Below are 115,343 nucleotides of genomic sequence, written 5' to 3' on the forward strand. Positions count from 1 at the left end.
GGATTTGTCGAAGTTGAGTTTTCAGGAGCTCGCTTTTGAGCTGGCATCGCTCTACATCGACCGAGCTATCATACCGGCAGAGGATTTGAGACGCCTGATTAATAACAGCTACCGGGACTTTCAAGATTCAGACATTGTGAAGCTTGTACCAATCAGCGATAAGCCCGGTGTCAGCGTTCTCGAACTTTTTCATGGTCCCACGCAGTCGTTCAAAGACATGGCGATGGGCTTTTTGATGGTGACGGTTGATTATCTGCTGGAGCGGCGCCAGAAAAGATTGAACATTGTGCTCGCAACGACCGGTGATACTGGACCCGCGGCCGCTTGGGCTGCAGCCGGAAAACTCAATATTGACTGTTGGCCACTTTATCCACGCGGGATGATTTCGCGCGAGCAGGAACGACAAATGACAACATTGCGCGCCGATAACGTGCATCCGGTTGCCGTGGAAAACTGTCCTGATGGTGGCGATGATCTGGATCTTGTCGTGGCTGCACTATTTGGCGATGAAGAGTTGAAACGCAGTCTCCATCTGTCGAGCGTCAATTCCATCAACTGGTGCCGCGTCATGTTCCAAACAGTGCACTATTTCTATGCCTATTTCAGAACCGTAGAGCATGTTGGTGATCCCATCATATTCGCAGTTCCATCGGGAGCATTTGGTAATCTTTTCGCCGGATTTCTTGCCAGCCGCATGGGTTTGCCGGTTGCAAAATTCATATGCGCTAATAATGCGAACGGTGCACTTCATGCAGCGATTTCGACCGGCATTTTTCCACGTCACGATCTCGTGCAGACACCATCGTCCGCCATCGATATCGTAGCACCGTATAATTTTTGGCGTTTTCTTTATTTCCAGACCAATCGCGATACAAAACGCATCAAGCAGTGGATGAACGATTTCTCCAAAAATCGTAAAGTCGTATTTGATGCGGAAACAGCAATTCGTATTCAGGAAAAATTCCTGTCTGCATCCGTTGGCGATGAAGAAACGCTAAGTACGATCCGGGATATCTATAATGCTGATCAGCACTATCTTGTCGACCCGCATACGGCGGTTGCCATCGCTGCTGTAGAATCGGTAAGAGACAAACTACCACCTGACGTCAAGGTTGTATGTCTATCGACCGCACATCCAGCAAAATTCTCCGATGTCATGCAGCGAGCACTCGAGTTAGATGAATTGCCTGAAGCTGCGCACCATGCGACCATCGACGCAGCAAGAAACTCCTGCGAGCAACTTCGAATTTGTCAGCTCGAAAATCTCAAATCAAATCTGATTGAAGAAATGGCGCGGCAAACGGCAATGCGCATGTCGTGATCCTGGTAACGATATAAGCCTGCCGGATTTTTCGGTTGTCAAAATCTAAATTGGCAACCGATATTTTCGCCTTTTGCTTGCCGGCAAAAATCTTAATAGATCCATCCTAGCTGAAAGAACCGCGCCGTGCCTCAACACTTTTTAAGTGAATATACGAGCTTTGCCCTGAGCTTGGCTGATATAGCGCGTAATACGATCCAGAACGCAGATCCGATTGATCGGCGACCGATCGTCAAATTGGACGATAGCCCGGTAACCGCCACAGACCGGGCTGTCGAACTAAGATTACGCGAACATATTTGCGACCGCTATCCAGAACATGGCATACTCGGCGAGGAATTCGGCTCCGAAGGGCTGGACCGGGAGTTTGTCTGGGTTTTGGACCCAATCGATGGAACGAAGGCCTTTGTCGCAGGCCTGCCAGTTTTTGGAACCTTGATATCACTCGCGCATCGCGGCGAGCCAGTTATTGGGGTAATCGACAATCCAACCACTGGGGATCGCTGGTGCGGAGCGTCGGGCGAATTAACAACATTGAACAACAAACCGATTATGTGTGCTCAAACCAGGGATTTGTCTGGAGCATTCATGTCTACGGGCAATCCCGATGCCTTCGACGCTGAAAGTAAGCGACGGCTTGATGCGTTACAGGGACAAACACGCTGGTGTGTCTTCGGAGGGAGTTGCATAGCTTATGGGCGTGTCGCTGACGGGAGCCTTGATATATGCATTGACGTAGGACTGTCACCGTTCGATTACTGTGCGCTTGTTCCCATTATCACTGGCGCCGGCGGTAGGATTACGGACTGGCATGGTGCGCCGCTCACAATCAAATCAGGCAATCAGTGCGTTGCATCTGCAAACGAGACGCTGCACCAGCAGGTGCTTGTGAATTTTGCATAAACAACAAGGCCAACCAGTTGATTTGAACAAATTCTACTCTCTGAATGTATATTGGCGGCGGGCAAGCTATTACGGTAGTGGTAGAAGGAGACCGATATCGAGTCCGAGCCGGGTCGGACATGAGAAAAATCCAGGATTAATCTGAAAGCCATTTATGGAAGCGAAGTACACTAAGCGTGGTTTTGTTGTTGCCGCGATCATGGCAAGCATGGCCATGATCGCTGTGGAGGCAACTATCGTGTCCACCGTAATGCCGCAGATTGCAGCTGAGTTGGGACAAATCCACCTTTATTCCTGGGTTTTCTCGTCGTTTCTCTTGACTCAGACGGCGACAACAGTCGTGTTCGGAAAGCTTGCCGATATCTACGGCCGCAAGCCGATCATTATATATGGAATTGCGCTGTTCCTTGTCGCTTCTATATTAGCAGGTTTTGCCTGGTCGATGACGTCAATGATCATTTTTCGATTATTGCAAGGCATCGGGGCAGGAGCGATCCAGCCTGCTGCCATGACGGTGGTGGCAGATCTTTTCCCTGGAGCACAGCGCAGTAAGGTTCAGGGATACCTTGCAAGTGTCTGGGCTCTGTCTGCCGTGGTTGGTCCATTGCTTGGCAGTCTGATCATCCATAATTTCAGCTGGGCATGGGTATTCTGGATAAATGTTCCGGTCGGCATTCTCGCAGCAACGGGATTTCTGTTATTCTTGCACGAGGAGAAGATCACCAAGCCTGTCTCTGTGGATCTCGCAGGGGCGGCACTTTTTGCGATCTCCATTTCCTCCTTAATGATTGCACTCACTTTGAGCGAAACCGCTGTCTCGTCCAACGGAGTTATAGCGTTCATTTTATTTGGCGTTTTCCTGATGGCATTTATCTGGCAGGAGCGCCGCGCGCCAGAACCTATGGTCACACCATCTCTGTGGCTAAAACGTCCGATCGTCTTTTCCAACTTGTCGGTCTTTTTGGCCAGTATGTCTATTATGGGCTTAACGACATTTTTGCCGATGTATGTGCAGACGGTTCTCAATCGAACGCCTATAGTCGCGGGTTTTGCCCTGACTATGCTGTTGTTGGGCTGGCCCTGTGGTGCGACGATTGCGTCACGGCAGTTTGTGCGGTTCGGTTTGCGCCCCATTATGATCGCCGGAAGCATTTGTATTCCAGTCGGTACGTTTCTTCTTGTCATGCTGACGCCGTCGAGTTCCCCGGCGCTGGCCGGTGCAGGTTCCCTTATTATGGGTTTTGGGATGGGACTACTCAATATTGGAGCGCTGATACTGACACAGGACAGCGTTAATTGGTCGGAACGCGGCAGCGCAACGGCGTCTAACGTGTTCTCACGTAATCTGGGCAGTACACTGGGTGCAGCGATCCTTGGTGCAGTGCTTGCCTATGGACTTGCACACGCCAATTCTGGCGACGTGATTACCTCGGAACAGATGAGGGAGCTGATTAATGATAGTGGAACCCTGCTCGATCAAGAGGCTCTTCGGCAGGCGCTTCATCATGCCTTGCACGCAATTTTCGTGGCAATGATGCTTATCGCGGTGCTTATCATACCAGCCTGCCTTTGTGTCCCGGCTGAAAAAAGCCAACACAAAAGCGACTTGAAAGAGGCCTGAAGGACGCTTGAACAGCCCCTTTGAAATCCAGCAGCTTGCTCGGGTTAAAGTTGATTTCTGCTTAAACACTGCATGCCGGGAAAGGGTGCCATGCCATGCTAAAGAAAGATCATGTTGAGGGTTAAACCTTGGCGATCAGAGCCGCAGATATTAGCTATGTCGAGCCGATAAAATCGGCAAGAGATCGCCAGATCTAAATTATAAGCCAGATTGTTCGCTTATCTCTCTGGTTCCTATCTAATGCAGAATTTGGCTTAAAAAGAGCTTGGTCCGCGGGTTTTGAGGATTGTCAAAAAACGCATGAGGTGAATTTTCCTCAATTATCTCACCTTGGTCCATGAAAATTACCCGGTTTGCAACTTGACGTGCAAAGCCCATTTCGTGGGTTACACAAAGCATTGTCATTCCGTCTTCAGCAAGCGAGACCATCGTGTCCAGAACTTCCTTCACCATCTCGGGATCCAGCGCGGAAGTCGGCTCGTCAAACAACATGACCTTGGGTTTCATGCAGAGCGAGCGGGCTATAGCAACGCGTTGCTGCTGCCCACCCGAGAGTTGCCCAGGGTATTTATTTGCCTGTTCGGGAATTTTCACACGCTCAAGATAATGCATGGCGAGGGCTTCTGCTTGTTTTTTCGGGGTTTTGCGGACCCAGATCGGAGCAAGCGTACAGTTTTCAAGGATTGTGAGGTGTGGGAAAAGATTAAAGTGCTGAAATACCATACCGACTTCACGGCGAACTTCGTCAACATTCTTGAGCTGATCGTTCAACTGGATACCGTCTACGACGATTGTACCCTTTTGATGCGCCTCCAATCGATTTATGCACCGGATCATGGTGGATTTCCCTGAGCCGGATGGCCCGCAGATAACAATTCGCTCGCCGCGCATCACCGTGAGGTCGATATCTTTAAGGACATGAAACTCGCCATACCACTTGTGCATATTCGTAATCTTGATCGCCACGTCGGTCGGGGAGACGTGCATTGCCGAGAAGCCAGAGTAAGGCTTTTCTGGACGTACTGATTTTTCAATGTTCATAAAAGAGCCATTCCTTGAAAGACTGTTCTTCGCCGCCAGTGCTACATTTTCCGGGGTTGTTAGCGAGAAATTGCGTTTGAATTTCAACTATGTGGATTTGTTAGTCTCTAGAATTTCCTGGAAGATTCCGAGTAATTCATCGGCATCAGATAGTGAGAACGGAAGAGGCGGCCGGATTTTTAAGACGTTGCCCAGTGGGCCTGACGCACTGATAAGCACTCGGCGCCTGCGTAGTGCATTGACGATATCGGTTGCGGCGCTGGCAGAGGGACGCCCAAGAGCGTCGACAATGTCGACGCCGAGGAACAGACCTTGACCCCGCACATTGCCGACAGGACTGTGATCCTTTGATAATGCCTGGAACCCTGTCTTAAGGTGGGCCCCGACCTTTGAGGCGTTTGCCATCAAATCTTCGTCTTTAATGATATCGAGGACGGTCTTCGCAGCAGCGCAGGCGACTGGATTCCCACCGAATGTATTGAAATATCGTGCCTCACGGGCAAAGCGCTCGAGAAGTGGCTCTCGCGCAACTACTCCAGCAATTGGGTAGCCGTTGCCCATTGGCTTGCCCATTGTAATGAGGTCCGGCACGATCTCGTGACGCGCAAACCCCCACATATGCGAGCCCATGCGGCCGAAACCGGCTTGAACTTCATCGGCGATGAATAGACCACCTGCCTCGCGAATTGCTTCGACCGCACCTGCAATGAAGCCTGTTGGCTCTGCAAAAACGCCGTCACTGGAGAAGATTGTGTCGACGAGCAAAGCTGCGGGACGGATCCCGTGGCGTTTCATATCGGCGATGGCTGTGCGAACTTCTTGTTCAAAGAATATTGCCACCGCGTCCAATGAGCCTGCGCGATACGGATCGGGAGCGGCAATGACGCGGGTGTCAACTGCGAGCGGTACGTTGAGACCTAAGGAGGGTGAAAGCCCCGCAATCGCGTGGCTGATGCCATGATAAGCGTTAGCAGTGACGATAAAGCCGGTGCCACCGGTATAGTTTCGCGCAATACGCAGGGCGAGGTCGTTTGCTTCGCTGCCAGTGCAGGTTAGGATCAGACGATTGGTTTCGTCGGGGAAATGGCTGAGCAATTGCTCGGCATAGTCCACGATGACGCCTTCAACGTAACGGGTGTGAACATTAAGCCGCGCTGCTTGCTCAGCAATTGCTTGAACGACACGGGGGTGACAATGGCCGACGGAAGGAACGTTGTTGTAAGCGTCGAGATAGGCATTGCCTTGCTTGTCGAAAAGACGAACACCACTGGCGCGATCAAAATGCACGGGTTCCTCATAAAACATCCGGTAATTTTGGCCAAGGTACCGTTGACGGCGCTCTACGAGTATACGCGTATCTTCCTCAAGGTTTCCTGCATTCTCGGGGTCAAATGCGTTGATCATTACCGGTACACTCATGGCATGACTTTCATTTCTAGAGGATATTCAAAAGTGGATGTTGTTTCAGGAAGGCAAGCTGCGTTAACCGCTTCCACGATGCATCATTGTTTTTCATAATGTACTGACGGTTGCCGGGGTCGAGTTCTGCAAGAAATTCAGTCACGCAGAGATTGATTAGGCACCGGGCGATCATGACGTCGGGCAGGATTTTTATCTCAATCTCATCTAATTGTGAAACCTGATCATAAGCGCGCACGACTTCGGAAGCCTTCTCCCAATCAGAACTGTTGCCGCAAACTTGAAGTAAAGTAGCACCGGCGAGATCAACCAGACGTGGCCCGTAGACAAGGTCTCCAAAATCAATAAAGCCAGCCAGATTCTCACCATCAATCAGGATGTTTTGGCCGTTCATGTCACTATGAACGGACTGCGAGGAAAGATGGGCCCAATGCTGCTCGACATTTTCCTCAAAACGCTGGAACATTTCCTCCACTAAAGATCGGCGATCTCGGTTGACTAGCGGAATGAACGACTTCGTCCGCTCAATTTTCTTAATGTCCCACAACAGGTCGCGATTAATAGAAAACGGATGATGGAAGCTTAGGAGTGCGGCGTCAAGCTGAGCTAAGCCTTTGCCGATTGCTTGTGCGAGCACTTTTGGTGGATCTTTGCTGAGAGAGAAGGGGGTGCCTTCAATATAGGTCAGGAGCCGGAGATAGCGGTTGTCATCTCTCTCAAGCAAGACGGTGTCTTCGCCATTTAACGTAGGAACAACACGCGGCGCGCATACTTGTGGCGCCACTGCCTCGATGTGTTTAAGTGCTGCATTTTCAAGTTCCACGCACTCGACGGCCTCGTCAGGGTCTGAAACTTTGAGGGTGAAGCTCTTTCCCTCATCGGTCCAAATGCGAATATTTTGTGTCCTCTCGCCACCAAGGTTGGAAACGGTGCCACGAATGCCAAAGTGGCGGAGTGAAAGTGCTTGAGCTTCATCAGTACTAAGACGGGTTGACACATTTTCCCCCATGAACCCTGTGGAGTTCCAACGCCGTTTTATCGATGCTGGCTGTGGACTTCTTTAAGGCTATCCTTTTGAGCGGCGCGGGTGAGTTCTTGTGAACGCACAGACCGAAACACCGAATTGGCGTGAAATTGGAACTAGCGTTCGCTCCTTTAACGCGTCTCGAGGGCAAATTCGCGTTCAAGACGCCGGGAGTGGATAGATAGTATGAAGCAAAAAACAAAGAATGCCCCACCCACTACGAGATAGGCTTCCCGATAAAATCCCAACCAGGCGCCATCAGCGATTGCGCCGCGCGCGCCGCCAAGAACGTCAATCAGACCAATAATGCTGATAAGAGTTGTATCCTTGATTGATTCAATGAACGTATTGATGATGGCCGGCAGAGCTATACGAAAGGCTTGGGGGAGAACGATCAGTCTAGAGATCAACCCTCCCGATAGCCCCAAGCTAAGGCCAGCTTCTGATTGTCCGCGTGGAACTGCTTCGAGGCCGCCGCGTATGGCTTCCGCAAGATAGGCAGCCTGGAACAGAATAAGGGCTACCTGGGCACGAAGAATATTATCGATAAGGTTCCCGCCGGGTAAAAGGAATGGGAGCATCGTCGAGGCTATGAAAAGCACTGCGATAAGGGGCAGGCCACGAACAATTTCAACGTAAAGACCGCAGAAACGCCGGATAATTGCGGCTTTCGAGCGGCGCCCCAAAACAATCAGAACAGACAATGGCAAAGCGAGAACGATACCGAATGCTGATAGGCCGACTGTGAGGGGGAGCCCACCCCAACGGCTGGTTGACACTGAAGGTAAACCGAAAATTCCGCCCCCCATCAGGATCAGGCTGATCACCATAACCGCTATCCACGCCAACGCCAATGCAGGTCTCCAGAAGCGGCGAAAACCACTCACGATGAGAATTCCAACAACCAGAACGACGGCGAGGGTTGGTCTCCAATATTGATCAACAGGATAGCTCCCGAACAATATTATGTGGTAACGTTCGCGCAGAAAAGCCCAACACGCGCCGGCCGCTGCTCTACATTCATCGGCCGTTGCTCTTTCAAAGACCGCATCAGTCACAGCCCAACGAAAAAAGCTAGCGAAAAGATAGATCAGGGTTCCAGTGATGATGATTGTGAGTATCGCATGTGGCCAGGGATGGATGTAAGGTCGTAACCAGCGTGTGACGCTTGCATCTGAAGGACGAGGAAGCGTTTTTACGAGTTCACTCATGATTTCACCAATTGCGCGCGTTTCTCCAGCCATCGGATGACCGCTGAGGTCAGAAGGCTAAGCGACAGATAGATCAACAAATAGATCGAGACAGTTTCGATCGCGCGTCCTGTTTGGTTTAGCGCTGTATTGCCCACCGAAACTAAGTCCGGATATCCAATGAGAACAGCCAACGTCGTATTTTTGATCGCGTTGAGATACTGATTGGCGAGAGGCGGCAACATAAGTCGCAATGCTTGAGGAGCCAGAACCAGATAGAGAGTGAGTAGCGGTGTGAGGCCAAGCGAATTGGAAGCTTCGGCTTGTCCTTTCGGCAAAGCCGCAAGACTTCCTCGAACAATCTCAGCGATAAAGCCTGAAGTGTAGAATGATAGCCCAGCGAGCATCGCCAAATACTCTGGCGTGACCCCCATTCCTCCGCGAAAATTAAAACCCATCAGTTTAGGCGTCTCTATATCACCCCATCCGATCGCATACACAATTGCACCAACGAACAGAGCAAAGGAAACAAAGAGGCCACTTGTTGCGGTTCGTGGAAAACGCCCGGACAGGTTACGTCTGCGTACCATATGCCGCCAAAAGAGGGTGCCACTGACAATGCTGAGCAGTATACAGGCGATAAGGATCTGGCCCGTATCTGCGAGTACGATCGTTGGAATATAAAGACCTCGGCTCGACAAATAGACCATTTCCCCGAAGGCCCATGCCTGGCGCGGTGGTGGCAGTATGCGCACAGCGGTGGCACAGACAACGAGGATGAGAAGCAGCGGCGTGTTACGGGTTACCTCGATATAGGTCTTTGCGAGGGCTTTGAGTTGCGGATGGCTTGAGCGGCCAGCAAGACCAATAATGACGCCAAGCACCGTAGAAAGGATGATTGCAGCAACGGCGAGTTTGATTGTATTGAGCAGACCTACAAGCAGGGCCCGGAAGTAGCTGTCCCCTGAACTAAATGAGATGAGCGATTCACCAATAGGGAAGGATGTAGCACTCCAGAGAAAGGCATAGTCGATGTTAACGCCTCGGGCGGCGAGGTTTGAGGCTAGATTGTGCGACAGCCAAGCGAAAACTGCTATGGCTGCCGCAACAAACAGCGCGTTTTGAAGGCGCTCATTCCGCATTAGCGCAACGGTGCGGCGTACATCAGGCCGCCTTTGGTCCAAAGATCGTTCAAGCCTCGTTCGAGTTTCAGCGGTGATGCCTTTCCGAGGTTTCTTTCAAAGCTCTCACCGTAGTTGCCGACGGCTGATACGATTTTCACAACCCAACCCTCATCAACGCCGAGATCCTTCCCGTTTCCAGGTGTCACACCAAGGAGCTGCTTTACTTCTGGATCGGTCGAACTCTTGACGAGGTCGGCAACATTTTCCTGAGTAATGCCGAGACGTTCAGCCTCTATCAGCGCAAACATGACCCAGCGCGCTAGCAGAAAAAGTTCCTCGTCGCCTTTCTTGACGGCCGGTGCATAGGGTTCTAGCGTGATGAAATTGGGAAAAATGATATAGTCGTCGACATTACCATTGCCTGCACGTGAGCCTGCCAGATTGCCATAGTTTCCGCCGAAAGCATCACAACGGCCTCCGAAGAAGGCGGCATCGAGCTGTTCCCAGGCGCTCAGGACGAGTGGTGTATAATTCAGCCCGCGAGATTTGAAGAAGTTCTCAGTGTTAACTTCGAACGTAGAGCCTTGCAGAATGCAAACAGTAGCATCGGCGAGTTTATCCGGGCTATCGATTCCGAGAGACTTCGGTACCATGAAGGTGTAGCCGTCAAAATAGTTGGGCGAAGCAAAACGTGCGCTCTGGGCCCCTTCGCGATTGAGTGTGGTTGTCGTATCATGAGCGAGCACATCAATCTCACCGGATGACAAAAGCACGAAACGCTCTGAGTAGGAGGTTTGTCGATAGGTAACCTTTGATGGGTCACCAAGGATTGCAGCAGCCATCGATTTGCAAAAATCGATATCTATGCCCGCGAGTTCACCGTTCGCACCAGGTGCAGAGAAACCTGGAACAGCTTGACCTACGCCACAGACAAGATTTCCTCGGGCTTTGATCGCGTCAAGAGATGCGCCAGCTTCCGCCGACCCCATGCCGATGAGAGCGGTGGCGCACAACAGTAATCCCATTTTCAACGAGTTGATAAGCTTCATAATTTTCCCCTATTTATATTTAGTTTATTCACGCCCGTAGTCATTGTTGACCACGGTCCGTTTCTTTGGATATTTCGTCAACTGCCAGACTGGGTGATGCAAATGTATTTGAGCTCCAGGAATTCTTCGATTCCATACTTGGAGCCTTCACGACCAATCCCGGATTCTTTCACGCCCCCAAACGGCGCGACCTCGTTGGAAACAAGACCTTCATTAACCCCGACGATACCGGATTCAATCTTTTCAGCAACCCGCCACATGCGATCGAGATCATGAGTGAAGATATAGGCAGCAAGGCCGGATGAAGTGGAGTTAGCGGCTTTAATGACGCCTTCCTCGTCAAAAAAACGCTGCACGGGCGCAACTGGTCCGAATGTCTCCTCGCTTTCGAAAAGCATGGTGGAGTCGACATTTGTGAGGACGGTTGGTTCGAAGAAAGTCTGTCCGAGCTTGTGGCGCTTGCCGCCAACGACGATCCGTGCCCCTTTGTCGAGTGCGTCCGCAACGTGCCGTTCGACTTTTGCCAAGGCTGCCTCATTTATGAGCGGGCCTTGCTGGACACTCTCGGCAAATCCATCCCCAACCTTGAGTGCACCTACGGCTACGGAGAGACGTTCAACGAAGGCGTCATGCACATGGTCGTGCACGTATATGCGGTTAGGACAGATGCATGTTTGCCCCGTGTTACGAAACTTTGCATTGATGACACCTTGTACTGCGATATCGAGATCAGCGTCTTGAAAGACAATCAAAGGCGCGTTGCCACCAAGTTCCATGGCAACTTTCTTTACGGTCTGGGCTGATTGTTCGATAAGGAGTTTACCCACCCTTGTGGATCCGGTGAAGCTGATTTTCCTCACGATCGGGCTCGACGTCATTTCTGCGCCGATTGCTGTCGCATCGCCGGTGACGATATTAAGGATTCCCTTTGGAACGCCGGCACGCTCAGCAAGTTCAGTGAGTGCGAGAGCCGAATAGGGCGTGAACTCAGAAGGTTTCACCACGACGGAACAGCCGGCTGCTAAAGCAGGTGCACATTTACGGGTAATCATAGCTGCAGGGAAGTTCCAAGGTGTGATGGCCGCGACCACTCCTATCGGTTGCTTAAGAACCATAATTCGAGACTGGGCCCTAGGGGACGGAATGACGTCGCCATATGTTCTTTTTGCTTCTTCTGAAAACCATTCGACGAAAGACGCGGCATAGCGGATTTCGGCCTGACTTTCCGAGAGAGGCTTGCCCTGCTCAGTGGTCATGATCATTGCGAGATCTGAGAGATTTTCGATTATCAGCTCGAACCAACGGCGCAATACACTGGCACGATCTTTCGCGGCAAGCGCCGCCCAGCCAACCTGAGCCCGTTCGGCCGCTTCGATGGCGCGCTGTGTTTCAACACTTCCCATATTTGGTACTGTGCCAATTTGCAGGTTTGTAGCGGGGTCATTGACGGCGACAACATCGCCGCTGACAGCGTCCACCCAATCGCCGTCGATATAGGCCTTGGTACGCAACAAGGATCCGTCGCTGAGGCGCTTGGATAGGGGATTAATCGAGATCGTATGCACCGTCATAGTCAAGAATTCCCAATTTATCTTATTCTTTGTTTAGTGTTATAACAGATTCTAAATCGAAAATAGTCAAGCCCTGAATTGGCGGTAAGTGATGTTAAATGTCTGGCGTCGATCGAAGGCTAGTTTGCTGGATAAAGCTCAGGCGCGGCACATTGTAGTTTCCGGCATGCGACTATTCCGCTTGCGAGCGATATGTTGGAAAGGCAGCCAATATGGCTGCCTTGATTTACCTAATTAATCCGCTCGGCGGTGCACCACGTTGCAGTATCATCGAGAGCTTTGTGTAAGCGTTTTACGGTCTCGATTATTTGCACTTCGTTGATGATGAGAGGCGGACAAAGTGCAACGACATCGCCGATGGCACGAACAATAAGCCCATGCTCGTGGCCCACGGAGAAAGTCCGCGCGCCCGCTTTGCCGAATTGCGAAAACGGACGGCGTGTCTCTTTGTCCGCAACAAGTTCGAGCCCAGCGATGAGGCCTGTACCACGAACTTCCCCAACAAGGGGGTGTTCAGCGAGTTCTGCGAGACGAGCTTGGAAGAGTTCTCCCATTCGTTCGGCGTTTCCAACTAAATCGCGCTCCTCAATAATCTTGAGGTTTTCCAACCCCACTGCCGTTGCGACCGGGTGTCCAGATGCCGTGAAGCCGTGTCCGAAGGTACCGATTTTCTTCGTATTGTCTGCGATCGCATTATAAACGGTTTCTGTGAATACCACCGCTGCGAGTGGCATATAGGAAGAGGTTAGCTGTTTTGAGACGATCATTATATCGGGCGTAAAACCGTATTTCTGGCAACCAAATGTCGTACCTAGCCGCCCAAATCCACATATCACTTCATCTGATACAAGGAGGATATCATACTTACGACAAAGCGCCTCAATCCCTTTCCAATAACCATCAGGCGGTGCCATGACGCCTCCGGCGGCCATAAGAGGTTCGCCGATGAATGCAGCAATTGTATCTGGACCCTCCTCCAAAATAACTTCTTCAGCCTCTGCAATAAGACGAGCGGTGAATTCCGCTTCCGTCTCATCCGGAAGCCCATAGCGGTAAAAATGAGGGCAGGTAAGGTGTCGAACGGGGATTGCAGGCAGATCAAAATCCCGATGATTGTTCGGTAAACCCGTCAAACTTCCAGAAGCAATTGTGATGCCATGATAAGCGCGATTTCGAGCGAGAAACTTCTTCTTTTGTGGGCGGCCAAGCGCATTGTTCATGTACCAGACCATCTTGATCATGGTATCATTTGCTTCAGAGCCTGAACTTGTAAAGAAAACCCGGCTAAGAGGCGGAGGCGCCATCTCGACAATCTTCTCCGCCAAGCGAATCGAAGGCTCATGCGATTTGTGGCTGAATGTATGATAATAAGGAAGCTTAGCCATTTGGTCAGCAGCTGTTTTGACCAGACGCGGCTCATCAAAGCCCACTGCGACTGACCAGAGGCCGGCAAGTCCTTCAATATACTCTTTTCCATTGCTGTCGTAGACGTAGATGCCCTTTCCGCGATCTATAATCACAGGACCATCGCGTTCGTGAGCGCGGGCATCGGTGTAAGGATGCAGTATCGTCGAAATGTCTGTATGGGCTAGAGAATTGGAGAGCTTGCCGCTCATAGTTTGTGTCCTCCATTTGATTTTAATGATTTACAGCTGAGACCTAAAGAAACCGCCGTAATTGCCGCTGGAGCAGTTGTGTCTCCAATACAACAATTGACTGTTAGATAGGCGGAGATAAGCGTCTTGTGGCCCGCCGCAGTCGATAGTGGCTCGCGATCACGCGACGTGTTGATCTTCTGCTTAAGCCGCTTGAGGTTGAAGGTGAAAAAGAGTCACTCGTGCTGACGTAGACGATTGCATATGAGGCCTGGGTTTGAGTTCTGAGCACCTTGCTGGAGGCCGGAAACGAGTGATTACTCTGCGGTTGGACATGACTCCCTCTGCGACATTTGAAAGAAATTCCAAAGACTGTCTAGTGTTATAACAATTAGAGCATGCATCGTCATGTTTTTGGTGTCAAGACAATCCGTTCAGTGTTATTACTAATGACAAAAAGGAGCACGGCGTTGAAAAGTGAAGAACAGTCATTCGTGGGGTCAGATGAGCCAGAGCTTTCACAAGTGACACGAGATATGCTCCACGAGCAAATCTATGAAATGCTAAAGCGCAATCTGATGATGGGACGTTTCACGCCAGGGCAGAAACTTCCCTTGCGGGGATTGGCGAAGAGCCTCGGCACCAGTCTGATGCCTGTTCGCGACGCGTTACAGCGGCTGGAAAGTATTGGTAGCGTGGTGTCCACGCCAACTCGAACGATGATGGTGCCATTGTTCACGAGTAAAGAATTAGCAGATATTCGTACACTGCGTCTTGTCCTCGAAAGTACGGCACTTGAGAGTGCAATAAGAAATGGTACAGATGAGGAAATTGAAACCTTGAAAGGATATGTCGACGACATCTTCCGGTCAGCCGAAGCAAATAATCTCGATCTATTCCTGGTGGCCAACCATCATTTCCACATGCATATTGCCGAGATGAGCCGCATCTCTTTCATTTGTCAATTTCTTGAGACTCTTTGGATGCATCTTGGTCCCTCGGTCCGTCGTTCCGTGCCGAATGAGGATCTCTTCCACAGTTCAGCGTTGAACCACAAGCAAGTTTATGACGCAATTCTCGCGCGTGATATTCTGGCTGCAAACGAGGCGCTGCAGAAAGACATTTCCGAAGGCTATAACTTCTAATAGTTTGGCCGTAGCTTAAAATCGACTTTACAGGAGCGGGCTGCCCGTTGCGCCAGTCTCCCCGCTGAGTTGCCCTCTAAGTCTCCGAACAAAAAGTGCCTGTTTTTCCGGTAGGGCGGGGACGTATCAAGTTCTCACATTGTGATTTCTAGAAACTACCTCGCTCTCGCGAGCACGTGCTCCCTAGCAATCAGGGGCAATAAACGGGAGTTTTTAAGAATGCGTATAGATGCTAAATATTGTCGGGAGTGGAAGAAAGGCACACACCTATCTTTCGCTTCCTTAGCAAGGAAATACCCGGAGTGTCACCGTCCAGCTGGTCCGGCTTTTCTACGCGGGATGATACTTAGTGAAGACCGCACCGTATCTCCGAATGGCGGGTGAAGCCGTTACCAATATGGTAACGGCTTACCTACCGCCTGACCCAAGTCCCGCGAGGACTGTATCAGGCACCATATCCCCTCAACTTCTATGGCGGTCCGCAGTAACTTTTCGCCTGTCAAATTTGAGATTTACGTACTGATCGGGATGGGGATTAACTCCACTTCCAAACTCAGACGCCACAATTTTCCCGGCAGTTTCTGCTCGCGTGTCCATCCCTTCGGTAAACATCCCTGGTCAGCAGTGCGACATGTCTGAAGATCGTTGGACATAACCCTATGATCAGTTCTCTGCTTGAGCCATTATGCCGACTGTCCGGACGAAATGGAGTACGGTTCAGCGCGATGAGCGCGTATTTGTCGCTCCAACTCGAAAGAAACGTCAGGATACTGATCGCCCGCTGCGCGTAAGGCTCAGGTCCCTGTCTCTGGGCAGCTCCGTAAAGGGAACCCATTCTCGATATCAACTAGTCGCGGGGCCACATTATCGACGAGCTATGCCGGTCGATTTCGAGAAACCTCACTCCGAGTATCGCTATGCTCAGCACGTGCTTTCGATACTACGAAGGCCCATTCATCCAGGGCCTAAGCCCGCCTTTCGGCGGGCTTAAGTGTTTAGCGTATGGTTCCTGGACGGTTCCAGATGATGGTGAAGGTATTGGGATCATCCTGGCCTGACGTCGGTCCAAGATTGGCGTGGATGCGGCGGGCGAGCTCAGGTGTATCGATCATCAGCGCGATATAGGTGTTACCTGTTGATTTGACTGTTCGGATCCAGGCAGCACCTACTTCGGCACGGTTTGACAGGATACGATAGTCCGGCGATTTCTCGCTGGTCTTTGTGATGGGCACCAGCTTGATGGGAGCGTCGATGGTTAGAGTGCGCAAGAAACCTTCGTAGGTGCCGTTTTCTTTGTAGGTGACGTAACCGATTGCAGACATTGTCTTACTCCTTAACCGAAGGGACTATTCCCTTCGTAAGAGATCGGTCGAACAGCTGATAAAGCGGATGCGCCAAGGTTTGGTTGAGCGTGTTTTGCAGCGTAGCGGCCGCGAGGAGACGAGACGTCGGGGAAAACACGCGTTGCGTCAGCACAAGCATGGCCTTGCGCATCCGCTGAAGCGGTTCAGATTTCAGACGAAGGAAATTAAGCCCAGCTTTAAGAAGCAGCATGAACTGTAGCCGGTTCAAGCAAAAAGGGAACTAAGCCATAGACTTCACAGCAGGTCAAAAAGTCATCGACAAGAGACACATACAGTCCAGTTCGCAATGCGGATCGTCCAAAAACGCAGTAATAGGTCTGATTATGCGGGGAGATGCCAAATACAGTCTGCGAAACGAGCTTGACTGATCTGTGCCAATAGAAGGCAGTTTGCAGTTTGCAGTTCGAAGTCATTTCATGTCGCCTCGCTGATCAGGTTCGCGATGAAACTGCCTGCTACACGAAATCAAGATCGACAAAACAAGAGCTCGCCAACAACTGTGCGTTTTCTTGATCGTTAAACTGGCCGCGCATGCAGGACATAGCTTTATCATCGATGCATTACGAGGATCTGCCTTAGTGCGTTTTAGATCCTTCCATTATTATCCGATGGCCGATGGGGGCGTTTGACACTCGACCGACACCGGGGGTGTGTTGTTTTCATCCATGAGAACGCGGCTTGAGCGCATCTATCAGTAAAATTTGACGGTCACTCATCCCCCGGTTGCCAATGTGAAGCTTATGATCAGCGTTATATGGATACTCGGGCCTTTTCAACCTTGGCGAGCCTTGTTGAGCCGCCCTGCCTCAACCCCTTAAACTCACCTATGTTCCGTCAGGTTGGGTGTTGATGATAGCCCTTGAAAACTCGCGGCTTTCGTCGTTGAGGCGATCCTCGGCGGCCCGGAAGACAAGAGAATATTTCGATCTAAACATGCTTCGGCCTGTTCGATGCATCATCGTAAGCGCAATTAATTTGCGCGAGATGCCAATGCTGGCATCGCCTTCTGAGCGAACTTAAGTCGAACTGAAAAATTGAGGTAATTCCTGAACCGTGGTTGTAATGGTCAAAACCAGGTCTTGTTCTAGTTATACAGCTAAAAATAGCATACTATAAAAACAGAAACCAATCGTTGACTTCCGACCAGGAGTCGTTTAAATAAAATATATCGATCTTTTGCTTGCCGAGCTTTGTCTATCGCGCGATTGGCACCGCGCTCTAAGCGAACTTCTCTTTCAAAATTATTCGGTTTTCACCTGCATTGCGTGTGCTATGCAGTCCCTCACTCTATGCTTTGAAAGGGTTCATTATGACCACTGGCACAGTAAAATGGTTCAATTCTACTAAGGGCTTCGGCTTTATTCAGCCTGACAATGGCGGTGCGGATGCGTTTGTTCACATCTCTGCCGTCGAACGCGCCGGGATGCGCGAGCTCGTGGAAGGCCAGAAGATCGCTTTTGACCTTGAGCGTGACAACAAGTCGGGCAAGATGTCGGCCGGTAATCTCCAGGCCGCATAAATCAAACGACTATCCGCACTTTGGTGTTCAGAAATGCTCTGGCGCTATTTTCGGCACAAAACCAAGAAGGTCAGGCATGTTGCCTGACCTTTTTTAATGCTTCGAGAGTCTGCGGTTCTGCTACGAGATGAGACGTTGTCAAGAAATGCAAACAATCTGGCGCGAAGCCGAGGCATGCCTTTGGAAGCACCAAATTACTATTCATATTTGGCAGGTGCGCTGCCGAAGTATTCGATTTCCCATCAAGAATGGACCAGAGCTGTCCCGGCGGCTTTGTGTCCGTCACATCTGCTAAGCCCTGAAAGATCGAGTGATATGCCGATCGCAGAACGCTAAGTTGGCTCGACGGCCAGTGTTACTGAGGTACAGCTACGCTCCTTGATGCGGAACTCTCGATCTGGTAATCCACGCGGCAGCGGTCGTCTTTAACGTTACGAGCGCAATTCAGTAAAAACAGCAGCTCGACTTGCGCTCTATGCTTGTAATCTTCCTTTATTGTTCGGGAATTTCGCCGGGTTTGTAATTGGGTAGTCTTCCAGCCGGCAGGATGGATACAAGTGCAAGCCCTGCCATTATCAGGAAGCCGATTTTTAGCGCTAATAGTCTCGACTCGGTGTTGATACGTAATGCTTCCTGCTTTTGCTCGGGGGTTGCGGTGGTCGTCGCAATGACGCTTGCTAGCTGCTCATTGCTCACGAATGTAATGCTGTCCAAGTTGACTTCAGACTGAATTTCAATTGGCAATGTTGGGTTTTGAGCAAGTTGTCGCATAACTGCGCTACTGAGCAAACCGACCAGCAAGGCACCGGCGACGGCAGTTCCGACGGCTGCGGCAAGATTGTTGGTCGTTCCACGCAATGAGCCAACATCCCCGGCGAGTTCTTTTGGAGACGCGGTTACCAACACGTTGAAAAGAAGTGTAACCAACGAACCCTGTCCGATGCCAAAAAGTATCAGGCCCGCCAGAACCGGGATCGAGCTCCAGTCATTCCGGACCACAAAAGCCAGCCAAATGAGTGCTACCGCACACAGACCAAAACCACAGCGGCCAATTTGTCTGGGCGATAGCTTGTCGTAAAACCGAACAATGAGCATTGCGGCGAAAAAGACTGTTAGATTGAATGGTAGCATTGCAACCGCGGTTGCAAGAGGCGAGCGCCCTTGGACGATTTGGATATAGAGCGGTACGGAGAAATTGAGCGCTGCCTCCAGTGCCACGACCGCGAACATTGCAAAGACTGCAGCACGTTCTTGTGGGGAATCAAGAACCTGAAGTGGCAGAAGTGGGGTCTTATTGCTAGCCTCGCGCCTACGCGTCCAAAGAAAGAATGCTTGCCCTAAAACGATTCCAAGTAAAATGAGAACCGGTGCTGGCGATAGGCCGAGAATGTTGAATGGGGCAGAAGGTCTCGCAAGCATTAGTCCCCAGCCGTTGAGATTATTAAACCCGAAACTGATAGAGATTATAGCAGCAGCGGCCAGGATGACGCCGATGGCATCAATTTTTACCTCTGGACGCCCATGATCGGGTCGCAAACGAAAACTCAAAACAAAAACGAGCGCGGATACCGCAATCAGAATGCCGAAAACGGGCCGCCACCCAATATAAGTCCCGAGCACGCCGCCTATAAGAAACGCGAGAACTCCGGCACCTGCGCGGGCAGACCCCAATGCCCCGAGGGCGGTCGCTTGCTGACTTCCCTGGTAATTTTGTGCTATCAATGCGACCAGTGCAGGTACGATTACTGCGCCAGCCGCGCCGCAAAGGGCCTGGGCCGTTATCATCGCACTCGCGTTGGGGCTCAGAGTCATAAGAATTTGTGCACCACCAAAAACAATGACCGCCAACCGAAAGACCCGCAATGCTCCAAATCGTTGGACGAGCTTGGCGCCGAGCATAACGAAACCGGCGACAATCATTGAATATGCTACGATACCTGTAGCTACGACAGTCGGCGCAACACCGAAACTCTCGACCATGCCCCCGAGTGCGACAGGCAATGAGGCGACGTTAAAGGACATGATCGCCTGACCAAATGCGATAGCGACCATAGGAAGCCACGAGTTGCGGTCCTCAGAGTGTAGTCCATCTGTTGAAGCTGCCATCGCCGATAATTCCCTCTCGCAATGTGATAGATCGATCGAAGTTCTCGACATTTTGGGAAGTGTTAAACCCCGCTAGGGGAAGACATAAGCAGATCGAGCCCGAGACGCTGCGAAAGGAATTGCGCGGCCAATTGTCCCCGAACACTATTTCCTGCGTCGTCAAGGGGTGGAGCGAAGGTCCCGAGACCACCCTTGCCGGGTGAAACTGTCGCTATCCCGCCGCCGATACCGCTTTTGCCAGGCAGGCCGATCTCATAAAGCCAATCTCCGGAGGTTTCATAAAGGCCCGCAGTTAGCATGACTGCAAGTGCGTAATGACAGACATCTGGCTTGACGACCTGCTCGCGTGTCAATGGGTTAACACCACCATGTGCCAACGTTGCTCCCATGACCGCAAGGTCCCTTGCACTGACATTCAATGAACATTGCCGTGTGTAGAGTTCGACCGCCTCAGTTGGGTCGCTGAAGATGCGCCCGGTGCTTTCAAGCATCCAAGCGATACTGCGATTGCGAAAATTTGTTTGCTTGGCTGAGGCATATACTTCCTCACTAATGGAAAGATCACGCCCGGCGAAACGGGACAAGCCCTCGTGAATAAAGCGCCATTTTTCTTCTCCATTTTTGCCTGGAACAAGACTGGTCGTTGCGATAGCCCCTGCATTGACCATCGGATTTGTACGGCCGTCGGGGTTACGCTCGATACCAGCCAGAGAATTGAAGGCATAGCCGGTCGCATTTACGCCCAGACGTTCACGAGCGCCCGTCGCACCAATGAGATCGCAGATAAGGGCAAAGATAAATGGCTTGGAAACGCTCATAATAGTGAATTCATGATCAGCATCACCTACAGAAAATGTATCTCCGCTGACGCTAACAACACAAATCCCATACAGATCTTCCGAAACACTCGCCAAAGCCGGATAAACTTGAGAGTTTTGTCCCAACTTCACGGTTCGGAAACGCTCATGTGCTTCGATAATAAGTTTTTCAACCCTGTCAGAGGGGGGGCAAACTTCCCGTAGAAATGAATGTTTTATCCGGATCAACAAGGGGATTAAGCAAATCCATGCATTACCCTTTCTGGCGGTTTCAAAGCTTATTTTATAAAACTTTAAAGATCATATGCTAATCAGACCACAACTTCGCACGCAGCACAACATGAATCTAATTGTTTGCCAATCGAATATTAGATTTCTCTCTATACATTATAAAATATTTGAAGAGCGGAAGATCAGTGGTTCAGGTTTGATATTCTTAGAATGAACTAGCGATTTTAATCCAAAGAGGATGATTATTCGCTCTACAACGAATTGAGGTATAATTGGAAACTAGGTTCACCTTTATTGAAGCCACGGACGACCTGCGGCTATCTGGTACTGTCAATGTGCATCAAGCAGTCAGACGCATGAGGACTCCGCAGACATTGACGACACGCTGCACTTGATTTTCTTTTAAAGTCGTTCGCATGGTCCGATGGGGGAATGGGTTCGAATGGGTTTTCTTTAATGGAGTTTTCGAACCATTTCGAAAACGCGTTGTGCCGCGAGTTCTGGATCTTGCAGGGAATCTTCAAATGCCCGCAACACAAATTGGGCCAGCAGTGTCTCTTGTTCGTATGAATCTGGTTGGGTTTCGAGTAGCTCGCAGCATCGGTAATAGGCACGTTGCACGTTCTCGCGCTCATTTGAGGTAAGGATGGCTTTATAGAGCTCGCTCGTAAAGGGCATTTGTCTCTCCTGCCTACAGATTTAACGGCGTAAGGCCGCTAAACCGCAAGCAATCTTTCGTTTACCCGCGTCACAAGACCGTGCTCAGGTTAAATGTGAGTGCAGGCGCTTTGGATCCGTCATCGTCGTCTTCATCAGCATGAGGCCGATACGATGAGAAAAATAACCAGGAGGAGTGTCGCTCGCGTTCAACCTTGTCTGATCGCTATCGATCGGCATAACAATAAAGCTGATCATAAATAAGAAAGCCAGACCTGTTCATTCTGAGATGTCTCTCGAGGGGTCTAGAGGTCAAACTGAGCGTTTTTTTCTTGTCACCCAATCGATAGCGATCAGTCGCTCTAGACTATAGCAGCGCACGAACGTCTGAATGCAGCGCTGTCACGCCGGGTATTCATTACGTTGAGTCCAGGCAAATTAAAGCGTTGAAAGCGGACGGAACCGAGCTTTAGAAGGTATTATGGTCGCTCACCGTGTTGCCAGTTAGCCCGGAGTAGCTTGGTGGGGCATCGGATTTTAAGGAATTCGTCCAGGAGGAGTAATTTAAGACTGCTTCAATCGGATGAAATTGAGTGGCGCGGCTATCACGAAAGGTCCTGTATGCCTGCGGTTTTGCTATCTCTAAGGCCCTAACTGCACTCATGAACTTATAAAGTGCTATTCTTGATTGAATCCTGGTCAATCGGGTGCCTGAACAGTTCAGTCCATTTTACTTAGTGTCTTCCAAGTCAACTCTTGGAGGCGGGATGTGATCCATACGCGCCCTCCTGCTATTGCGCGGATATTTATTACGCCTAAGCCGAAACTCAAATATCCTTGCAACCCAAATCTTCGGCCCTCATTTTCTCGTCAAGAAAATAGACAGCAATGGGAAATTTTTTTAATATACAAAGAAGAATTTTTAAAAAAAATAAAAGATAGTTTGACGCAGGAAAAGGGTATATTGTAACATTCAGCCAGATTACTGCGCAAATACATCGAGAACGTAGTAAGATGGTAGGGGGAGCAAAATGTTTAAACTTCTAACGATCGCCGCCGCAGTTTGTGCCTGTGTCAACCACGTGCCGTGGCTCGTGACAAGGGCTGAAGCTCAGAACACTGTCGAATGTCGGTCAAGAGACTATAAATACGACGAGTGCTATGCCGGTCCTCTATCAAGGCCTCAACTCGTCCATCAGAGCTCGAGTGCCCCGTGCATCGTTAACAATACATGGGGATATAATCCGAGAAGTCGGTATATATGGGTTGCTCAAGGATGCTCCGGCGTTTTCGCCGACGTTACTGGTTACCATCATGGGCGAGGTGATACATTCGACCCCAATGCGCGCCGATACGATCATCGTGGTCATGATGTAGGTGGCGTCGTTGCAGGCGCTGTGCTGGGCGCAATCATTGAAGGGATGGTAACCGATAATAAGCATGCGCACCGCCACACGACGAGCAACTACAGGCATTCTGATGAGTATAATGGCTGCCATGGAGTTGGCTGCAGCGTCGACAGACCAGATAAATCTGAGTCAATCGACACCAGGCCACAATTTGACAGGAATGGAGAGCCGAACTTTGACACGGAAGGTAACTACATTGGTTGCCACGGTGTCGGCTGTTTGGTTGATAATCCAGATTAGTTCTCAGGCGTTTCCAAAGGCAGTGACAGCGAGAATGTCGAACCGTTAGTGTTACTGGTCGCCAATACCAAATCCCCGCCATTCTGACGAGCGATCTCACGGGCAATGTAAAGCCCGAGTCCTGAACCGCTCGCAGTTTGGCCTTTTGAACGATAGTATTTCATGAATATGAGGTCACGATCTTTGTCTGGCACGCCGTTACCGGAGTCGGAAACGTTGACCAATGCCATCCCTTGTAGCTTCGATAAATGCACATGCACGGGGTCTGGAGCGGAGGAATATTTCAGGGCATTTTGAAGTAGGTTGTGGACTGCGATCTCAAGCAGAATACGATCGCCCTTAACAACCAACTCGTCAGATCGTTGCACTTTGATACGATTTGCAGCGTCGTCGTCGAACCCGGCCATGGCCGTCTGCAGTACTTCGTTGAGGTCGAGTAGTTCCAAATTCGATGCAGGCGACGGTCCGGCATCCAGTCGATCACCTGCCAGAACATTTTCAATCAGCGTTGCCATTCGTTTAACGGTTCGACTGATCTTCGCGATCCGCATTTTGACGTGGTCAGATCCATCTGCTAACGCAACTAGTAGATTGTCAGCAGCAACACCAATAACAGCGAGTGGGCCCCGGAACTCGTGCGACACTACGGCAACAAAATTGCGTTGCAGCGCTAACGCAGAATTTACAGAATCCAACGACTGTTTAAGCTTATCTTCAAGAAGGCGACGGCGTTCCACCTCTGCCTCAAGGGCACGATTGCTTTCCGCAAGCTCAGCGGTCCTCTCGTGCACCTTAACTGTCAGGTCGCGTTCGGCCGCCTGAGAAATGGCAAGAACCCGTTCTTGCTCGGCTCGCAAACGCCTATCCACCCGCTGTCCCACCACATGCCCAGTAAGCAAGATTATGAGTAAGCCGAGCCCTGCCACGAGGCTCGCCACCATTAAATGCTGTTGACGCAGTGGGCCCAAATGATCCAAAGACGCGAGTGTTACAAGCTGATACTCCGCGTCGTTAAGTGGTTTGCTACGCATTAAATATTGGTGACCGTCGATAATCCAGCGATCGCCTTGCATCGCTCCATCTACGGGTCGAATATCCATCGGCTCTCCCGGCCCTTCATCGCTGTCGGACGGCAAAGAAACTTCTTGAGGCATCAATGCCGCAACATTGCGAAGCGAGAATGGTTGGGAAGACGCGGTGGTTACGCGACCCTGACGATTGACGATCAGTGCAATGTGTCGACCGGTAAGATACTGCGCCATAATGGGGGCGTCAAATCTCACTGTAACAGAACCCAAAGCTTGCCCGTTCGCGTCATCTATGCGGCGTGTCATAAAGTAGGAGGGCATTTGATTAAGGCGGGCGATACCAAATAGCTGGCCTTTTCCTGTCCGCAATGCATCCAGCAGATATCGTCTCCCGGTGTAAATCTGGCCGAGGATATTAAATGATTCACTCCACTGACTGGTTGCAATCGTATCATGCGAGAGATTGTTCATGTAGATACGAGCATAAAGGAGATCGTCGGACAGCTCTGTCATGAAGTCGCCCACTCCGCGAACCAGCGGATCTTTCATGAGTATTTTTGCTCGTTCCTCGCGCGTTAATTCTGCGAAACCCGGGGGATCGATCCGGTAACGCGATGCTAGCTCTACGACACGGTTCTGCCCGGTCACCATATTTGCAACACTGTTCATTTCCAGGAACAAGCGATCGACGACAAGTGCAGTTGTTTGGGCTTCATAATCAGCGCTCGCGCCAAACCTGCCGAGTTCTTGAGCCATGATGCGCTGCCACGCCCAGTACCCTACACAAGCGATTAGTAAAAGCCATGCAAGGCCGATAGCAATAGTGATCTTACGAACATTCGAGCGGTGATTTTTTTGTTCTTGTTGACTGTCAGCGGGGGAATTTTTGTCCAACATGAACCTAATTTGCTCCCAAGGCCGAATAGAGATTGCACGTTGGGAGTTGATTTTTTTGATTAATTTTTTCCCTCAACACGATACCTCCTTGCCTATTTCACCCGAGTCGATCGCAATCATAAGCCACATCGACCAAAATTTCTGCCTAAATCCCCTCGCGCGAGCAAACTTCAGCGACAATGTGGCAGACTGACCGAGTCTCAGCCGGGAAAATTCAGTCGACGGCCCCGTCCGGCTTCACCTGGAGGAGAGGCGCCAGACGACAGAGCAGCGCAGTGCTGGCCATGTTTGTTTGGCTTGGATGTCGCATGCGAATTCGGCGATTTGCCTAGCTGCAAGCGCTCCAGGATAGACTAAGTCATTGCCATTAGTGTTCGTGACACGCCCCAGCCATGGCGTGCAACTATCATATGGAGAGATAGAGAGTGACAGTCGGTGTCATTTCCCGAAATTGTGAAAACTGGTTTCAATAGCTAGCCTCGTATGAACTTGAAGTTGCACCGACAGCAGTCAAGCTCCTGAATTTTCTGGAATGTCACCGTTTCCGTGGCTTCTTTAACGCTTGATTATTGAAATGTTAAAAAGATGAATACAACGAGATATTTGAACGGCCCAACTGAGACAGAGATTGAAAGCGCTGCATATCAAGACGAGTGTGTCTTTGCCCTTGAGCCATCCATCCACAAGCTCCTTGAAATTGCAGTTGAAGTGGGTTGGGATAAAGATCAGGTACTGTTCGCTATTATGCTGATTATTGCCCGTCAGGTGACCGATAATCCGATTGTTTCAGAACATCTGACACGCCGCAATAATCTGCAGTAGCATGGCGGTGTCTACAAACGTGCAAGGGAATGGAAGCGACTGTCATGAAACGATTTGGTGTTTCACGCAAATTGTGTGTCTCATCAATCGAAAACCCGCGCACCAGGATAATGCGCAAGAACTTTGGCTTACGCAGCAGGTTGATTATTTGCGCCGACCCCTACTGCCCCGCAATCGTTAATGAACACGATGATGCGAAGCGGAAAATCGGTGCGAATTCAATCGATATTGCCGCTAAATTCTCTTCAGCATTACTGCTTGCGGTCTCGCACAGGTTGCCGCTTGTCCAATGTCGAGAAATTCGATAACCGATTTGCTGGGTATTGAGAAAGTTAGCAATGGCTGTCTAGCCATTCTGGGAGAGCCTCGAAAAGCACTGCTGAACGGGAGACTCGGTGCGAAAATGAAACAGCTAGATTTAAGGGTGCGATCGTTGTTTGTTTAATACCTCGCTCGATCTGAAGCAGCTTCCACATTTTTTACGCGTTGATATTGCTGATGATATAGACATTATAATGAGAAAATGAGATCGATAGAAGGCGTTATTCTGGGGGCGGGCCAATGAACGGTGAAATTTCTTCCACACGCAGCAAATTTGTGAAATCACCGCTCATTTACCTTGTCGAAGATGATGATGACCTTCGTGAGGAACTTTTAGTCGGTTTAACCGAGCAAGGCTTCGTAGTTCATGGATTTGATGGCGCGGGGCCGTTTTACAAAGCTTATGCCGCCAAGCCCGCCGACATAGTCATTCTGGATGTGGGTCTAGAGGGTGAGGATGGACTTTCTATTGCAACTCATTTGCGGACATCTCAATCCGTTGGGATCATAATGGCAACAGGCCGTGGCTCCGTCGATGATCGGATCGATGGATTATCCACGGGGGCAGACGCGTATCTGGTCAAGCCGGTCGATATCCGGGAACTGGCTGCTACCATTCAAGCGCTGAGCTCCCGCCTTAACGCACGAGGCGTTGTTGCATCAACTGCTGTGCCAGCTTGGTCGCTGCTGGAAGGAGGCTGGATCTTATCTGATGGTCTGGGCAATCGGTTACGCCTCACAACGGCCGAACAGCGACTGCTGAATGGCTTGTTCCGCGAGCGTGGGCAAATTGTTGCGCGGCGCGCTTTAGTGGAGGCGTTGGAGGAAGATGTCTTTGAATATGATTATGCGCATCTTGATACAATAATCAGCCGCCTGCGCCGAAGGGCAAGAAAGGCGAAAATGGAACTTCCTTTACATGCCATACGTGGAATGGGCTTTTCATTTTCCGATTAGGCTTCAAACGAAACATCGACCTTGCGCCCAAGGGATGGCTTTGACGATAAACGCATTATCTCTCTAAGGTCGTGCGAAGTCATGAAGTTTTAGTGACACTCAATTCGCTCCGTAGTCACCAAACTTCCATGTGTGTTTTACAGCTCGCCGAATCTGGCTCCGTCGAAGTCAAGGCGCTGATGGTTTCTTTCCAGCACGTGTCATCGAGCTTTCGAACCAAGCTATAGTCCGCGACGCTTTACCCAAAACTATCAGGCGCCATTCATCCGTGTTAGGGCAGGCGGCGCTCGAAAATTTCCCTGTTGTGGCCATTTTCCACGCAATTATCACTCAGGCGGCTGTCATGAAGTGAGAGGATGTGATGGTCCCAGCAATTGTGGGGCTTTCACGTGGCTAGTAAAATATCCCCGAGAGCACTTCATCTTTGGGCCTAATCGCTACACCGGTCTGATGGGCTCAGATGGAGCGAATATTGAAGCAGTGCGGGAGATTAGCTTTATATGTTCATTGTGCCCGATCCGCAGGCAAAAGCCATCTACCAAAAGCGCGTGTTCCAGCTCCTGGGTTCGGCCTGCCTTTTATCATTGTTTACAGGATTGATGCTTTCGCCGGCTCGGGTCGCGTGTATGTTGACCACAGGTCAGTATACCGTTAACGTCGGTTCGACTTGCGTTGATAATACTGCGAGCTTTAGCTTAGTTTCTCGTAGCTCGCAAATTGCAACTCTCATTGTCCATGACGGTGGAGCTCTCACTTTCACGGGTGCAGACGTTGAAATCGGTGTCATTAGTGGTGCCAGACATTCCGTTCCCATTGGTTATCCTACGGGTGCTGGCAGTTTGATTGTCGACAGCAACCTTAAGAACAAAGCCGTGAATGGCACGAACCAATGTGCTTTATATGTCACCGGCTCGGGTTCCTCTGCAACTATCCCTGGTAATTTCATTGCTATACGTAATGGTGGATCAGGCGGGGCCGCTCTTCAGATAACGGCGGGCACCTCGCTCTATGTGGGCGGAAATACGCATCTCAATTCCAATGTGACCAACCCGTTGCGTTCTGGCGGCGTCAACAATTTTCAAGGGAAAGTTGTTGCGACAGCGACTGCAGCAACAGCGGTTGTGACCACCATGATCGATTCAGAGACTGAAATTATTGGCGAACTACGGGTGAATGCGCCTCATTCTACCGGTATTGGACACCAAATGAACGGCGGGTACCTGACCGCCAAACAGATCAGCACTGTGAGTGCCGGCGGTAACGCAATTGATTCAACTAGGGGAACAATATCCCTGGGGGGGCTCAGCCAGGGCGTGGTCGCCGGAAAAACAGTCGTTTCGATCGGACCGCAAGCGTCCTTTTCGTTAGCAAATGCTAAGGGCGTGATGGTAGGCGGAACTCAAGATCAAACCATCAGCCTTTCCGGAAACATCAGACGTGCATCATCGGCACTGCTTGGCAATACTGTTACCGGGCAGAAATCAGATGTTTAGTTCCAAAACGGCGCTGTTGTATCTGCGGCCTCTGGTGTCGGATATAAGGACAATGCTGGTGACGGGCCTTAGCCTTAACCACACATCTCCTGGCAGGATGCAAATGGCATGATGAGCCGTAGCCATTTGTATGGAATAGCAAATCTCTATTCCGAATTTCTCGATGGCACCAAGGTCGATGTTTCAGGCGTTGGTTTCACCTCAGAGCAGGAACGTGTTTGGGCCGGGCTAGGAGCGGGTGGGACTTCTAACTGGAGTGGAGACAAGTATTCGCTTTACGGCGAGGGCCTTATGACGACGAGCCTGAAGAATTTCGGAGAAAGTTATTTCTTTAAAGGAAATATGGGGTTCCGTTTGAAATGGTTACTGCTCGCCCTCGATTTCATTTGCAGCATTGGTCGGAACTCTCCGAGTTCGGGCGAACTACGTCTGAGCTGAATCGGACCCGCCTCCGATCGACACTTTGTTCGCCCGATGATCCATGCGCCAGCCTTGAATTTTGGAAAAGTGGAATGACCGAGTTTCAAATCAATAAAGTTCGAGAAACCATTATTGTTGTGAATGAGACGAACAAAGATACTATTCGCGAATGCCTGGATAGTATTCTGAAATCGAATATCTTCGGAAGATCATACCGCATTAAGATGTTTCTCCTCTATGTTGTGGATGAATCTCTCGAAGGGCGGGCTGCATTGCTAAAAGAATATAGCATTGCGGTCGATGTGTTTGGGAAAGGCGAGTTTACAAATTATACCGATGATTCAGTTGTACGGACGAGCGCAAATCGTCTCCGGCTCATGTTGGGCCAGTATTATGCAACAATTGGATCTGACGACGTCATTCGCATTGAAATCCCTAGAGGAAGTTACATCCCGCAATTTTACGCGATAGAACGCGTAAATGAAGACCACCCGACCTCTCAACCAACATCTTTGCAGCGTGATGAGCCTTTATTCCTGCCTGACCCGCACTGGGTGCTCAGAAAACAACCGCAGAGTAATTTGGCCAGCCGGCTCAACCAAAAATGGATAGTTACCCTCTCATTTTGTTTAGTTTTATCTGCCCTGTTCTTCTCCAGTCTATGGGCTTCGCAAGAAGAGAACTTACGCATATTGGTACGCAATACAGCTCCGCGTGGCGTGGTCACTCAGGAAGAGTTTGAATTCAAAAATTATCTGATCTCACATCTTTTGGAACAACAGCAGGCCCAGATACTGGATCCGAACATAAACTTGCAAAAGGCGACGCGCAAATCGGACTATTTTCTGGATGTTGAGCTATTTAAAAGTGGCAACAATACCAGCATTGTTTCCATGCTTGTTGAAGCTCGCTCGAACAGAATTGTCTGGATGGACACAGTTGCTCTGAATGACTCCCCTAAAACTCTTGAAACAGCGTCCACCAATCTGGCGCAGAAGGTTACCATAGAAGCGCTCAAGTTGCGTGCGAACGACTAGCGCGCAATTCCTTTCTACCAATGTTGGGTTCTTCCCTTCCATCGCAGACTAAGGCGCAGGAGAGGAACTGTTTTTATGTCTGCGACATTTTTGCAACGTATGAGGGAAATGTGTTTTTCAACACGTGCAATTCTACACTTTGATCTCGCTATAATCGGTGCATTAAGCTTAGCACCGCGCTGTTTCGGATCGGTCAAGAATGAGATCGAAGTCTCGGGATATGATCTTTTCGGTACAGAGCTCGACAAAATGACGTCTTCTTTGAAACTTGCATGAGCGATATTCATTTCAGCATTTTATGGAGATTTACGCCACAATACGGTCGACTGCGCCGCCCAAGCATGCATGTTCACTGCAAAAAGTGGCGGTGTATTACTGCTGGCTATCCAAAGTTCAGGGATAGAGCCGCACAATTGTTTCACCGCTATATGTCCGTCCTTGAGATTATCAGTCGACATCGGTTGTGCTTACTCGCGTTCAGGTTCGACATGAAGTGTCAGGAAGAGATATGATGTGATGTTGTTCGAGCTAATAAAGCAAGTTACGCATTAACTGTGTTTCATTGTGACTGACCTTCAGCGAGTCTGCACTCTACTTCGGTACAGAGTGTTGATGAGATTCCGTGCGGTCAATTCGAGGGGGAAAATGCGAAAACATACAGCTTTACTTTTCGGCAGTTGTTCCGTGCTCACATTCGTGGCGGTTTCTGCTTTTCCTGCATTGGCTCAGCAGGCTCCAAGCAATGCTGAACTTTATCAGATGGTTCTCACTTTGCAGCGAAACCAGGAGCGGATGGCCAATCGGCTTGAGCAGGCCTTGGCGGAAACTGCACGTCTTCGTCAAGAGTTGGCCACAGTCAATCAGGCGGTCGCTCAGAACCAGGTAGCTCTCCAGAACCAATCCGTTCAAGCGCGAATGTATGGCACGGGCCAGCAGCTCGCCGATAATCGCGCGGTTGCTGCACCTAATTTCTCTGTAGGATTTGGTGGTGGTGGCAATGGCGACGAGCAATTCGGCTACACCGAAGGTTCGGTTGCCGTGCCGCTCGGAGACAAATACGGCTTTCAGGTGGATGGTATCGGCGGTGTGACGAGCGAAAGCGGGTTCGCCGGAGCTGCAGCACATCTGTTTAGACGCGATCCGAAGAAAGGTGCACTTGGCCTTTACGGTAGCTATCTTTACAGCACCGGTACCTATGACAATGACGGTTTCCTTGAAAACGGTTATGTCAACAGCAAGTTAGGCGTCGAAGGGCAAGCCTATCTGGGCCGTTTCACGCTTGACGGGCTTGCTGGCATCGAGTGGAATTCGCTTGAAGAATCCTTTGATCCGTTCGCTCAAGGTCGCGTGAATTATTATGTGACTGATAATTTCAAGGTTGGTACCGGCTTAAATTATAGCGGTGCATTTGGCGGTTCCACGCAATTGGTTGGTGGTGCTGAGTATCTCACTGATTTCGGCGATGTTGCGACGACCCTTTACGGCGATTTGTCGTATGATCTCGATAAGAATAATCGAAGCGACAGTAATCGATTCTCAGCTATGGCTGGATTGCGTTTCCACTTTGGTACGCAAGGGAAAGCGACTACTCCTAAGACAGTATTCTGTAAAGATCCTTCGCAGAATTACTCATGTGACGTAACACCGGATCAGAGCGATTATTACGCCGATAAACCAGGGCGGACTCTCATCGAGCGTGATCGCAGCGACTTTATGCCTAATCGTCTTGGAACAGATGTTCGTAATCTGCCACGTCAGACGAGCGATGCGTGGGGACTGCCTGGTGTTCCAGGTGCACCTGGCGCTCCAGGTGCTCCAGGCGTAGGTACCCCTGGCGCCCCAGGTGTCCCAGGAATAGGCACTCCGGGCACTCCAGGCACTCCAGGCACTCCAGGCACTCCGGGTGCACCCGGGGTAGACGGAACGCCGGGCGCTCCTGGTTCAGACGGAGCACCAGGCGCACCAGGAGCAGAAGGACCAACAGGCCCAGCAGGTCCCGAAGGACCAACAGGCCCAGCAGGACCCGAAGGACCAACAGGCCCAGCAGGTCCCGAAGGACCAACAGGCCCAGCAGGACCCGAAGGACCAACAGGCCCAGCAGGACCCGAAGGACCAACAGGCCCAGCAGGACCCGAAGGACCAACAGGCCCAGCAGGTCCCGAAGGACCAACTGGCCCAGCAGGTCCCCAAGGACCAACAGGAACTCCAGGAGAGAGCGGCGCGCCGGGCGAACCTGGGCCTAACGGACCTCCCGGACCTTCAGGACCTCCCGGACCTCCCGGACCATAGGGATTTTAAGGTCCACCGAGGCGAGTTGGACTAGAGGGTTCACAGGGCTCCTCGAGAGTGGGCTTCTAAAAATTATGCTGACAAAGGGTGCTGCAGATATTACTCTGCAGCACCTTGAATGAGAGCGGGAACCATTTGAATGAGCGGTACAAGACTTGATTGCATGATCCAGGCGCCGAATCCTCCGCAGCTTATTGCAGCGGAAGGAACACGCGAATGGATGGATGATACCAATCATCATTTTGCTTATCGCTGTACTCCACTGTCAATTGCAAATGCGAGTGGCTGGGAATTATTAAACCCGGTGAGCATCACCGTGACTTGGAACGGACATAGCACAACAAATGACATAACATTTCGTGTGCATGAGCCAAATGTAACCCACAGGTTCATTAGTTCCACATTTGGCCACGGAATTGTGACCTTTCATCCTGGCTACGTCTTCAGAACGGATCCTGGCTGGATGGTCTGGGCTCGAGGATCTCCTAACAGAATGAAGGACGGGATTGCTCCGTTAGACGGAATGGTCGAAACGAACTGGCTCCCGTTCAGCTTCACAATGAATTGGCGTTTTACACGTCCAGGATCGGTCACGTTTGAAAAAGGCGAACCGTTCTGCTTCATAACTATGGTGCCTAGTGTAGCGATCGAACAGGTGCAACCTATTATTCGCCCTATGGAGGACGATCCGGAATTCCATAAGGAATATAAAGTTTGGACCAGCGAACGACGCTTGTTTAATGCTGGCTTGCAAATGAACGATGAACTGACGACGGAAGCCAAATGGCAAAAAAACTATCTGAGGGGCGCGTCGTCGACTGGAACTTCAGTAGCTGACGAAAACCATCGAGTTAAACGTACGCTAAAGTCTCCTATCCATATTGACGATTTGCGGCGTGCTCTCGTTGGAACTCAGTCGAGCGCCGATGAGTAATGTTGCTCTGAGGTTCGAACAGATGCGTAAGCGAGATCCACATTGTTTGATATTAAAACTAAACGGGGATTGCGCCGCGTAACGAAGGAATTGCTGCTCGGCGTTTTCTTTCTTACTCCAGTCATCATGTCCTCATGCACTACGGCGGATCAAAACTCGAGCGCTGAGCTTGCCCGGAAAACGGAGCAAGCTAAACTGGCTTATCGTAACGAGCCATATGAGGTATATCTTGTAGATCGAAGAAAGTTCGATTCTCGATTTTCACCCGTCGATGTAAAGCCTGCGGAACAACTCGCCGCTGGAACGATATTGATCGATACCTCGCAAAAGTTCTTGTATCTCTACAATGGGAATGGAACTGCCCGTCGTTATGGGGTTGCAGTCGGCGCTAGTGGTTATGGTTGGTCAGGCACGGCTGAAGTCGGGCGCAAAGCCACATGGCCAGCATGGCACCCCACCGATGACATGCGCAACAAAGCTCCGGGTTTGCCCCGACGGATAGAGCCAGGAACGCACAATCCACTCGGCGCGCGCGCCTTGTACCTTTATCAAAACGGTGTTGATACGCTTTACAGAATTCACGGCACATCGGAACCCTGGACCATTGGTACCGAGGCATCGTCGGGATGCATTCGAATGCTCAATGAAGATGTGATTGAGCTATACAATCTCGTTTCACCTGGTGCGACCGTAATTGTGAAGTGATCCTCTCTTTGTTGAGTAGTTTATCTGTTCAATGGTTAGAGGAAATTCTCCGCTACAATTACGGGTAAAGGTATCAACGGCTTCCACGATGTTGTGACTGCCCTCGCTAACGTCACCGTGAATAATGGCGGGTCGCTACATGGTTACGATGGAAATAGGGCTTCAATAAACTGATAAAAGGAAATAAGATGAGTGTATTCAGCTCGATTAGAAACGCAATCTTTGGGAAGGCTGTTGCGGCCGAAATCTCAGAAATCTCTGTTGTCACAACCGAAAACCAAGTGACATCAGATACAATCGAACAAGCGAAGCCAGTCAAGCCTTCTCAGCAAGTGGACGTTGCTGCCGTGCTGAACCGTGCGGTCGCTTCGAAGGGACAAACTTTACATTGGCAGACCTCGATTGTCGATCTGATGAAAGCACTTGACCTTGACTCCAGTCTAACAGCTCGGAAAGCCTTGGCTGCCGAATTTAATTTCACTGGCGATACAAACGATTCTGCATCTATGAATATTTGGCTGCATAAGGCACTACTTAGGAAACTTGCAGATCACGGCGGCGTGATTCCTTCTGACTTGATCAAGTAAAGCAAGAATAAAAATTACTTTTGGGGGTTACGTGATCCAATGAAGAAAGCAAAGGCTCCCAGCTTGTTCAATTGGATAGAAATCTAAGAATTCGCTGGTGAAATATACCATTGAAGGACAGGAATTTATCAAGACACCGTGGCTCCTTTTAAGATAGGCACTGCTTTACCCGCAAACACTAGGCAGTGCCTTACGCCTCTCCGGCAATTTGCCGGAGAGGCACAATCTCGACCAAAAAAAATTTGCTTCGACAGCTCTATAGTTGCCAACAGTAATTTTGGGCGGTTTGATGAGGGAAGTCGATGGACCCCGATAGGCAAATCGTCCTACCGTTAATCGCATGAACAGAAAGTTTCGCAATGGAACAAATACTAATCAATGTCGTGGCCGGTGCCCTGGGCGGTAACGCTGCTGGGAAAACTTCGTCGAATTTTGACATGGGAACCTTGGGAAACACCATCGCTGGGGCTGTGGGTGGTGGCGTACTAGGCCAAATTGTTACTCTACTGCTGCCAGCAATAACAGCTGCGGTGCAAACGGGTGATATGTCTGTCAGTGGAATTGTTAGCCAGCTTGTGTCTGGTGGGGCCGGTGGCGCTGTTCTTACAGCTATCATTGGCTTAATCAAAAATCGAAGTGCATAATAAGGGTAAGTTAAAAAATGACTCACAAGTTTGAAATCTATAAGGATAAAGCCGGAGAATACCGGGTTCGGTTCAAGTATAATAGTGAGATTATGTTCTCGACTGAAGGATATACCTCCAAAGCGAGTGCCCAGAATGCGATCGACTCGATAAAGAAGAACGGCCCGGCCGCTCCTATTGAAGATAATAGCTAGTACGATTCTCGACGGCCCGAGGTTTGAGTTTAGAGCGACGGGCGTGACTTATGTCTAGACCTGAGCTGGTGTAAATAACCTTCGCTAGTGATCATAACCAAAGATCGACCGTTGGTAGAAGAAAAGCGGCCCGCTACATCCCAAAGCGGGTCGTGAATTAAGCCGAGACTTCTATGCAACAAGAGGCTTGGGCGTGTACGTCACGTCATCTACCGCATCGATTTGTAATTCTTCGTCTAACCAGGTGCCATCACGTAATCAATTCACTCTTGATGGAGTTCATCTCTCTGACTAAGAGAATACCAAAGTTATTTAACTGAGAAGGTCGTAAGTCTCCCATTTGAGGATCAGACAAGATTTTGATCGTTCGCGATACAAAATTTGCAGGAATTCTCTTAGAGATTCCTGATAAGTTTCCGAATTTAAGAACTCTAAATATATATACTAGGATCAATGTCTACCCAACCAATTTCCATGGCCGATTTGCAAAGAACATCGTGCGGAAAGACATGAATTTCTCGTTTCAGAGCCTTAGAGCCTGAATCATAATGAACGTAACGATATCAGGCTCTTGCGATCCTTCTCGTGAGGATCGGATACTTGCGATGTAGATCCACGCTTCGGAGGAAGAGATGGTTTTCTCGAAGTCTTTGGCCAGTCTGCGACACCGTCCCAGCCATGCAAATGTGCGCTCGACAACCCATCGGCGTCGGAGTAATTCGAAACCTTCAACGTGATCGGACCGCTTGACGATTTCCAGTGTAAACTTACCAACCTTGTCCAGCCTACCTTTGAGCTTTGGTCCTGAGTAGCCACCGTCAGCAAAGATATGTCGCAACCACGGCCAACGTTTGAGAATGGTTTTCAAGACACCCGGCGCACCGTCTCTGTCCTGAATGCCCGCGGAATGGATCACCAGGCCAACCATCAAACCGAGTGTGTCAACAACGATGTGGCGCTTGCGACCGTTGATCTTCTTCCCCCGCATCAAAGCCTCGTATTCCGCCACTTTCGGTGGTCTTCACCGACTGGCTATCGATCACGCCAGCGGTCGGGCTGGACTGCTTTCCGGTCAGCTCGCGCGCAGCCATAACAAGCGTGTTGTTGAGGGCGCGCAACGTGCCTTCATCCCTCCACCGTGAGAGTATTTCTGCACCGTGGAAAACGGTGGAAAGTCCGTCGGCAAAAGCCGCCACGCACCACCCGAAGAAGCTATATAAAGAAGTGCGTTAACTACCTCACGCAGGTCTGTCTTTCGAGGACGTCCAAGCCGTCTGGGGGCTGGCATCAATGGTTCGATGATGGACCATTCAGCATCTGTTAAATCACTTGCGTAACGTGAATTCCGGCGTTCATACTGTCGGCGAGCGGTTTCAGTCCAGGCCATCGTGATCTCCATCGTATGTCAGAAATCCGATTGAATCATAACCTGCTGAAATCGCTCAACCCTTTTTGGAACAGGCTCTGAGACTGATCCCTGCTCGGCGAAGGAACCAATAAAAAACTCCAGTTGCTGTCACTCCTGTAACCACGGCCCAGCCGAAGCTGGAGCTTTGACTGGTGAACGGTAGGCCTGTCGTATTCATGCCGAATATTCCCGCGATCAAGGTTCCGGGGAGCAATAGCGCACTGACGACAGCCATAACTTTTAAACTTCGATTAGAGTCATCGGCAAGTTCGGAGGCGATTTCATCCTGAAGAAGGCGAGCTCGGTCGTTCACCATCAGAATCTCCCGATCTAACCGCTCTAGCCTGAGAAAAAGCCGTATAAGTACAGCGTGGGCTGAATCAGACAGTGCCCAGCCCAGTCTAGGAGCGGCGTTATATTATTTCGGGTGAACTGTTTTGAGAAATCCGATAGAACAGGGCTTTTCTATCGAACTTCATTTTCGATGCGGTGACGGGAGAGGAGAGCGGCCGAGATTATTAAAAAATGGTAAAATCAAGAAATTGAATTAGGCTCTATCGAGTGGAAACAGGGATGGATGCACTTGGCTGCTGCAACACATTGTTTGGTGCCTTGAAACATTTGCTGCAAGTCATGTCTCTAGAACTGAATGCCCGAAGCACAATCGTTCTTGCCAAGATATGCTGCATCGACAAGCACGCGCTGAACCGGATAGAGGTGTAATGCCGTTCCTTCGCTAGAGAAACGACTTGTGAATTTTCATCTACTATTGAGAAATAAGCCTGCTCAAGCCGTTGGACACACGTACGAACTTTGAACAGTAGCGCCAGCCGGTAACATCTGTGATAAATCTCGATATGCTCGAGATTGTGCATCTTTTAACAAAACTAGATAGCGTGAGCGTTCATACAGCGGTCGTTGCCAGCCGGGACGGGGATCGATAACAAGTATCCTTGCAAGTGCGTGGCGCCCGCGGATCGAGCGCGTGCCGCGTGTAACGGTGTTTCAATACCCTCGACCACAATCGCAGGCACATAACAACTCGCGAAATTCACAATGTGTGCCAATGCATCGCGGGTACCACCGTCAGTGAAGCTGGACTGAACAAAGAACCGATCTACTTTGACAATGTCGAACTTAGCGACGGCAAGTAAGTGAGGAGATGAATAACCCGTGCCAAAATCATCAAGCGCAAATTTGCATCCAAGTTCGCGAAGATCTGTAATCGCGCGACAGAGAACGGCAAGGTTGCTTATTTCACGTGTTTCGGTCACTTCAAGGACAAGACGTGGCGCTAAGTGCGCTCTTGCAGCGATCTGTCTATAAAGAATCTCGTATCTTTGAAGATCTTTAAAGTTATCTGCGGATAAATTGCAGCCTAGGCTTATTGATGGGTCTCGGTCCAACTCGTCAAGCACGAGCTGAAGAATATGTCGGTCAATCAGCGGGCTTTCGCCGAAGGCTTCTAATGTTGGCATGAACATGCTCGCACCATGAGCATTTCCTTGCGCATCGTATAATCGCGCAAAACATTCATTATATAAGATACTCTGCGAGTCTTCGACGTTAAACACTGGCTGAACCGAACGGCCGATGCGCCCCTCATTTATCGCTAGCTGTACGATCCTTATACATTCTGGATCCAAGCAATCCACATTGCCAAACATGCCCCGTTTCCCTTTAGCAAAAGCTATTCCCTTTTTGTATTCTAACCTCACACTTATGACTTAGGAAGGTCATGTAACGGTTACTTTACGAAAGTAACGTTAAAGCCTGGAGAAAGATCATACGCATTCACAGAATTGCTTCACTTGAGGAGCAAAAGGATGGGTGCAAATCAAGCCGGTGCAACAATGCGGCAACAGGTATGACGGCAAGTGCGTTTAGCAGGCGATACGAGCAACATGAATCCACGAAGAATTAATCGCATATGGTACGCCGCAAATCATCGACGTGCGTACAAAGATAACATCTCATTATCGAACATAGATTCTATAATTTATTGAAACAGATTGTTGGCTCTTGCCAGAGAATTGCCGCTGTTGGAAAAGGAAGGTTCAAAAAAAACCCCGGCAGCGGGGGCTAAACCGGGGCGCGCTGGCTTGATTGTCACACCTCACCTTCGCAAAATTATCATGGCACAAATCGTAGGAACTGCAAAGGCAGAGCCAGTACTCGGGAATTTAAACGACTTTATCAAACGCGACCGTTAAACTACGAGTTTGTTGGCGCACTGGTAAATGAAATGCTTTGTGACAAGCAATACTTCGATCAATCAGATTGAGTTTTGAATTAACTGAATTCCGTGTCAAATAACTGTTTTTATTGGCAGAAAATGGCATAACGCCGAAGATCTGGATAAGCATCAAAGTGGCTTGTCATTAGTTCGTTCTCCGCTTTCCGATAGTTTTGATGGCAACTCTGTGACACTTTTGTGACTGAAGATCTCATCTTGGACGTAACGGTTTCATGCAACCCCGAATGCAAAGGAAATTATCATGTGACTGTTACATTGAGAATTTTGAGCTCTTACCGCTTCCTAACTCCACGCAATTCTGGAATATTATATTCAAGCGAGAACAGTCGGACCCCAAAGCCGACTTACGCCAGCCGTGTATACCCCGTACCAATACCCACCGCACGGCTGGCGGCTTTCTCGCTTCAGCGACAAACTCGTAATCGGTTCAAGAATGCAGTTTCGTACTCATCTTTTAAGTGCAAAATTAGTGTTTGTATTCAGTGAGAAGAGGGTAAGGAACGGACAAGTGCGCGGCACCTTTTCAAGCGATGCTCAATGCTTACTCGAAGACTATATCAATCCGAACGTCTGAGATCGCTCGCGTCCGGCTCGATATTCATTTGTCAGCACATCAAATGCACGCTTCAGAAAACCGGCCGTTCCATGCGTCGGTCGGGTAATCTTGCGGAACCAACGTTGATATAAAGCCTTACCTTGCAAACGCTCAGAGTATGATGATCCGACAGCGGAGGTAGCGCATTATCGCGCCAAACATTGATTAAAGGAAGTTTTGTCCGGACCGCACACTATGAAAAAATTTGCCTGCCTCTCAACCACTCTTCAAACACATACAGTTGTGAAAGAAACAGAAATAATTGAGGTCAGCTTTTCAGCTTCGGGCGACTATAGTCGTGATCTTTCATTAATTTATCCATTCGCAGCACATTTGGTTTCTAGAACCTCCAGGCCTGAGTTCTCTAGTGTTGCTGCAATCATTCGTCTCCACATGAACATAGACAAGCTCATGACGCTTCACATCTATTGAAACATAAGGCGCATCCAAACTAGATTGCTCAATAGCAGTATCCTTCTCGAATAAAATCATCTCTTTGTGCGATCAAGATCCGCGATCCAGGATCTGTGATGTATATTCAAAGATCGAAAGGCGATACGATATGGAATTAACAGTTACGTAAGGTTGTATTCCTCTTTTAAAGTGTGCGCTAATACTCACGCGAGTGTCCGCGCGCGTCGCGCCGGGCTAGGGGAGGATTTAGGGGATTCTGTATGGTTTCTACGATCGACGATTTGGGATATGTTTAAAACTCTCTCATCGAAGTTCTCGAGCTTCGACAGTTCAACCTTTGAGTTTCAGATGAACCGGATTCTTTAGCGCCCTCGTCGGCGATCTTTGTAAGGCCCGGGAAAATTCCACAATTGTTGGGTATTGCCAATATTGGGGCAGGGGGAAGACTTGTTAAAATCTATTGAGACAAAAGTCGGCCGTGTCCCAATCTCATGCGCGTGCAATCTTATAGTAAATTCCTCACTATTTCGGTTGATCGCGTTCTGTTTTGCCTCTCGCTTGTTTGCAGGCTAATCACAACCGTTGTTAACGCCTTCGATAGTGGCAGTATTTGCTCTCGGTGGTTCTCAAAACGGAACGCTGACTAATACACACTGTAGGGTGAGTCATGTTCAATACGGGCATCAAGAACTTTCGCGACAGCTATTCAATCAAGGGGACTGTTGGCTTCCGAATGAAGTGGTGATGCCAATTCTGGAACAGCGGTAAGGTAAACTTGGAGCCAAATAAATTGTCTTTGGCAAGAATAGAATGTTGGCCGGTGAGAAGAGAAAGTCGTCTATTCGATGGTCGAAGGCGATCTGGTTAATGGTTTGGGTCCAGGAAAAATTATTGAAAGGCTTTGAATGAGATCGCGGCAGCGAGACCTTTCGAAGCCAGAAAATATATGCACAAGCAAACGGGGATAAAAATGCCGCATTCGACTTCAATTAAAGCCACGAAGAATATTAGAATTGTAAAATTCGGTATCTATCCGTTGTTGTTATCAACGATGGCGCTGGTATCTACAGCAATTCCAGGTTTTGCAGCCTGTGTATCCTCTGGCCCTGGATCATACTTGTGCTCTGGAGTTGAGACAACAGGTCAGACAGTCGGCGGTCTTTCCACTGATACCATTGTGAGTTTTGCGCCTGGGTCGTCGATTGCCTCGACCGACAATTTAGGTCTGCAGGTTAGGGGAGCAAACATTACCTACTCTGATCTGTCCGACACAGAGATTGGAAGTGGCTATGCAGGGTTGAATTTTAATTCAGGTGACACTGCCAATATCACGATCAATGGCGTTGTTTCCGCGGAGCAAGCGCTAGAGGTTTCAAGCTCATCTGGGGGACGGATTACTATTGTCAATAGGGGTACGATAGAAGGACATACCATATGAGTATTGAATACGCATCATCACTCCCAAATGAAAGAGTACTGATGAATATTCGATGAGAGAGTGCATAGCAATGGTCTCAAGTCTATAAAATAGCGTGAAGGTAACCGTACTTGCTCATAAAAACTAGAATAAAGAATTCATACTTCCAAGCACAGATCGTCAGGTAAGACTTTTGAGTTGCGGAGTGCTAATCTCACGCAAACAGCCCACCGACAAGTAATGCCAGTTATGTTGAAAAAATCATACCAAGAAAAAAGCGGACTGATCTTTCCGTCATTCATAGGCAGTTTTATATTTTAATCCTTTTCATGATAATGAAATTAGTGGAGCCACTGTGGCTCGCTCACTCCGACATTTTGAATATGCGTAGCGCCGGCGATCGCCACACAACGTTCTTGCGTTGGTGTTTCAATTCCCTCCACAACTATCGTTTCGACATGGTGCTTGGCAAGCGCTATAACTTTGGCGAGTTCCATGGTTTCAGAAAGTGAAGGAGCTTTTGGATTTATGAAAAATGCATCAATTTTGACGATGTCGAAATGGGCCAATTGCATAAAATTGAAGCTATTTTTTGCAGAAAATCCTTTTAGAGCTAATTTGCAACCCAGTGCTTTAAGCTCTCGTAATGCACGACTAAGCAAAGCTAAATCCGTCTCAGAATCGGTTTGGTTAATTTCGAGGACAAGCCCTGTCGCTAATTTGAACCGCAACACAATTTGTTCACGTAACAATTCATAAGCTTCGTAGTCAGCGAAATTGTCAATTGACACGTTACATCCCAAAAGGGACGGCGCACTGAGTTCCAATCCGTCAAGTGTCAACTTTAAGATGTGGCGGTCGACAAGGGGACTCTCACCAAGTGCTTCCAGCGCGGGCATAAATTCCGGACCATCATGGACGTTACCGCTTTCCGTCCACAACCGAGGAACACACTCGCTATAAAGCAATTGGTGTGAAGAAACGCCGACAATCGGTTTCGCCACATAGGCTAGGCGATTTGCGCGGATCGCATCTGCTGCAATATTGATGAATTCCATGTCGAGACAATCAATATGGTCAAACATGCCATTCCTCCTGAAGACAGATATTCCTCAGTGCCACTTAGGGCAGCTCTTAATTATCTTTTACCCGGTTTTTCTCCCACAGACCTATGACGAAGAGAATTCCTGTTGTAATCCATCCAAGTGTTAGAAGTTGCGCGTCCTTGCCAAGGGCTGCGACGGCTACCAGCATAACAACGCCTGCGACGTGCGACAACGGTATACGACCGTAAACCACGAGTTTGTAAATTGCGCTCCCCAATAAATAGATTACCGGACCGATTGCGATTACCATGATTTGCGCAGATGATGCGAGCTCGGAAGGATGTTCCATAGCAAGGTCATTGCCAACAGCGCTAACGATAATTCCAAAAATCAAAAGTGCATGGATATAGTGATAGTTTGCTCCTACTTTACCGGGATTGTCAGATTGTGTAATTCGCATCGTCGCATCTTTGCTCGATGTTGCAAAGTAGAGCCACCACATCGCGATTGTGCCCAAGAACGTCGCAAGCATCGCTGATAATTCTGCGCTGTTCCATACCTCAGTCCCTGCAAGAGTGGCACCGGTAGCGAGCAGGCTCTCGCCAAATGCCACAATTACGAATAGCTGGCATCGCTCGGCTAAGTGTCCGCCTTCAATTGTCCACTCGCTTGCGCGTGATCTTCCAAGGCCCGGAAGAGCGAAACCGAACATTGGGGAGACATATTCACAGATGGCTGCAATGACCCACAGAACCAGTCGTAGCTCATGTTCAGCAAAAGCTCCACCAATCCAGAAACATCCAGAGATACAGAGCCACCCGAGCATCCGACGATAGTTCGCCGAAAGGGGGTGATCACTTCCGAGCTGCCAAGCGATAAACAGGGTACGTCCAACCTGCATGGCCACGTAACAACCTGCAAAAACAACCCCGCGATTTCCGAATGCCTCAGGAATCGAGGCCGCCATAACAAGCGCTAATCCCATACTCGCAAAGAGAACGAAACGCATTTGTGGGCGTTCGGGATTAAACCAGTTGGTAACCCAGCATGTATATTGCCATCCCAACCAAACTGCGAACCAAAGCACCAATGTCTCAGTCGCGCCCCACAGTGTAAGATGGTGCAGGAGCGTATGACTGAGCTGGGTGACAGCAAAAACATATACAAGATCGAAGAAAAGTTCTTCGTTTGCTACATGGGCGTGATGCCCATCGCGGATGCGCAACAGTGAATGGAGGGTTCTAGCCATGAATAATACTCAGCGTGCATAGCGCGAGATGATGAATGCAGCCAAAACTGCGGGTACCAGAAATACGATAATGAGGATAGGCAGCTCTTCTTTGACAGAATATCCAGCTTTCTCGACGCCCACCCACAAGTTCGTGATAGCGATGATCGCCCAGACGGGTATGAAAAGTTTCGCGACTGTAGCGAAGTCGGGCGTGCTTCCACCCCACAGTTTTCCAAACAATAAGAACAGGCCGAGAAGGACGACCCCACCAAATATGACTAAGACTACATGCATATGCGCTCCCTATTTCTAAATGAGTGCTTTACATCGATCCCCGGGAGATCAGATTACGGAAGGACCGAAGGAAAGCTGCTATTGTTTCCCGAGATGACTAAAGAATACATCTCGAATTAAGTAAGTAGCAAGGCATTACGTCGTGGTTTAGCCGCCATTAACAAGGATTGTTTGGCCAGTCGTCCACCAATCGTCGGAAACCAATAAGCGAATCCATGGAACAATATGCTTGATGTCTGTCAGACCGGTCTTGGAAAAGCCGGATAGTGCCACTACTGCTTTATGGTAAGCCTGCGCATCTGCACCTCCGGCTGGGTAGAAGAAGGGCGTTCCATTGGGCCTGGGCCAATGGCTGTAACCGAGGTGCCTCGTTCACCAAACTCCTTTGAAGCTGCGCGGGTGAAGTGTTCGACTGGCGCCTTTGTTCCAGCATAGCTCGAATAAAATGGGGTGTACGCACCAAGCAAAGACGTTCCAAGCGTACAAATCTTGCCGTTGTCATTGAGATGTTTACCGGCTTCCTTGATGAAAAAGAATGCTGCTTTAGAATTGACGTCGGTCATTTCGTCGTTTTCGGCTTCCGAAATATCAGCCATCGGCTTCTTCAGAACTTTTCCAACGGTGTTGATTGCAATAACAGGCTTTCCCAAAGCGGCCGCATCGTCTGCAAAAAGTTTTTCAACCGCTCCTGCCGTTATCAAGTTTGCCTGAAATGCCACTGCCTCAGCGCCAGCTGCTTTCACGGCAGCGACGGTCTCTTCCGCCTCTGCCTTACTTGCGGCACTGTTGTAGTGAATTGCGATTGCTCTCGCGCCATGTGTTGCGAGATCTCTAGCGATGAGGCCACCGAGATTTTTGCCGCCACCAGCAATAATTGCCGTTTTGCCTTTAATAGAATGATTAGCCATTGGGCACCGTCCATCAGAGTTAGTCCGCGAAAGTGGAACTCTTGGGTAGAACACTAGAGTTGCTTAGGACGACCCATTGTTGGGAGGTTACAAGACGTTAAAGGCGGATAAAATGGCGCGAGACTGAACGAAAAAACAGTGACATTGGGCATTTTGGCGTAGTGAGCGTTAGAAAGTGCCTGCAATCCGCTGTTCACACAACTAGGCCCTGCTCAGTGAGGAACTTGTTCTTGTCTGCAATTGAAAAACGCCTTGGGCGCCTTGATGATGAGGTGTTGCGGTGTATACGTAATTTCGTTCCGTAATGAAGCAATCCCATGAGGTGTGCGGGATCATCTTTCTCGCTATTGAAGGCACGATAGTTTTTCTGAGCGCACATTAAATCGTAGGCAAAAAACAAAGTCACCTTATCATCGGCCTCTGATCGGGATATCTGAGCATATATCTTGTGGAAAAGCAGCCGTTAAATTCATCTGTAACGGTTAAAACGCGTTGTAGAATTCACAGAGTATTCCTCATAGTTTAAGTGTTTTAACGGAAGTGAATGAACTGACCTGTGCCGAACCAAAAAAATGCCAGTAATTCATCTGGAATTTGAGTGGGTCGTCGAAGAGCGGCTCTTTGACACTTAGAGGCTTTAATACATGGTGAACTCGGCCCTAGAGTGGTCCGTACCGATGCTATTACTAATTTGCGGTGCATCACTTGTAATTGCCGCGAGGATAAATTTTACAAGCGCTAAATGGGGATATGGTCTTTGCCTTCTAGGCGTTGGCTATTGGCTAATGTTGTTTCGAACCGACGCATTCTCCATATACAAGCCTATATTCGAAGATGCGTTCATAATTGCGGGAGTTGCGGCCTGCTGCCACGCATTTTATGAGCGATTTGATCTAAAGGTCAGCTACAAGTTCACATACATCACCGCAACTGCAGCTGTAATATTGGCGTCATTGTCGTTGATCTTCTATAAAAACGTTAGGCTAGAAAGTTTAGCGATAATGGTTAGCGTTGCTTTACTGCTCGCGGATTGTATTTGGAGGATCAGAAATATAAAACTTAGGCACTCCGACTTTGTATTGTGCCTAGTCTTCTGTATTGTGATTGCTGCGATGCTTGCTCAAGCGGTCGCTTATATATTTGTGCACGATTTACCGCCGATTGTCGGTCTATGGAGTGAATCTATCTGGGGTGTGCTCCTGCAGTATACCGCGCTCTTCAGTGCTGTGATGCTCGTAATAGCTGTTTTGTTGGCAGCAAATCTCGATTTGATGTCACGACGGAACGATAAGGAGATGGCTGACCAGCATGTGTATGCGTTTCAATCAGATGCTAACGGTTCTGCAGGGGCTAATGTCGACTTACTTCGGCCGAATGGTTTGAAGCAGCGGAGAGTGTGCTCATTAGAAGATATTCTAACAGACGATGGACTCAGGATCCAAATCGCGATCACCCTTACGAGGATATCTCAATCCAAGCGATTTTCTTCGTCGCCAAGGCAAAAGGAGTTTCTTAACTATATTGTTGAGGAAACACTAATGAAACGGGCTGATCGGATTAAGGAATATACGATTGCCCTCGATGTCTATGGGCGTAAGGTTGATAACGATCTGATGGGCGATTCAGTGGTTAGGACGGCGGCTAATCGCTTAAGGTTGAACCTCGATGCGTACTTCAAGGAAGAAGGCCAATGGGATCCTGTGCATATCACTGTCCCGAAAGGTGGATATACGCCTCAGTTTTGGCTCTGATGGATGTGCGAGTGTTGCAAGCGGTGGTGTGTTGAATGAATTCCGATGACATTCTCGGCGGCGCTCTCTGCGTCACGACGTGAAATCAGCAGCTGGGGGACATGCGGCGCGCATTTTCCGGAATGTAACCGTTACATGGGCGTTTTCGCGTTGCGCTGCGTGTGCCCGCGCGAGCATAATTGTAGGCTAACTTCTAGCCTGAAAAGTTCACATCGTTGGGAGGGCTGAATAAAACTAAAGGTAACTCTCAAAGATCTTATGAACGATCGAACTTATTGTCGCGAACAATACGTTGCGCTTTTAAACGTTCCTGATTGAAGAGAAACTTTACTAGCTCGTCAATGTCGCTGCGTTGGTTACCTAAATTCTGATCAAACGCAAGTAGGAAAATTACATTGCCCGAGTTTGTCGGTTCAATGGGCGGACACGGCGATCGATGCCATCGGGGTCGAACAGGTATCTCGATATTAGCGCAGATGGTCGGCGTTGTTTTCAAGCTAGGGTTCTTTTTCGGAGTTTGGATGAAGAGTGGAATGACGGACGACGAAGTCGATAGAGGCGGCGAAACCCCAATCGACATCGATGAGAATAGAAAAAAAATAATAAGAGGCTATCTGGAAGACATCTTAAGGTCCGACACATTCAGGCGATCCTATCGGATGAAAGCGTTCCTGATCTACATCGTTGAAGAGGCGTTGGCGGGTCGATCGGCGATGTTGAAGGAATACAGCATTGGCGTGGACGTTTTCGGCAAGCCTGGTCTCACTGAAGCCGCAGATGATTCCGTTGTTCGAACCAGTGCAAAGCGATTGCGGCTGTTGCTAGAGCAGTATTACGAGAATGCTGGAAAAGCCGATACAATCCGAATTATGATACCAAAAGGCGGCTACAGCCCGTTGTTTTATGAAAACCAACCATACCATTTAAGCCTCGGCCGCGAGCTGAGACTGGCCGCCCAAGTAAGTGATGGTGGACGTAGTTTCGATCCAACCAGCACAGGAAATGTATTCTGCGACGAAAACCATGAGGAAAATCGAAATATCCGGCCGGCAGCAAACCGATGGCTGATTGGAGGTTGTTTGTTGGCAATCTTAGGTCTGTTACTCGTTATACAGTTTTGGACCAACAATGATCGGGCATTGAGTATCCACGTTCGCTACAAACCAGTGCAAGGAGCCATGACCTTAGCTGATTTCAAGTTTAAGAATGGCTTGATTTCCAACCTGGTGGCATTGGGAAAAGCGGACATCATCGAGACATCGTCTCAACCACAGAGGATAACGAGGAATGACTACTTTCTGGATGTCGAACAATATCGAGTTGGGGACAGAAACATTGTAGTATCGCGACTTGTCGAGGCTTTTTCCAACAGGATCGTCTGGAATACCACGATGATTGTTTCACAGGAAAGCGAAGGTATCGATGTTGAAGCTACAAGCTTAGCGCATAAAGTTGCGGCAGAAGTTGTCAGATTACATAACAGAAGTCTTGCGGATGCAAATTAGTTTGCTGTTACAGGGACCGGGAGTAACCGCCAAACGACTTGGTTCTTCATCGCAGCCCAATTGTTAGGGGTGACATCACTCTAACAGGCGGTAACAATTCGAATGTCAATAAAAGTTAATAGGTGTGACGGTGATAGGGGGTTATTTTTAGAATATAACCTCTCCTGAGTGATTGAGTTAGGCTAAACTATCGTTATCTGCTTTCAATAGTTTTGGGGAGATTTCAGAATATCTGATTTTTTGGAGTAGCAGGAAGGCACAATAGAAGCGGCTGAAGCGGCGTGCCACTTAACGTGGCATTGTTCTCAAGCCTAATCGGCCCTACTTTTGCTTGTTTATCAGAAATTCACAGCAGCGCAGAGCTATGCTCGGACAATGTGCTGGCGTGGATGCGCGTTGTCCATCACCCCCTGTCTTGAGACGCGGACAACGCGTAGCCCCCTCAAGGTTTACCTTGAGGGGGCCCCTCAGGAAGCTGCTTTGTTGCAGATGTAGTGAAGTTCGTGGGAAACCATCAAGGTTTAGCAAATCAGCCGTAACGTTCAGATCAGTTTTGGTGCCGGGATTTTAAAGTAAGTGGACGACAAGCGAAAATTTGAAATGACAAAATCCCGAAAGGCTAATTGGCTGCGAGATTCAGAAAACTGCGCCTATGTGCAACATGATGAGGGGTGGCGAATTGTCTTCGACGAAACAGTTCCTCAACTGCAATAAATTTACCCGAAGATAGCAAGATACTTGCGAGCGTGATTGATGCCAGATACCCAAGTGAAACTCGCCAGACTACAATATATTGGTTTTAGGCTCTCCGAGCTTTTGATGCAAAGCCAATCAATGTCTTTTGCCGTTCAGATTATAGAGGGGAAACCAGAATTGATCGTTCATAAAGAAGGCACGGTGACAATAACAGGCTCTGATAAGTTGGAATTCATTGCAAAAACGACGGATTGTGAAGTTCGTATAGTCCACGATAACGATGATTTTTTGATTGAACATATCATTGTGCATTATATCCACCGGAGGGAAGGCTTAATTTACTGAGTTTCAAGCTTCTACGCAGGCGGATGTTTGCGTTGTGGGAGGGAGGGGACCGGGCGGACCACGGCGCTTGAGCTTGCTCGCAAGGGTGTCAATGTTGTGCTTCTTGAAGCGCAGGAGACCGGATTTGGCGGCTCAAGTCGCAATGCGGGCCATTGTACGCCGACATTTAGCTACTAGATGCTTGGTGAGCCGTGGGTCGAGCGCATAATCCGACGACAGACGCGCGCTAATGACCACGTCATTGAAATGATTTCTCAATACAAAATCGACTGCGAGTGGGTCCAGAACGGCTATGTGATGGGGCATTAAGGCCAGGCGCAATGAGTTCGATACAATATAAGAACGAGATCTATTCGGCGGTTGGCGCCCACTGCTGTGTCATAGATAAAGACGAAGTAGAAGCTCTTTCGGGTGGCCCACGTTTTTATGGCGGCTGGTATCACAAGGAGGGGCAGCACATGAATCCCCTATCTTACGCGCGAGGATTGGCTCGAGCCGTGTTGCAAGAAGGCGGGCGCATTTTTACCGGTTCACCTGTCCTGGATGTGGTGCAAAAGAATGGTTGTTGGGAGATTCGTACAGCAGGCGGTGCTGTGCTTGCAGACAAAGTCATTTTTGCAACCGGCGCTTACACCGTTGGAGGTTGGAAAAATCTCGACCGGAGCTTCCGTATTATGAAGGTCTTTGTCGCTGCGACACAACCTATTGATCCAGGGATACGGAAATCCGTCTTGCCTGAGAATACGACGATGCATCATGGTCGTGGAGATATCTACGTCTATAAATATAATCGCGAAGGACGTATTGTAGCGTCTATGTTTCCGATGGGAGAACGTGGTTTCGACCAGGACTATGCGCGCCAAGTCATGACTGATCGCCAAAGGTTTCTACATCCTCAGATTAAACAGGATATCCGCTGGGAGTATTTCTGGTTCGGCGAGCTTGATATGCAGCAGCGAACAAATCCGCGTCTTTACAACCTCGCACCCGGCATTGTTGCCTGTACGGGGCTTTCCGGACGTGGCGTACCCACGGTCTATGCTCGGCGGAAACTTGTCAGAATGGGCGCTCGGTAAGCCAGATCATGAATTGTCCTTGAAGCTTGAACCCTTGCATAAGGCACCCTTCTACATGTCGTTTGCACCTCAGATGCAGCTTCGATATTTCAGATGACTTTGCCGCAAGCATATTTTCATTACGGAGAGGAGAGAAGCGGGAAGCTTCCATTCAAATTACAGTTGGATCGGCATTTACAATTTCTGCGAAGTTAGGTGATGGCGGTGGCGCCCGATATTCTCACGGCGAGCGGGATTGTACCGCAAATAATACAAGGATGTTCCCGGTTGCGTCCACGGTTGAGACCATGCGATAGCCGTACTCAAATATCCCAAAGGGCTTCATTGAAGACCAAATGCCAAAGAGGTTCGCCTTCGCTACGATGACTAATGCGCACTTGGCATCAAGCGTAATGACAGACTGACGTGCTTGTTTTTGCTAGGTGACTTTGAAGGTGGAGGCAATTGTTTCTAAGATTCTGTTATTGAAACTTCAAACTATCCCATTAAAAGTTTTAGCGCAGCGGTTTGCACCGTGGACGGACGGCGCCTGAATTCATTGAGTGGAGTTTTGAATGAACCTGTATGATCTGATTGTGGTTGGTAGCGGGCCGGCAGGGCGGCGGGCCGCGATACAGGCGGCTAAACTCGACAAAAGTGTGCTTGTGATCGAGCAAGGTAGGCGCGTTGGCGGCGTTTCAGTGCATACTGGCACGATCCCGTCAAAGACTCTTCGCGAGACTGCGTTGAATTTATCCGGATGGCGGGAACGAGGATTTTATGGCCAGGCATATCGAGTAAAGCAGGAAATCCTTGCCGACGACCTACGCCGTCGTTTGTTGATCACGTTAAACCATGAAGTTGAAGTGCTGGAACACCAGTTTGCCAGAAACCGTGTCGCACTCATATACGGCCGCGCGCACTTTATCGCATCCGATACGATGGAGGTGGTTAAGGAAGATGGTGAAACGACAGTCGTCTCAGCAAAATCGATTATTCTAGCCGTTGGCACGAAGCCGTTCAGACCAGATCACATTCCATTCGATGGCGAGGTGGTTTTAGACAGCGATGAATTACTCGATGTGAAAGAGCTTCCGCGTTCTATCGTCGTTATAGGCGCTGGGGTGATTGGTATTGAATACGCCACATTTTTTTCCGCCCTGGATACCGCGGTTACGCTAATCGATCCTAAAAGTACAATTCTAGATTTTATTGATCGAGAAATCGTCGACGATTTTACCTATCAGCTACGCGACCGTAACATGAAGCTTCTGCTCGGCCAAAGGGTGAACAAGGTTGAGCGACTTGCATCCGGTAAGGCCTCAGTTGTCGTTGACACGGGCCGCACGATCAATGCCGACATGGTTCTGTTTGCGGCCGGTCGTACGGGGGCGACGGGCTCACTAAACCTTGCCGCCGCTGGTCTTCACGCTGACGACCGAGGCAGATTGAAGGTGAATCCAGAAACATTCGAGACAGATGTGCCCGGAATATTCGCAGCTGGTGATGTGATCGGCTTTCCAAGCCTAGCTTCAACTTCCATGGAACAGGGGCGTATTGCAGCCCGTGTCGCAGTAGGAGCAATTGCAAAGGAGCCACAAAAATACTTTCCATACGGCATTTATGCTGTGCCTGAGATTTCAACATGTGGTCTGACAGAAGAAGAGGTGAAGGAGCGGGGCATTCCTTATGAATGCGGCGTTGCGCGTTTTCGCGAGACTTCGCGCGGTCATATTATGGGATTGGAAGCAGGTCTGCTCAAACTCATATTCTCGTTAAAAACGCGTCGTTTGCTTGGTGTCCACATTGTTGGCGAAGGCGCAACTGAACTCGTCCACATCGGTCAGGCTGTTCTCAATCTCAAAGGCACGGTCGAATATTTTGTTGAAAATACCTTCAATTTTCCTACATTGGCCGAAGCCTATAAAATAGCTGGGTTAGACGCTTGGAACCGCATGGGTGAAAAAGTAGAACTTCAAGCGCCACCACAATCGTGACCACTGCGATCCGCGCCGTGTTGCGCTGAGCTTCCAATCCGATCACCCAGAGCGGTTTATTCTAGTTTTCGTAGGAATATCCCTGAAATTAGGGATATGCATGCTGTTAGCGATTGCTTAAATTCCGCTGCGGGAACGGGTTGCTTGAAATGATATTTTGAGTAAACTGCGTCGGGGCGGCTTGGAAATATTGTGAAATTACCGGATGGGTTCGGTGATTTTGCTTTTGTGTGAATAATTACCGCCTCCAATTAAAGAACGGGGCAGGTATTGATGTTAAATCAGCGGGTTAATACTGGAATAATTTCTATCGCATTTGCTGCTTGCGTAATCCTATTAGCGTTTCAGTCGACAGTATTAGCAAGCAAGATCGGTGAATTGCGCGTCGTCCGTTCAGACGGGAAGATAGTTACGTATTCATCACATGACCTTGCGAAGCTCCCGCAACATACGCTCACCACGCACACCGCATGGACTCCAGGTTCGCATGAATTTGCGGGCGTGCGCCTCGCCGATCTCCTGAAGGCTTCGGGTATCGAGCCCAAAGCAAAGGAATACTCGCATGTGATCGCATCGGCACTTAATGATTACGTCATAGATATACCGTTTGAGGATGTAGCAAAGTACAATGTGCTTGTGGCGACATCGATGGATGGGCAGCTCCTTACAGTTCGTGACAAGGGGCCGTACTGGCTGGTGTATCCCAGGGATCAGTTTGAAGAACTGAGAGATCCTCGGTTCGATAACCGCTGGGCATGGCAGCTCAAAGAGCTGAGAATGAAAACACGATGATCCGCAACAGGGGCTATATCGTTGCCACTTTTGCCATCGCGATTTTCGCGGTGATGTTGGTCTACGCTTTCCTGCAGCTCTATGCCGTTCACCGCACGCTTTCATCGACCACAGGTGAGAACATGCTGTGGAATGTTGCGCAGGCCGACAGAGCTGCTCGCAAGTTAACAGAGGTTCTTCTCACGGCGCCGGGAAAACCAGATGAAGCTCTACTATCTCTGCAATTTGACATCCTCTTTAGCCGTGTTCATCTCCTAAATGACAACCCACAATACTCATTTTACGTGGGGATTGATGGTCAGAAGCATCTCGAACAGATCGACCGAATTCTCGTAACGGCCCAGCAGGCGTTTGAGCGCGTGCCGCTTGATGCGAACGTTTTGTATGGACTTATTTCGCCGATATTCGATGAGCTCGATCGTCTCAGTAATAAAACAGTGATTGAACTACCCAGGCAATCAGGAAAGAAAATCGATAGGCAGCTCGAGACAATTTCATTGGTCATGACCTCTATTCTCGGGCTTCTTGCCTCCGGAGGCGCGTTATCCTGGCTTCTCGTAGCGAACATAAGAACCCTTAATAAGACGCAGTCCGAGTTGCTTGTCCATAAGGAGCAACTTGAAGATACGGTTTCAGTGCGAACGACGGCGCTTCGGGTGGCACTCGATAACGAGCGCCAGACAATTGCAATCTACAAGAATTTTCTGACAACAGTTTCGCATCAGTTTCGTACGCCAATAGCGGTTATTGACATGATAGCGCAACGGTTTGTGAAGTGGCCTGAAGACGTCACGCGCGCTGTTCTAGTCGAGCGCTCCCAACGCATACGAACAGCCGTAAAAAGACTGGGGCTGATCATCGAAAGTACGATCAACAATGACCGTATGACGGAAGGCGGACTGGAGCTATTGGTAACACGCGTGAACTTCGTCGAAATTGTTCAGAATGCCTGTTCTTACCATAGTGATATTTACCCGAGCCGATTGTTAAATGTGACACTTGGTTCAGGCCCCATGTATATTGAAGGCGATGCGACGCTTCTTGAGCAGATAGTGGTCAATCTGCTGTCTAATGCGGAGAAGTATTCTTCCGCATCAACTCCCGTGGATGTTTGGGTACGGATCAGCGGAGAACAGATTGTCTGTTCAGTGACAGATTTTGGTATTGGAATTCCGGAGTGGGATCTCCCAAAAATCTACGACCGTTTCTTTCGCGCCAGCAATGTTTCCCATTTAGAAGGAAGTGGCTTGGGTTTAAGTCTTTCCCACACGCTTGCACGCCTCCACGGCGGCACGATTCATTGCAGAACATCGAAAAGAGAGACCACTTTTGAATTAAAGCTTCCAATGGGCGGACTAGGCAATGGATAATCAATACACGATTTTTTGCGTCGAAGATGAAGCTGACATTCGTGCCGAACTTATCTTCGCCCTCAAGAAATACGGATTCAACGTGTTATCGGCGTCGAGCGGTGAAGAGGCGCTCAACTCACTAAGAACACTTCATCCCGATCTTATCCTTTGCGATATACTGATGCCGGGATTTGGCGGGCTCGAGCTGCTGAAGCGGGTGCGTGAGCAGCTTGCACACCTTTCATCAACGCCATTTCTTTTTCTCTCAGCTCTTGGTGACCGCACGCATATTCTTGACGGATTGAAACGCGGTGCGGATGATTATCTGACGAAGCCGATTGATTTCGAAGTGCTTGAAGCAAAAATTATGCGAAATCTCAACCTCGTTGAAAGAGCAAGAAACGCACCCAAGAAGCTCGTGGTCGCCCCTTCTCTCAAGCTTACGAAACGTGAAGTTGAGGTCTTGTCCCAATTTGCGCTCGGGCACACGAATGCCAAGGTCGCAGAGAATCTTGGCCTGTCAGAATATACGGTCGGCGACCACGCGAAATCTATATTTCGAAAATTGGAAGTGACGACGCGAACACAAGCAGTTCATGCTGCAATGTCTTATGGTTATATCTCCGTTAATTATAGTGGGAAAAACACTTCGAAGATTTCTAATTCGTAACATACCCCCTGATCGTGGGATTTCATCAACAATACCGCGATGATAGGCAATAGTCACAAAATAGATACTTCATCTATTCAGGAGGGGCTATTCCTGTGCGGTTTATTACTGCGTTAAAATTTGCGGTTGCGATTGGAGCAACTGCCACCTTGTTTTCTGCAACGGAATCGTTTGCTCAAAATACAATGTCGCCGGCTACAGACTGGACGGGTAATTATAGTTTTTCGTCTTCGACAGATCGAAACCTGCGGCTTTTGCAGGCCGATATGATCGAAAAGAGAGAGCAGGGCTATTATGAGTCGCTCGGGAAAACGACGCTCAACCAGACAATTACAAATCATACGACGACCAATAACAATATTGGCCAGAATACCAATGCGATCGGGTCGGTCAACAACACGACGACCAATATCGATCTCACAGGAAACAACAATAGCATAAACATCGATAGCAATTCCACGTCCAATGGCTGCCAGGATGGAAGTGTTAATATCGGTGAGTCCGGCACGATGTCATCGACTTCGGGCTGTCGATAGGAGCGGGTGATATTATGATATTCACGCGCACGATGACGGCGATTGGTTTTGCTCTGTCACTTTCAGCATGTACAGCGACCGCCATCACCCCACCAAAAATGAATGCGAAGTTGCTGGACGGGCCACCGATATCTGACATTGTTACTCCGTTTGACAGAGCTTTGACGTGCTTGAACGGACGCATCTCCAAGAATGTGATTTTTTCCGTTGGCGCGATTCTGGATCAAACTGGGAAGGAAAGCTTCACAGATGGTGGCGTGGGCAAGTTTGTGACGCAGGGTGCTGGTGACATGGTTCAATCAGCGCTTTTCAAGGCAGGAACGACGATTGTAAATCGTCGCGACCCGCGCGTGACCACGACGGAAATGGAATGGAAGATCCGCGACAACCGGCGAATTATTCCGACAAGCTATTATGTCACGGGCAGTATCAATAGCCTCGATTTTATTCCAGGAGGAGGTGTCGAGGCTGAAGTAGCAGGCGTTGGTGCGAAGTATCGCCAGAACAGAATGTTGGTTGGTATCGATCTGGCTCTCACCGATGCGGCAAGCGGGCGTATTGTTGCGAACGTCCCGATCCATAAGCAGATTTACGCCAGTGAGTACGGCGCAACTGCCGGACGCTTCTTTGGCGATACATTGGTGAACGCACAGATAGGTGGTCGTGAACGCGAGGCGCTGCATTTTGCGCTGCGTCAGATGCTTTATCTTGGCACATTTGAACTCCTCACACAGGTCATGGCAGCGCAGAACTATGCCGACTGTCGGTCACACATTGAGAAAATGCATGGCGATATAGAAGGTACCTCCACCGGCAAAGCTGTTGCAGCACTGGCGGAGAGAAAGGCGCAGGAGCCGCAATCGGGAAAGGATTTGCCGGCTGCCCCAACTGTTCCAACAGTAACCTCAACCGCCAATACGCCGACGGCTGAGAAGGACGTTCCGAACAATCTGCAGCAGAAGAGCCTGATGAAATGGGATGCTGCCAAAGGTGGGTGGGTTCCCGGAGACAGCGGCGCGGAAGCCTCTGGTTCTTGAGCACTTGTTCCTGCGAGGCGGGAAAACCGTGTGCACCCCAGCACATGACATTGAACGAAACCGGCAGGTGTGGGGGCTGCCATCGGGAGACGACAGATGAAGAAATTTCTAGTATCGACATCGACTGCAATGCTACTTTTGGGCGTTGGCACCGCATCCAACGCTCAAACACTCTCTGACACAATCGGACAGCCAGTCATTGATCAGATGCGCCAGTTCGAGAACGGCAACTGGATTAATCGTGCGGTTAACACCGGCGAAATCGACGGCTCGGTCAATATTATCGGAGTTCCGAACTTCGAGGCGACCCGTGAGATCAGCGGCTCGATCGACACCGGACTGTCAGCTGGGGTGGATCTTGAAGCCGTTTCGGTTGATATTACCAATCCGCTCGCAAGCGGCATTGAACTTGGTGTCGATGTGGATGCCCATTTGAAGGCAAATGTTTCTCTTGAAGAAACAGTTAAAATTGGTGGCGCCATTGTCAAGTCGACAGAAGTCATCAAGACGGTAGCAGCCGGTGCAGTCAATACGGGTCATATTGCGACCGCGGTGTCTGCTGCAAACACTTCGACCACAACTTCCATGGAAGTATCGCTGACGGATCTGAAGTATCTCGACGGTGAAGTATCTCAGGCATCGGCCTCAACCTCAAGCACTGCCGCAGAAGCGCTTGCTGCGGATGGTACATTCGCGTCTCTGGGCAATCTCAGTCTCGGTATCAACAACACGGTCGCAAGCTCGACCTCTGGTCCCGCGCTCGGCGTCTATGCCGTCAATGAAGCCTTTAATAATGCGGACATTAATGGTTCGGTCAATATCCTGAGCAATGGCACCGACCTTGCAGGTATCTCTACTGTCGCAGCAGGTGCTGTAAATACCGGAACGATATCGCTCGGCTTTGATGGCGCAGCCCTCAATAGTGCTCTTAACGGCGGTGGAAACTGAGTTAGCCCCTCGCACCGCTAAAAAGACTGCGACCAATGTTTCAGACTGGCCGTCCTGCCAGGCGAGGTGAGGGTCGCAGTCTCCTTCTCAGAAAGTACAGACCATGAAGAAAGCCCTGACAATTGGAATGCTGTTGAGTTCCGCTGTTCCAGTGTTTGCAGCTGATCCTGTTGTTCCTGACCCAATTTCTGCTCCACCTGTCTATCAGGCGCTGCCAATTTGGACGGGCCTTTACATCGGCGGACAAATTGGCTGGGCACGCGGGCAGTCTGCGCCTCATGTGCCCGTACGTTCGACGCCCACGCCGGTTGATCCATCAACCCCGATAGAACCAGAAATACCGGTTAACCCGACCTGTAGCCTCGGTGATTTTGCCTGGGCCACGGCTTCAACAAAAAACACTAAAGCAGTTGCTTTTGCCGATCCCTGCGAAGCCTGGGCAACAGGCTCGACGCCAAACACCAGTGCTGGTGTTAGCGTGACGCAGGACACAGTTGAGACGCTCTCCGCCGATCAGCCGCCCTCGCTTAGTTCCGACAGTTTTAATGCGCGAAGCATGGCAGCTGCAGGTGAGAGCACGCAAGCAGACGTGATCACCTATAGTTCGGGTGGTCGCCGCGACACCTTCATCGGGGGTGTACATATCGGCTATAACCATCAATTCGAAAACAATCTTGTGCTGGGAGCGGTCGCTGATATCAACTTTCTAAAGTGGGATCGCTTTGTCGATGCGAGATATCAGGCCCATAGCATGGAAATGCGCCAGTCACTCGACTATATCGGGACTGTCCGGGCAAAATTTGGTTACGCTGTTGATCGGCTTCTGGTTTTCGGAACAGGCGGTCTGGCATATGGTGGCGTCGAGAATGAATTCTCAATAGACGGATCATCCGTGGAAAACAAACGCAATGTTCGGTTTGGTTATAGTATCGGTGCTGGCGTAGACTACAAGGCCTTTGAGAATGTGAGCATTGGTGCGGAATATCTATTCACGGACCTTGGCAAAAAGTCGAACAACGAAGTGTTTAAGGACAATGTCAGTTTTCACAGTGTTTTCCTGAAGGCTTCGTATCACTTCAATTAAGTTCAGAGCGCAATAGGGGGACTGCGGACATAAATTACGCGTATAATCGCATCCACAGTCTCTCCATTTTTTGGGAGTCAAAGAGCAATGAGCGCATTGATGATCAATGTTCCCACGAAAGCTGTCGAGGAGAATGGTTATAGTGCCGAATGTGAGTTCGCACTCGAACCTTCCTTCTCTCGCCTGGTTATCGAGGCAAAAAAGGCAGGTTGGGATGAACTGCAAATCGCTCTGTCGATTATATCGCATTGCGAATTACTGATTTATGGGTCGGAGACAGAACGGACCCTGATATAGTTTCCACGCGATATATTAGCCGTCATTAACGTCTCTTAGCAGCAAAAACGACATTCGCTGCCCTGGGTCGGGCAGCGCGTTTAAGGCTGATTTTTCACATCTCATATTGCCGACAATCTGGTGGGCCAAACATTTGCGAGGCGCAGATGGCTTAACCCAGATCATGTGCGTTCATTCTTTATGAAAGTAGAAATTCTCTCAGCAATCATGATTGTCGGGAGATTCGTGTTCGCACAAGGTATAGAAGGCATGAGAGAGGCGTCACAAACGCGAAGTCCTTCGACGCCATGAACTTTGCCGGTTGAATCTGTGACAGCGTGGGCGTCGGTGACGGCCCCCATCCGACACGTCCCAGATGCATGCCATGTCCCTCCTACGTGCCGGCGTACGAAGTCTGTGAGCGCCTTATCGTCATGAAGCAACGATAGAATTTTTATTCCTGGTGTGACCAATGACTGTATGACAGCTCCACGTGCGGGGCCAGCGATGTCTAAGAGTGCAGCAAGGGCTCCTCGTTGCACCGCATTCCACAGGCTTGGCACGGCAACACGCGCGACGCGCGGCGTATAGCTCGATGGAAAGACGTTACATGCAAAATCGCGCATGTATTCGTCGGCAAGGATAGCAGCCCCTTTTCTGACTGCATCTTTCAATCTTAGAAGGTCTCGTTCATCGCTTAACATCCGGAAATCGACGTCAGGTTCAATGGTCTCGTCTTTGGACGAAAGTTTGATGCTACCTCGTGAGTAGGATTTATTCACCCAGAAGAACAAGCTTCCAATGCGGTGGCCGACACAATGCCAGCCCGAACGCGAAAGTATCGCTGCATGCATGTCACCCTTGGGTGTGGCAGGCAATTCGGAAGAGTATCGCCAGATTGCTTGTTCGTGATGTTCTTCAGGATATTTATTTCGCCCAGCTCTGTGTAAGTAAGCTGCAACCGCAATAGATGGATGCTCCATCAGGTTTTGCCCAACACCTTCAAGTGCATGAACGATCGGGATGCCCAACCCCATCAGATCAGTGCTGGGCCCCACACCTGAGCGCATCAGCAATGCAGGCGAATGAATTGCTCCTGAGGCAATGATCACTTGACTTGCCGTAATGACGAAGTCGGGGCTTTCCTGATCATTTGATTTGATAACAGCGCCTGTCGCGGTTCTATTGTCAAACAATATCCGGGACGCTGTGAAGCCGGTCATAATTTTCAAATTCAGGCGTCTTCGGACGTTGCTGTCGAGATATGCGATCGATGTTGGCAATCGTTCGCCCTGATCGCTGACGGCAACCGCTCCTCGAAAGGTTCCATCCCGCCATTCGCCGTTTTGATCGGCCCCGATTGGCCAACCCTTTTTGTCGAGCGTTTGCATCACACGTTTCACGAATGGCGAAATATGCATATCGTCAATGCGTCGGATGGAAATTGGGCCTTCTTGACCGTGGTTCTCATCAAAAAAGTCGCGATCAGATTCTATCTTACGGAAATAGGGAACACACTCGTCCCAGCTCCAACCCTTCGCACCCAGTTCGTGCCACTCATTGTAATCTTCAGGTGCACCACGATTGGCCATCAGCGCATTGATCGCAGATCCGCCGCCGAGAATTTTCGCTTGTTCGTAGCGGCGTAAGCCACGGCGGTCACCTTGCGGGAAGAACGTACCCATACGAGCCTGCAAGCCACTCCAGATGTTGCGGGTGTCGAGATAGGCCCGCCCTGGATAGCGGCTACGAATGGCTTCCGGCATATCGGCATGGGTGATGTCGCGTCCTGGTTCGATTAACACGACACGGTTTTTCGGATTTTCAGACAAGCGGGCAGCGAGAACGCAGCCTGCCGAACCTCCACCAAGAATAAGATAATCCGTGATCATATCGAGGCCTGCTTGCGGCGTTGCCGTCCGGCGCTCAGGGCTGCAAGCATCACGACGATGAACGAAACGGCAGTGAGCAGCGAACTGATCGATGCGATCGTTGGGTCGATCTCGTCACGTAGTGCTGTGAACATGCGTTTGGTAAGCGTTTGGTATTGTCCACCAGAAATGAAGAGCGATACGACGGTTTCATCAAGGGCAGAGATGAACGCGAAAAGCATGCCTGTTATGACGCTTGCTTTGATCTGTGGGAGGGTCACTGCAAAGAATGCACGGAAGCGGTTCATCCCCAGGCTTCGGGCAACCATCTCCTGTGTCGGGTCGAATTTCCGCAAGCCTACCAACACCGATGTTACAACATAGGGCAGCCCAAGCATCAGATTGGCGAGAATGAGGCCCGATAGCGTCGCGAGCATTCCGATCTTTGCATAGACAAAGAACACGCCCACGGCGGTGATGACGATGGGAACGACGAGGGGCAGCAATAAGACCACCTGGACGCTCCGCACCAGCTTTGAGGACGTAAGGTTCAGGGCATATGCTGCAGCCGTTCCGATGATTGTGGATAAAAGGGCGCTGCCGAGGGCGACGATTAAGCTCACTTTCGTGGCCTGCATCCACGCGGTGCTCGTCAAATAGCTTTCATACCATCGAAATGACCAGCTTGGTGGTGGAAACGCCAAAAATCTCGTACCAGAAAAAGACATTGGAACAATGATGAGGATAGGTAGGACGAGCCATACCAGAACCATCAAGACGACCGAGATGAGGATGATACGCGGGACTGACATGGCCTTACCTCGTTCCCATAATGCGTTCAAAGGGGATCAAAAGACTGGCTAGTCGGAAGATCAGAAACACGCAAATAAGTAGCACCACGCTGATTGAGGACGCGGCGCCCCACTCGTGATAAACTTCGATATTTCGCGAAACGAGCATTGAGACCATGTAAGTTCGGCCACCACCGAGTAATTCCGGCGTGATATAGAACCCAAGCGTCAGCACGAAGACCAGCACCATGCCGGCGATCATGCCTGGTAACGACAAGGGTAAGAAGACACGCGTGAATACATAGTAGGGTGTTCCACCAAGGCTTGAACCAGCCATTGAGAGTTCGTGCGGAATTTTCTGCATCGTCGCATAAAGCGGTAGCACCATGAATGGGAGCAGGATATGGATCGTGGCAACGACCGTGCCAAATTCATTATTCACCAGGAGCAGCGGAGCATCGATCAGGCCGAGCGACTTCATTGCGGAATTGACCAATCCGGTGCGTTGCAACAGGATCAACCACGCATAAGCGCGGACTAGAACGCTAGTCCAGAACGGCAGAATAACCATTGCCAGAATGATGATGCTCCATTTCTGGCTTACGGTCGCTGCAAGATAGGCTATCGGATAACCGAGCAAGACTGATACGATTGTGACAATGAATGCGATCTTGAAGGTTTGAAGAAATGTCATCCAGTAGACGTTATCAGTCAGAAAACGCTGATAGTGGACAACAGTAAATCCTCCGTCTTGCCATACCGACTGCCAGGCAAGCCAGAGAAGCGGTAGGATCAGCAACACAGTAACGACCGCAAGGGCTGGTGCCAGAAGAAAGACCATCAACCGCGTCTCTTTGCGTCGATGGATTTCACTTGGATTGAGTGTCGCGTTGCGCATCGATTTCACCGCCGAAATTTACGACATCCAATGAATGCCGAGGAAAAATAATAGTGCTCGCGCGATGCCTGGACGCGCGAGCATGGTCTGATTATTTCTGGATAAATTCGGCCCACCGCTTCTGAGCTTCTTCGCCGGCTTTCGAGCTCCACCATTGATCTGAAATCAGAACTTGCTTTTTTGCATTGTCTGGTGAACTTGGCATTTCAGCTGCCCGTTCAGGGCTAATTTTGCCGGTTGTATAAGCTGCAGGATTGGCTGGGCCGTAATCAATATAGGCCGGGAAGTTTGCTTGAATCTCAGGGTCCAGTGCCGCATTTATAAACTTTACACTGGTCTCCAAATTCGGAGCGCCCTTCAAGATACAGAGCGATGTATATTGCAAAAAGCCCTGATTGAATGTGTAACCAATGGGCAACCCTTCTTTGACCACAGCGGAAACACGACCGTTCCATGCCATTGTCATATCCACTTCGCCATCTGCAAGGAGTTGAGCGGATTGTGCGCCTGATGTCCACCAGACTGTGACAAAGGGCTTAATTTTCTCGAGTTTCTTGAACGCACGATCAACGTCAAGAGGATAAAGTTTATCGACAGGGACGCCGTCGGCGATCAATGCAGCTTCTAGCGTTGCCAATGGATGGTTACGCAAAGCGCGTGTGCCGGGAAACTTCTCGACATCCCAGAAATCGACCCAGGTTTGCGGAGGTGTGTCGCCAAATTTCTCTTTGTTGTAGGCGAGTACACTCGAATAAAACTCGTAGGCCACCGAATAAGGCGATTTGTACTCGACCGGCATGTCCTTGACGTTGGGAAGTTGAGAAAAATCCAGTTTCTCAATCATACCCTGCTCTCCGCCGCGGATACAATCTTTTGCCGGCGTGTCGATGACGTCCCAAACTGGTTTTCCGGTTTCGGTTTGCGTTTTTATCACCGGCCATGCATCGGGGGAGCTATCTTGATTGATCGTTATGCCAAGCTTTTCTGCGACGGGGTCGAGGATGGCTTTGGTCTGCGCTTCTTGATAAGCGCCGCCTTGTGAAACGAAAGTGATCTGATCGGCCGAAGCGTAGCCTGCCCCAAAAGAAAGGGCAGCTGAACACAGGAGGAATGCTGAAACGGTCATGCGCATTTTTGTTCTCCTCTAATGGGCGCAAGGCCCTTTTTATATTTGCCGGCTCGGTTGGATTACTGCTCCGGCGCGCAGCGTTTTACTGCCTCATCGCCCAATGGCGTCGAGGAACTGATACCAGCCTGCGACTAAGCGTACTGCTGGCGCGCGCAGACCATAAAATGGAATTGATTTAAGTGGCAGCTCCGTCAGTAATCCCAGATCGACCTTATGACCCGCGACCAATTGCGCGACATGTTTGCCAATATAGGACGACATCGCCACACCGGTGCCATTGTAACCAAGCGCATAGAAGAGTTTGTTGTCGAGCCGTCCGACATGGGGCAGGCTATCGAGAGTCATTGCGACCAAGCCAGACCATCGATGAGTTACTTTGACTGCTTCCAACACTGGAAACTGTTTGATCATGGCTTTTTGCAAAGCGGCGAAGGCAGATTCTGAATCGGATTTTCCAAATGCTCCGCGTCCGCCGTAAATGAGACGTTCTTCGGATTTTCTAAACCAGCGCATCATACGTCGTGTTTCAGTATAGCTGCGACCGTTTGTAAGCAAAGTCGCCGCTTCCGTGTTGGTGAGGGGCTCTGTCGCGATCATTGCGGAGCGAAAAGGAATAATTGATTTTTTAACGTGAGCCGTTGCCGATGTGAGATCGGAATAAGAATTGGTTGCGATAACCACCTTTTTTACGCGTAGCGTGGCTGTTGCTGTTTCAACAATCACCGCGTCTGTTTCGTTCCTGAAGCCTAAGACTGGTGTGTTTTCACAGATAGTCACACCTTCATTTGCAACGCCGCGCGCCAGTCCAAAGGCGAAGTTGAGAGGATGAATGACGCCTCCATGCGTGTTGAGCATAGCACCGACAAAGTCTTTCGATCCGGTCTCCTTTGCGACTTCGTCTGCAAACTGTATCGAGCAAGCATTGTCGCCTAACGCATCATTTAGCCAGGCGCACTCGGCTTTGAGCATGTCGAATGAGAGTTGGTTATGCGCACAACGTAAGGAGCCGGTAGGCCTATAATTGGCGCCTTCTATGTCATAATCGCGGGCAAGCTCTGCCACATGTTCGACGGCTTCAATTGCGACATCGTGCATACGACGTGCAACATCAATTCCAAACCGGCTGGCAATATCGCGATAAGCCAGCCGGAATTTTGCGGAAACGACGCCACCATTGCGCCCGCTTGCACCCCATCCGATGCGACTTGCTTCCAAAATGATTGTTGAAAGCCCCTGACGCGCCAGGTAGCGAGCCGTCGACAAGCCAGTATATCCACCGCCAACGATTGCGACATCATATTGAGCAGCGCCCGCGACTGCTGAAAACTGTGGGCGTTCTGCGGCCGTGGACTGCCACAGTGATCTGATATCGTCAAAGGGAGGTTGGGTCGCCATGATGAGGTGAAACTCCGCTGTTAGGCTGCGTTCGCAACTGAAGCGTCGTAAACTTCCGTGTCAACGGCATCTGCAAGCTGCTTGAGCGTCGAAAAATGGAAGTCGGGCTTTGTCACATCTTTTGGTGTAGGTGTGCCACCAAAGCCCTTTTGTCCCTGTCGGCGTTCGATCCAGCAAGTCGTATAGCCAAGTTCTTTTGCAATACCGATGTCGTGATACTGGCTCTGCGCGACATGCAAGATTTCCGAAGGTTTGAATCCGAAGGCCGACTGACGCCCTTTGTTAAATGCAAAGAAATTGGGATTTGGTTTGGCATAGCCAGTTTCATCACAGGTTACGCTATCGTGGAAAGGATTCTCCAATGTCTCCGAATAGGCTGAGAATGTGGTGCGATCGGCGTTGGTCATGGCAACTAGACGGAAATTTTTGCGCAATCTCTTGAGTGCAGCAACAGAGTCTTCGAACGCGGGGTGTTGGAGGATTGCAAATTGGAACAGCTCTGCAGCCGCTTGATCGTCAGCGAGATTGAGTTCAGACGCCATATGAAGATAGACATCCTTCATTGCAGAGGAGGAGCGGCCGTAAAACTTGTCGCGGCCGCGAATATAAGGGCCGAAAATTTCGTCGTCGGTTAGTTTTGCTGCTTTTTCGCCGCCGACTTTTCGCGTTGCATTCAGCACGCCGGTTTCGAAATCAATTAACGTTCCCACAACGTCAAAGGTCATCACTTTAAAGTCAGTGATCTTCATGGTCTTTTCCTCATAGTGCTTTGCATGGTGATTAGTTCACTTCAGGCACAATTACCGTGTCTTCGGGATGGAGTGCGATTTCGATAGCTTCGCCAGGCGCACGAAGTTGCGCGCGCCCAGCGTGGTTTGTTGGAAGGCGGAAACTGATAGTCTCGCCTGAAGCAAGCTGGATAAAAACGCGAATACTCTCGCCTTGATAAAGTGCCTCGACGACTTTGCCGTGTAGGCGATTAAGACCTTCCGGTTGCGTCGGTGATCCGCTCACGACCAGCTTTTCAGAGTGGAGGGCAAGAAACAGCTTATCGCCTGATGGTATCGGGTATGCTGATCGCAGCACCGTTCCCGCGAAGCGAACCGAATGATCGCCCTCACGCGAGACTGGCATAAGGGTGGCTTCGCCAATAAAGCTTGCAACGAAAGCGTCGACTGGTCGATCGTGCAACATTTCCGGTGTATCAATTTGGACAATCTTGCCTTTGTTCATGATGGCAACGCGATCGCTCATTGTCAGCGCTTCACGCTGATCATGAGTGACATAGACGATTGTCGCTTTGAGTTTACGATGGAGCTGTTTGAGTTCGATCTGCATGTTTTCCCGGAGCTGCTTGTCGAGCGCCGATAGGGGTTCGTCCATCAAAATGAGGCGAGGTTCGAAAATCATTGCACGGGCGAGTGCGACGCGCTGTCTTTGTCCGCCGGATAGTTCATGGATCTGACGATTTTCGAGCCCTGTCAGTTCGACCATGGCCAAAGCTTCGCGCAACTTCTCGGGCCAATAGGCTTTCGGAACACGGCGCGCCCGCAAAGGAAATGTGATATTATCGGACACATTCATATGCGGAAACAATGCATAGTTTTGAAAAACGATGCCAATGTCTCGCTTGTGAGGTGGCTCCAATGTAATATCGCGGTCGCCCAACCAGATTGATCCTGATGTGGGCTGCACAAAACCTCCCAGGATCCCCAAAAACGTTGTTTTTCCTGAACCGGAGGGCCCAAGAATAGAAATGAACTCGCCTGGTGCGACATCCAAACTGACGGAATCCAGTGCGCAAAAAGCACCATAGGTTTTCGTAGCGGATCGGATTGAAACTCCCACACTGATAGAATTCTTCGTTTCAGTCATCTGATTTCACTGACTAAATCCCGACGTCTCCACGCTGAAGTGGTCGCGCTCTGTTGCATGCAATGGAAAAGCGAAACAAGGAACGGAAGCGCATTCTCTGAAGCGTTTACCGGTACTAAATGTTTTGTTCCCCTGACGAAGATGGAGGATATTTTCCTCTCTTGGTTTGAGAGCAGAACAAATATCTGGGATTGGTGCAATTGAAAAAAGCTTGATGGGGTGTTACAAAATGTAATGACTACACTGCGACGCATTCTGCCCTCTATGAACGGACTTTTCACGTTGGAGTCTGCCGCGCGGCATGGAAACTTCTCCAAAGCGGCTCAAGAGCTCAACGTCACACCAGCAGCAATCAGCAGAATGATTGCGAGGTTGGAAGAGCATTTGGATGTGCAACTCTTTGTGCGCACGACGAACGGGGTCACACTGACCGAGTATGGGAGAATTCTAAATGAATCGATCCAACGAGGATTCGCCGGTATCGAACAGGCTCTTCGAGAAATCAGTGACCGAAAGCAGGGCGTACAGACAGTTACGTTATCCTTATCGACCGGTTTCACGACGCATTGGGTCATGCCGAGGATGGCATCTTTCAAGAAGGCGTTTCCGGGGATTGATCTGAGATTTGAGTTGATCATGGGGCCGCTGGCTGGACCTGTGAACGATGTTGATCTCGGAATGCGTTTTGTGAACGGCAGCGATGATAATCATGAAGCGACCTTTGTCATGCCGGAGATTTTAATGCCGATTTGCAGTCCGAGTTATCAAAGAGAACAAAGGGATGAAGATTCGGTACTTGATCAACCGGCCACAACCTTGATTAATCTTAGTGAGGCGCAACCAAACTGGCCCGACTTTTTCTTGCCTGCGCGAGGTCGAGGCACTCACGATGAAATGCTGTTCTCGGATTACGCAATTGTCGTGCAGGCGGCATTGCTGGGACAAGGTGTAGCGATCGGGTGGCTAAATGTCGTGGCCCACTGGCTGCGTACGCAAGCCTTGGTCCCAGCGCATAATCGGTTTTTGTCCACGCATCGTAAGTGCCATCTCGTACGTTTACGAGACCGGCCATTGCGTCCGATAGTGTCTGAGGTTCGCGATTGGCTTATTGCTGAGTTAATGGACGATATTGATGCAATTGTAGGGATGTATCCAGCTTTAGGGCTCGAGGATGCACTGGCGTCCGAGCAGTAGCTGATGTGGCTTTATCCCCAACCATGAGCAGAGAGACCATAAATCCATGGCTCGCCTGCTTTTTTGCTCAGAAAGGGCTTCCCCTTCGACATAGTGGTTACTGTTCCGAAGATTTTCAGCCGACATTGTGCGATAAATTGCGGGAACGGGCCGTCTTTCTCGCGTGTATCGACACGCGCAAACTCCCCTTTTAGTTCTTCAAGATGGCTCGCGGTCAAATGAATTGCATCCTCATCTCCATTTGCAACGATTGGGCCGATGACTTTCCCGCGCCCAAATTCCCGGCAAAACGAAAAGCCGACCAGTCGGCCATTGCGCATTAAACCGCTTATCGCAGCAGTACCGGCGATCAGCCTTAGTAAAGCACGGCGATCAACACCGAATGCACTGCTATCCAGTTGATTGATCTCATCAAAGTCATCCATTGAAAGATTAACAATTTCTCCTTCAAGAGGGGGCAGTTGCGGGAGTGTCAATGCGACTTCACCTTGGCATTGATAAACGGTCGCTTCGTCTGCGAAACCCATAGAAATATAGAGGCTATGGGCGGCAGGGGTCGCATTAAGGCTAAGATGGCGGCCCGCACAGCGCTCGAGGACTTGATCCATAAGCCAACGGCCGTTTCCCTGTGCCTGGTTGCGTGGCGATGTGATTACCATACCAATCGTGGCAAAATCATCGCCGTACGGGAACCACATCGCACTCCCGAACACGCGACCAATTCCATCAACCGCAACCAAACCTTGTCCGCTTTTCAACAACAGTTCCCAGTCTTTTGGGCGATGCGGCCAGCGAACGCCCATTGAAAGTCCATGAAGCAGATCGATTTGAACAGTGGTGATGTCTTGCGCAACAAGTTCGAACGATTTCAATCGCACTGAATTCTGCATATCCGTTTCCTACCCAAGCCCATCAGCAAAATATTCGGTTCTCGTCGAGCTGTCAGCGAAAACAATCTTCACCGAGCAACGTATTTTGTCGCATCATCTCACGTTCGAGCCAGCACGATTTGCTTGATGGGCAGACCAATTCGCAATCTTTGGCTGAACCTCCGCATTATTCGGCACGGAACACTTTTGGGATTTTTTATTCTTGTCGAAAGGCCAACGATCAGTTTTGCGTGGTTACAATGAACGTCGAAGATATTCTCACTGCTTTGATCGCTTTTCCCTCAATTGTAGGGACGCCCAATAGCGCTATCGTCGATTGGATCAGCGATTATGCAAAAGCTCATGGGGGAAGGGTCGACGTGTTGCCTGGCCCAGAAGGTGACAGGGCAAATCTATTCATAACTGTTGGCCCGCGCGAAAATGTCCCGGGCTATATTCTCTCTGGGCATATGGATGTTGTGCCGGCTGGAGAGGCTGATTGGCTTAGTGATCCTTTCAAACTTCATAAGAGCGGTACTAAGCTTTACGGGCGAGGTACCACCGACATGAAAGGTTTCCTGGCTGCAGCGCTTGCCGCACTTCCCAAGCTTGCATCCAGCGAATTGCAACGTCCGGTGCATCTCGCTTTCTCCTATGACGAAGAGGCAGGCTGTCGTGGAGTGCCGCATTTACTCGAAGCGCTTCCCGGTCTTTGTGCAAAGCCGCTTGGTGCCATAATTGGCGAACCGAGCGGAATGCGCGCGGTGCGCGCGCACAAAGGAAAAGCTGCAGCGCGCCTTGAAGTCATTGGTCGGTCTGGCCATTCGTCGCGCCCTGATCTGGGGTTAAATGCTGTCCACGCGATGGCAAATGTTATAGCACGAGCGATGATCTATGCTCGAACGCTTGAATCTGGACCCTTCGATAGCAGTTTTGAACCGCCTTACTCGTCGTTACAGTTTGGCGTTGTTTCAGGTGGGCAGGCCGTCAATATTATTCCGGATCGGTGCATCGCGGATGTTGAAGTGAGGGCTATATCAGGTTGCTCGCCCGTAGCATTGCTTGAACCGGTTCGGGAGGAATTGTTATCACTGCGTGCCCAGGGCTTTGAAGTTCACTGGCATGAGTTGAGTGCATATCCCGCCCTTTCTCTCCCAGAGACGAGCGACCTTGCGGGGTTACTCGTGGAGTTGACAGGGCAGGAGTGCAAGGGCGCGGTGAGCTATGGAACCGAAGCAGGGCTTTATCAGCAAGCAGGCATAGATGCGATTATCTGCGGTCCTGGTGAAATAGGACGGGCACATCGTCCGAACGAATATATCGAGATTGCAGAGTTGCATGCCTGTCAAACGATGATCGAAAAACTCGGTACCCGACTTACCGCATCAAACTGAATGGACGACTGGACCTAATGGCCTTTCTTTTCAATTCCGATCCCGCGCGAGGTTCTGTATTCCGCGAAGCTTTTTCGAAATCGCTTCCTGACCTCGAATTCTATATGTCAGGCGATGATATCGATCCTGACAAAATACGTTACCTGATTAGCTGGGTCGCTCCTGACGATATTGCGCGTTATCGCAATCTCGAAGTCTTATTCTCGATTGGTGCAGGTGTCGATCAGTTCAAGCCGGGAACTGTGCCGGAAGGCGTAAAACTTGTTCGCATGGTGGAAGATGGCATCATTCGCATGATGCAGGAATATGTCACACTTGGCGTTCTTACTCTGCATCGAGAAGCTATAGCCTACCGCCAGCAGCAAAATACCGGGCATTGGGCAGCGATTGCGACACCTCAGGCGTCTGAACGCAGCGTAGGCTTTCTTGGTCTCGGCATGTTGGCTGAAGCCGCAATCGAACGTCTGAAGCCATTTCAGTTTCCGCTTTCAGGATGGAGCCGCAGTCAGAAGGCTATCGAAGGCGTTACATGTTTCCACTCCGAGGCGCAATTTACAAGCTTCTTGGAGCAGACGGATATCCTCGTCACGCTCTTGCCGCTAACAGAACAAACCCGTGGAATGTTAAATTCGAGGCTTTTTTCTGCGCTGCCCAAGGGGGCTCGTCTGCTGCATTGTGGCCGCGGACCGCAGCTTGATCACCAAGCGCTGATTGAAGCGCTCGATAGTGGGCAGCTTTCTGCAGCCATGCTGGATGTAACTGATCCTGAGCCACTTCCCCAAGGTCATCCACTCTGGTCCCACCCCAAGGTGCTCATCACACCACATATTGCATCGGTCACTCAACCGCACACGGCAGCGAAATCCGTCATCGAGAATATCCTGCGCCACTGCGCTGGAGAAGAACCGATCGGTCTTATCGATCGAACACTGGGCTATTAACTCAAAGGGAATGTTATGACACTTCTGATCACAATCGATCCGAACCCAGATTTTGCACCCAAAGAAGCGCTTCCAACACCGGATCGCCTCATCTCGGGAAATCCGTCTTTTAAGACCTGGGCACAGGATGCCTCGAAGGGCGACAAGGTCTTGACTGGTGTGTGGGAAGCGACGCCGGGTGAAACCCATTCGATTAAGGGCACAATGCTTGAATTCTGCCACATACTCTCCGGGCTTGTCGAAATCGAGGAAAAAGACGGAGAAACCAAGACTTATCGCGCTGGCGATAGTTTTGTGATGAAGCCAGGTTTTGTGGGTGTGTGGCGTACGATCGAAACAGTCCGCAAAATCTACGTTTGTGTTTACGAGTAGAATTGGCATCCCGCAATAATTGACTGGGCGAAGTCTGTCTGGCGGGATTGAAAACCGCCAGATGGGCTATCCCCGATCAAAAATGCGGCGGGTGCAGCTCTATAGTCGTCTCAACAAAAATACGAGGTGCGCCATGACTTTGAGTTTCAATCCGGAAACCCTTGAACTTCCATTTTATCACTATATCGGTGGCGAGCGTGTTGACGCGGTAGGCGGTCTTGAAATGCGGAGGCCTTCTGATGGCGAAAACTATGGTGATTGCCCAATCGCAAACGTCGATCTCGTTGATCGTGCAGTACAGACGGCCAAAGCAGCCCTTCGATCCAGTGGATGGGCCGATGCCCGCCCGCGCGAGCGCTTGACTGCTATGCATCGCTGGGCCGATCTGATGGAACAAGAAGCTGTGACGTTGGCGCGTCTTGAGGCTGTTTCGTCAACTCGTCCTATCGCGCAGCTTATTGAAGGCGATATAGCCGTCACCGCCGAGCAAATTCGCTTTTTTGCCGAGTTTGCAGACAAGGAAGGCAGTGATGTCGTGCCAACCAGCGCGTCGACCTTCGGAATGACGCTGAGTGAACCTTACGGCGTAATCGGTGCTATAACACCTTGGAATTTTCCAATATCTATGTCTGGATGGAAGCTCGGGCCTGCATTGGCTGCGGGTAACGCCGTCGTCCTGAAGCCGTCGGAGATCACCCCATTTTCTACGCTCTATATGGCGGAGCTTGCTGTAAAAGCGGGGATCCCTGCAGGTCTAATTAACATTGTGCTCGGTGATGGCCCAACCACGGGTAATGCGATTACCGGTCATCCTGATATTTCTAAGGTCAGTTTCACCGGATCAACAGCTGCGGGCGCGGCAATTATGGAGAATATTGCTCGCTCCGGTATTAAACCGATGACACTAGAGCTCGGCGGAAAAAGCCCACAGGTGGTCTTTGCGGATGCTGACTTGAAGTTGACCGCCGCGGCAATCACACGTGGCATTCTCAGTAACGCCGGACAAGCATGCGTTGCTGGTTCGCGGCTGATTGTTGCGGAGGAAATTGCCGATGCATTGAGCGAAGCAATCGCCCGTCATATGGCCAATATTAAACCTGGTCCGACTTGGGACGAGAACACGCAATACTCACCGATTATTTCGGAGCGGCAGATTTGTCGTATTGACGAGATAGTGCAAAAAGCTGTTGGCCTTGGAGCAGAAAGCGTTGTCGGTGGGAAACGGATGGATCGTGAAGGATATTTCTACGAACCTACTCTCCTTCGCGGTGTTAGTGAGAGTTCTCCGGCGGTTACCGAAGAAATTTTTGGGCCTGTGCTGACTATTCAGACGTTCAAAGAAGAGAGCGAGGCGTTAGCGCTCGCTGATCATCCGACTTACGGATTGGCGGCAGGCTTATTTACGCGCGATCTATCTCGAGCCATTCGCGTTACGAAAGCATTGCAGGCCGGCACTATCTGGGTAAACCGCTATGGTCGATCCCGTGATCATATTTTACCGACCGGCGGATATAAAAGTTCGGGTATCGGCAAAGATCTTGGTCGTGATGCGTATCTTGCAAATCGCAAATTCAAAAGCGTGCTTATTGACCTATAAATATTTGTCTTAACGCGCATTTACTCCGAAAACTTCAGTTTTTTAAGAGTTGCGCTCTTAGGGGAACGAAAAATGACAACCTATTCAATTGCCCTGATCCCGGGGGATGGCATCGGGAAAAATGTGACCGGCGCAACCTGGGAGGTTTTGCAACAAGCCGCAAAGAGTAATGGCTTTGCGCTGGAAGGGACGAACTTCCCGTGGTCCTGCGAGTACTATCATGAAACCGGGGCAATGATGCCCGCAGACGGGATCGAAACGTTGCGTCAGTTTGATGCAATTTATCTTGGTGCTGTTGGCTGGCCTGCAGAAGTACCGGATTCGGTGTCGCTGCACGGACTTTTGCTACCGATCCGCAAGGCGTTTGTGCAATATGCCAATATTCGCCCACATCGTTTGCTCCCTGGGGTCACGGGCCCACTGCGCTCCGAAGGGTTTGACATCCTTTGCATCCGTGAAAATACGGAAGGCGAGTATTCTGGTGCTGGCGGAAGGGTTCACTCAGGTACAAAAGATGAAGTGGCCGTTGAAACTGCGATTTTCACCCGTACGGGTGTCGAGCGCATTATCCGTTTTGGTTTTGAGCAGGCGCGTTCGCGCCGCAAGAAACTGGCATCGGTAACCAAGTCCAACGCTCAGAAATATTCTATGGTTTTCTGGGACGAGGTGACCAAACAAGTCGCCCAGGATTATCCTGACGTAGAAGTTTCGCATTATCATATCGACGCTATGGCCGCGCGCATGGTTATGGCACCCGATAGCCTTGATGTGATTGTGGCATCAAACCTCTTTGGTGACATTCTAACCGATCTTGGAGCTGCTATTCAGGGTGGGCTTGGATATGCGGCATCAGCCAACATTAATCCAGATCGCACAGCACCTTCGATGTTTGAGCCGGTTCATGGCTCTGCACCTGACATCGCTCATCTTGGAATAGCCAATCCGATCGCTGCGATCTGGTCTGGTGCGATGATGCTTGATCACCTTGGTGAGCATCAAGCTGCAAAAGATGTGATAACGGCAATTGAAGCTGCAACGGCTCAGGGTATTGGAACTGTTGCTGGTAAAGACAAGACGGACGCGATTACGCAAGCCGTGCTTACGGCCCTGACATAAAGAGGTATTCATGTACAGGTTGAACGATCAGGCGCTTTTTCGCCAACAGGGTCTAATTGGTGGTGTCTGGCAGGATGCAACGTCTGGTGCAACAGTCGATGTTACCAACCCAGCAAGCCTTGGCAGTTTGGGGACAATCCCTGACATGGGCGGAAAAGAGACTCGCGCGGCAATCGATGCCGCGGCAAACGCTTTCAACTTATGGGTAAAGAAGCCCAACGCCGAACGCGCCGCGCTGTTGGAACGCTGGTTTGCACTGATGGTAGAGCACGAGCAAGATCTTGCCCTTCTACTGACATTGGAACAGGGCAAACCCCTCAATGAGGCATTAGGCGAGATCCGTTATGGCGCTTCATTCGTCAAATGGTTTGCTGAAGAAGCACGCCGCATCGACGGGGGCAGCATTCCTTCGCCAACGCCAGACCGTCGTATTCTGGTTCTCAAGGAGGCGGTCGGTGTATGCGCGATTATTACGCCGTGGAATTTCCCCAACGCGATGATCACTCGCAAGGTTGCTCCGGCCTTGGCTGCAGGATGCACGGTTGTCATTAAACCTTCAGAGTTTACGCCGTTTTCGGCACTGGCGCTCGGCGTTCTGGCCGAGAGAGCAGGCATACCGGCTGGCGTGATAAATATTGTCACTGGCATGCCCACGGAAATCGGTAATGAACTGATGGCGAATGAAACTGTTCGCAAGATTTCCTTTACCGGATCAACGCGTGTTGGTTCGCTACTTATGAAAGGTGCCGCTGACAGCATCAAGCGCTTGAGCCTTGAGCTCGGGGGCAATGCGCCGTTCATTGTGTTTGACGATGCTGACGTCGACCAGGCAGTGGAAGGTGCTATAGCGTCAAAATTCCGTAACGGCGGCCAGACCTGCGTCTGCTCGAACCGTATTCTGGTTCAGTCTGGAATTTACGAAGCATTTGCTCTTAAACTTTCAGCCCGTGTTGCGAAGATGAAAGTGGGTGTTGGAACTGATGAAGGGGTGGCAATTGGTCCTATGATCAATCATGCGGCGATTGAAAAGATTGAACGCCATGTGAGCGATGCGCTTGGGCGCGGTGCAAAGATCCTTGCACAAAGCGAAAGCATGCCCGAAGGCCGCCAATATGCCCGTCCCATTGTTTTAGGTGACGCTACAACTGACATGTTGCTTGCAACGGAAGAAACGTTCGGACCTGTTGCGCCGCTGTTCCGATTTGAGACCGAAGAGGAAGCGATCGACATAGCCAATGCAACGCCATATGGTCTCGCTGCATATTTCTTTACGGAGAATCTGAAGCGGTCATGGCGTGTTGCGGAGGCACTGGAATTCGGCATGATCGGCCTTAATACCGGCCTCATCTCGACGGAGGTTGCACCGTTTGGCGGTGTCAAGCAGTCGGGGCTTGGCCGCGAAGGCTCCAAAATGGGCATAGATGAATATCTGGAAGTGAAAGCTCTGCATGTCGGTGGACTTTGAGCAAAATCAAAAGGGCGGTCAGGCCGCCCTTTTTTGTATCTCAATTTACTGGAACTTATCGAGCATTTTGTAATAAAATCCGACAAGCGGCAAAAACCATGGTTTACCGGAGTAGCCCGGAATAGTTGGCCATTCCAAGCCGGAAAATGGGTTTTTGTCCCCGCGTCCCAGAATTGCATCGGCTAGATAGATTCCCATCTGCGTTGACATTTGTGCGCCGTGTCCCGAATAGCCCATTGCGTACCAGATGCCGTCCGCGAACCCTGCGCGGGGATAGCGATCCTGTGTCATGTCGACCAGTCCACCCCAACAATAATCGATCTCGACATTGGCCATATGTGGAAAAATCTTAACGAGACTTTCGCGTAAAATGGAACCGCTTTTGTTATCGGATCGCTGATCCGATGTGGTTGAAAAACGCGCGCGGCCGCCAAAAATCATGCGGTTGTCGGGGGCAAGGCGGAAATAATTTCCAATATTCATCGACGTCACATAGGTGCGATTGCCAGGCATTGTGGCGGCGATCTCGTTGTGTGTCAGTGGTCGGGTGGCAATGATGAAACTGCCTACCGGGATGATACGCTTGCGGAAATAGGAGAAACTGTTTGTCGTATATGCACCTGTTGCCAAAATGACAGTGTCGGCGGTAACTTTCCCGCGCGAGGTAACGATCTGATGGATGGTGCCGATTTTTGTTCGTTCGTGAACTGTTGTATTCTCAAATATGCTGGCACCGTGCCGCGCTGCAGCCGCAGCCAAACCAGTCACGTAGCGACCCATATGCATCATGGCGCTTTTCGTGGAAAGCATCGCACCATGAAAATGATCTGATCCGACTTCCCCTGAAAGTTGATCACGGCGCAGTAAGGCCGTGTCGGGATCAACTTCGGCATGGATTGCTTCAAAGTTGCGCTTCAACCCTTCGAAATGTGAAGGTTTTGAAGCTAACTTTAGCTTGCCCGCGCGCCTGAAAGAACAGTCAATATTTTCTTCAGTGACTATACGTTCGATTGTATCAACAGAACTGTCGAAGGCTTTATAGAGCGCTTTAGCCCTTTCCGGACCAAGGTGCTGTTTTGCTGCGACGAAACTGTGGGCAAGACCGTTGTTGAGATGCCCCCCGTTGCGGCCTGATGCGCCTGATCCAACAAGCCCCGTTTCAAAAACCGCAACATTGCTGCCCGCTTTGGCAAGATGCAATGCTGCGGAGAGCCCCGTAAAACCACCGCCGATGATGACGACATCATAATGCCCTTCGGGCGGGTTCTTTATCGAAGCGGTGAAGGGGGGCGTTGTATCGTGCCAATAAGGCTTGAATTGCATCTTGATTGGTCCTGAAAAGGTGCATCCCGAAAGTCGTCGAACGTTTTTCGGGATGCACGTCAAACGACGAACTACAGTCCAACGACACCGGCCAGACCGGAAATATCTTTGATTTCGGTATAGCCGTAATAGGGATTTGCAGGCTCGTGACCTCGATTAACCCATACTTTGTTCTTGATCCCGAGATCATGCGCCGACATCAGATCGTAGCGGAACGACGATGAGACGTGCAGAATGTCTTCCGGATTGGCGTTGAGCTGATCGAGCATATATTCGAATGCCTTGAAACGAGGCTTATAGGCCTGCGCCTGCTGAGCTGTGTAAACGGCATGGAATGGTGCGCCCAGCTTATCAACATTGTGGTGAATTTGCTCGTTCATAGCGTTCGAGAGAATAACAAGCGGAATTTCTTTGGCCACCTTAGCGAGACCCGCCGGCACATCCGCATGGGGACCCCAACTTGGCACGCGTTCATATACTGTGCGCGCGTCTTCGGGCTTGAAGGCTACATTGTTCTTCTTGCAGGTGCGTTCGATCGCGTTGTGAACGACTTCATTATATGGCTTCCAGTCTCCGAGAATTTCATCCAGACGATAGGCTGCAAAATTGCTGATAAACTGTTGCATCTGCTCATCATTAAGCTGTTCGCTATAAAGATCGCGTGCAGCTTCTGCCATCTGAAAGTTGGTCAGTGTTCCGTAGCAATCGAAGGTGATGTATTTTGGTCTGAACTGGGCCATGAATTGTTCCTTCTGAGGCTTGCAGGCACTGCTGTGCCATTGCCTTACATCATAATGAGCGCAGAATAGACTAATCACTGCATTCATATACGTGCGAAGCAGATTGTTTCGTATCTGGCCAGAGCTTTGGCAGAGAGTTGCGCGAACCGTGATGTTTGGCGCGCTTTCACGACCCGTTATATGATTATTTGTGGTCGGTCAGGAGTGTCCCGCGGCATAAGATGCGGCTAAAGCGCGGCAGGAAAGTGTAAACGCGTCGCATTTGTATGTTGGTCGGGAGGAACTGCTGTGCGCGTCAATCTAATTTGAAGACAAGAAGAACCTTGCCGGATAGAGACAGGATGACCACTTCGCAAATCACATTTGAAACGATGACGCCGGATCATCTTGATGGCGCCGTTGTATTGTCGAAACAGGCAGGTTGGCCGCATCGGCGAGATGATTGGGCATTGGTGCTCGCGTTAAGTAAAGGCGTCGTTGCTCTTGAGGACGGGGCTGTTGTTGGTACCGCTATGGCGACGCCATTGGGTGATGATATTGCAACCATCAACATGGTAATTGTTGACGAAACTATGCGCGGGCGTGGCGTTGGTCGCAAGTTAATGCAGGCGGCACTTGATGCTGCTACCGGACGCACCTGCCTGCTTGTTGCTACGCAGGATGGTCTGCCCCTCTATGAAAAGCTTGGTTTTGTCGCAAATGGTGAAATAATACAGCATCAGGGCGTGGTTGCAGAGGTTGAAGCTCCACAAAATGTGGATTGGGCGAGTGCTTGCGATTTGCCCCAGTTGGTTTCGCTGGATCATCATGCCACTGGCCATGATAGGGGCGCGCTTATGCAGCTTCTTAATGAGGCTGCGTCTTTTGCTGTTATTCGGAATGGCGAACAGATTATGGCATTTGCGGGTATTCGTGAGTTTGGTCGGGGACAAGTCATTGGTCCGGTCGTCGCAAAAACCGATAATGATGCACGCTCATTGATTGATTTTCTGCTCGCGCAGAATTCCGGCAAGTTTATTCGTGTTGATGCAAACCTCACAACGAATTTGGGCAACTGGCTCACAGAACGTGGGCTCGTCCATGTTGGGGGCGGGATCACGATGCGCCGCGCCCTGCATCTTAAAGTAGAACGACGCGATAGCGAGTATCGCACATATGCGCTTGTAAATCAGGCTTTAGGTTGATCTGGAGAATAAAATGCTGAGCAATTCGCTGATCGAACTTGATCGCGCCCATCTGGTGCATCCGGTTTCATCGTTCCGCAGTCACGAAGCGGCGGGTGTTCGTGTGTTAAAGTCGGGCAAAGGCGCGACTGTCACTGACGCAAGCGGCCATAAACTGCTTGACGGGTTTGCAGGTCTTTGGTGTGTAAACGTAGGCTACGGCCAGAACAGTATCGTTGAGGCGGCTACCAAGCAGTTGCAGGAACTCCCATACGCGACTGGGTATTTCGGCTTGGGTTCAGAGCCCGCCATCCGCCTCGCCGCCGAACTCGCAGACCGCGCCCCAGGCGACCTTAATCACGTTTATTTCACGCTGGGCGGCTCCGATGCGATTGACAGTACGATCCGGTTCATTCGCTATTATTATCATGCCAAAGGTACACCACAGAAGGATCAGTTCATTTCGGTCGAATATGGCTATCATGGCTCTTCGACCGCAGGTTCCGGTTTGACAGCACTACCGGCATTTCATGCGGGCTTTGGTGTGCCTTATGACTGGCAGCATAAAATTCCATCACATTATGCTTATCGCAATCCGGTGGGTTCGGATCCGCAATTAATCATCGATGCGTCGGTTGCAGCGCTTCGCGGGAAGATTGAAGAACTCGGGGCAGAACGTGTCGCTGCATTCTACGTCGAACCTATTCAGGGTTCTGGCGGGGTGCTTGTTCCGCCGGCGGGTTGGCTCAAGGCAATGCATGCGCTCTGTAAGGAGTATGACGTACTGTTCATCGCCGATGAAGTGATCACCGGCTTCGGACGCACGGGCCCTCTGTTTGCTTGTGCTGAGGATGATGTTGTACCGGATTTCATCACGACTGCCAAAGGTCTGACATCGGGCTATGTGCCGATGGGTGCTGTGTTCATGTCTGATCATGTCTACAACACGATTGCCGATGGCGCAGGCAAGTCGGCGGTTGGCCACGGCTATACCTATTCTGCACATCCCGTTAGTGCGGCAGTTGGCCTAGAATGCCTACGGCTTTATGAAAATGGGCTGCTCGAAAATGGCCGCAAGGCTGGAAAGCGTCTTATGGCGGGACTGCAGTCGCTGGCTGACCATCCATTGGTTGGTGATGTCCGTGGACGCGGTATGTTGGCGGCGATTGAGCTGGTCGTTGACAAGGAAAACAAGACGCCGCTTCCAGCCGCTGCTGATCCTGCGCGCCGTATTTTCGACCGCGCCTGGGATAATGGTCTGGTAATCCGTGCGTTTGCAAATGGTGTTCTTGGCTATGCGCCACCTCTTTGTTGCACTGATGAAGATATAGACGCGATCATCGAGCGCACGCGCAAGACCCTCGATCAAACGTTGGCTGATGAGGATGTCCGTATCGCTATGAAAGGATGAATTTGACGAGCAGCAGCCCTGTTGCGCTTCGGAATTTCGTAAAGCTATGAGATTCGCAATATTATGCTGCTGCTCTTCATCAATTCAGCGCAATTTACGTGCTTCTCCGTAACACACTATCAAAGCTGCCAAAGGTGAGGACTAAAGGCAAATCCATCGGATTAATTGGGATATCGAAAATACCCTGCACCTATTGGGTTCATTCGCTCCCTCTACGTCTTGCTCGGCTCACATTGCAACGAGGTGTTGTTTACGACTGAATTTCTGAAACCACGGTGAAATCGGTGACTATAAACCGACGCACCTGACGCAATTTTACAAGGGGAACTGCCATGAGCGAGAAGATAACCAACTGGACTTCTTCCGACGATCGGATGATTGAAAATGCAATTCGCCGTGGGGCAACCCGACGCGAATTGTTGCAGATGATGCTTATGGGCGGCGTGGCTGCCGCAGCCGGCGCGACGGTTCTTGGCCGCGCGACAGCTGCATATGCTGCTACCCCAGTTAAGGGCGGTTTCATCAAGGCGGCTGGTTTTAGTGCATCCACCGCTGATACACTTGACCCTGCCAAAGCCTCCAACGCTACCGACTACGTGCGTTGCTGCGCATTCTATAACCGTTTGACCTTCCTGAATGGTCAGGGTGAGACCGAAATGGAATTGGCTGAGAGCGTCGAAAGTTCTGATGCCAAGGTCTGGACCGTCAAGCTTCGCAAAGGCGTGACGTTTCATGATGGCAAATCCCTGACGGCAGACGACATCGTTTTTTCGCTGAACCGTCATCTTGATCCAGCCGTTGGTTCGAAGGTAAATGCGATTGCCAAGCAGATTACCGGTGTCAAGAAAATCGATGACACGACGGCTGAGATTACGCTCGAAAATCCAAATGCCGATCTGCCAACGATTCTCGCGATGCATCATTTCATGATCGTCGCGAATGGAACTACGGATTTTTCCAAGGGCAATGGTACGGGACCATTCGTTTGCAAGGAATTCCAGCCGGGTGTCCGCTCGATCGCTGCTCGCAACGAGAGCTACTGGAAGAACAGCGGCCCACACCTCGACTCCTTTGAGTTCTTTGCAATCTCCGATGAAAGCGCGCGTATGAACGCCGTCTTATCGGGCGATATTCATCTTGGTGCCAATCTCAATCCGCGCTCGTTGCGCGTTCTAGAAAATAACCCAGCGGCAAAACTTTTCATTTCAAAGCTTGGCACTTACACGAACCTCAATGTTCGTCTTGATCTCACACCGGGTGATAAGGCTGGTGTTGCCGAGGCGCTAAAATATCTTACCAATCGTGAGGTTATTCAGAAATCGGTTCTTCGTGGTCTTGCGGAAATCGCAAACGATCATCCGGTTCCTACGACCAGTAAATATCACAACGCAGAACTCAAGCAGAGGGAATTTGATCCTGAGCGGGCAAAGTCACTGCTTGAAAAGGCCGGGATGCTCAATCAGGAAATTCGCATCACTGCCGCGGAAGCAGCATCTTCGTCGCTCGATTATGCGATGGTTCTTCAGCAGGCTGCATCGACTATCGGGCAGAAGATTACCATTGATAGGGTTCCGTCTGATGGTTATTGGTCGAACCACTGGCTGAAGGATCCAGTCCATTACGGCAACATTAATGCGCGTCCGACACCTGATATCTTGTTCTCGCTGCTCTATAAGACTGACGCCCCTTGGAATGAAAGCCAGTATAAATCGAATAAGTTCGACGCCATGTTGCTTGAGGCACGTGGTTCGCTGGACGAAGCAAAACGCAAGGAGATCTATGGCGAAATGCAGGCCATGGTATCCAACGAGGCTGGTACGGTCATTCCGGTATTCATGTCTAATGTTGACGTGATTTCGCCGAAACTGAATGGTCTTGAGCCAAATCCACTTGGCGGCATGATGGGGTATACCTTTGCCGAGCACGCTTGGCTGGAAGCCTGACCTTTGGTCATGTAATCCTGCTTTTGTGGTTTGGGCAAAACATTTGTTTTGCCCAAACTGGCTGTTTCACCCGAGAATGGGGCCGCGCATGACCATAAAGTCACCATTGTTGAACCTTGTTGCCAAGCGCCTTGTTGTTGCGGTCGTTACGCTTTTGATTGTTGCGTTTACGATCTTCTTTGCAACCGCGATGCTGCCTGGAGATGTGGCAGAGATCCTGCTTGGGCAGGCAGCAACCCCTGAAGCGGTTGCCGGACTTCGTCAGGCGATGAACCTCGACCAGCCGGCTTTTCTGCGCTTTTTGTATTGGCTTGGAAACTTGCTTCGCGGTGATCTTGGTGTCTCTTATGTCAATAATGTCCCGATTGCAGATTTGCTGGGCAACCGGCTGGTGAATTCGCTGAAGCTTGCCGGTGTGACGGCTGCGATCTCGGTACCGGTTGCCTTGTTTCTCGGCATTACGGCTGCAATCATGCGGGGTACGATTTACGATCGCCTTGTTTCGATTATTACGATTTCGGTTATTTCGGTGCCGGAATTCATGGTCGCAACCATCGCAGTGATTGTGTTTGCGGTTTATCTGGGCTGGCTTCCCGCTCTTTCGATGGCCAATGAGGTGACATCCTTTCTTGGGCTCCTCAAAGTCTTTGCCATGCCGGTCATCACCCTTAGTTTTGTGATTTCGGCGCAGATGATCCGCATGACACGAGCAGCGGTTCTTGAAACACTCAACACAGCCTATGTCGAGATGGCGCTTTTGAAGGGGCTTCACGCAGTCGGATGGTGATTGTGCATGCCTTGCCCAATGCACTTGGGCCCATTGTGAATGCGGTGGCTTTATCGCTGTCTTATTTGCTTGGCGGTGTGATTATCGTTGAAACCATCTTCAATTATCCTGGCATTGCCAAGCTGATGCTTGATGCTGTTGCAACGCGTGATCTGCCGCTTATTCAGACCTGTGCGATGATCTTTTGTTTTGGCTATCTTCTGCTCATCACCATAGCCGACCTTATTGCCATCGTTTCAAACCCGAGGCTGCGATAATCATGACCGCTTCTGTTTCAAGTCAGCGCAAGTCAAAATCTCCCCGCTTTGGTTATCGGGTTAATCTGGTTGGTACGGTTTCGTTCCTGATCATCCTGTGCTGGGCACTGGTCGCCATTGCGGCACCCTGGATCGCGCCGCATCCGGTTGGAGAGATTGTCGATTTTGATTTCTTTGGCCCTATAAGTTCCCAGTTTCCGCTGGGGACTGATTATCTGGGCCGCGATATGCTCTCGCGGATTATCTATGGCGCACGCTTTACCGTTGGCATCTCGCTTGCGGCGGTGTTTCTGGCCTGTTTCTTTGGTGTGACGCTTGGAATGAGCGCTGCAGTGATTGGCGGATGGTTTGATTCCGCCCTGAGCCGCTTTCTGGATGCGCTGACATCGATACCGAGCAAGATCCTTGCATTGGTTATTGTGGCTGGTGTGGGGTCTTCGATCCCGATCCTGATTATCACGATGGCAGTGATTTACACGCCGGGCAGTTATCGCTTTGCCCGTGCATTGGCGATCAACATCAACACCATGGATTATGTGACGGTTGCCCGCGCACGTGGGGAGAAGATTGGCTACCTTATTCGCTCTGAGATCTTGCCGGGCATTATCGGACCGGTTCTGGCTGATTTTGGTTTGCGGTTTGTGTTTATCGTTCTGCTGTTGTCGAGCATGTCCTTTCTTGGGCTTGGTGTTCAGCCACCCTTTGCTGACTGGGGCGCGTTGGTGAAAGAAAATATCGGTGGCCTCTCCTTTGCAGCGCCTGCCGTGGTGTTTCCTTCGATTGCCATTGCAAGCCTCACCATCAGCGTTAATCTGCTGATTGATAATCTTCCGCAAAAGATCCGCGACAGGAGTGAATGAATGCGTAATCTTGTCGAGATCAAAAACCTTCGTGTGGATGCAAGGACCGATGCAGGACGCACGGTTGAGATCATCCGTGATGTCAGTTTTGAGATTGCAGAAGGGGAGATTGTTGCCCTTATTGGCGAGAGTGGTTCTGGAAAGACGACGATTGCGCTCACATTGATGGGTTACACGCGTCCGGGTTGTCGCATAACGAGCGGCACAATAGCGCTTGCAGGGCAGGACATTGTCACGCTTTCGGAGGGCAAACGGGCAGCCAAGCGTGGGACGGAAGTGTCTTATGTTCCGCAAAGTGCTGCAGCCTCGTTTAACCCCGCCCACCGCATCATGGATCAGGTCATTGAGGTGACGAAGATCCACAAGCTGATGTCGAAGGAGGAGGCACGCAAGAAGGCTGTTGAACTGTTCAAGGCGCTTGCCTTGCCCCATGCTGAAACGATTGGCGATCGCTATCCGCATCAGGTGTCGGGCGGGCAATTACAGCGGCTTTCCGCAGCCATGGCGCTTATTGGCGGCCCCAAGCTTGTGATTTTTGATGAGCCGACGACGGCCCTTGATGTCACGACACAGATTGAAGTGTTGCGTGCGTTCAAATCGGTGATGAAGAAGCAGCATATTGCCGGTGTTTATGTCTCCCACGATCTTGCGGTTGTGGCTCAGATTGCAGATCGGATTGTGGTGCTTAAGGGTGGGGAAATCCAGGAAATGGGTTCCACACAAGATATTCTGCATAATCCGCAGCATCCTTATACGAAGGAACTGCTGGCAGCCTTTGAGCCTGTCGCTCATGCGCGTGCAACAATGGATGAGCAGGAGAGGCAAAGCCCCGCGCCACTTTTGAAGGTCGAGAATATCCTTGCCGGCTATGGTGTGGTGGGAACCGGTGGTGAACCGGCGATGATTGCGGTCGACAATGTCAGTCTTGAACTCTCCCGCGGGCAAAACCTAGGGATTATTGGTGAATCGGGTTGTGGCAAGTCCACGCTTGCGCGGGTGATTGCGGGTATCTTGCCTGCGGCGCGGGGCAAAATACGCTTCGATGGCGAGGACATGCCAAGCGATCTGCGTTATCGTAGTCGCGAGCAATTGCGCCAATTGCAGATTGTCTTTCAATTTGCTGATACCGCACTTAATCCGGCCAAATCGATTGGGGACATTCTCTCCCGCCCATTGAGCTTTTATCACGGTATGGACGGCAAAAGCCGGGAAGCACGGGTCGACGAACTGCTTGATATGGTGCGGATCCCGCGCACTATGCGCTATCGCAGGCCTGGTGAATTATCCGGTGGTCAAAAGCAGCGCATCAATCTTGCCCGGGCTTTGGCCGCCAATCCCAAGATGATCATCTGCGATGAAATCACTTCGGCGCTCGATACCGTCGTTGCTGCGGCCATCCTTGATCTGTTGAAGGAACTCCAGCGCGAACTGTCGCTTTCCTATCTGTTTATCAGTCACGACCTTTCCACCGTTCGCGCGATCTGTGACGAAGTGATCGTGATGTATGGGGGCAAGAAAGTCGAGCAGCTGCGTCCCGACATGATGGGAGGCGAGGCGAGCCATCCTTATTCAAGGCTGCTGTTCTCGTCCGTCCCAAAACTCGATACCAACTGGCTCGATAACCTCAAACAGGAGCCGGTGCTGTTCAAAGAGTTTAACGGGGATTGATCCAGTAGTCGCAATTTCTATTCGGTGAACATTATATCGAGCGGGAGATGAGCTTTCACGATTGGTGATTTTAGCACGACGAAGCTGAAATATTTATCGATACCGACGTCCATATCGATCAATCGCTCCATGATCGTCTGGTATTCGACAATGCCCGCGGTTACGAACTTCATAAGATAATCATATCCACCGGAGACCAGGTGGCACTCTATCACGGAATCGATCTTTTCTACCGTTGAAAGGAAACGCGCGAAATCAATCTGGCGGTGGTTCTTGAGCGTTATTTCGGTAAATACGGTCAACGTCTGGCCCAATTTTGAGACGTTGATTTGTGCTGAATATCCAGTGATATAGCCCTCAGACTGAAGCTTCTTTACACGCATCAAACATGGGCTTGGCGATAGATTGACGAGTTCAGCAAGTTCGACATTGGTAATCCGCCCATTCTTTTGCATTTCGGATAGAATTTTAATGTCGATCTTATCAAGTTTCATAGCAGAACCACTTATTCGGTATATTGATCTGGGAATATTATCTTTTTCTCCGAAAGCTGCAATCGGAGCTTTTGCGGAATGCATCATTCAGTGATGAGACATTGCTTAGAGATATTTGGCGCAATAATCGCCTGCTGAACCGCCAGCAAACCATAGGAAATTCTGTGTAAATGCAAACTCCAACCTGCGTGTGGCGCGCGGGCGCTTTAAGATAGTCCAAACACTGGAGCCTGCCGATGTCCGCACCGCTAATGCATATTGAATCCAGCCCGACCTTGCCGAAAGAGGCTGACGTTGTCGTTATAGGCGGCGGCGTGGTAGGCGTGTTCACAGCTTACTACCTTGCCCGTGCTGGGGTGAAGGTAGCTTTGCTCGAAAAAGGACGGGTCGCTGCTGAGCAATCGAGCCGAAATTGGGGTTGGTGTCGGCAACAAAATCGAGATGCGCGGGAACTGCCAATGGCGACTAAAAGCCTGGAGTTGTGGGACAAGCTTGCGGAAGAAACAGGCGAAGATGCAGGGTTTCGACGCTGCGGGCTTCTTTACCTTTCCCAGGACGAGGCGGAAATTTCTGGTTGGGCACGATGGAGGGATTTTGCCGCGTCAGTTGGTGTGACCACGCATATGCTCAGTGGCTCAGAAGCATCTGAACGGGGTAAGGCGACCGGGCAGACGTGGCGAGGTGGCGTTTTCTCTCCTACCGATGGTGTTGCCGATCCTTCCCGTGCTGTTCCCATTGTCGCGAAGGCGATAATAGCGGCTGGTGGATCCGTGCATCAGCATTGTGCGGCACGCGGTCTGGAACTTAGCGGCGGTCGGGTCAGTGCTGTCGTTACCGAAGCTGGAACTATTCATACAAAAACAGTGGTAATGGCCGGTGGTGCCTGGGCATCTTCGTTTTGCCATCAACTCGGTGTTCGTTTCCCGCAAGCTGCTGTTCGTGCTTCGATCTTATCCGTTTCACCGGGTGCGGTCGGCTTGCCAAATGCCTTGCACACTTCGCAAGTCTCACTGACACGCCGTTTTGACGGTGGCTACACCCTTGCGATTAGCGGACGCGCGCGCGTAGACACAACACCGCAGCAACTTCGTTTCAGTCGTGAATTTGTCCCGATGTTTGCGCGACGCTGGCGCAGTCTTGCGCCCGGCGGCTTCCAGGGATGGCGTGCAGGACACGAGACATTAAAGAAATGGCGGTTGGACGAAATCACTCCGATGGAGAGAAACCGCATTCTCAATCCTAAACCAGATGACAATCAGATCGAGCTTACGTACCGCAGGGCTTGTGAGCTCTTACCGGAGCTGTCGAAAATACTGATTGCTAATCGTTGGGCGGGATATATCGACAGCACGCCGGATGGTGTCCCCGCAATTGGTGAGATCGACAGCATTCCCGGGTTCATTCTCGCAGCCGGGTTCAGCGGTCATGGTTTTGGTATAGGCCCCGGCGCCGGTCATATGATTGCTGATATCATTATCGGGCGCCAACCCATTGTCGAACCAAGCCCTTACCATCCAGCTCGTCTGAGCCGCAGCGTTTGGGGAAAAGTTGCTGACTTCTAGTTGATTGCAAACGCGTTCAGGCCAATCTCTACTAAGATTGATGACGCGGAACCGGTATTCTTGGCACTTAGACTTGTGCAGTGACTAGAAATTGCGCGGGAGAATGAAGAAGTGCTTACCACATTACTTCTATCGGCACTTTCGAGAATGCCAATAGAGGAGCTTCATCTGCCATTGACCGATGAACCAAAACTTGGTCGCATCGCCACGGCCTTGGCTGCCGACCCTTCGGATCGCAGTACAATACAGCAATGGGCAGCGCGTATGGCAATGAGTGAAAATTCGCTCGCCCGGTTGGTTCAGCATGAGACTGGCCTTACATTTGGACGCTGGCGTCAACAATTGCAACTAATTGTGGCATTGAGGATCTTAGCGTCAGGTGCATCCGTGCAACAAGTGTCGGGGACCTTGGCTATGAGTCGGTTTCTGCCTTCATAACGATGTTCAAGAAGGCATTGGGTACAACGCCCTCTAAGTATTTCAGCCATCTTGACCAGCGACATGGTTAAATTCCTGCACTAGTCGCCAATCAATTCATGGCTTTCGAGGCAACAGCATAGTTTCAGCGCGGCGTTTTGCTTCGCTGCACGGCTCGGTGAGGTGATCTTGATGTGATGCTATTTCTTCAACGATCTTGGCGATTGCAACTCCTGGGGGAGGTTAGCGTTACGCCCGTTCTCTTGTGTCAGCGATTTATGTAGAGCGCGCTTGGAAATCCCTGCATATGTTGCGGCTGAAACTGAGACCAACTTCTGTGTAGAGTACCCAAAGGTGTCGACTGATGTTCCATTACTCGGAAGAACCCAATGCTTTACTGTGCGCGGGGTTAGACAAGAAGAATATACGGCCATAGATCTCGGTCGACACATGGGGGATGTTGATCTAAAAAGAGTCGACTACCTTTTTGTTCGAGGGGACCATGAACATTTCATCACCAAATACCGTCGGTGTTCGACCGAAGGTATATATTGCAGTGCTATTGGTCTTGGGCCTCACACATCTGTTGAACGATTTGATGCAGTCATTGATTGCTGCCTCTTATCCAATAATCAAAGATGCTTATTCCCTTGATTTTGTTCAGATTGGCATGATTACGCTGACGTTCCAGATAGCGGGGTCTTTACTTCAGCCCGTGATTGGAATGATCACCGACAAAAGGCCCGCTCCGTATTCGCCTGTTATAGGCATGATTTTTACCCTGACTGGGCTTGTAAGCTTAGCGTTTGCGCATGGGTATGCAGTTATTCTTGTTTCGGTTGCATTAATTGGCATCGGATCGTCAATTTTTCACCCAGAAGCTACACGTATGGCTCGTTACGCTGCTGGCGGACGTCAGGGTTTAGCGCAAGGCATTTTTCAGGTTGGAGGACAAGCAGGTGGCGCGCTTGGACCTGTTCTTGCGGCCTTAATCATTGTTCCGTGGGGACAGCCGAGCCTTGCCGCGTTTTCGGTCGTTGCATTGCTTGCAATGACGCTGCTTTGCTGGATCGGCAGCAAGCAGAGCGAAATTCGCGCCGCATTCACCGCGATTGGGACAAACGGAAAAGCCGGTGGTTCGTCACCACACTACCCGGTTGCGACAATAGCGACAGGGCTGATCGTTCTGACTTTTCTTATGTTTACGAAGAACGCTTATGGAGAAAGCTTCCGCTCTTTCTATACGTTCTATCTGATGGAAAAGTTTGGGCTTTCCATTCCCGCGTCTCAGATGATGTTGTTTATCTTTTTGATCTCTTCAGCGGCAGGCGCCTTAATTGGTGGAATTGTGGGAGATCGCATTGGTCGTTACAGAATTATATGGATTTCAGTACTGGGGCCGTTGCCCCTTACACTGCTGCTTCCCTATGTCGATCTTTACTGGACCGGAATCCTAACAGTTTTTATAAATCTTATCATGGCGAGCGCATTCGCATCGATCCTCATTTATGCGATGGAACTGATGCCGAACCGCATTGGACTGATCGGCGGTTTGTTTTATGGTTTGAATTTCGGTCTTGGTGGGATAGCAGCTGCACTCCTCGGAATGCTAGCAGATAAATATGGTGTCGAAACCGTATATATGTTGTGTTCTTACCTGCCGGTTTTCGGACTGTTCGCGTGGTTCTTGCCAAGAATCCAAGACAGAACTGAAATAAAGTGATCGCCCTGCGGGCGGTCACTTCTGTTTATTTCCAAGAAACGAGCGATTGCAGGCCCTTTGCGGTGCGTTCGCCGCATCTCCAAGTGTTATGTCTTGGTGCCTTAGAGAATTGAATAGATTTGCCGCTTCTTGATGAGTGTTGTAATCATACAATAAAACGAATAGCGCGTTGAATCTCGAAGAAACTTCGAGCTTCATAACGTAACGTTCGAGGAGCCGGACATGAAACGCCAGGATACCAACTTCCCATGAAGGCATCGATCGGATTGGTGTACTCCACAATCAATTCATACTGCTCCGCAAGGGCAGGAAAAGATTTCGAAAAATCGCGAGATAGCGCATCTTCCACGCGTTCCCTGATAGCAATAACTGATGCTTGCGGCGACAAAGAGGACGTAGCAGGTCCATATCCTTGGCTTGTTGCGACAGTCATAACGCCGGGTACAAAATGCTCAGCTTCCTCACACATGCCACTGTCACCGGATAGAAATGCCGACGCCACCCCATAGTTTGCAGCACATAGGGAATTCAAGGTGAATTCAGATGCGACTTCTCCGTTGATCAGCATTCTTGACACTGTACCGGTCAGTGTGTGTGCCAAAGGGTTCGTGTCGGTACCTGCCTTGTTGTGATAGCCGGTGTAGAGAGCTGCATTAAAAGTTTCGTTGATCCCGAACATCATTGCATCGGGATGCCCACTCCATCCGCGGACGACCCGGACATAGGCGGGAAGCTTACTGAGGATCAAGTTGCGTGCCGTCGAATGGGCGTCTTTAACGACGATCTCAGTAGCGCCGGCGGCGCGAGCGCCCTCACAAGCAGCTACCAGTTCATCCGTCATATATTCCCGGAATTCCTCATAGTCTGCATGCCCTTTTCGCGCCTCGTCCCAATTTGTGATGCCGGCTGTGCCTTCGATATCAGCACTGATGAATATTTTCATGATTTGTATCCTTGCTTCATAAAACCGAACGCATCTGGGAAAGCAGATTGTCGATCTGATGTGTTGTGTGTTGGGAGAAAACAGCTAATCGGAGGGTAGGTGCGTCTGGTGCGTCGGAATAGCCGCGAGGCGGCGTAATTTTGACAATGATGTCCCTCCGCGCGAGCTCACTCCTTAGATGCTCCATATCGAAGTCCCCACGGACTGAAATTATCGGAACAGGACTTTCGTCGATTGCAAAACCAAGCTGACGCAGGCCGTGTCGTATGTGCCGCACATTACGAGCCAGGTTTGCCCGCATAATCGGCTGCGTTTCCAAAATCTGCATGGCGGCGATTGCTGCCGCGGCGGCACTGGGCGGAGGAAGCGATGCACCGCGCAAGATCATGGCCTTCTCTCGAACTTTCTGGGCAACAGAATTATCTACAGGTAGAAAACCGCCAAGTGATCCAAAAGCTTTGCTCAGTGTCCCGGCAACATAGTTCCCGCGTTGTCCAAGTTCCGCAATTTGGAGCGATCCTTGCCCTGTCGGGCCGAGTACACCGACGCCGTGCGAGTCATCTACGAAGAGAAGACAATCACCATAAGCGTTCATCACATGCCTATACTCAGACAGTGGCGCGAGTGCACCTGATGAAGGAAACACACCATCGGTGGCGATAAGTGCTCTCTGGCCTTTCTTCAGATTTCGCGAGAGGGTCAATTCCAGGCTTTCTGGATCCAGGTGGCGAAATCGGAATATTGGTTTTACGAGTGCTGCCAATGCATCACGGGTGCTGTAGTGTGTTCCTTCATCTACGAAAACCACATCGAAGTCGTCACGCAACCCTTGCAGGAGCGCCGCGGGTGCGGAATACCCGGAGATGAGGGTGACGACATCGTCTGTTGCAAACCACTTACGCAATCGTTGATGCAAGTCCTCATAGACCGGCATTCGCGCAAGGGTTCCAGCCCCAAGGCCATATTGTCGAGTAGCCTCGCAGGCGGCGTTAATCACATCCTGGTGGCCATGGAGGCAAAAATAGCTAGTCCCGCAGAAATAGTCTACCGAACGACCACCAATTTGCATCCTCGCCCCCAAAGGCGATTCCATTGTCAAAGATATTGGCATCTGCGGTTGCCGATCTTCAGGCTGCTTGCCGATTTGTGTCCCGGCGCTCAAGGAACATCGGACCTACGCGTATTCCCTGCCGCCCATTCTCGTCGGTTGCGCCGAGTTCAAGAATTTCTTCTTCATATAAGAGGCCGCGCATACGAAACCGACCGCTATCGACCGGCTCGCATGTATGTGTACAGAAGTACTCGATCAGACATTTGAGCTGGCCGTGGCTATAAGTTAAATATGTGATGTTGAAATCTGGTCCATATTCTCCGAGGTGAGCTGCAATTTCGTTAGGGATTTGTTCGGTGGGCAGGCTCTCCACCCTGATCCAACTTTGTCCCTTCCAGCTCAAATTGTCTGATGTGTCGAAAGAAAGTTCCATATGCGGGTAGTCGGCGCCACGTCCGTAAATTCGACCATCAACGATGAAGCCCGTACCAGATGTCGGGCGAATTTGAAGCGGAACACCTTCTCCCATTAAATAGAGTTTTCCTGCTTTTTGCTTGACCTCAACCACTTCTCCACTTTCGACATGTTGAAAGTGTCCAGGAAGGCTATTGAGCTGCTGATCTGAGATGACGGGAGGGATCTTCGGCCCGCCGGGCTGCTTTCCCATTTTCATTTCAGAAAGCGCCAGTCGAAGCCCATCATTCGCCAAACGTGAGGAGATTTGGTTGGCAAAATCAAGCGTTGCAAAAATAAGTGCGCCAACACCCGATCCTGGAAGTAACGTCATTTGTGATGCATAACCGTAAACCGCACCTCCATGTCCAACTGATGTCCAGCCATCCATGTCGCCGACGCCGAAACAAAGTCCATATCCATTCAATGTTTTGTCGTGGTTGCTGGGACGTTTTCCAATCGGCGTCCACATTTCTCGTAAGGATGCAGGGCTTATGATAGAGCGTCCGTCTTCTGCAAAGCCGCCTCTCAAAAGACACTGCGCATAATGGGCCATGTCGTGATTTGTCGAGAAAATATTGCCCGCCGGAGATCCACCCAGACTAAAGACCGGTGCAGGGCTGTCGCCTTCAAGGGTCCACATTGCCGCTGGTGCCAACCGCTCGCGAATTCCTTCTGCCATTCCAGAGGAGGTTTCTTTCATATTGAGAGGAGCGAGGATGTTTTCTGTGATATAGTCTGCGTAGCTTTTACGTGACACCTTTTCAATCACCAGGCCAACGACGGCGATGCCTGCATTCGAATAATGCATGGTACCCGCGCTCGGATCCTGCTTGAGAGTTGACGTTGCTAACTCAGCCACAGTGTCCGCCAGCGGTGGCTTCTGGGAATCTAGGTAATGTCCACTTTTTGGTTCACGGACGATGCCAGCCGTGTGGCTCATCAGCTTGCGCAGGCTAACATGCGAACCATATGGGCCGCTTTCGCGTCCAACGAACGGATTAACAGGTTGAAAGCCCGGAATATATTCTGAAACGTCAACGTCGAGATCCACCAACCCCTTCTCCACGAGCTGCATGATTGCCACAGCTGTGAATGTTTTGGTTATCGAGCCAATACGAAAGCAAGTACGATTATTCATGTCGAAGCGACTATCGGGGTGTTGAACGTGACCCTGTGCCAACAATCCCGCACGATCGACTAAGGCGTAGGAAATCGACGGTATCGCTTTGTCTATCACCTCGTGACGGATGAGGCTCTCAAACAGGCTGATCGACGAACTTGAAAGCGTAAACACAGCAATCCTCCAAAGATTCAGTTTGTGTGACGGGGGTCTAGAACATCGCGCAGTGCATCGCCTACGAGGTTCCAAGATAAAACGAATAGAAAAATGGCTGCTCCCGGAAAGACCAGCGTGTACCAGTACTGAAATGGATTTCCCGGTTGTCCGACAATCCAGTTGCGCGAATAAGCAATAAATTGGCCCCAATCGGCATAGCCTTCTTCAGTGCCAACTCCCAGAAAGCTCAACGCCGATGCTGAGAGGACCATAGAACCTGTCGCCATTGTCGCAAGCACAAGCACAGGGAAAAACGCATTGGGCAGGATATGGCGCGCTATGAGGCGGAAGTCGCTAGCGCCATAGCTTCGTGCAGCGTGGATGTAATCCATCTCTCTAATACGCAGAATTTCGCTACGTATGACCCGCGCATAACCCATCCATCCGAAAGTCGTGAGCGCGATGGTGATAGGCCCTATACCTTTTCCAAGCAGGGCAGTGAGAACCATTGCTGCTATGAGAAACGGAACCGCCATGAAAACGTCGACTATTCGCATCAATACTTCGTCAACTGCTCCGCCATAATAGGCCGCGGTGGAGCCGATTATCGTGCCAATGATGACCGATATTGCGACAACGCCAAGGCCAATTTTGAACGCGGTTCGTGTTCCCCATACCACTGCATAATAAATATCGTATTGACCTTCCGTGGTGCCGAAGAGCGCTTCCTCTGAGGGAGGTTGCGGCGTGGCTAAGAATCCGGCTCTGGGTGTATCGTAGACGGACATCTGAAATTCTTGAGGAGGTGCCAGTACAGGTGCAAACAGTGCAATGAGTGCAAAGCCCACCAAGATAAGTACCCCTATCAGTGAGACAGGATTGCGGAGCAGATATCGAAGCACTTTCATCGCGTTTTAACCCTTGGATCGAGCAGCGGGTAGATCAAGTCGACGATCAAGTTCATGAGGACGAGCACGATCGCAAAATAGAGGCTGAACCCTAGGATTGCTGGGAAGTCCAGATTGGCAGCCGATTTTGCGGCGAACTGCCCAAGCCCAGCATAATCGAAGATAGTTTCAGTTATGACGACGCCGCCCATCATCGTTGCGAATTCCATTCCGGCGATGGTCGTTACCGGAAGAAGAGCATTGCGACGCGCGTGTTTAAGTTCGACAACGCGCCGGGACATGCCTTTTGCGCGCGCAGTACGTACATAATCCTGGCGCAGCGTTTCAAGCATGGATGTGCGCATGACGCGTGTCATGCTTGCGAGGTTGACATATGTCAGCGTAATGACAGGCGCGGCGAGATGCCGAAGAGAGTCCCAAAGAATTTGAAAATTTCCATTGAGAATAGCATCTACCGAATTGGCGCCCGTGTATCTTGTGAATTCAGGCGACATAACTGCTGCCTGCGCCCACTGGCTTAATCGGCCAGGCGGAAACCAGTCGAGCGCCGAATAAAAAATTAACAGCATGAGTAGGCCAAAAACATAGACAGGAAATGACCAACCCAGGATTGTGAAGACCCGTATGATATGATCAGGCCACTTGTTTAAATAGATGCCTGCTCTTGATCCAAGAAAGATAGCGAGGAGGAAGCTGGGAATAAATGCGAGAACAACCAGCTCCAGTGTTGCAGGAAGCAATGAAGCTAGGGCGTGCGCAACAGGCTGTCGAGCTGTTTCGGACCATCCCAGGTTACCGGTCAGAATATTACCTATCCATCTACCATATTGGACATGGAACGGATCACCGAGGCCATATTGTTCTATCATCCGCCGAATGCTCTCTTGTCCACCTTTCAGAAAATCGGGGGAAGGAGCGTAGGCGGCCAAGCGTTGTGTTGGCGACAAAGACATCTGCAATGCGAATAGCATAAGCGATAAGGCGAAGAGAACGATAGGGAGGGTTAGCAGCCGCCGTAATGCGTAATTCAGCACACCGGAACCTCTTGCGCTTGAAACTGAGAGGGGGCCGGGCGATGTTGCGCCCGGCATGTGTCAGCGAGGCTTAGTCAGCCTTGGTCACCGGGTAGAAATCCCAAGCGCCATAGAGGATCATGTTGTGGACGTAACCGTCGATGTTGCTACGAGTTACGATGTAGCCGAAGTCTTCCCAGAGAAACTGGGTTGTTGCGTAGTCATGTGACATGGCTTGCAATTTGGCATAAATCGGCTCGCGGACGGCAGGATCGCTTGAAGCCCATGCTTCGTCGAGCAATGGCTTGAACTTCTCTGTCATCAGTTGACGATAGCCATCTCCAAGCATTCCTCCTACAAGACCGGTTGGCGAGAGGTAGTAGGTCGCGGCACCCAGCGGACCGCCCGGATCCGAGTAGTCTGGTCCCCATCCCATATAAGTGAGCGGTGAAGCGGGTTTCTCGCGATTGTTGAGTTTGTCGGAAATTGACGCCCAAGGAAGAGATTGAATCTTCATCTTGAACTTCGGATTGATCCGCTGAAGACCTTGCTGCAGCGCAGACAGGGCCGCGGTCCCTTGTGGAGTACCTTCCTGAACATAGGCGGTGAAAGTAAAACCATTTTCCCAAAGCTTACCATCGAAAGCCTTTTTGAAGTGTTCTGCAGCTTTCTTAGGATCGTAGTTATAAATTGGTGAATCGTCCCGGTAGCCCATGATCCCACGTACCGACGGCCCGCGCGACTGCACCGTTTTATTGAGAAGGACCTGTTTTAGAAGGGCATCGTAGTTCTGGGCATAGTTAAAGCCCTTGCGCACATCTATGTCAGCAAAGAAATCTTCTGGAATACCGTTTCCATCGAGTTTGCCACTACCGATTGCAGGATTATCTGTGGTTTCGAGCGGCCAAGCGAAATAAAGACCGCGGCCAAAGACTTTTGGCAGTCCGTCAACGACTTTTACACCCTCTGTTTTACCAAGTTCATCCAAAAACTCGACGGGGGCGGTTACGAAGTCTGCATCGCCAGAAAGTAGTTGAAGGCGCCGCGTTGTCCATTCAGGTACAGTGCGCATCACCACCCGTTCGAGCTTAGCTGGGCCCATGAAGTAATTGTCAAAGCGCTTCAGCGTGATCCTGCGGTCAGTGCGATCCCACTCCTCCAGCATGAATGGTCCGGTGCCATTTTCCTGAGCAAAGAGTGGATCATCTCCTAGTTCCGGCCGATAATATTTCTTCCAGGTATCGCCATCGCCATCCCATCCACCGACGGATGCGACCCATTCTTTATCGACAATCGATGCTCCGAATGGCAGCGCTAGGACGCCCAGCGTAGCTGGAAAAGGCTTTGGAAGCTTCAGGATTACGTTGTCGCCTTCAACCGTGATTTGAGAAGCGAGTTGGTCGTAGACTTTACGCAGTGCTTCCGGGCTTGCCTCACTAATGTTCTTAACATTACCCTCCGTCTCCACCCACTTAGTGACGTCGGGATATTTTCCTGCAGTCACAACCTCTGTGATGGCGTTTGACATCCATGACTGGCCCATGAGGATTGCTCGAAGCAGGGAATATCGTATGTCTTCAGGTGTTATTTCGCCATATCCAGGCTCGATCTTTGTCTTTTGTTCGTTGGTCAGGCCATCGAAGTTCTGCCAGACGATTTTACCGTCGTCGCCCTTTATACCAACTTTGTGCGCGTGAATATCTTTGCGGATCGGGAAAGTGTAGCTGATTGACCCATCGTCATTTGTCTTGATCAAGCCGTTTTCGAGCGTCGGGACTTCACTTGAAATAGAAGGAACGAACTCGGAAATCTGGGAACCATTGTAGTTGAGGAGCCTGCTATAGACATTCAAGACACCATAGGAACTGGGTGTGTTTGCTATGTAGGCGGGATCAAACGATTGAACATCGTCAGTCCACAGAAAGACAAAAGTTCCGGGATTTTTGGTCTGAGCAACAGCAGGCGCTGTTGCCAGACCAAGGCCGCAGGAAACGGCCAGAGCCAAGGCAAGCTTCATCGATGTATTCCCCTTGTTGGACCTAATGATCTTCTTTTATTTTTTCTTCAGGCTAGGTGCACTCTTGCACCGCTGTCCAATGCGTAGTTAGAATGAACTATGCAAATAACGCATGAGGTTCAGATGGAGCTGGCTTGGCTCGAAGACTTCCTGGAAATTGTGGCAACGCGAAACTTTTCCACTGCGGCTGCCTCGCGCAACATCTCGCAACCGGCGTTTAGTCGTCGTATCAGGTCGCTTGAAGCTTGGGTTGGTGCAGAATTGCTCGATCGAAGCACATATCCAGTCCATCTAACAACTGTTGGCAACATGTTTGTACCGCGGTGTCAGGAACTGGTCCGCGACATGTATAGGTTACGAACCGACTGTCGGAACGTAGCTGGCGCAAGTTCGCAGCTGCTCACATTTGCGGCCTTTCATACGTTGGCGATCTATTTCTTTCCTGATTGGATTGTGCGAGCTCAACCAGTTGATCAACCCATACGCAGCAGTATGCATACTGCTGATTTTCTGGAATGCATTGAGCATTTATCGTCGGGAAAATGCAATTTTGCTATTATTTATGACCATCCCGATGGCCCTCCAGTGCTTGAGGCCGGTCCGTTTGAATCATTGCAGATCGGGAAGGACCGCCTGATTTTGGTTTCCGGCACCGACGCTGACGGCAGGCCATTGTATGATGTCGATGTGCCGGAAGGTGCACGTATTCCTTATCTTTCCTATTCGTGGAACGATGGCTACCTGGGCAAACTTATATCGCTCATACAGTCACGCCGGCGACAACCGCTTAATTTGAATACGGTATATCAGTCATCGCTGGCTGTTAGTCTCAAACAAATGGCAATCGCAGGTCACGGGATAGCTTGGCTGCCGCAGATCAGCGCACAAAAAGCGATCAGCAGAAAGGAACTCGTTCAAATAGGCGGTCAACACATGTCGCTGGAGATGGAAATCAGAATCTTTCGCCGTGCAGGCACGCGAAATGGGGACGCGGAGGCCTTTTGGAATCATTTGTCAGAAATTAGTAAGGGTTTGCGTGGACCGGTCAGCCCTTCTATCGGGTTACGCTGATAAAAGGTCATGCGTAAACAGACGGGGTAATGCAAACTTTGCATAAGGATCAACCTAACCGCCTCTGGGGAAGGAATAGTGGCGCTAAATCGTCAAGAAGTCATCGTTTCAACTGCTCGTATTGACGAGGGTGCGGGTATCGCCATGTTGACAGAAGATGCACAGTGCGCGTTAGATATCGACAAGTGCGAGCAAATCGCCAGGGGAAACCGTTTTGACACAAGCATCAAAAAGTAACCTGACCCTTCCAGATAATGTCATTTTGTCGGTTGAAAACTTGGAAGTGTGTTTTGCGCCGAATGCCGCAAATCCCGTCCGAGCGGTCAAGGGTGTATCATTGCAGATCGGGCTGGGCGAGACAGTTGCGCTCGTCGGTGAATCCGGTTCAGGAAAATCGGTGACGGCGATGACGATCATGCGGCTGACTGAATTCGATGGAGCCAAGATAACAGGCGGCCGCCTATTAATGCGGTTAAAGGATCAGTCGGTTGTCGACCTAGCGAAGCTTTCAAATAAAAAAATCGAAGAGCTACGCGGTTCTGAATTTTCTATAGTTTTTCAAGATCCTATGTCCAGTCTCAATCCGGTTTTTACCGTAGCAGACCAGATTTCAGAAGCAGTCATTAAGCACCAAAACAAAACTGCTCGGCAAGCAAGGGAAATAGCGCTCAATGTCTTGAAACTGGTACGCGTCCCCGACGCGGAGCGACGGCTTGAACAGTATCCGCACCAGCTTTCAGGAGGTATGCGCCAGCGTGTCATGATTGCGATGGCACTGGCCTGCAAGCCATCACTGATGATCCTTGATGAACCTACGACGGCACTTGATGTGACGATTCAGGCTCAAATCCTCGATTTGGTACGTGCGCTCCAGGGTGAGATTGGCATGGCCGTGTTGTTCATTACCCATGATATGGGGGTCGTTGCGGAGATTGCGGATCGCGTTTGTGTGATGCTTCGGGGAGAAATCGTTGAGACCGGGCCTGTCAGCGATATTTTCAACAGCCCGCAGCATTTCTACACCAAGGCACTGATCTCCGCTGTCCCCCGACTTGGGAGTATGGCGGATAAAGACGGGCCAGAAAAATTCCCACTTCTTGTTTACGAGGATGACTCGATCACAGCCGGAGGACATTTATGAGCACTATGGCGCATTCCAATCCCGAAAGTACCCCGCTTATTGAAGTTCGTGATCTTGTTACGCGCTTTGACCTAAGGGGCGGAATGCTCGGACGTGTCACAGGCCGGGTTCACGCGGTAGAGAATGCCTCGTTTGATATTTTCGCGGGAGAAACCCTTGCCTTGGTCGGGGAATCCGGTTGTGGGAAGTCAACTGTTGCGCGCAGCATCATGCAACTGGATAAGCCAAAGTCTGGATCGATCCGCTACGCCGGTAACGAGCTAGTTGGAGCGCCGAGGAATGTTTTATCGCGTTTTCGCCGCGAGGCGCAGATGGTGTTTCAAGACCCTTTTTCCTCGCTTAATCCACGGATGACCATTGGTCAGGCCTTAATGGATCCTATGCGAGTTCATCGCGCGGGACATACTGCAGAACTGCGAAAACGAGCAGCCGATTTATTGCAAAAAGTCCATCTCCCGCCTGAGTATCTCGAACGCTATCCACACGCGTTTTCTGGTGGACAACGCCAACGCATCTGCATCGCTCGGGCTCTGGCACTCAATCCAAGGCTAATCATAGCTGACGAGGCAGTCGCTTCGCTTGATGTTACTGTGCAGGCTCAAGTCATCAATCTGCTCATGGACCTTCAACGAGAGATGGGAATTGCGATCCTGTTCATAAGTCACGATATGGCGGTAGTCGAACGTATTGCCCATCGAGTGGCAGTCATGTACTTGGGCGAAATTGTCGAGATTGGAGATCGACGATCTGTCTTCAATAATCCGCAACACCCCTACACACGTAAGCTTCTCTCCACCGTCCCGGTCGCGGATCCAGCTCAACGCCCGTTGGGAAGAGAATTGATGTCTGATGAAATCCCAAGTGCTGTTCGACCTCCCGACTTCGTGCCTATCCACTTGCCGATGACCCAGGTTGGTGCATCTCACTACGTCCGCGAAGCCGTGTAGGTTCCGGAAGGATAGAACTAAAAGCAGTTGGCCTAAGCTATTGGCAAAACGCATTTAATCGAATAGCGGCAACCCCATTGTTGGGGCATCTGAAAGAGGAATGATCCTGTTTCCAGGAATGATTTGAGGAAACATCTATTTTCTACCTATGCCGATAACATTCGTGTTTGCCTGTGACCATTTCTATTCTCCAGGCCAGGCACACGGTATAATCGGTGTGTTCAGGCAAGTCATTAAGCTGATCCTTGGTCAATGAAGTAACAGCATGCACTGTTCCATACACCTCGCGCATGAAGTCCAAATGGAACGCACCCGCGCGGGTTACGGCCGTGTTGTTGGGTTGATGGTAAAATACTGGATCGTTCCTCTTATGGGCATCGCAGCCTGCTTTGTGGGTGCCTATTTTGTCTTCGTCAATCTCCCGGCGACTTTCCTCCCAGACGAGGACCAAGGCGCGTTGTTCGTTGATATCCAGCTCCCCAGCGGTGCATCGCTCGAGCGCACAAGTCAAATCGTCGAAAATGTGCGAACTCTACTCAGCAAAACTGATGGTGTAGAGGATGTCATCACCGTCGCAGGGTTCAGCATTCTGCAATCAACAAGTACTCCGAACGGTGCAATGGCGGTGGCTGCGTTGGCGCCGTGGGAAGAACGCGAGAGTGAAAAGTTACGTCTCAACAACATTATTGCGTCGCTCCGTGCGCAATTCATCGGGGTGCCGGGAGCTGTCATCTCAGTGTTCGCTCCACCAGCAATCTCTGGGATCGGGTCTGTCGGCGGTCTCGACTTTCGACTACAGGCTTTGCAAGGACAAGGGCCCGAGGAAATAGCGCAAGTGACAACATCCATGTTGAGTTATTTCAACCGTCAGAATGAGATCGGTGGGGCAGCTACAACCTTCAATGCGAATGTACCACAAATCTATGTGGATGTAGACCGCGCGCGCGCCGAAGCACTCGGCCTCAGCGTATCGGATGTCTATGCAACCATTGGTGCAAATTTTGGGTCGCGCTACGTTAACGACTTCACGTTGAACGGTCGCGTTTTTCAAGTCAATTTGCAAGCAGACGCGGATTTTCGGGCACATTCTGAAGATATACTGAAGCTGCACGTCAGAAGTCGTGCTGGAGGCTTGGTTCCATTGCGGAGCGTTGTAAGTCTGACAACTGTCTTGGCGCCTTTCGTTATTACACGGTATAATCTCTCTGTCTCGGCACAGGTGAATGCTGTGCCCGCCTCGAATGCAAGCAGTGGCGAGGCGATGAACGCAATGGAACGAGTTGTTGCAGAAAAACTACCCGATGGTTTCGGATACGAATGGTCAGGTCTGTCATTCCAAGAAAATCGTAGCAGCGGCCAAGAGGCTATGATAGTCGGATTGGCATTTCTCTTTGCATACCTATTTTTGGTAGCACAATATGAAAGTTGGGCTCTGCCGCTCGTGGTAATTCTCTCACTTGGTGCTGCGCTGTTGGGAGCTGTGGCTGCGTTGCTCTTTTTTGGGTTGCAAAATAGCCTCTATGTCCAGATTGCCCTCGTCTTGCTGATTGGCCTCGCCGCAAAGAATGCAATTCTGATTGTCGAGTTCGCTAAAGAAAAAAGAGAGGGTGGCCTTAGCGCGAGTGATGCTGCTCGTGTCGGCGCCGAGCAGCGTTTTCGCGCCGTGATGATGACTGCAGTTTCGTTTATTCTCGGTATTCTTCCTCTCATCCTTTCGTCTGGGGCGGGGGCTGGGGCTAGGCAAGCGGTTGGCGTTACGATTTTTGGCGGGATGGTTGCAGCAACAACGATTGGACTGCTGCTTACACCTGGGATTTACTTCACTATCCAGCGGCTGACAGAGCGTTTGAACAAGGGACAGCGGAGCATCCGATCTCCGCAAGAGTAGCAAAATAAACACTTCGTAACGCATCGGTGGCAGATGTTGGTTGGTTCGGGGCGGAGTGCCATTTACCTCTGCCCTACAAGCAGTAAGTGCTGAATCTTGAAGTGATAACTAAGGTCTAAGGCCGGATTGTTCGTCTCACTGGCAGTAACGCTAAGTTTCTACCCAGTCATCGATCTGAACTAAGAGGTTTCATGAAACCGAAATTAACTCAACAACGGAACTATCGCGATTGGGTGCAACTTGACCGGAAATCGCTGATGTTTGACTGTTAGACATCATGAACCGGTGTTGATATTAGAAACCGCTACAATTTAGCTGGCAAATTCAATTTTGAAACGGCTGCGTGTAAGCAAGAAGAACCACAGAAAGGTCTTCTTCCTTACATTGTATCCACTTGGCGCAGATGCTCATTTCTGAGTTGAAGCGGGGCTCTGAATGCTGGCGGTCGTTAGGGGCTTTTCAATTTTTGTCGATTGGGCACTATGGCTCGGGCAATCGGCCATCGCGAAACTAACTGACAAAGCGAGAGCAGTTAGGGTCAAAAATGTGACTTTCATATCCTTCTCCTCGGTTCAGTGCAGCAAAACATCACGAGAACAAAGTAACAGGTTTTCCAGCTTTTGTCTGTTCACGCCTATTTTGCATTGTTTATTGCGGGCAGATGGGCCTATGGGTTTGGTCAGGATCGGAGATAATGAATATGCGGCCTTGAGGAATATGGTGAGGCCTCCACTCGTGCATCGACGCAAAATACCTCCTTCAACAACTGCTCAGTGATGACTTCGTCCGGCGTGCCGGAAGTCACGATTTGGCCGGACTGCAGCACGATGATTTCATCACAGAACATGGCGGCATGATTGAGGTCATGTAAGGCTATTATGCTGGTGATGGACAGGTTCGAAATAAGTTGAAGCAGCGCCATCTGATGTTGGATGTCGAGATGATTTGTCGGTTCGTCCAATATGAGTTCACGTGGCATTTGTGCGAGAGCCCGTGCAATATGTACGCGCTGCTTTTCTCCCCCCGACAGATTTTGCCAATAGCTATCGCGCTTAGTGGTGATGCCAGTGCGTTCGAGAGCATCTTCTACAGCCTTCTGGTCCTCTTCAGACCAGGCTGCGAACATCGCTCTGTGGGGAAAACGTCCCAGCTTTACGACGTCAATTACTTTCAAATTAGCATTCGTAGACGCGTGTTGTTCAACAAACGCCACTCTTTGAGCCATGACTCGGCGAGAAACCGTAGCTACATCGACGTCATCAAATGTAATGCGTCCACTTTTTGGGAGCTTAAGCCCGGCGATCAGTCGGAGTAGAGAGGTCTTTCCAGAGCCATTTGGTCCTAGAAGACCAACCATTTTGCCTGGTTTGGCCTCAAATGAGACATTGTCGAGCACCGTCTTGTTGGCAATAGTCCAAACGATGTTTTCAGCCTTGATAGTCATGATGCACGTTGAAAACGATAGAGAATGACGGAGAAAAACGGTACGCCGACAAGTGCGGTTACTACCCCGATTGGAAGCACTTGCTGCGGGACGAGCGCCCTGGAGGCGATATCGGCAAGGACCATGAAAATTGCACCACCCACCGCACATGCGGGCAACAGTTTCACATGCACAGGACCGACTAAAAAGCGTGCCGCGTGCGGGACAACAAGGCCAACGAAACCGATTGAGCCGACCATACTGACGATGGTTGCAGTCATTACAGCCGTGAGAGCGAAGAGGATAATTCGTGCCTGTCCAACGTTGACTCCCAGCGAGGATGCCGCTTCGTCACCAAATGCGAAAGCGTCTAACACACGGGCGTAAAACAAGGAGATGATGAGCCCCAATCCGATAACGACCGATACCAGAATGAATTCTGGCCACCTAACAGCGCCGAAGCTGCCAAGTAGCCAAAACATTACATCCCGAGCCTGCTGGGCGTTGCCAGATGTGGTGACAATGTAGGACGTAGCAGCGTTGAACAGTTGAGATGCCGCGACGCCTGCCAGAATTGTGCGATCAGCTCCACCACGCGTTCCATTGGAAAGCATAGCAACAAACAAAAATGCAGAAAAGGCTCCAGCGAACGCGCCAGCAGAAAGCGAAATTGCACCTGAACCGATACCAAGAATGACGACGGTGACAGCTCCAGTCGATGCACCGGCTGAAATCCCTAGGACGTAAGGCTCGGCTAGCGGATTACGCAGAAGAGATTGCATTATTGCGCCAGAAAGAGCGAGGCCCGCACCACTGAATGCTGCAACAAGGGCCCGGCTGAGCCGGTAGTCCCAGATGACAGTTTCATGGATCCGATTAAGTTCGATTGCGCTCCAACCCAAACGGTTGGTCAATGCAGCAAACGTCGTCGACAGGGGAATTGGCAAGTCACCGATCCCCACACTAACTGCTACTACAAGGACGATCACGATGGCCGAAATCAACAAGAATCCGCCAAAGCCAAGCCACTGCGCGTATGGGTAGCGTGAAGCTTTCACTTTAGGATACCAAGCGCTCTTAGTTGCTCGGCGATCTGTTCAGCACCATAAATTGTCCGAATTGTCGGGTTCATGGCCTGTCCATCCATGATAGCAATGGCTTTGTTCTTAACAGCTGGCATTTCCTTAACCGCAGGGTCGTTGTTCAAGAAAAGGATCTTAGCCTCCGGCTTGTCGAGCTCCCATCGGTTCCGGTCAAGATCAGCAACCACGATTACGTCTGGATTGGCTGCAATGATGCTTTCCCATCCAAGCGTGGGCCATTCTGCTGCCGCCTTGATCGCATTCTCACCACCGAGCAGATCGGCAATATAACTTGAGGCGCCTTTACCGCCGCCAACATAGGCGTCCGCTGAAGGCGATTGGCTCGAGAACCAGAAGACATAGGTGAGTTTCTTTCCACCCACAGCAACGCTTGATCGCAGCGCTGTCTCGCGGGCTTTGAGGTCAGCGATCAAAGCCTGGCCGCGATCAGACACGTCAAAAATCTGCGATAATTCGTCAATTTCTTTATAAAGAAGATCCGGATTCCATAATGTGTCGCGGCTGCCGTACTCGTCCTTTACTTGTTGGGTTGACAAACACGTGCTCGGCGACAGATAGGTTGGGACGTCGACCTTGTCGAAGTCTGCACGCTTCGCAACCTTGCTGCTCGCACCGATCAGGCTCGGCAAGGAAGCTGCTACGAAGTCCGGATTTACTGCGAGAATGGATTCAAAAGTTGGAAATTCGACAGTTAAGAGCTTAACTTTTGAATTTGCGGCTTCAAGCTCTGGCAAAACTTTACTGGGCCAGAACGCCGTCGCTGCCATCCTGTCTTCAAGTCCAAGGAGCAAAAGGATCTCTGCGCTGTTTTGGCCAAGGCCCACGGCACGTTGCGGCGCCTTATCAAAAGTTATTGTCGCGCCGCAGTTCTCAAGGGTGAGTGGATACTGCGTAGGAGAAGCGCTCGCAGTTGTTGTCTGGAGAGCCAGAAGCCCGGTGAGAGCTGTTCCGATGAGAATAGACTTTATTGCGTGCACGGGTGGTGTCCTGAGTTTGAAGCCGGTATGCCGGGCCTGTACCTATTTCGCTTCCCTATAAAACGGTTGCAGGGGGGTAAACAAGACCTGTTAACTCATATTTCGTTGCAACAATCAGTATGGTTATAGAGAAATTAGCCAAAGACGTTTCATCGTCCAGACTCATAACCTTCTCGCACGTCTTCCTGCGACGGATATCAACAGACAGTGCTACGTGGATTGTTCGACGACATACTCACGCTGTCCGTCTTCCTTCGCAAACAAGACGCATGGACCATGAGATCCTCTGGGGTCGTATCCAAACCCTTTTGCTGCCAGAGAATAAGTGATGTCGCGAATGCCGGAGATGCCATAAAGATGGTCATGCAACTCGAGAAAGATCCGGTCTATCCCGGTTAAATCGGCATTCTGGAGGAGATCATGTTCCGCGCCTTCTATATCCATCACGAGAACGTTGATCGCGTGGACTTGGATGAACTCGTCGATGTTTGAGGACGAAAGTTCTATGTTGTATTCGAACGGCCCTTGATCTTTGTCCATTGAGGACATCCATAGATCACGTCGAACGTAAAAGGTGAACGGCCGCGGCGAACCTGCCGTCAGGATACCTTGAGTCAAAACCACATTATTGAGATTGTTAGCTTCGATAACACGCTTAGCAAGAGTAGCAGTGGCTGGATTTGCTTCAAATGCCCAAACGTGCACATCTGCGATGCTAGCAATAAGTGATGTGATAATGCCTAAACCAGAACCGAGTTCCAGTACGCGGTCCCCCGGCTTTACAGCTCTGGTGACCGCGCGCGCTTCTTTCGCCTCGTAAGTCTCATTTTCTAAGGCTTCCCAGATGACCGGCGAGACTTCATCCGAATGGATTGGTACGGTTATGCCATGAACATTTAACACGTTTTCACCAATCTTTATTGGATGTTACACTGCGTCTCTGGCTTCAGTATCTGATTTGCTATGATGGCGCCATCATTTGTTAAGAGACCAGCACAGGATTTGGCTCTAAATCACTGCTTTTGTGCGATAATCGCTTCCATTTCGCAGGTGTTCGAGATCTTTCGCCGGGATTGGCTTTCCGATCAGGTATCCTTGCACTTGGTTACAGCCTAACCGTTTTAGACACTCGAACTGCTCTTCCGTTTCAATGCCTTCTGCTATTGTAATCATTTTCAAGCTCCGCCCAACGCCGGTTACAAGTTCCACGATTGCAAGTGCATCGGGCCGTGTTGTGACGTCGCGCACAAATGAACGATCGATTTTGATTTTGTCGAATGGGAACCCGCTCAAGCTCCCAAGCGATGAGTAACCCGTCCCGAAGTCGTCCATCGCGATTTGAATGCCGAGAGATTTCAGCTGGCGAAGAGTGGAAAGCGTCTGTTCATTTTTATCGAGAAGGACAGATTCAGTGATCTCGAGTTCTAAGCGGTGCGCTTCAAGGCCGCTATGTTCGAGCGCCTGGACCACGTTTTGAATAAGACTAAGACTGCGGAACTGCACTGGAGACAGATTGACCGCAATTTTCAGTGGTCTTGTCCAGTTCGCAGCTTCCAGACACGCCGACCTGAGGACCCATTCACCAAGCACATGAATGTAGCCAATTCTTTCTGCAACGGGGATAAAATCCATTGGGGCAACAGCGCCTCGCACGGGATGCGTCCATCGAACGAGGGCTTCATAGCCGCAAATATCCCGCGTATCGGTTTGAGCTTGAGGTTGGTAATATACTTCCAACTCACCGTTTGATAATGCGGCCTGTAGATCAGATTCGAATGATTTCTTCTCGCGCAGCCTAGTTTGCATCTGTGCTTTAAAAATACTTGCGTGGCCAGGACCGAGGGCTTTTGCTTCGTACAAAGCCAGATCGGCATGCTTGAATAACTCGTCGGTGTTGGGTTCCCCGTGCGAAATTGAAACTCCAATGCAAGTTCCGATTTTTATCTCCAACTCTCCGACTTGATATGGCCGACTAATTGCAGCCATTAATTTTTCGGCGAGATTAACTGTTTCTTTCTCGGCAATGCCTGTTGTGAGCAAGGCAAATTCATCGCCCCCCAATCGACAAACAATGTCGTCAGGCGCCGACATTTGCATCAGTCGACTTGCAACAGCCTGCAGTAATGCGTCTCCGATATCATGACCAAGCGTATCATTAACGTCTTTAAATCCGTCGAGATCAAGTAGGAGTATAATCGCTGACTGTGTTCCGTCCTTTGCGGCTCGAAGCCGCCTTTCTAGGTCTTGACGAAACAACACGCGATTTGGAAGACCTGTCAGGGCGTCGTGATGTGCGTCGTGTTCCAAGCGAAAATTCTGTGTTTGGAGTTCGCCGGTTGCCTCTTGAAGGTCAGCCGTGAGGCGCTGCATGTTGGTGTGTGCCCGATCAAGGAGCTTGTTGTGCCGAAGGAGAAGGACAACGAGAATGACGCCACAAACAATCAGGCCCCCTGCAAGTGCGGTATAGATGAAATGAAGTTTACGCACCTCTGATTGGGCTACATCGATGAGACCCACGTCGTATTCCACTGCCGAGGAAGCAAGGGCTGTCATCGGTCCGTCCAGTTCAGCCATTGACGTCATCACTTGCGCGATGTTGCCTCCATTCAAGTCGCTCAGAGATGCGTCCAATGTATTGAGGACTTCACGTAGTTTGAGAAAGATGCCTTTACGTTGCGGGTCATCCTGAATAAAGGAACGTAGATTTCCCTGTTGTAACAGTTCTAATCTTCCAAGCATAATGTCTAGTCGGAGACGAACTTCCTCGCGCTTTTCCTCGGTCATATCGAGGGCATAGGCTGCAAGGACATGCTCAAGGCGCATGTACTCGGACACGGTCTGTCCGATTGACCAGGAATCGTTATAGCGAGAGAATTTTTGAAGCGCGGTCTGTCGCTCAGCAATGACGTAAGCGATATATGACGTCGCCAAGACAAAGCACAGGATTATGACGCCGAGAATTCGTCGCACGTTTCGCCTCTATTCAACTATAAGTTTTGCGACCTGCCATGCCGAACGCGTGTAATATGTCTGACTTTGAAGCTTCGGGTCGCTTTCGTATGGATAAATTATGAACAAGGGACCTTTGTCACGAACCGGCATGTAATTGCCATCTCTCTTCAAAGCAAGAATAACATTGAATGTCTTGAAGTCTTCCATCGGAAGGGTGCTGACGTAGTCGTTCAAGGCCACCGCTGTGACCTTCGTACCTTTGGCTCCGACCAGTGTCATCAGCCTGTCCATCGAAACGCCGTCAAACTTAACACGACCATCGTACCAAGGGTTGGTTGTTTCAACGCTCTGCAGCCCAATGGCCTCTAACATTTCGCGGTCGAACTGTGCCGTGTCACCGACGTTCGTGTTGGCAATGTTACCTGAAATAACAAGGATTGGCTTTCCAGTTGGTGCGGACAGTGGCTCCGCAAACGGCGCTGTAGCCCAAAAAAGCGGGATCAAGAAGAATGAAAATAATCGAATGAGGTTCATCACATTTCTCCATCGTAAACTGAAATTATAAAGGGAATTGCCTAAATCAGTATGAAGATCGCGAAACTGAAGTATACCTGCTCTAACAATATGTAGCGTGACTATGAAAAATATCCAGTTCTTGTAAAGCGATCAGACTGTCGAGTGAATTCAAGTAGAAGTTGAACGCCTTAACGCAATTTGGTGGAACTTGCTCATCGAGGTGGCTTAAAAAATACTCGGGTTGAACCCGAGTGTGGCATAAGGAGCTCCTATAAGCGGATCACTCAAGGATTTGTCTTCACAGTAAAGCAGCCTCCGCGGCTCCATCGTGTTCTATCAAAGATGACACTCCTGATAGGACAGTTCCAAGGGTCTTCTTCGTCCTAATGAATTTATCGATCGCGATCATCGGATCGCATGGGTTGTCTGGATATGTTGCGCCATCCACCGATACGAGAGAGTTGCTAAGTTTTGGCGTCCGGGCATAGAGAATGACGTATTGCGGAAAAACCAGCCATTGATCCTGCTAGCTCGGAGGCGTTCGCCCAACCGTGAGCGCAATTTAATGTTGAAACGCAAGAAGCGCAGTATGAGATACTGCAAATCAATAAGCACGCTGCATTCAAGTCCAGGTCTAGTCGCAACGGAGCACTAAAACGTACATAAGGTTTTCCTCTCCCAAACGAACGTCTTCATGGATGGCAGCTGGGCCTTCAAGTCCAATGTTCCGATATCCGCGAGATTGGCTCCATTAAAAATGGATCAGCGGTAAATTCTTGCCCTAACTAGCTGGATGTTGGAATCGATTGAAGGTCTTCCACGGTTGCAGCTTCGACTTCGCACAAGATCAGTCCAGTAAGGTGATCTTGGAAGACATCGAGGGTAAATGTCATCGTTGCAAAATCCAGGGGATATCGCCTTTTTCGAGTTCCTTTGCCTGGTAGCTTCGCCATGACGGCAAACTCAGCCTCGGTCAGATAGATGTTAACAATCGGGCGGGAGAACGGATTTCCCGTGGGGTATTTCTTGCAGAGCATGAACTCAGCCTGCTGATCTTCGCGGTGGGTAATTGCACGCAGACGCATTCGAGTTGAGAAGATATACTGATCGTCGATCAACCGGGACGGCAAGTCAGATAGATCCGGACTTGCAGCAATAAGAAACCGACGCTCGTGCTCGAACAGAGCGTATGATGCGATTGCCCTCTTGGAGGCCGCCTGCTTCCAAACAGACTTACTCAAGTCTAGTTACCGTTCGGGGTTCCAGCCACATTATCTATACCTCCGAATTTGTAGAAAAATATTTTTTTGCAATTAGTTATTGTGTTCTGTTCACTTTCGAATCGAGGACGATATTTTGTGTCGTCAAATGCCTCTGATGGGTTTAAAAGCAATCACCTACGAAATCGGAGCAATGGAAAACAGTCATGAGCCACAACCTCCACGACCCGGGCGGTAAAGTACGTCTTAAGGTAAACTCCGAGATTAGAAGTGAGGCGATTTTCTCCCCCTGTGGACGTTACCGTCGCCTTCTTAAGCGAGAATGGGATGGCGCCGAGAAAGATGGATATATTCTCTGGATTGGAATGAATCCGAGCACAGCAGATGTTACTGTTGACGATCCGACGGTGTTTAAGGAGCAAAAATTTACCCGTCGCTGGGGATATGGGCGCTTTGTAAAATGCAACGTGATGGACTACCGCGCAACAAACCCGAAGATGTTGCTTGGGGATGGCATTATACCCAGTACTCAAGAGAATCTACAAACCATTGTAGATCAGGCAACGGGCGCGGAAATTGTGGTCTTGGCATATGGTTCGCTTCACAAAAAGCTCGCCCATCATGGACATGCAGTAACTGAAGCGCTACGCGCGGCCGGAGTGAAACTCTACGCGCTGAAAATCACGTCTAATGGGTCGCCAGGACACCCGCTTTATCTCAAGGATTCTAGCGAGCTGATAGACTACTAGCGTTATTGCCGCCGTGAATGCTGGCCGCTCCACCGGCTTACATCAAATCACTGAAAGATAGGTCTCCGTGAACAACAAGCTTCCTCGAAACCGAGCTGGATTTGCAACTCGGGCAATCCACATTGGACAAGAACCAGATCCGCTGACTGGTGCTGTAATTCCGCCTGTTTATCATGCGACAACCTATGTTCAGGATGGGATCGGATCGAGCAAAGGCTTCGATTACAGTCGAAGCGGAAATCCGACGCGAAATTCTCTTGAATTAGCGCTTGCAGATCTTGAAGGGGCGCAAGTGGCGTTTGCCTTTCCGAGCGGTTTAGCAGCTGCTGCGACGCTTATAGAGACTTTGCCAACCAGATCCTCGATCCTCGCACATAAGGATCTTTATGGTGGCGTCTATCGCTTGATTGCGGACGTTCGACCAGTGACTGCGGGTCACACGGTCGATTTTGTCGACTTCTCGGACGCGGCCGCACTGGCAGAAGCAGTGGCGAGTTCAAAGCCCGACATGATGTGGTTCGAAACGCCATCCAATCCTACTCTACGTATTGTCGATCTCTCGCTCGTTTCTAGGCTTGGTGCGCAGGCCGGAGCGATCACTGTCTGCGACAGCACGTTTTCTTCCCCGGCAGGACAACGCCCCATTGAACAAGGAATAGATGTCGTAGTTCATTCCGCCACGAAGATGCTAAATGGGCATTCTGACTTGTTAGGCGGCGTTGTCGCAGTATCTGCTCATGCACCAAGAGAAATCGGATCCCGCATCAAGTACTTGCAGAATGCTCTTGGGTCGGTGATGTCTCCGACCGATTGCGCATTATTACACCGATCGCTGAAGACACTGGAAATTCGTAGCTTCCGTCAGTCGCAGACTGCGTTGCATCTAGCTCAGGTTCTGGAGCGTCGAAGGGGAGAGCTTGGGCTACGCAAGGTCATGTATCCAGGTCTTGCCAGTCATCCACAACATGACATGGCAGCTAAACAGATGCTCAACTTTGGCTGCGTGGTGACGATTGAGGTCGAGGGTGACCTCTCCCGCGTCGAACGTATTCTGACTTCTACGCGATATTTCCACTTTGCGGTAAGCCTTGGAAGCGTTGAGAGCCTCATCCAGCATCCGTTTTCCCTAACGCACGCCGTTGTGCCGGAAGATCAAAAATCCGATCTTGGGATCACCGAGCAAATGATCCGTATTTCCATCGGCCTTGAAGACCCCGCTGATTTGGAGGCCGATTTGGTTGATGCACTTGCCGGCAGCCGCTGACGTGTAGAAATAATCCTGCCGTCCCTAGGACGGCAGGACTGTATAGTGTGTTTCCTGCATTTCACATACCAGGGTGGGAAATTTTGCTAAAGTTTCAAGATTTCAAGGCGGTCTTTCATATCAGACATCGCCCACCAATCCGCATTGCCCCAATTACTGCGGTCTTTCGCCACTTTATCTGGCAGCTCTTGTTAGATTTTGAGCGGCATCATCTATGATCTGTATTAAGCCGAAACCAACCGCGAAAAACCCGAATAAATGGTTTCGTCCGGTCACGAGGGTTGTCGCTCGCATTCGATCTTAAGAAGATGGCAATGGCATTGCGTGTCTGATCTTCCATATGAGGGGACAAGGTGTCGGCACAAAATGGTTGCTGGACGTTTTTTCCATCCTGCACCAGCGCAATAATTTTTTCCAACATCGGGTCCTCCTGAATTGTTCACCAAATTGCGGAACCCCGAAACCGTGAAATCTGTTCCATTTTCGAACAGCGAAAATTTTTGTAAAAATGTTTAATGCCCAATCAACATGCCCGTTGGATGAACTGCATGTCGAATAGCCGAGAATTTGGCAGCTAGTGATTGGTTGCGAGCTAACGATTTGCAACTGCAACAATCTGCTATTTTGTTAGAATGCGGTCCTGCATATTTTTGAGCAGCAGCCTGTTTGCAGGAATGCGTGCGCCCGTATCGCGGACCAAGCCCCCGCCAACCGCGATCCGGGATCTCTACGGTCAGCAGAAAGATGCGGATTCTGCGAGCTTAGGAACGAGCGTGGCAGTAGAGTCCGAATTGCATTTTGTGCATCGATAGTGAAATTACTTTATTCATAGTTTCACCGGCCTGGCCCGTGAAGAGAAAAGAAGCGCCTTGTTGCGGCAACCGCTCCAGTGGTTTGCATTTTCAGATTGCATAGCTGCTATGCAAACTCGTTTCTTGAAAGCCCTCACAGTTGGGCGTATTTTATTTCTGTTCAGTCTTACTCCTCCTCCCAGAGGCTGAACCCAAAGCGTGGCGCTCCTCCTCCCAATAGCCGCGCTTTTAAGATCAGCCCGTTTCGCACTCCTCCTCCCAGCGAAACGGGCTTTCTTATTCTTGGTGGCTGCGAAAATATAATCTTCGCTCTTTGAACTTATATATATCATTCGTACCAGTCGGCATTGTAATCTTTTCCTAAAATTGACTTAAATTCCGTGGTTGCCTTTGCCTGTTTCACCGTCTGCGCCGCAAAATCGGGCACAACAGCGAACCGAGAAAACGGCGGAGCGGTTTTTGCGAAGCAAATGCGCTCAAAAACAAATAGATATTGCTCTCAATTCAATCTGAACTGAAACTGGAACAGGCCACATTAACTGTAATATGTTTGCTGGTTAATGCGCAGTGCTTCTAGTAAGCTTTTCTTCCAAAGAAACAAAAGCGGCATTCAGAAGGATTGCAAGACTTGCCACAATAAAGCCGCCTTGCAGCACGAATGCGGTATTACCCGATAGAAGACCCGCAACAATTACTTCACCCAGTGTGCTTGCAGCGACGGTGGAGCCAATTGTGGCTGTGGAGAGGGAAATGATTGCGGCGAGACGAATTCCCGACAAAATGACGGGAAATGCGAGTGGCAATTCAACATTAAACAGCAATTCTCGATCAGTCATACCCATCCCACGACCTGCGTCCACGACTTCTGGATCAAGGTCGCTCAATCCAGTAAGTGTATTTTCGAAAATCGGGAGAAGTCCGTATAGCAACAGTGCGATGAATGCAGGAGTCGAGCCGAAACCAAAAATCGGTACTGCTATTGCAAGCACTGCGACGGGAGGGAAGGTTTGGCCTATATTGGCTATGGCACGCGATAGAGGGAGAAATTCTCGCCCGCTTGGGCGCGTTGTAA

The 115,343-nt window shown here is 50.2% G+C and carries 93 protein-coding genes and 7 pseudogenes (2 of these 100 only partly in view); 53 read left to right on the forward strand and 47 right to left on the reverse strand.

What is annotated here, in order from left to right; all coding sequences use genetic code 11:
* The 3 genes from KMS41_24710 to KMS41_24720 all read left to right on the forward strand — a co-directional run.
* Positions 1–1,321 carry the 3' portion of a threonine synthase gene (locus KMS41_24710; GenBank protein ID QWK81851.1) on the forward strand. 134 nt of this gene lie to the left of the window's left edge, so 1,321 of the gene's 1,455 nt are visible here — the last part of the coding sequence; its start codon lies beyond the left edge, outside the window; its stop codon occupies positions 1,319–1,321.
* 126 nt (positions 1,322–1,447) lie between these two features.
* A complete protein-coding gene (locus KMS41_24715; GenBank protein ID QWK81690.1) occupies positions 1,448–2,224 on the forward strand; it encodes an inositol monophosphatase family protein in 777 nt (258 codons plus the stop codon).
* A gap of 154 nt (positions 2,225–2,378) precedes the next feature.
* Complete coding sequence (locus tag KMS41_24720; protein ID QWK81691.1) at positions 2,379–3,845, forward strand: MFS transporter; 1,467 nt, start codon at positions 2,379–2,381, stop codon at positions 3,843–3,845.
* A gap of 237 nt (positions 3,846–4,082) precedes the next feature.
* Here KMS41_24720 and KMS41_24725 read toward each other — a convergent pair whose 3' ends face one another.
* From KMS41_24725 to KMS41_24760, 8 genes are all read right to left on the reverse strand, one after another.
* Positions 4,083–4,832, reverse strand: coding sequence for an amino acid ABC transporter ATP-binding protein (locus KMS41_24725; GenBank protein QWK81852.1), 750 nt, complete (start codon positions 4,830–4,832; stop codon positions 4,083–4,085).
* A 141-nt stretch (positions 4,833–4,973) separates the two neighbouring features.
* Complete coding sequence (locus KMS41_24730) at positions 4,974–6,290, reverse strand: aspartate aminotransferase family protein (GenBank protein QWK81853.1); 1,317 nt, start codon at positions 6,288–6,290, stop codon at positions 4,974–4,976.
* Positions 6,291–6,321: 31 nt separating this feature from the next.
* Positions 6,322–7,302, reverse strand: coding sequence for a phosphotransferase (locus KMS41_24735; GenBank protein ID QWK81692.1), 981 nt, complete (start codon positions 7,300–7,302; stop codon positions 6,322–6,324).
* Positions 7,303–7,460: 158 nt separating this feature from the next.
* Positions 7,461–8,540, reverse strand: coding sequence for an amino acid ABC transporter permease (locus KMS41_24740; protein ID QWK81693.1), 1,080 nt, complete (start codon positions 8,538–8,540; stop codon positions 7,461–7,463).
* Positions 8,537–9,661, reverse strand: coding sequence for an ABC transporter permease subunit (locus tag KMS41_24745; GenBank protein QWK81694.1), 1,125 nt, complete (start codon positions 9,659–9,661; stop codon positions 8,537–8,539). The genes KMS41_24740 and KMS41_24745 overlap by 4 nt, the downstream gene beginning before the upstream one ends.
* A complete protein-coding gene (locus KMS41_24750; GenBank protein QWK81695.1) occupies positions 9,661–10,692 on the reverse strand; it encodes an amino acid ABC transporter substrate-binding protein in 1,032 nt (343 codons plus the stop codon). Before KMS41_24750 ends, KMS41_24745 begins: the two co-directional genes overlap by 1 nt.
* A 77-nt stretch (positions 10,693–10,769) precedes the next feature.
* Positions 10,770–12,263 (reverse strand): NAD-dependent succinate-semialdehyde dehydrogenase, encoded by a 1,494-nt coding sequence (locus tag KMS41_24755; protein ID QWK81696.1) that lies wholly within the window; start codon positions 12,261–12,263, stop codon positions 10,770–10,772.
* A 230-nt stretch (positions 12,264–12,493) separates the two neighbouring features.
* Positions 12,494–13,879 carry an aspartate aminotransferase family protein gene (locus KMS41_24760; protein ID QWK81697.1) on the reverse strand — a complete coding sequence of 462 codons (1,386 nt, stop codon included), beginning with the start codon at positions 13,877–13,879 and terminating at the stop codon, positions 12,494–12,496.
* 449 nt (positions 13,880–14,328) lie between these two features.
* Here KMS41_24760 and KMS41_24765 point away from each other — a divergent pair, with 449 nt between their 5' ends.
* Positions 14,329–15,003, forward strand: coding sequence for a GntR family transcriptional regulator (locus tag KMS41_24765; protein ID QWK81698.1), 675 nt, complete (start codon positions 14,329–14,331; stop codon positions 15,001–15,003).
* Between the two features lie 995 nt (positions 15,004–15,998).
* Here KMS41_24765 and KMS41_24770 read toward each other — a convergent pair.
* On the reverse strand, positions 15,999–16,325 hold the full coding sequence (locus KMS41_24770) for a DUF736 domain-containing protein (GenBank protein ID QWK81699.1): 327 nt from the start codon (positions 16,323–16,325) through the stop codon (positions 15,999–16,001).
* Positions 16,326–16,329: 4 nt separating this feature from the next.
* Entirely contained in the window at positions 16,330–16,557 is a 228-nt protein-coding gene (locus tag KMS41_24775; GenBank protein ID QWK81700.1) for a hypothetical protein, read from the reverse strand.
* A gap of 1,119 nt (positions 16,558–17,676) precedes the next feature.
* Here KMS41_24775 and KMS41_24780 point away from each other — a divergent pair.
* On the forward strand, positions 17,677–17,886 hold the full coding sequence (locus KMS41_24780; GenBank protein QWK81701.1) for a cold-shock protein: 210 nt from the start codon (positions 17,677–17,679) through the stop codon (positions 17,884–17,886).
* A gap of 492 nt (positions 17,887–18,378) precedes the next feature.
* Here KMS41_24780 and KMS41_24785 read toward each other — a convergent pair whose 3' ends face one another.
* The 3 genes and pseudogenes from KMS41_24785 to KMS41_24795 all read right to left on the reverse strand — a co-directional run bounded on the left by KMS41_24785 (position 18,379) and on the right by KMS41_24795 (position 21,719).
* Positions 18,379–19,938 carry an MFS transporter gene (locus KMS41_24785; GenBank protein ID QWK81854.1) on the reverse strand — a complete coding sequence of 520 codons (1,560 nt, stop codon included), beginning with the start codon at positions 19,936–19,938 and terminating at the stop codon, positions 18,379–18,381.
* Between the two features lie 116 nt (positions 19,939–20,054).
* A pseudogene (gene glsA / locus KMS41_24790) lies at positions 20,055–21,060 on the reverse strand (glutaminase A).
* A gap of 434 nt (positions 21,061–21,494) precedes the next feature.
* Entirely contained in the window at positions 21,495–21,719 is a 225-nt protein-coding gene (locus KMS41_24795; protein ID QWK81702.1) for a hypothetical protein, read from the reverse strand.
* A gap of 1,010 nt (positions 21,720–22,729) precedes the next feature.
* On the opposite strand from KMS41_24795, the gene KMS41_24800 reads away from it, so the two are divergent.
* The gene (locus tag KMS41_24800; GenBank protein QWK81703.1) at positions 22,730–23,347 is read left to right on the forward strand and encodes a DUF3011 domain-containing protein; all 618 of its coding nucleotides are present in this window, start codon (positions 22,730–22,732) and stop codon (positions 23,345–23,347) included.
* Here the strand turns inward: KMS41_24800 and KMS41_24805 are convergent.
* Positions 23,344–25,131, reverse strand: coding sequence for a two-component sensor histidine kinase (locus KMS41_24805; protein ID QWK81855.1), 1,788 nt, complete (start codon positions 25,129–25,131; stop codon positions 23,344–23,346). The genes KMS41_24800 and KMS41_24805 overlap by 4 nt on opposite strands.
* A gap of 726 nt (positions 25,132–25,857) precedes the next feature.
* On the opposite strand from KMS41_24805, the gene KMS41_24810 reads away from it, so the two are divergent.
* The 11 genes from KMS41_24810 (at position 25,858) to KMS41_24860 (ending at position 35,675) form a co-directional block, all read left to right on the forward strand.
* A complete protein-coding gene (locus KMS41_24810) occupies positions 25,858–26,094 on the forward strand; it encodes a hypothetical protein (GenBank protein QWK81704.1) in 237 nt (78 codons plus the stop codon).
* A 561-nt stretch (positions 26,095–26,655) separates the two neighbouring features.
* The gene (locus KMS41_24815; protein QWK81705.1) at positions 26,656–27,372 is read left to right on the forward strand and encodes a response regulator transcription factor; all 717 of its coding nucleotides are present in this window, start codon (positions 26,656–26,658) and stop codon (positions 27,370–27,372) included.
* 500 nt (positions 27,373–27,872) lie between these two features.
* Complete coding sequence (locus KMS41_24820; protein ID QWK81706.1) at positions 27,873–28,865, forward strand: hypothetical protein; 993 nt, start codon at positions 27,873–27,875, stop codon at positions 28,863–28,865.
* Between the two features lie 108 nt (positions 28,866–28,973).
* A complete protein-coding gene (locus KMS41_24825) occupies positions 28,974–29,303 on the forward strand; it encodes an autotransporter outer membrane beta-barrel domain-containing protein (GenBank protein QWK81707.1) in 330 nt (109 codons plus the stop codon).
* Positions 29,304–29,377: 74 nt separating this feature from the next.
* Positions 29,378–30,322 carry a hypothetical protein gene (locus KMS41_24830; GenBank protein ID QWK81708.1) on the forward strand — a complete coding sequence of 315 codons (945 nt, stop codon included), beginning with the start codon at positions 29,378–29,380 and terminating at the stop codon, positions 30,320–30,322.
* Between the two features lie 645 nt (positions 30,323–30,967).
* Positions 30,968–32,611, forward strand: coding sequence for a hypothetical protein (locus KMS41_24835; GenBank protein ID QWK81709.1), 1,644 nt, complete (start codon positions 30,968–30,970; stop codon positions 32,609–32,611).
* Positions 32,612–32,750: 139 nt separating this feature from the next.
* Positions 32,751–33,545: a hypothetical protein gene (locus KMS41_24840; GenBank protein ID QWK81710.1), complete on the forward strand. Its 795-nt coding sequence runs from the start codon at positions 32,751–32,753 to the stop codon at positions 33,543–33,545.
* A 126-nt stretch (positions 33,546–33,671) separates the two neighbouring features.
* Complete coding sequence (locus KMS41_24845; GenBank protein ID QWK81856.1) at positions 33,672–34,250, forward strand: L,D-transpeptidase; 579 nt, start codon at positions 33,672–33,674, stop codon at positions 34,248–34,250.
* Between the two features lie 188 nt (positions 34,251–34,438).
* The gene (locus tag KMS41_24850) at positions 34,439–34,837 is read left to right on the forward strand and encodes a DUF3597 domain-containing protein (GenBank protein QWK81711.1); all 399 of its coding nucleotides are present in this window, start codon (positions 34,439–34,441) and stop codon (positions 34,835–34,837) included.
* 359 nt (positions 34,838–35,196) lie between these two features.
* Complete coding sequence (locus tag KMS41_24855) at positions 35,197–35,481, forward strand: hypothetical protein (GenBank protein QWK81712.1); 285 nt, start codon at positions 35,197–35,199, stop codon at positions 35,479–35,481.
* Between the two features lie 17 nt (positions 35,482–35,498).
* Positions 35,499–35,675: a YegP family protein gene (locus KMS41_24860; protein ID QWK81713.1), complete on the forward strand. Its 177-nt coding sequence runs from the start codon at positions 35,499–35,501 to the stop codon at positions 35,673–35,675.
* 563 nt (positions 35,676–36,238) lie between these two features.
* On the opposite strand, the pseudogene KMS41_24865 reads toward KMS41_24860, so the two are convergent.
* The 3 genes and pseudogenes from KMS41_24865 to KMS41_24875 form a co-directional block, all read right to left on the reverse strand.
* Positions 36,239–37,062: pseudogene (locus KMS41_24865) on the reverse strand (IS5 family transposase).
* Between the two features lie 55 nt (positions 37,063–37,117).
* The gene (locus tag KMS41_24870) at positions 37,118–37,483 is read right to left on the reverse strand and encodes a hypothetical protein (GenBank protein ID QWK81857.1); all 366 of its coding nucleotides are present in this window, start codon (positions 37,481–37,483) and stop codon (positions 37,118–37,120) included.
* Positions 37,484–37,970: 487 nt separating this feature from the next.
* Positions 37,971–38,750: an EAL domain-containing protein gene (locus tag KMS41_24875; protein QWK81714.1), complete on the reverse strand. Its 780-nt coding sequence runs from the start codon at positions 38,748–38,750 to the stop codon at positions 37,971–37,973.
* 348 nt (positions 38,751–39,098) lie between these two features.
* On the opposite strand from KMS41_24875, the gene KMS41_24880 reads away from it, so the two are divergent.
* Together KMS41_24880 and KMS41_24885 are read left to right on the forward strand one after the other, a co-directional pair.
* Entirely contained in the window at positions 39,099–39,296 is a 198-nt protein-coding gene (locus KMS41_24880; GenBank protein QWK81715.1) for a hypothetical protein, read from the forward strand.
* Between the two features lie 1,954 nt (positions 39,297–41,250).
* Positions 41,251–41,787: a hypothetical protein gene (locus KMS41_24885; protein QWK81716.1), complete on the forward strand. Its 537-nt coding sequence runs from the start codon at positions 41,251–41,253 to the stop codon at positions 41,785–41,787.
* Positions 41,788–42,107: 320 nt separating this feature from the next.
* On the opposite strand, the gene KMS41_24890 is transcribed toward KMS41_24885, so the two are convergent.
* The 4 genes and pseudogenes from KMS41_24890 to KMS41_24905 all read right to left on the reverse strand — a co-directional run bounded on the left by KMS41_24890 (position 42,108) and on the right by KMS41_24905 (position 45,245).
* Positions 42,108–42,851, reverse strand: coding sequence for an EAL domain-containing protein (locus KMS41_24890; GenBank protein ID QWK81717.1), 744 nt, complete (start codon positions 42,849–42,851; stop codon positions 42,108–42,110).
* A gap of 49 nt (positions 42,852–42,900) precedes the next feature.
* Positions 42,901–44,061, reverse strand: coding sequence for a low temperature requirement protein A (locus KMS41_24895; protein ID QWK81718.1), 1,161 nt, complete (start codon positions 44,059–44,061; stop codon positions 42,901–42,903).
* A 9-nt stretch (positions 44,062–44,070) separates the two neighbouring features.
* Positions 44,071–44,337, reverse strand: a complete 267-nt coding sequence (locus tag KMS41_24900) for a hypothetical protein (protein ID QWK81719.1) — start codon at positions 44,335–44,337, stop codon at positions 44,071–44,073.
* 147 nt (positions 44,338–44,484) lie between these two features.
* Positions 44,485–45,245: pseudogene (locus tag KMS41_24905) on the reverse strand (SDR family oxidoreductase).
* 1,112 nt (positions 45,246–46,357) lie between these two features.
* Between KMS41_24905 and KMS41_24910 the strand changes: the two are divergent.
* The 12 genes and pseudogenes from KMS41_24910 (at position 46,358) to KMS41_24965 (ending at position 59,013) form a co-directional block, all read left to right on the forward strand.
* The gene (locus KMS41_24910; GenBank protein QWK81720.1) at positions 46,358–46,996 is read left to right on the forward strand and encodes a hypothetical protein; all 639 of its coding nucleotides are present in this window, start codon (positions 46,358–46,360) and stop codon (positions 46,994–46,996) included.
* Between the two features lie 395 nt (positions 46,997–47,391).
* Positions 47,392–48,501: a hypothetical protein gene (locus KMS41_24915; protein QWK81721.1), complete on the forward strand. Its 1,110-nt coding sequence runs from the start codon at positions 47,392–47,394 to the stop codon at positions 48,499–48,501.
* A 753-nt stretch (positions 48,502–49,254) separates the two neighbouring features.
* Positions 49,255–49,542, forward strand: coding sequence for a hypothetical protein (locus KMS41_24920; GenBank protein ID QWK81722.1), 288 nt, complete (start codon positions 49,255–49,257; stop codon positions 49,540–49,542).
* A 34-nt stretch (positions 49,543–49,576) separates the two neighbouring features.
* Positions 49,577–50,715, forward strand: a pseudogene (locus tag KMS41_24925) (FAD-binding oxidoreductase).
* 457 nt (positions 50,716–51,172) lie between these two features.
* Positions 51,173–52,594, forward strand: coding sequence for a Si-specific NAD(P)(+) transhydrogenase (gene sthA / locus KMS41_24930; GenBank protein ID QWK81723.1), 1,422 nt, complete (start codon positions 51,173–51,175; stop codon positions 52,592–52,594).
* A gap of 273 nt (positions 52,595–52,867) precedes the next feature.
* Entirely contained in the window at positions 52,868–53,386 is a 519-nt protein-coding gene (locus tag KMS41_24935) for a molybdopterin-dependent oxidoreductase (GenBank protein ID QWK81724.1), read from the forward strand.
* A complete protein-coding gene (locus KMS41_24940; GenBank protein QWK81725.1) occupies positions 53,350–54,756 on the forward strand; it encodes a HAMP domain-containing histidine kinase in 1,407 nt (468 codons plus the stop codon). Before KMS41_24935 ends, KMS41_24940 begins: the two co-directional genes overlap by 37 nt.
* On the forward strand, positions 54,749–55,408 hold the full coding sequence (locus KMS41_24945) for a response regulator transcription factor (GenBank protein ID QWK81726.1): 660 nt from the start codon (positions 54,749–54,751) through the stop codon (positions 55,406–55,408). The genes KMS41_24940 and KMS41_24945 overlap by 8 nt, the downstream gene beginning before the upstream one ends.
* A gap of 266 nt (positions 55,409–55,674) precedes the next feature.
* Positions 55,675–55,944 (forward strand): hypothetical protein, encoded by a 270-nt coding sequence (locus tag KMS41_24950; GenBank protein ID QWK81727.1) that lies wholly within the window; start codon positions 55,675–55,677, stop codon positions 55,942–55,944.
* 14 nt (positions 55,945–55,958) lie between these two features.
* On the forward strand, positions 55,959–56,981 hold the full coding sequence (locus KMS41_24955; GenBank protein QWK81728.1) for a hypothetical protein: 1,023 nt from the start codon (positions 55,959–55,961) through the stop codon (positions 56,979–56,981).
* A gap of 96 nt (positions 56,982–57,077) precedes the next feature.
* The gene (locus tag KMS41_24960; GenBank protein ID QWK81729.1) at positions 57,078–57,929 is read left to right on the forward strand and encodes a hypothetical protein; all 852 of its coding nucleotides are present in this window, start codon (positions 57,078–57,080) and stop codon (positions 57,927–57,929) included.
* Positions 57,930–58,032: 103 nt separating this feature from the next.
* A complete protein-coding gene (locus KMS41_24965) occupies positions 58,033–59,013 on the forward strand; it encodes a porin family protein (GenBank protein QWK81730.1) in 981 nt (326 codons plus the stop codon).
* A 458-nt stretch (positions 59,014–59,471) separates the two neighbouring features.
* Here the strand turns inward: KMS41_24965 and KMS41_24970 are convergent, their stop codons facing one another.
* The 7 genes from KMS41_24970 to KMS41_25000 form a co-directional block, all read right to left on the reverse strand.
* Positions 59,472–61,181 carry a GMC family oxidoreductase N-terminal domain-containing protein gene (locus KMS41_24970; GenBank protein ID QWK81731.1) on the reverse strand — a complete coding sequence of 570 codons (1,710 nt, stop codon included), beginning with the start codon at positions 61,179–61,181 and terminating at the stop codon, positions 59,472–59,474.
* Complete coding sequence (locus KMS41_24975) at positions 61,178–61,972, reverse strand: ABC transporter permease (GenBank protein QWK81732.1); 795 nt, start codon at positions 61,970–61,972, stop codon at positions 61,178–61,180. The genes KMS41_24970 and KMS41_24975 overlap by 4 nt, the downstream gene beginning before the upstream one ends.
* Before the next feature lie 4 nt (positions 61,973–61,976).
* Entirely contained in the window at positions 61,977–62,849 is an 873-nt protein-coding gene (locus tag KMS41_24980; protein ID QWK81733.1) for an ABC transporter permease, read from the reverse strand.
* A gap of 91 nt (positions 62,850–62,940) precedes the next feature.
* Entirely contained in the window at positions 62,941–63,981 is a 1,041-nt protein-coding gene (locus tag KMS41_24985; protein ID QWK81734.1) for an ABC transporter substrate-binding protein, read from the reverse strand.
* Positions 63,982–64,068: 87 nt separating this feature from the next.
* A complete protein-coding gene (locus KMS41_24990) occupies positions 64,069–65,373 on the reverse strand; it encodes an FAD-binding oxidoreductase (GenBank protein ID QWK81735.1) in 1,305 nt (434 codons plus the stop codon).
* A gap of 20 nt (positions 65,374–65,393) precedes the next feature.
* Positions 65,394–66,122: an HAD-IA family hydrolase gene (locus KMS41_24995; GenBank protein QWK81736.1), complete on the reverse strand. Its 729-nt coding sequence runs from the start codon at positions 66,120–66,122 to the stop codon at positions 65,394–65,396.
* Between the two features lie 31 nt (positions 66,123–66,153).
* On the reverse strand, positions 66,154–67,248 hold the full coding sequence (locus tag KMS41_25000) for an ABC transporter ATP-binding protein (protein ID QWK81737.1): 1,095 nt from the start codon (positions 67,246–67,248) through the stop codon (positions 66,154–66,156).
* 234 nt (positions 67,249–67,482) lie between these two features.
* Here KMS41_25000 and KMS41_25005 point away from each other — a divergent pair, with 234 nt between their 5' ends.
* Positions 67,483–68,442: a LysR family transcriptional regulator gene (locus KMS41_25005; GenBank protein QWK81738.1), complete on the forward strand. Its 960-nt coding sequence runs from the start codon at positions 67,483–67,485 to the stop codon at positions 68,440–68,442.
* Between the two features lie 11 nt (positions 68,443–68,453).
* On the opposite strand, the gene KMS41_25010 is transcribed toward KMS41_25005, so the two are convergent.
* On the reverse strand, positions 68,454–69,332 hold the full coding sequence (locus KMS41_25010; protein QWK81739.1) for a GNAT family N-acetyltransferase: 879 nt from the start codon (positions 69,330–69,332) through the stop codon (positions 68,454–68,456).
* 239 nt (positions 69,333–69,571) lie between these two features.
* On the opposite strand from KMS41_25010, the gene argE reads away from it, so the two are divergent.
* From argE to KMS41_25040, 6 genes are all read left to right on the forward strand, one after another.
* Positions 69,572–70,705: an acetylornithine deacetylase gene (argE, locus tag KMS41_25015; protein ID QWK81740.1), complete on the forward strand. Its 1,134-nt coding sequence runs from the start codon at positions 69,572–69,574 to the stop codon at positions 70,703–70,705.
* A 17-nt stretch (positions 70,706–70,722) separates the two neighbouring features.
* Positions 70,723–71,646, forward strand: a complete 924-nt coding sequence (locus tag KMS41_25020) for a glyoxylate/hydroxypyruvate reductase A (GenBank protein ID QWK81741.1) — start codon at positions 70,723–70,725, stop codon at positions 71,644–71,646.
* Positions 71,647–71,661: 15 nt separating this feature from the next.
* Positions 71,662–72,018: a cupin domain-containing protein gene (locus KMS41_25025; GenBank protein QWK81742.1), complete on the forward strand. Its 357-nt coding sequence runs from the start codon at positions 71,662–71,664 to the stop codon at positions 72,016–72,018.
* 133 nt (positions 72,019–72,151) lie between these two features.
* A complete protein-coding gene (locus KMS41_25030) occupies positions 72,152–73,615 on the forward strand; it encodes an aldehyde dehydrogenase family protein (protein ID QWK81743.1) in 1,464 nt (487 codons plus the stop codon).
* A gap of 72 nt (positions 73,616–73,687) precedes the next feature.
* Complete coding sequence (locus tag KMS41_25035) at positions 73,688–74,731, forward strand: tartrate dehydrogenase (GenBank protein QWK81744.1); 1,044 nt, start codon at positions 73,688–73,690, stop codon at positions 74,729–74,731.
* Between the two features lie 10 nt (positions 74,732–74,741).
* Complete coding sequence (locus tag KMS41_25040; protein QWK81745.1) at positions 74,742–76,196, forward strand: NAD-dependent succinate-semialdehyde dehydrogenase; 1,455 nt, start codon at positions 74,742–74,744, stop codon at positions 76,194–76,196.
* Between the two features lie 45 nt (positions 76,197–76,241).
* Here the strand turns inward: KMS41_25040 and KMS41_25045 are convergent, their stop codons facing one another.
* Both KMS41_25045 and KMS41_25050 read right to left on the reverse strand, forming a co-directional pair.
* Complete coding sequence (locus KMS41_25045; GenBank protein QWK81746.1) at positions 76,242–77,519, reverse strand: FAD-binding oxidoreductase; 1,278 nt, start codon at positions 77,517–77,519, stop codon at positions 76,242–76,244.
* A 71-nt stretch (positions 77,520–77,590) separates the two neighbouring features.
* On the reverse strand, positions 77,591–78,259 hold the full coding sequence (locus tag KMS41_25050; GenBank protein QWK81747.1) for a haloacid dehalogenase type II: 669 nt from the start codon (positions 78,257–78,259) through the stop codon (positions 77,591–77,593).
* 341 nt (positions 78,260–78,600) lie between these two features.
* Between KMS41_25050 and KMS41_25055 the strand changes: the two genes are divergently transcribed.
* The 6 genes and pseudogenes from KMS41_25055 to KMS41_25080 all read left to right on the forward strand — a co-directional run bounded on the left by KMS41_25055 (position 78,601) and on the right by KMS41_25080 (position 86,348).
* Positions 78,601–79,443: a GNAT family N-acetyltransferase gene (locus KMS41_25055; protein QWK81748.1), complete on the forward strand. Its 843-nt coding sequence runs from the start codon at positions 78,601–78,603 to the stop codon at positions 79,441–79,443.
* Between the two features lie 13 nt (positions 79,444–79,456).
* On the forward strand, positions 79,457–80,833 hold the full coding sequence (locus tag KMS41_25060; protein ID QWK81749.1) for an aspartate aminotransferase family protein: 1,377 nt from the start codon (positions 79,457–79,459) through the stop codon (positions 80,831–80,833).
* Positions 80,834–81,165: 332 nt separating this feature from the next.
* Positions 81,166–82,776, forward strand: a complete 1,611-nt coding sequence (locus tag KMS41_25065; GenBank protein ID QWK81750.1) for an ABC transporter substrate-binding protein — start codon at positions 81,166–81,168, stop codon at positions 82,774–82,776.
* A 94-nt stretch (positions 82,777–82,870) separates the two neighbouring features.
* Positions 82,871–83,820 (forward strand): annotated as a pseudogene (locus KMS41_25070) (ABC transporter permease).
* The gene (locus tag KMS41_25075; protein QWK81858.1) at positions 83,817–84,680 is read left to right on the forward strand and encodes an ABC transporter permease; all 864 of its coding nucleotides are present in this window, start codon (positions 83,817–83,819) and stop codon (positions 84,678–84,680) included. The pseudogene KMS41_25070 and the gene KMS41_25075 overlap by 4 nt, the downstream one beginning before the upstream one ends.
* The gene (locus tag KMS41_25080) at positions 84,681–86,348 is read left to right on the forward strand and encodes an ABC transporter ATP-binding protein (GenBank protein QWK81751.1); all 1,668 of its coding nucleotides are present in this window, start codon (positions 84,681–84,683) and stop codon (positions 86,346–86,348) included. It abuts the gene before it with no gap.
* A 17-nt stretch (positions 86,349–86,365) separates the two neighbouring features.
* Here KMS41_25080 and KMS41_25085 read toward each other — a convergent pair whose 3' ends face one another.
* The gene (locus tag KMS41_25085) at positions 86,366–86,842 is read right to left on the reverse strand and encodes an Lrp/AsnC family transcriptional regulator (protein ID QWK81752.1); all 477 of its coding nucleotides are present in this window, start codon (positions 86,840–86,842) and stop codon (positions 86,366–86,368) included.
* A gap of 236 nt (positions 86,843–87,078) precedes the next feature.
* On the opposite strand from KMS41_25085, the gene KMS41_25090 reads away from it, so the two are divergent.
* The 3 genes and pseudogenes from KMS41_25090 (at position 87,079) to KMS41_25100 (ending at position 90,544) form a co-directional block, all read left to right on the forward strand.
* The gene (locus tag KMS41_25090; protein ID QWK81753.1) at positions 87,079–88,404 is read left to right on the forward strand and encodes an FAD-binding oxidoreductase; all 1,326 of its coding nucleotides are present in this window, start codon (positions 87,079–87,081) and stop codon (positions 88,402–88,404) included.
* Between the two features lie 90 nt (positions 88,405–88,494).
* Positions 88,495–88,913: pseudogene (locus KMS41_25095) on the forward strand (AraC family transcriptional regulator).
* 410 nt (positions 88,914–89,323) lie between these two features.
* On the forward strand, positions 89,324–90,544 hold the full coding sequence (locus KMS41_25100; protein QWK81754.1) for an MFS transporter: 1,221 nt from the start codon (positions 89,324–89,326) through the stop codon (positions 90,542–90,544).
* A 145-nt stretch (positions 90,545–90,689) separates the two neighbouring features.
* Here the strand turns inward: KMS41_25100 and KMS41_25105 are convergent, their stop codons facing one another.
* The 6 genes from KMS41_25105 to KMS41_25130 form a co-directional block, all read right to left on the reverse strand.
* A complete protein-coding gene (locus tag KMS41_25105) occupies positions 90,690–91,487 on the reverse strand; it encodes a M55 family metallopeptidase (protein ID QWK81755.1) in 798 nt (265 codons plus the stop codon).
* 16 nt (positions 91,488–91,503) lie between these two features.
* Positions 91,504–92,598 carry a pyridoxal phosphate-dependent aminotransferase family protein gene (locus KMS41_25110; protein ID QWK81756.1) on the reverse strand — a complete coding sequence of 365 codons (1,095 nt, stop codon included), beginning with the start codon at positions 92,596–92,598 and terminating at the stop codon, positions 91,504–91,506.
* Between the two features lie 16 nt (positions 92,599–92,614).
* Positions 92,615–94,288 carry a beta-lactamase family protein gene (locus KMS41_25115; protein QWK81757.1) on the reverse strand — a complete coding sequence of 558 codons (1,674 nt, stop codon included), beginning with the start codon at positions 94,286–94,288 and terminating at the stop codon, positions 92,615–92,617.
* 17 nt (positions 94,289–94,305) lie between these two features.
* Positions 94,306–95,178 carry an ABC transporter permease gene (locus KMS41_25120; GenBank protein ID QWK81758.1) on the reverse strand — a complete coding sequence of 291 codons (873 nt, stop codon included), beginning with the start codon at positions 95,176–95,178 and terminating at the stop codon, positions 94,306–94,308.
* Complete coding sequence (locus KMS41_25125) at positions 95,175–96,047, reverse strand: ABC transporter permease (protein QWK81759.1); 873 nt, start codon at positions 96,045–96,047, stop codon at positions 95,175–95,177. The genes KMS41_25120 and KMS41_25125 overlap by 4 nt, the downstream gene beginning before the upstream one ends.
* Positions 96,048–96,282: 235 nt before the next feature.
* A complete protein-coding gene (locus tag KMS41_25130; GenBank protein QWK81760.1) occupies positions 96,283–98,208 on the reverse strand; it encodes an ABC transporter substrate-binding protein in 1,926 nt (641 codons plus the stop codon).
* A gap of 99 nt (positions 98,209–98,307) precedes the next feature.
* Here KMS41_25130 and KMS41_25135 point away from each other — a divergent pair, with 99 nt between their 5' ends.
* The 4 genes and pseudogenes from KMS41_25135 (at position 98,308) to KMS41_25150 (ending at position 103,255) form a co-directional block, all read left to right on the forward strand.
* On the forward strand, positions 98,308–99,279 hold the full coding sequence (locus KMS41_25135; protein ID QWK81761.1) for a LysR family transcriptional regulator: 972 nt from the start codon (positions 98,308–98,310) through the stop codon (positions 99,277–99,279).
* A gap of 214 nt (positions 99,280–99,493) precedes the next feature.
* Entirely contained in the window at positions 99,494–100,420 is a 927-nt protein-coding gene (locus KMS41_25140; GenBank protein ID QWK81762.1) for an ABC transporter ATP-binding protein, read from the forward strand.
* Positions 100,417–101,367: an ATP-binding cassette domain-containing protein gene (locus KMS41_25145; protein ID QWK81763.1), complete on the forward strand. Its 951-nt coding sequence runs from the start codon at positions 100,417–100,419 to the stop codon at positions 101,365–101,367. Before KMS41_25140 ends, KMS41_25145 begins: the two co-directional genes overlap by 4 nt.
* Positions 101,368–101,668: 301 nt before the next feature.
* Positions 101,669–103,255, forward strand: a pseudogene (locus tag KMS41_25150) (efflux RND transporter permease subunit).
* A gap of 679 nt (positions 103,256–103,934) precedes the next feature.
* On the opposite strand, the gene KMS41_25155 reads toward KMS41_25150, so the two are convergent.
* The 7 genes from KMS41_25155 to KMS41_25185 all read right to left on the reverse strand — a co-directional run bounded on the left by KMS41_25155 (position 103,935) and on the right by KMS41_25185 (position 111,467).
* Entirely contained in the window at positions 103,935–104,699 is a 765-nt protein-coding gene (locus KMS41_25155) for an ABC transporter ATP-binding protein (GenBank protein QWK81764.1), read from the reverse strand.
* A complete protein-coding gene (locus tag KMS41_25160; GenBank protein QWK81765.1) occupies positions 104,696–105,736 on the reverse strand; it encodes an iron ABC transporter permease in 1,041 nt (346 codons plus the stop codon). The genes KMS41_25155 and KMS41_25160 overlap by 4 nt, the downstream gene beginning before the upstream one ends.
* Positions 105,733–106,758 (reverse strand): ABC transporter substrate-binding protein, encoded by a 1,026-nt coding sequence (locus KMS41_25165; GenBank protein QWK81766.1) that lies wholly within the window; start codon positions 106,756–106,758, stop codon positions 105,733–105,735. Before KMS41_25165 ends, KMS41_25160 begins: the two co-directional genes overlap by 4 nt.
* Positions 106,759–106,968: 210 nt before the next feature.
* Complete coding sequence (locus tag KMS41_25170) at positions 106,969–107,661, reverse strand: FkbM family methyltransferase (GenBank protein ID QWK81767.1); 693 nt, start codon at positions 107,659–107,661, stop codon at positions 106,969–106,971.
* A gap of 105 nt (positions 107,662–107,766) precedes the next feature.
* Positions 107,767–109,728 (reverse strand): EAL domain-containing protein, encoded by a 1,962-nt coding sequence (locus KMS41_25175; protein QWK81768.1) that lies wholly within the window; start codon positions 109,726–109,728, stop codon positions 107,767–107,769.
* Between the two features lie 9 nt (positions 109,729–109,737).
* Positions 109,738–110,244, reverse strand: coding sequence for an oxidoreductase (locus KMS41_25180; protein QWK81769.1), 507 nt, complete (start codon positions 110,242–110,244; stop codon positions 109,738–109,740).
* Between the two features lie 767 nt (positions 110,245–111,011).
* Complete coding sequence (locus tag KMS41_25185) at positions 111,012–111,467, reverse strand: hypothetical protein (GenBank protein ID QWK81770.1); 456 nt, start codon at positions 111,465–111,467, stop codon at positions 111,012–111,014.
* Between the two features lie 185 nt (positions 111,468–111,652).
* Here KMS41_25185 and KMS41_25190 point away from each other — a divergent pair, with 185 nt between their 5' ends.
* Complete coding sequence (locus tag KMS41_25190) at positions 111,653–112,195, forward strand: DUF1643 domain-containing protein (protein ID QWK81771.1); 543 nt, start codon at positions 111,653–111,655, stop codon at positions 112,193–112,195.
* Between the two features lie 67 nt (positions 112,196–112,262).
* Entirely contained in the window at positions 112,263–113,459 is a 1,197-nt protein-coding gene (locus KMS41_25195) for a PLP-dependent aspartate aminotransferase family protein (protein ID QWK81772.1), read from the forward strand.
* Positions 113,460–113,667: 208 nt separating this feature from the next.
* Here KMS41_25195 and KMS41_25200 read toward each other — a convergent pair whose 3' ends face one another.
* Both KMS41_25200 and KMS41_25205 read right to left on the reverse strand, forming a co-directional pair.
* Positions 113,668–113,880, reverse strand: coding sequence for a hypothetical protein (locus KMS41_25200; protein QWK81773.1), 213 nt, complete (start codon positions 113,878–113,880; stop codon positions 113,668–113,670).
* Between the two features lie 948 nt (positions 113,881–114,828).
* Positions 114,829–115,343, reverse strand: partial view of an ABC transporter permease gene (locus KMS41_25205; GenBank protein ID QWK81774.1) — the 3' portion only. Its footprint extends 220 nt past the window's final position; only the last 515 of its 735 coding nucleotides appear in the window; its start codon lies off the right edge, out of view; its stop codon occupies positions 114,829–114,831.

Origin of the sequence: Ochrobactrum sp. BTU1 (assembly GCA_018798825.1) — a bacterium.
Lineage (GTDB): Bacteria > Pseudomonadota > Alphaproteobacteria > Rhizobiales > Rhizobiaceae > Brucella.

What these genes read in the sequence shown, in the direction of transcription:
- KMS41_24805 (QWK81855.1), bottom strand. Translation starts at nt 25,131, where the DNA reads ATGGCTCAAGAACTCGGCAGGTTTGGCGCGAGCGCTGATTATGAAGCC.
- KMS41_24800 (QWK81703.1), top strand. Translation starts at nt 22,730, where the DNA reads ATGTTTAAACTTCTAACGATCGCCGCCGCAGTTTGTGCCTGTGTCAAC.
- KMS41_24750 (QWK81695.1), bottom strand. Translation starts at nt 10,692, where the DNA reads ATGAAGCTTATCAACTCGTTGAAAATGGGATTACTGTTGTGCGCCACC.
- KMS41_24770 (QWK81699.1), bottom strand. Translation starts at nt 16,325, where the DNA reads ATGTCTGCAATCGGTTACGTCACCTACAAAGAAAACGGCACCTACGAA.
- KMS41_24720 (QWK81691.1), top strand. Translation starts at nt 2,379, where the DNA reads ATGGAAGCGAAGTACACTAAGCGTGGTTTTGTTGTTGCCGCGATCATG.
- KMS41_24795 (QWK81702.1), bottom strand. Translation starts at nt 21,719, where the DNA reads ATGCCCTTTACGAGCGAGCTCTATAAAGCCATCCTTACCTCAAATGAG.
- KMS41_24895 (QWK81718.1), bottom strand. Translation starts at nt 44,061, where the DNA reads ATGGCTAGAACCCTCCATTCACTGTTGCGCATCCGCGATGGGCATCAC.
- KMS41_24975 (QWK81732.1), bottom strand. Translation starts at nt 61,972, where the DNA reads ATGTCAGTCCCGCGTATCATCCTCATCTCGGTCGTCTTGATGGTTCTG.
- KMS41_24785 (QWK81854.1), bottom strand. Translation starts at nt 19,938, where the DNA reads ATGGTCGCTATCGCATTTGGTCAGGCGATCATGTCCTTTAACGTCGCC.
- KMS41_25090 (QWK81753.1), top strand. Translation starts at nt 87,079, where the DNA reads ATGTCCGCACCGCTAATGCATATTGAATCCAGCCCGACCTTGCCGAAA.
- KMS41_25045 (QWK81746.1), bottom strand. Translation starts at nt 77,519, where the DNA reads ATGCAATTCAAGCCTTATTGGCACGATACAACGCCCCCCTTCACCGCT.
- KMS41_25040 (QWK81745.1), top strand. Translation starts at nt 74,742, where the DNA reads ATGTACAGGTTGAACGATCAGGCGCTTTTTCGCCAACAGGGTCTAATT.
- KMS41_25085 (QWK81752.1), bottom strand. Translation starts at nt 86,842, where the DNA reads ATGAAACTTGATAAGATCGACATTAAAATTCTATCCGAAATGCAAAAG.
- KMS41_24875 (QWK81714.1), bottom strand. Translation starts at nt 38,750, where the DNA reads ATGTTTGGCAATGTGGATTGCTTGGATCCAGAATGTATAAGGATCGTA.
- KMS41_24725 (QWK81852.1), bottom strand. Translation starts at nt 4,832, where the DNA reads ATGCACGTCTCCCCGACCGACGTGGCGATCAAGATTACGAATATGCAC.
- KMS41_25180 (QWK81769.1), bottom strand. Translation starts at nt 110,244, where the DNA reads ATGAACCTCATTCGATTATTTTCATTCTTCTTGATCCCGCTTTTTTGG.
- KMS41_24935 (QWK81724.1), top strand. Translation starts at nt 52,868, where the DNA reads ATGTTAAATCAGCGGGTTAATACTGGAATAATTTCTATCGCATTTGCT.
- sthA (QWK81723.1), top strand. Translation starts at nt 51,173, where the DNA reads ATGAACCTGTATGATCTGATTGTGGTTGGTAGCGGGCCGGCAGGGCGG.
- KMS41_25050 (QWK81747.1), bottom strand. Translation starts at nt 78,259, where the DNA reads ATGGCCCAGTTCAGACCAAAATACATCACCTTCGATTGCTACGGAACA.
- KMS41_25065 (QWK81750.1), top strand. Translation starts at nt 81,166, where the DNA reads ATGAGCGAGAAGATAACCAACTGGACTTCTTCCGACGATCGGATGATT.
- KMS41_24965 (QWK81730.1), top strand. Translation starts at nt 58,033, where the DNA reads ATGAAGAAAGCCCTGACAATTGGAATGCTGTTGAGTTCCGCTGTTCCA.
- KMS41_25000 (QWK81737.1), bottom strand. Translation starts at nt 67,248, where the DNA reads ATGACTGAAACGAAGAATTCTATCAGTGTGGGAGTTTCAATCCGATCC.
- KMS41_24860 (QWK81713.1), top strand. Translation starts at nt 35,499, where the DNA reads ATGACTCACAAGTTTGAAATCTATAAGGATAAAGCCGGAGAATACCGG.
- KMS41_24850 (QWK81711.1), top strand. Translation starts at nt 34,439, where the DNA reads ATGAGTGTATTCAGCTCGATTAGAAACGCAATCTTTGGGAAGGCTGTT.
- KMS41_24730 (QWK81853.1), bottom strand. Translation starts at nt 6,290, where the DNA reads ATGATCAACGCATTTGACCCCGAGAATGCAGGAAACCTTGAGGAAGAT.
- KMS41_25200 (QWK81773.1), bottom strand. Translation starts at nt 113,880, where the DNA reads ATGTTGGAAAAAATTATTGCGCTGGTGCAGGATGGAAAAAACGTCCAG.
- KMS41_25145 (QWK81763.1), top strand. Translation starts at nt 100,417, where the DNA reads ATGAGCACTATGGCGCATTCCAATCCCGAAAGTACCCCGCTTATTGAA.
- KMS41_24815 (QWK81705.1), top strand. Translation starts at nt 26,656, where the DNA reads ATGAACGGTGAAATTTCTTCCACACGCAGCAAATTTGTGAAATCACCG.
- KMS41_24950 (QWK81727.1), top strand. Translation starts at nt 55,675, where the DNA reads ATGATCGAAAAGAGAGAGCAGGGCTATTATGAGTCGCTCGGGAAAACG.
- KMS41_25030 (QWK81743.1), top strand. Translation starts at nt 72,152, where the DNA reads ATGACTTTGAGTTTCAATCCGGAAACCCTTGAACTTCCATTTTATCAC.
- KMS41_24820 (QWK81706.1), top strand. Translation starts at nt 27,873, where the DNA reads ATGTTCATTGTGCCCGATCCGCAGGCAAAAGCCATCTACCAAAAGCGC.
- KMS41_25020 (QWK81741.1), top strand. Translation starts at nt 70,723, where the DNA reads ATGGCCTTTCTTTTCAATTCCGATCCCGCGCGAGGTTCTGTATTCCGC.
- KMS41_24990 (QWK81735.1), bottom strand. Translation starts at nt 65,373, where the DNA reads ATGGCGACCCAACCTCCCTTTGACGATATCAGATCACTGTGGCAGTCC.
- KMS41_25135 (QWK81761.1), top strand. Translation starts at nt 98,308, where the DNA reads ATGCAAATAACGCATGAGGTTCAGATGGAGCTGGCTTGGCTCGAAGAC.
- KMS41_24985 (QWK81734.1), bottom strand. Translation starts at nt 63,981, where the DNA reads ATGCGCATGACCGTTTCAGCATTCCTCCTGTGTTCAGCTGCCCTTTCT.
- KMS41_24745 (QWK81694.1), bottom strand. Translation starts at nt 9,661, where the DNA reads ATGCGGAATGAGCGCCTTCAAAACGCGCTGTTTGTTGCGGCAGCCATA.
- KMS41_24740 (QWK81693.1), bottom strand. Translation starts at nt 8,540, where the DNA reads ATGAGTGAACTCGTAAAAACGCTTCCTCGTCCTTCAGATGCAAGCGTC.
- KMS41_24890 (QWK81717.1), bottom strand. Translation starts at nt 42,851, where the DNA reads ATGTTTGACCATATTGATTGTCTCGACATGGAATTCATCAATATTGCA.
- KMS41_24755 (QWK81696.1), bottom strand. Translation starts at nt 12,263, where the DNA reads ATGACGGTGCATACGATCTCGATTAATCCCCTATCCAAGCGCCTCAGC.
- KMS41_25105 (QWK81755.1), bottom strand. Translation starts at nt 91,487, where the DNA reads ATGAAAATATTCATCAGTGCTGATATCGAAGGCACAGCCGGCATCACA.
- KMS41_24980 (QWK81733.1), bottom strand. Translation starts at nt 62,849, where the DNA reads ATGCGCAACGCGACACTCAATCCAAGTGAAATCCATCGACGCAAAGAG.
- KMS41_25035 (QWK81744.1), top strand. Translation starts at nt 73,688, where the DNA reads ATGACAACCTATTCAATTGCCCTGATCCCGGGGGATGGCATCGGGAAA.
- KMS41_24775 (QWK81700.1), bottom strand. Translation starts at nt 16,557, where the DNA reads ATGCTGCTTCTTAAAGCTGGGCTTAATTTCCTTCGTCTGAAATCTGAA.
- KMS41_24780 (QWK81701.1), top strand. Translation starts at nt 17,677, where the DNA reads ATGACCACTGGCACAGTAAAATGGTTCAATTCTACTAAGGGCTTCGGC.
- KMS41_24845 (QWK81856.1), top strand. Translation starts at nt 33,672, where the DNA reads ATGTCCTCATGCACTACGGCGGATCAAAACTCGAGCGCTGAGCTTGCC.
- KMS41_25025 (QWK81742.1), top strand. Translation starts at nt 71,662, where the DNA reads ATGACACTTCTGATCACAATCGATCCGAACCCAGATTTTGCACCCAAA.
- KMS41_24830 (QWK81708.1), top strand. Translation starts at nt 29,378, where the DNA reads ATGACCGAGTTTCAAATCAATAAAGTTCGAGAAACCATTATTGTTGTG.
- KMS41_24810 (QWK81704.1), top strand. Translation starts at nt 25,858, where the DNA reads ATGAATACAACGAGATATTTGAACGGCCCAACTGAGACAGAGATTGAA.
- KMS41_24910 (QWK81720.1), top strand. Translation starts at nt 46,358, where the DNA reads ATGCTTGCTCAAGCGGTCGCTTATATATTTGTGCACGATTTACCGCCG.
- KMS41_25055 (QWK81748.1), top strand. Translation starts at nt 78,601, where the DNA reads ATGACCACTTCGCAAATCACATTTGAAACGATGACGCCGGATCATCTT.
- KMS41_24920 (QWK81722.1), top strand. Translation starts at nt 49,255, where the DNA reads ATGCCAGATACCCAAGTGAAACTCGCCAGACTACAATATATTGGTTTT.
- KMS41_24825 (QWK81707.1), top strand. Translation starts at nt 28,974, where the DNA reads ATGATGAGCCGTAGCCATTTGTATGGAATAGCAAATCTCTATTCCGAA.
- KMS41_24855 (QWK81712.1), top strand. Translation starts at nt 35,197, where the DNA reads ATGGAACAAATACTAATCAATGTCGTGGCCGGTGCCCTGGGCGGTAAC.
- KMS41_24900 (QWK81719.1), bottom strand. Translation starts at nt 44,337, where the DNA reads ATGCATGTAGTCTTAGTCATATTTGGTGGGGTCGTCCTTCTCGGCCTG.
- KMS41_25130 (QWK81760.1), bottom strand. Translation starts at nt 98,208, where the DNA reads ATGAAGCTTGCCTTGGCTCTGGCCGTTTCCTGCGGCCTTGGTCTGGCA.
- KMS41_24970 (QWK81731.1), bottom strand. Translation starts at nt 61,181, where the DNA reads ATGATCACGGATTATCTTATTCTTGGTGGAGGTTCGGCAGGCTGCGTT.
- KMS41_25155 (QWK81764.1), bottom strand. Translation starts at nt 104,699, where the DNA reads ATGACTATCAAGGCTGAAAACATCGTTTGGACTATTGCCAACAAGACG.
- KMS41_24960 (QWK81729.1), top strand. Translation starts at nt 57,078, where the DNA reads ATGAAGAAATTTCTAGTATCGACATCGACTGCAATGCTACTTTTGGGC.
- KMS41_24955 (QWK81728.1), top strand. Translation starts at nt 55,959, where the DNA reads ATGATATTCACGCGCACGATGACGGCGATTGGTTTTGCTCTGTCACTT.
- KMS41_25100 (QWK81754.1), top strand. Translation starts at nt 89,324, where the DNA reads ATGAACATTTCATCACCAAATACCGTCGGTGTTCGACCGAAGGTATAT.
- KMS41_25005 (QWK81738.1), top strand. Translation starts at nt 67,483, where the DNA reads ATGACTACACTGCGACGCATTCTGCCCTCTATGAACGGACTTTTCACG.
- KMS41_24835 (QWK81709.1), top strand. Translation starts at nt 30,968, where the DNA reads ATGCGAAAACATACAGCTTTACTTTTCGGCAGTTGTTCCGTGCTCACA.
- KMS41_25190 (QWK81771.1), top strand. Translation starts at nt 111,653, where the DNA reads ATGAGCCACAACCTCCACGACCCGGGCGGTAAAGTACGTCTTAAGGTA.
- KMS41_25110 (QWK81756.1), bottom strand. Translation starts at nt 92,598, where the DNA reads ATGCCAATATCTTTGACAATGGAATCGCCTTTGGGGGCGAGGATGCAA.
- KMS41_25080 (QWK81751.1), top strand. Translation starts at nt 84,681, where the DNA reads ATGCGTAATCTTGTCGAGATCAAAAACCTTCGTGTGGATGCAAGGACC.
- KMS41_25125 (QWK81759.1), bottom strand. Translation starts at nt 96,047, where the DNA reads ATGATAGAACAATATGGCCTCGGTGATCCGTTCCATGTCCAATATGGT.
- KMS41_24945 (QWK81726.1), top strand. Translation starts at nt 54,749, where the DNA reads ATGGATAATCAATACACGATTTTTTGCGTCGAAGATGAAGCTGACATT.
- KMS41_25120 (QWK81758.1), bottom strand. Translation starts at nt 95,178, where the DNA reads ATGAAAGTGCTTCGATATCTGCTCCGCAATCCTGTCTCACTGATAGGG.
- KMS41_24940 (QWK81725.1), top strand. Translation starts at nt 53,350, where the DNA reads ATGGCAGCTCAAAGAGCTGAGAATGAAAACACGATGATCCGCAACAGG.
- KMS41_24840 (QWK81710.1), top strand. Translation starts at nt 32,751, where the DNA reads ATGAGCGGTACAAGACTTGATTGCATGATCCAGGCGCCGAATCCTCCG.
- KMS41_24760 (QWK81697.1), bottom strand. Translation starts at nt 13,879, where the DNA reads ATGAGCGGCAAGCTCTCCAATTCTCTAGCCCATACAGACATTTCGACG.
- KMS41_25010 (QWK81739.1), bottom strand. Translation starts at nt 69,332, where the DNA reads ATGCAGAATTCAGTGCGATTGAAATCGTTCGAACTTGTTGCGCAAGAC.
- argE (QWK81740.1), top strand. Translation starts at nt 69,572, where the DNA reads ATGAACGTCGAAGATATTCTCACTGCTTTGATCGCTTTTCCCTCAATT.
- KMS41_25060 (QWK81749.1), top strand. Translation starts at nt 79,457, where the DNA reads ATGCTGAGCAATTCGCTGATCGAACTTGATCGCGCCCATCTGGTGCAT.
- KMS41_24995 (QWK81736.1), bottom strand. Translation starts at nt 66,122, where the DNA reads ATGAAGATCACTGACTTTAAAGTGATGACCTTTGACGTTGTGGGAACG.